At 72.5% G+C, this 87,977-nt stretch carries 77 protein-coding genes, 1 tRNA gene, 1 pseudogene and 1 riboswitch; of the genes and pseudogenes, 36 read left to right on the top strand and 43 right to left on the bottom strand.

The features are described from left to right. Positions 1 to 50: 50 nt before the first annotated feature. The 3 genes from AMK22_RS25145 to AMK22_RS25135 all read right to left on the bottom strand — a co-directional run bounded on the left by AMK22_RS25145 (position 51) and on the right by AMK22_RS25135 (position 2,874). A complete protein-coding gene (locus tag AMK22_RS25145; RefSeq protein WP_073788559.1) occupies positions 51 to 1,064 on the bottom strand; it encodes a COX15/CtaA family protein in 1,014 nt (337 codons plus the stop codon). Positions 1,065 to 1,183: 119 nt separating this feature from the next. Beyond that, on the bottom strand, positions 1,184 to 1,951 hold the full coding sequence (locus AMK22_RS25140) for an ABC transporter permease (RefSeq protein WP_073788557.1): 768 nt from the start codon (positions 1,949 to 1,951) through the stop codon (positions 1,184 to 1,186). Next, complete coding sequence (locus tag AMK22_RS25135) at positions 1,948 to 2,874, bottom strand: ABC transporter ATP-binding protein (RefSeq protein ID WP_073788555.1); 927 nt, start codon at positions 2,872 to 2,874, stop codon at positions 1,948 to 1,950. The genes AMK22_RS25140 and AMK22_RS25135 overlap by 4 nt, the downstream gene beginning before the upstream one ends. A 188-nt stretch (positions 2,875 to 3,062) precedes the next feature. Between AMK22_RS25135 and AMK22_RS25130 the strand changes: the two genes are divergently transcribed. Genes AMK22_RS25130 through AMK22_RS25095 form a run of 8 tightly spaced genes read left to right on the top strand, consistent with a single transcriptional unit; the run spans position 3,063 to position 9,666 of the window. Next, positions 3,063 to 3,815: a helix-turn-helix transcriptional regulator gene (locus tag AMK22_RS25130; protein WP_073788553.1), complete on the top strand. Its 753-nt coding sequence runs from the start codon at positions 3,063 to 3,065 to the stop codon at positions 3,813 to 3,815. Next, positions 3,812 to 5,233: a Fe-S cluster assembly protein SufB gene (gene sufB / locus AMK22_RS25125; RefSeq protein ID WP_073788551.1), complete on the top strand. Its 1,422-nt coding sequence runs from the start codon at positions 3,812 to 3,814 to the stop codon at positions 5,231 to 5,233. Before AMK22_RS25130 ends, sufB begins: the two co-directional genes overlap by 4 nt. A gap of 58 nt (positions 5,234 to 5,291) precedes the next feature. After that, positions 5,292 to 6,473 (top strand): Fe-S cluster assembly protein SufD, encoded by a 1,182-nt coding sequence (gene sufD / locus AMK22_RS25120; protein ID WP_073788549.1) that lies wholly within the window; start codon positions 5,292 to 5,294, stop codon positions 6,471 to 6,473. Next, entirely contained in the window at positions 6,473 to 6,790 is a 318-nt protein-coding gene (locus AMK22_RS25115; RefSeq protein ID WP_073788547.1) for a bifunctional 3-phenylpropionate/cinnamic acid dioxygenase ferredoxin subunit, read from the top strand. Before sufD ends, AMK22_RS25115 begins: the two co-directional genes overlap by 1 nt. Positions 6,791 to 6,797: 7 nt before the next feature. Next, positions 6,798 to 7,562: a Fe-S cluster assembly ATPase SufC gene (gene sufC, locus AMK22_RS25110; protein WP_073788545.1), complete on the top strand. Its 765-nt coding sequence runs from the start codon at positions 6,798 to 6,800 to the stop codon at positions 7,560 to 7,562. Beyond that, a complete protein-coding gene (locus AMK22_RS25105) occupies positions 7,559 to 8,815 on the top strand; it encodes a cysteine desulfurase (RefSeq protein ID WP_073788543.1) in 1,257 nt (418 codons plus the stop codon). The genes sufC and AMK22_RS25105 overlap by 4 nt, the downstream gene beginning before the upstream one ends. A 24-nt stretch (positions 8,816 to 8,839) precedes the next feature. After that, complete coding sequence (gene sufU, locus AMK22_RS25100; protein WP_073788541.1) at positions 8,840 to 9,295, top strand: Fe-S cluster assembly sulfur transfer protein SufU; 456 nt, start codon at positions 8,840 to 8,842, stop codon at positions 9,293 to 9,295. Then, on the top strand, positions 9,292 to 9,666 hold the full coding sequence (locus AMK22_RS25095) for a metal-sulfur cluster assembly factor (RefSeq protein ID WP_384419208.1): 375 nt from the start codon (positions 9,292 to 9,294) through the stop codon (positions 9,664 to 9,666). Before sufU ends, AMK22_RS25095 begins: the two co-directional genes overlap by 4 nt. A gap of 135 nt (positions 9,667 to 9,801) precedes the next feature. Here the strand turns inward: AMK22_RS25095 and AMK22_RS25090 are convergent, their stop codons facing one another. After that, complete coding sequence (locus AMK22_RS25090) at positions 9,802 to 10,944, bottom strand: cation diffusion facilitator family transporter (RefSeq protein ID WP_073788539.1); 1,143 nt, start codon at positions 10,942 to 10,944, stop codon at positions 9,802 to 9,804. A 242-nt stretch (positions 10,945 to 11,186) separates the two neighbouring features. Between AMK22_RS25090 and AMK22_RS25085 the strand changes: the two genes are divergently transcribed. Further along, positions 11,187 to 12,581, top strand: coding sequence for a hypothetical protein (locus AMK22_RS25085; RefSeq protein ID WP_073788537.1), 1,395 nt, complete (start codon positions 11,187 to 11,189; stop codon positions 12,579 to 12,581). Positions 12,582 to 12,680: 99 nt separating this feature from the next. On the opposite strand, the gene AMK22_RS25080 is transcribed toward AMK22_RS25085, so the two are convergent. Beyond that, on the bottom strand, positions 12,681 to 13,718 hold the full coding sequence (locus AMK22_RS25080) for a DUF7847 domain-containing protein (protein ID WP_073788535.1): 1,038 nt from the start codon (positions 13,716 to 13,718) through the stop codon (positions 12,681 to 12,683). A 204-nt stretch (positions 13,719 to 13,922) separates the two neighbouring features. Here AMK22_RS25080 and AMK22_RS25075 point away from each other — a divergent pair, with 204 nt between their 5' ends. Then, entirely contained in the window at positions 13,923 to 14,243 is a 321-nt protein-coding gene (locus AMK22_RS25075; protein WP_073788533.1) for a DMT family transporter, read from the top strand. Beyond that, positions 14,243 to 14,779, top strand: coding sequence for a TetR/AcrR family transcriptional regulator (locus AMK22_RS25070; RefSeq protein ID WP_073788531.1), 537 nt, complete (start codon positions 14,243 to 14,245; stop codon positions 14,777 to 14,779). The genes AMK22_RS25075 and AMK22_RS25070 overlap by 1 nt, the downstream gene beginning before the upstream one ends. Positions 14,780 to 14,922: 143 nt before the next feature. Here the strand turns inward: AMK22_RS25070 and AMK22_RS25065 are convergent, their stop codons facing one another. Next, positions 14,923 to 15,810, bottom strand: coding sequence for a winged helix-turn-helix transcriptional regulator (locus AMK22_RS25065; RefSeq protein ID WP_073788529.1), 888 nt, complete (start codon positions 15,808 to 15,810; stop codon positions 14,923 to 14,925). A 293-nt stretch (positions 15,811 to 16,103) separates the two neighbouring features. On the opposite strand from AMK22_RS25065, the gene dapD reads away from it, so the two are divergent. Continuing rightward, a complete protein-coding gene (dapD, locus tag AMK22_RS25060) occupies positions 16,104 to 17,093 on the top strand; it encodes a 2,3,4,5-tetrahydropyridine-2,6-dicarboxylate N-succinyltransferase (protein ID WP_073788527.1) in 990 nt (329 codons plus the stop codon). A gap of 39 nt (positions 17,094 to 17,132) precedes the next feature. Here dapD and dapA read toward each other — a convergent pair whose 3' ends face one another. Beyond that, a complete protein-coding gene (gene dapA, locus AMK22_RS25055; protein WP_073788525.1) occupies positions 17,133 to 18,053 on the bottom strand; it encodes a 4-hydroxy-tetrahydrodipicolinate synthase in 921 nt (306 codons plus the stop codon). A gap of 294 nt (positions 18,054 to 18,347) precedes the next feature. Here dapA and AMK22_RS25050 point away from each other — a divergent pair, with 294 nt between their 5' ends. Further along, on the top strand, positions 18,348 to 19,016 hold the full coding sequence (locus AMK22_RS25050) for a DUF4232 domain-containing protein (RefSeq protein ID WP_073788523.1): 669 nt from the start codon (positions 18,348 to 18,350) through the stop codon (positions 19,014 to 19,016). Positions 19,017 to 19,094: 78 nt separating this feature from the next. On the opposite strand, the gene AMK22_RS25045 is transcribed toward AMK22_RS25050, so the two are convergent. Next, positions 19,095 to 20,228, bottom strand: a complete 1,134-nt coding sequence (locus tag AMK22_RS25045; RefSeq protein WP_073788521.1) for a lipid II:glycine glycyltransferase FemX — start codon at positions 20,226 to 20,228, stop codon at positions 19,095 to 19,097. Between the two features lie 255 nt (positions 20,229 to 20,483). On the opposite strand from AMK22_RS25045, the gene AMK22_RS25040 reads away from it, so the two are divergent. Further along, on the top strand, positions 20,484 to 21,197 hold the full coding sequence (locus AMK22_RS25040; protein WP_073788519.1) for an antibiotic biosynthesis monooxygenase: 714 nt from the start codon (positions 20,484 to 20,486) through the stop codon (positions 21,195 to 21,197). A 233-nt stretch (positions 21,198 to 21,430) separates the two neighbouring features. Here AMK22_RS25040 and AMK22_RS25030 read toward each other — a convergent pair whose 3' ends face one another. After that, positions 21,431 to 23,305: an endonuclease/exonuclease/phosphatase family protein gene (locus tag AMK22_RS25030; RefSeq protein ID WP_073788516.1), complete on the bottom strand. Its 1,875-nt coding sequence runs from the start codon at positions 23,303 to 23,305 to the stop codon at positions 21,431 to 21,433. Positions 23,306 to 23,706: 401 nt separating this feature from the next. Between AMK22_RS25030 and AMK22_RS25025 the strand changes: the two genes are divergently transcribed. The 4 genes from AMK22_RS25025 to AMK22_RS25015 all read left to right on the top strand — a co-directional run bounded on the left by AMK22_RS25025 (position 23,707) and on the right by AMK22_RS25015 (position 29,247). Further along, positions 23,707 to 25,173, top strand: a complete 1,467-nt coding sequence (locus AMK22_RS25025; protein ID WP_073788514.1) for a hypothetical protein — start codon at positions 23,707 to 23,709, stop codon at positions 25,171 to 25,173. A gap of 343 nt (positions 25,174 to 25,516) precedes the next feature. Next, the gene (locus tag AMK22_RS25020; protein WP_073788512.1) at positions 25,517 to 26,980 is read left to right on the top strand and encodes an alkaline phosphatase PhoX; all 1,464 of its coding nucleotides are present in this window, start codon (positions 25,517 to 25,519) and stop codon (positions 26,978 to 26,980) included. A 215-nt stretch (positions 26,981 to 27,195) separates the two neighbouring features. Further along, a tRNA-Lys gene (locus AMK22_RS39615) sits at positions 27,196 to 27,265 on the top strand. Between the two features lie 353 nt (positions 27,266 to 27,618). Then, a complete protein-coding gene (locus tag AMK22_RS25015; protein WP_073788510.1) occupies positions 27,619 to 29,247 on the top strand; it encodes a TROVE domain-containing protein in 1,629 nt (542 codons plus the stop codon). Between the two features lie 97 nt (positions 29,248 to 29,344). On the opposite strand, the gene AMK22_RS25010 is transcribed toward AMK22_RS25015, so the two are convergent. The 4 genes from AMK22_RS25010 to AMK22_RS24995 all read right to left on the bottom strand — a co-directional run bounded on the left by AMK22_RS25010 (position 29,345) and on the right by AMK22_RS24995 (position 34,639). After that, the gene (locus tag AMK22_RS25010; RefSeq protein WP_199883312.1) at positions 29,345 to 30,598 is read right to left on the bottom strand and encodes a TerD family protein; all 1,254 of its coding nucleotides are present in this window, start codon (positions 30,596 to 30,598) and stop codon (positions 29,345 to 29,347) included. Positions 30,599 to 30,640: 42 nt separating this feature from the next. Further along, complete coding sequence (locus AMK22_RS25005) at positions 30,641 to 31,906, bottom strand: MFS transporter (protein WP_073788506.1); 1,266 nt, start codon at positions 31,904 to 31,906, stop codon at positions 30,641 to 30,643. A gap of 262 nt (positions 31,907 to 32,168) precedes the next feature. Further along, positions 32,169 to 33,620, bottom strand: coding sequence for a peptidoglycan D,D-transpeptidase FtsI family protein (locus AMK22_RS25000; protein WP_073788575.1), 1,452 nt, complete (start codon positions 33,618 to 33,620; stop codon positions 32,169 to 32,171). Positions 33,621 to 33,868: 248 nt separating this feature from the next. Continuing rightward, a complete protein-coding gene (locus AMK22_RS24995; RefSeq protein ID WP_073788505.1) occupies positions 33,869 to 34,639 on the bottom strand; it encodes an IclR family transcriptional regulator in 771 nt (256 codons plus the stop codon). Positions 34,640 to 34,871: 232 nt separating this feature from the next. Here AMK22_RS24995 and AMK22_RS24990 point away from each other — a divergent pair, with 232 nt between their 5' ends. Next, complete coding sequence (locus AMK22_RS24990) at positions 34,872 to 36,392, top strand: aldehyde dehydrogenase (NADP(+)) (RefSeq protein ID WP_274535437.1); 1,521 nt, start codon at positions 34,872 to 34,874, stop codon at positions 36,390 to 36,392. Between the two features lie 66 nt (positions 36,393 to 36,458). On the opposite strand, the gene AMK22_RS24985 is transcribed toward AMK22_RS24990, so the two are convergent. From AMK22_RS24985 to AMK22_RS24970, 4 genes are all read right to left on the bottom strand, one after another. Beyond that, complete coding sequence (locus AMK22_RS24985) at positions 36,459 to 36,875, bottom strand: DUF7144 family membrane protein (RefSeq protein ID WP_242434126.1); 417 nt, start codon at positions 36,873 to 36,875, stop codon at positions 36,459 to 36,461. A gap of 265 nt (positions 36,876 to 37,140) precedes the next feature. Then, positions 37,141 to 37,341, bottom strand: a complete 201-nt coding sequence (locus tag AMK22_RS24980; RefSeq protein WP_073788501.1) for a DUF397 domain-containing protein — start codon at positions 37,339 to 37,341, stop codon at positions 37,141 to 37,143. A 105-nt stretch (positions 37,342 to 37,446) separates the two neighbouring features. Beyond that, positions 37,447 to 37,680 carry a DUF397 domain-containing protein gene (locus AMK22_RS24975; RefSeq protein WP_073788499.1) on the bottom strand — a complete coding sequence of 78 codons (234 nt, stop codon included), beginning with the start codon at positions 37,678 to 37,680 and terminating at the stop codon, positions 37,447 to 37,449. Next, a complete protein-coding gene (locus AMK22_RS24970; protein WP_073788497.1) occupies positions 37,677 to 38,534 on the bottom strand; it encodes a helix-turn-helix domain-containing protein in 858 nt (285 codons plus the stop codon). The genes AMK22_RS24975 and AMK22_RS24970 overlap by 4 nt, the downstream gene beginning before the upstream one ends. A gap of 164 nt (positions 38,535 to 38,698) precedes the next feature. On the opposite strand from AMK22_RS24970, the gene AMK22_RS24965 reads away from it, so the two are divergent. Further along, entirely contained in the window at positions 38,699 to 39,175 is a 477-nt protein-coding gene (locus tag AMK22_RS24965; protein WP_073788495.1) for an ATP-binding protein, read from the top strand. Here AMK22_RS24965 and AMK22_RS24960 read toward each other — a convergent pair. Both AMK22_RS24960 and AMK22_RS24955 read right to left on the bottom strand, forming a co-directional pair. Then, positions 39,165 to 39,908 carry a hypothetical protein gene (locus AMK22_RS24960; protein WP_073788493.1) on the bottom strand — a complete coding sequence of 248 codons (744 nt, stop codon included), beginning with the start codon at positions 39,906 to 39,908 and terminating at the stop codon, positions 39,165 to 39,167. The two genes, AMK22_RS24965 and AMK22_RS24960, sit on opposite strands and share 11 nt — an antisense overlap. A gap of 324 nt (positions 39,909 to 40,232) precedes the next feature. Beyond that, complete coding sequence (locus AMK22_RS24955) at positions 40,233 to 40,676, bottom strand: large conductance mechanosensitive channel protein MscL (protein WP_073788492.1); 444 nt, start codon at positions 40,674 to 40,676, stop codon at positions 40,233 to 40,235. A 458-nt stretch (positions 40,677 to 41,134) separates the two neighbouring features. Between AMK22_RS24955 and AMK22_RS24950 the strand changes: the two genes are divergently transcribed. Together AMK22_RS24950 and AMK22_RS24945 are read left to right on the top strand one after the other, a co-directional pair. Then, positions 41,135 to 41,857 (top strand): DsbA family oxidoreductase, encoded by a 723-nt coding sequence (locus tag AMK22_RS24950; protein ID WP_073788490.1) that lies wholly within the window; start codon positions 41,135 to 41,137, stop codon positions 41,855 to 41,857. A gap of 207 nt (positions 41,858 to 42,064) precedes the next feature. Continuing rightward, positions 42,065 to 43,126: an aminotransferase class V-fold PLP-dependent enzyme gene (locus tag AMK22_RS24945; RefSeq protein WP_073788489.1), complete on the top strand. Its 1,062-nt coding sequence runs from the start codon at positions 42,065 to 42,067 to the stop codon at positions 43,124 to 43,126. Positions 43,127 to 43,175: 49 nt separating this feature from the next. Here the strand turns inward: AMK22_RS24945 and AMK22_RS24940 are convergent, their stop codons facing one another. Next, entirely contained in the window at positions 43,176 to 43,670 is a 495-nt protein-coding gene (locus AMK22_RS24940; protein WP_073788487.1) for a MarR family winged helix-turn-helix transcriptional regulator, read from the bottom strand. Positions 43,671 to 43,859: 189 nt separating this feature from the next. Here AMK22_RS24940 and AMK22_RS24935 point away from each other — a divergent pair, with 189 nt between their 5' ends. After that, on the top strand, positions 43,860 to 44,936 hold the full coding sequence (locus AMK22_RS24935) for an alkene reductase (protein WP_073788485.1): 1,077 nt from the start codon (positions 43,860 to 43,862) through the stop codon (positions 44,934 to 44,936). Between the two features lie 248 nt (positions 44,937 to 45,184). Next, the gene (locus tag AMK22_RS24930) at positions 45,185 to 47,866 is read left to right on the top strand and encodes a SpoIIE family protein phosphatase/ATP-binding protein (protein ID WP_073788483.1); all 2,682 of its coding nucleotides are present in this window, start codon (positions 45,185 to 45,187) and stop codon (positions 47,864 to 47,866) included. A gap of 78 nt (positions 47,867 to 47,944) precedes the next feature. Here AMK22_RS24930 and AMK22_RS24925 read toward each other — a convergent pair whose 3' ends face one another. From AMK22_RS24925 to AMK22_RS24900, 6 genes are all read right to left on the bottom strand, one after another. Beyond that, a complete protein-coding gene (locus AMK22_RS24925; RefSeq protein WP_073788481.1) occupies positions 47,945 to 48,970 on the bottom strand; it encodes a VOC family protein in 1,026 nt (341 codons plus the stop codon). A 104-nt stretch (positions 48,971 to 49,074) separates the two neighbouring features. Further along, a complete protein-coding gene (thpD, locus tag AMK22_RS24920; protein WP_073788479.1) occupies positions 49,075 to 49,992 on the bottom strand; it encodes an ectoine hydroxylase in 918 nt (305 codons plus the stop codon). A 5-nt stretch (positions 49,993 to 49,997) separates the two neighbouring features. Beyond that, positions 49,998 to 50,396 carry an ectoine synthase gene (locus AMK22_RS24915; protein ID WP_073788477.1) on the bottom strand — a complete coding sequence of 133 codons (399 nt, stop codon included), beginning with the start codon at positions 50,394 to 50,396 and terminating at the stop codon, positions 49,998 to 50,000. A gap of 164 nt (positions 50,397 to 50,560) precedes the next feature. Then, positions 50,561 to 51,829, bottom strand: a complete 1,269-nt coding sequence (ectB, locus tag AMK22_RS24910) for a diaminobutyrate--2-oxoglutarate transaminase (protein WP_073788475.1) — start codon at positions 51,827 to 51,829, stop codon at positions 50,561 to 50,563. A gap of 55 nt (positions 51,830 to 51,884) precedes the next feature. Next, a complete protein-coding gene (gene ectA, locus AMK22_RS24905) occupies positions 51,885 to 52,349 on the bottom strand; it encodes a diaminobutyrate acetyltransferase (protein WP_073788473.1) in 465 nt (154 codons plus the stop codon). Positions 52,350 to 52,754: 405 nt separating this feature from the next. After that, on the bottom strand, positions 52,755 to 53,861 hold the full coding sequence (locus tag AMK22_RS24900; protein ID WP_073788471.1) for a pyridoxal-phosphate-dependent aminotransferase family protein: 1,107 nt from the start codon (positions 53,859 to 53,861) through the stop codon (positions 52,755 to 52,757). 110 nt (positions 53,862 to 53,971) lie between these two features. On the opposite strand from AMK22_RS24900, the gene AMK22_RS24895 reads away from it, so the two are divergent. Together AMK22_RS24895 and AMK22_RS24890 are read left to right on the top strand one after the other, a co-directional pair. Next, on the top strand, positions 53,972 to 55,072 hold the full coding sequence (locus tag AMK22_RS24895) for an amidohydrolase family protein (RefSeq protein ID WP_073788571.1): 1,101 nt from the start codon (positions 53,972 to 53,974) through the stop codon (positions 55,070 to 55,072). A 281-nt stretch (positions 55,073 to 55,353) separates the two neighbouring features. Continuing rightward, a complete protein-coding gene (locus AMK22_RS24890; protein ID WP_073788469.1) occupies positions 55,354 to 56,463 on the top strand; it encodes an SCO1860 family LAETG-anchored protein in 1,110 nt (369 codons plus the stop codon). A gap of 221 nt (positions 56,464 to 56,684) precedes the next feature. On the opposite strand, the pseudogene cobC reads toward AMK22_RS24890, so the two are convergent. From cobC to AMK22_RS24815, 15 genes and pseudogenes are all read right to left on the bottom strand, one after another. Then, a pseudogene (cobC, locus tag AMK22_RS24885) lies at positions 56,685 to 57,827 on the bottom strand (Rv2231c family pyridoxal phosphate-dependent protein CobC); the annotation flags it as partial. Then, positions 57,760 to 58,677, bottom strand: a complete 918-nt coding sequence (locus AMK22_RS24880) for a sirohydrochlorin chelatase (RefSeq protein WP_073788467.1) — start codon at positions 58,675 to 58,677, stop codon at positions 57,760 to 57,762. The gene AMK22_RS24880 and the pseudogene cobC, both read right to left, overlap by 68 nt. A gap of 29 nt (positions 58,678 to 58,706) precedes the next feature. Beyond that, positions 58,707 to 59,297 (bottom strand): precorrin-8X methylmutase, encoded by a 591-nt coding sequence (locus AMK22_RS24875; RefSeq protein WP_073788465.1) that lies wholly within the window; start codon positions 59,295 to 59,297, stop codon positions 58,707 to 58,709. Then, positions 59,294 to 61,039: a precorrin-3B C(17)-methyltransferase gene (gene cobJ / locus AMK22_RS24870; RefSeq protein ID WP_073788463.1), complete on the bottom strand. Its 1,746-nt coding sequence runs from the start codon at positions 61,037 to 61,039 to the stop codon at positions 59,294 to 59,296. The genes AMK22_RS24875 and cobJ overlap by 4 nt, the downstream gene beginning before the upstream one ends. Then, the gene (gene cbiE / locus AMK22_RS24865) at positions 61,036 to 62,394 is read right to left on the bottom strand and encodes a precorrin-6y C5,15-methyltransferase (decarboxylating) subunit CbiE (RefSeq protein ID WP_079186385.1); all 1,359 of its coding nucleotides are present in this window, start codon (positions 62,392 to 62,394) and stop codon (positions 61,036 to 61,038) included. Before cbiE ends, cobJ begins: the two co-directional genes overlap by 4 nt. Continuing rightward, entirely contained in the window at positions 62,391 to 63,266 is an 876-nt protein-coding gene (gene cobM, locus AMK22_RS24860; RefSeq protein ID WP_073788461.1) for a precorrin-4 C(11)-methyltransferase, read from the bottom strand. The genes cbiE and cobM overlap by 4 nt, the downstream gene beginning before the upstream one ends. 237 nt (positions 63,267 to 63,503) lie before the next feature. Then, positions 63,504 to 64,250 (bottom strand): precorrin-2 C(20)-methyltransferase, encoded by a 747-nt coding sequence (cobI, locus tag AMK22_RS24855; RefSeq protein ID WP_073788459.1) that lies wholly within the window; start codon positions 64,248 to 64,250, stop codon positions 63,504 to 63,506. Further along, positions 64,247 to 65,617 carry a cobyrinate a,c-diamide synthase gene (locus tag AMK22_RS24850; RefSeq protein ID WP_073788457.1) on the bottom strand — a complete coding sequence of 457 codons (1,371 nt, stop codon included), beginning with the start codon at positions 65,615 to 65,617 and terminating at the stop codon, positions 64,247 to 64,249. Before AMK22_RS24850 ends, cobI begins: the two co-directional genes overlap by 4 nt. 87 nt (positions 65,618 to 65,704) lie before the next feature. Further along, on the bottom strand, positions 65,705 to 66,304 hold the full coding sequence (cobO, locus tag AMK22_RS24845; RefSeq protein ID WP_073788455.1) for a cob(I)yrinic acid a,c-diamide adenosyltransferase: 600 nt from the start codon (positions 66,302 to 66,304) through the stop codon (positions 65,705 to 65,707). Then, positions 66,304 to 68,322 carry a putative cobaltochelatase gene (locus AMK22_RS24840; protein WP_073788453.1) on the bottom strand — a complete coding sequence of 673 codons (2,019 nt, stop codon included), beginning with the start codon at positions 68,320 to 68,322 and terminating at the stop codon, positions 66,304 to 66,306. Before AMK22_RS24840 ends, cobO begins: the two co-directional genes overlap by 1 nt. 121 nt (positions 68,323 to 68,443) lie before the next feature. Further along, positions 68,444 to 72,160: a cobaltochelatase subunit CobN gene (gene cobN / locus AMK22_RS24835; RefSeq protein WP_073788451.1), complete on the bottom strand. Its 3,717-nt coding sequence runs from the start codon at positions 72,158 to 72,160 to the stop codon at positions 68,444 to 68,446. Next, positions 72,157 to 73,698, bottom strand: a complete 1,542-nt coding sequence (locus AMK22_RS24830; RefSeq protein ID WP_073788449.1) for a cobyric acid synthase — start codon at positions 73,696 to 73,698, stop codon at positions 72,157 to 72,159. The genes cobN and AMK22_RS24830 overlap by 4 nt, the downstream gene beginning before the upstream one ends. Next, on the bottom strand, positions 73,695 to 74,777 hold the full coding sequence (locus tag AMK22_RS24825; RefSeq protein WP_079186384.1) for a cobalamin biosynthesis protein: 1,083 nt from the start codon (positions 74,775 to 74,777) through the stop codon (positions 73,695 to 73,697). The genes AMK22_RS24830 and AMK22_RS24825 overlap by 4 nt, the downstream gene beginning before the upstream one ends. A 144-nt stretch (positions 74,778 to 74,921) precedes the next feature. After that, positions 74,922 to 75,051: riboswitch (cobalamin riboswitch) on the bottom strand. A gap of 185 nt (positions 75,052 to 75,236) precedes the next feature. Beyond that, positions 75,237 to 75,467, bottom strand: coding sequence for a hypothetical protein (locus tag AMK22_RS24820; protein WP_073788447.1), 231 nt, complete (start codon positions 75,465 to 75,467; stop codon positions 75,237 to 75,239). Between the two features lie 246 nt (positions 75,468 to 75,713). Beyond that, the gene (locus AMK22_RS24815; protein ID WP_073788445.1) at positions 75,714 to 76,988 is read right to left on the bottom strand and encodes an inorganic phosphate transporter; all 1,275 of its coding nucleotides are present in this window, start codon (positions 76,986 to 76,988) and stop codon (positions 75,714 to 75,716) included. Between the two features lie 418 nt (positions 76,989 to 77,406). Between AMK22_RS24815 and AMK22_RS24810 the strand changes: the two genes are divergently transcribed. Both AMK22_RS24810 and AMK22_RS24805 read left to right on the top strand, forming a co-directional pair. Then, positions 77,407 to 78,534 carry an alpha/beta hydrolase gene (locus AMK22_RS24810; protein WP_073788443.1) on the top strand — a complete coding sequence of 376 codons (1,128 nt, stop codon included), beginning with the start codon at positions 77,407 to 77,409 and terminating at the stop codon, positions 78,532 to 78,534. Positions 78,535 to 78,718: 184 nt separating this feature from the next. Then, positions 78,719 to 80,023, top strand: a complete 1,305-nt coding sequence (locus AMK22_RS24805) for a hypothetical protein (RefSeq protein ID WP_073788441.1) — start codon at positions 78,719 to 78,721, stop codon at positions 80,021 to 80,023. A 100-nt stretch (positions 80,024 to 80,123) separates the two neighbouring features. Here the strand turns inward: AMK22_RS24805 and ypfJ are convergent, their stop codons facing one another. Beyond that, positions 80,124 to 81,014 (bottom strand): KPN_02809 family neutral zinc metallopeptidase, encoded by an 891-nt coding sequence (ypfJ, locus tag AMK22_RS24800; protein WP_073788439.1) that lies wholly within the window; start codon positions 81,012 to 81,014, stop codon positions 80,124 to 80,126. A gap of 270 nt (positions 81,015 to 81,284) precedes the next feature. Here ypfJ and AMK22_RS24795 point away from each other — a divergent pair, with 270 nt between their 5' ends. From AMK22_RS24795 to AMK22_RS24785, 3 genes are all read left to right on the top strand, one after another. After that, positions 81,285 to 82,883, top strand: coding sequence for an ABC-F family ATP-binding cassette domain-containing protein (locus tag AMK22_RS24795; protein ID WP_073788437.1), 1,599 nt, complete (start codon positions 81,285 to 81,287; stop codon positions 82,881 to 82,883). Between the two features lie 356 nt (positions 82,884 to 83,239). Further along, entirely contained in the window at positions 83,240 to 83,461 is a 222-nt protein-coding gene (locus tag AMK22_RS24790) for a helix-turn-helix domain-containing protein (protein WP_199883310.1), read from the top strand. A gap of 327 nt (positions 83,462 to 83,788) precedes the next feature. Next, positions 83,789 to 84,580 carry an enoyl-CoA hydratase/isomerase family protein gene (locus AMK22_RS24785; protein ID WP_073788432.1) on the top strand — a complete coding sequence of 264 codons (792 nt, stop codon included), beginning with the start codon at positions 83,789 to 83,791 and terminating at the stop codon, positions 84,578 to 84,580. A gap of 129 nt (positions 84,581 to 84,709) precedes the next feature. Here the strand turns inward: AMK22_RS24785 and AMK22_RS24780 are convergent, their stop codons facing one another. After that, entirely contained in the window at positions 84,710 to 85,444 is a 735-nt protein-coding gene (locus AMK22_RS24780) for a hypothetical protein (RefSeq protein ID WP_073788430.1), read from the bottom strand. 93 nt (positions 85,445 to 85,537) lie between these two features. Here AMK22_RS24780 and AMK22_RS24775 point away from each other — a divergent pair, with 93 nt between their 5' ends. The 5 genes from AMK22_RS24775 (at position 85,538) to amaP (ending at position 87,895) form a co-directional block, all read left to right on the top strand. Then, entirely contained in the window at positions 85,538 to 86,008 is a 471-nt protein-coding gene (locus AMK22_RS24775) for an Asp23/Gls24 family envelope stress response protein (RefSeq protein WP_073788428.1), read from the top strand. A gap of 63 nt (positions 86,009 to 86,071) precedes the next feature. Beyond that, entirely contained in the window at positions 86,072 to 86,263 is a 192-nt protein-coding gene (locus AMK22_RS24770) for a hypothetical protein (RefSeq protein WP_073788426.1), read from the top strand. Positions 86,264 to 86,268: 5 nt separating this feature from the next. Next, the gene (locus tag AMK22_RS24765; RefSeq protein WP_073788562.1) at positions 86,269 to 86,619 is read left to right on the top strand and encodes an Asp23/Gls24 family envelope stress response protein; all 351 of its coding nucleotides are present in this window, start codon (positions 86,269 to 86,271) and stop codon (positions 86,617 to 86,619) included. Continuing rightward, positions 86,616 to 87,311, top strand: a complete 696-nt coding sequence (locus tag AMK22_RS24760; RefSeq protein WP_073788424.1) for a DUF6286 domain-containing protein — start codon at positions 86,616 to 86,618, stop codon at positions 87,309 to 87,311. The genes AMK22_RS24765 and AMK22_RS24760 overlap by 4 nt, the downstream gene beginning before the upstream one ends. A gap of 5 nt (positions 87,312 to 87,316) precedes the next feature. After that, a complete protein-coding gene (amaP, locus tag AMK22_RS24755) occupies positions 87,317 to 87,895 on the top strand; it encodes an alkaline shock response membrane anchor protein AmaP (protein ID WP_073788564.1) in 579 nt (192 codons plus the stop codon). Positions 87,896 to 87,977: the final 82 nt, after the last annotated feature.

Genomic DNA, 87,977 nt, shown 5'->3' with positions numbered 1-87,977 from the left:
CGGCATCGGCGTACAGACGTACGGCAGGGCCCACGAGGGCCCGCCCCGGCTCAGCCCGCGGCGGCCGGCTCCGGCTTCTCGACGGCGGGGCCGGGGACCGCGGGTACGGCCACCGGGCGCTCGCGCAGCGACAGCAGCACCCGCACCACCGCGATCCACACCAGACACGAACCGAACATGTGCAGGCCGACCAGGATCTCCGGGGTGTCCGTGAAGTACTGGACGTAGCCGATCACGCCCTGCCCCAGCAGCACCAGGAACAGGTCGCGGGCCCGGCTCCGCGGGCCGACCGGTGCGTCCACGGCCTTCAGCGCGAACCAGAGGGCGACGGTCAGTGCCACCACGACCCAGGCCAGGTCGGCGTGCAGCTGCGCGACCATCTGCCAGTCCACCGGAATGCGGGGGACGTCGCTGGAGTCGCCCGCGTGCCGTCCGGCGCCCGTGACGACCGTGCCGACCGCGATCAGCAGCCCCGCCGCGACCACGAGCAGCCAGGTCAGCTGGGACACCGCCTTGCCCACCAGCGGCCGGGGCGCTTCGTCGCCCTCGCCGATCCGCTGCCACATCACCATCGCGACGGTGAGCAGCGCCGTGGTGAGCAGGAAGTGCGCCGCGACCGTGTACGGGTTGAGGCCGACCAGCACCACGATGCCGCCGAGCACAGCGTTGCCCATGACCACCCAGAACTGCGCCCAGCCGAGCCGGGTGAGGCTGCGCCGCCAGGGCTTCGCCGAGCGAGCGGCGATGATCGCCCAGCCGACGGCCGCGCACAGGACGTACGTCAGCATGCGGTTGCCGAACTCGATGACGCCGTGCAAGCCCATCTCGCTCGTCGCGGTGAGGCTGTCCTCGGTGCACTTGGGCCAGGTGGGGCAGCCGAGGCCGGAACCGGTCAGCCGTACCGCACCGCCGGTGACGACGATGACGACGGACATGACGACGGCCGACAGGACGGCACGACGGACGATGCGTTCCGTCGGCGTCCACCGTTCGGCGATGTAGAGAAGCGGGTTCCGCGCGGCTTGAGCGACTTCGGCTCGGGTCAGCTTGGGCACGCGCACCATCGTAGGCGGCGGCTTGTGCAAGCTTTCACGAGGGGGACGAGTAGCGCGAAACGGCGACGGAGCGCTGCCGAGGACTCACGTCGAGCACCCGGACGCGGGCGCCCCCGCACCCGTCCGGCTCACTCCCAGCGGAAGAACTTCGCCGCCGCGCCCAGCCCGAGCACCGCCCACACCGCCAGCACACCGAGATCGCCCCACGGCATCCCGGCGCCGTGCTGGAGGACGTCGCGCAGCCCGTCCGACAGGGCCGCGATGGGCAGCAGCCCGAGCGCCGACTGCACCGCTTCCGGGAACTTGTCCAGCGGCACGATCACCCCGCCGCCGACCAGCAGCAGCAGGAAGACCAGGTTGGCCGCGGCCAGCGTGGCCTCCGCCTTCAGCGTCCCGGCCATCAGCAGCCCGAGCCCGGAGAACGCGGCGGTGCCGAGCACCAGCAGCAGCGCCACGGCGAACGGGTCGCCGTGCGGCGACCAGCCCAGCGCGAACGCGATCACCGTCAGGAGCCCCACCTGCAGCACCTCGGTGACCAGCACCGAGAGGGTCTTGGCCGTCATCAGCGCCCAGCGCGGCAGCGGCGAGGCGCCGAGCCGCTTGAGCACCCCGTAGCGCCGCTCGAAACCGGTGGCGATGGCCTGGCCGGTGAAGGCCGTGGACATCACGGCGAGCGCCAGGACGCCGGGCGTCAGGAAGTCCACGGACCGCCCCGCGCCGGTGTCCACGACGTCGACCGCGCTGAACAGCACCAGCAGCAGCGCCGGGATGATCACGGTCAGCAGCAGCTGCTCGCCGTTGCGCAGCAGCATCCGCGTCTCCAGCGCCGCCTGCGCGGCGATCATCCGGGAGAGCGGCGCGGCGCCCGGCCGCGGGGCGTACGTACCGGCGCTCATGCGCGCAGCTCCTTGCCGGTCAGTTCGAGGAAGACGTCCTCCAGGGTGTGCCGCTGGACGGAGATGCCGGACGGCATCACCTCGTGCTGCGCGCACCAGGAGGTGACGGTGGCCAGCAGCTGCGGGTCGACGTCGGCCGTGATGCGGTAGGTGCCCGGGGTGGGCTCGGCCGCCTCCGCGCCGTCGGGCAGTGCCTTGAGCAGGGAGCCCAGGTCGAGGCCGGGGCGGCCGGTGAAGCGCAGGGTGTTCTCGGCGCCGCCGCGGCAGAGTGCCTCGGGGCTGCCCTGGGCGATGACCCTGCCCGCGTCGATGACGGCGACGTCGTCGGCGAGCTCCTCGGCCTCGTCCATGAAGTGCGTGGTCAGGACGACGGACACGCCGTCGGCGCGCAGCTCGCGCACGAGATCCCAGGTGGAGCGGCGGGCCTGCGGGTCGAGCCCGGCGGTCGGCTCGTCGAGGAAGACCAGCTCGGGGCGGCCCACCACGGCCATCGCCAGGGAGAGGCGCTGCTGCTGGCCGCCGGAGAGCCTGCGGTAGGTGGTGCGGCCGCAGGTGCCGAGGCCGAGGCGGTCGATCAGCGTGTCGACGTCCAGGGGGTGGGCGTGGAGCTTCGCCATGTGGCGGAGCATCTCGTCCGCGCGTGCCCCGGAGTAGATGCCACCGGATTGGAGCATCACGCCGATCCGGGGGCGCAGCCGGGCGGCGTCCGCGGCCGGGTCGAGGCCGAGGACCCGCACCGTCCCGGCGTCGGGGCGGCGGTAGCCCTCGCAGGTCTCGACGGTGGTGGTCTTGCCGGCGCCGTTGGGGCCGAGGACGGCGGTGACCGTACCGGCGCGGACGCTCAGGTCGAGGCCGTCCACCGCGGTCCTGCGGCCGTACCGCTTCACCAGCCCGCGGATCTGGACGACCGGCTCGCTCTTCATGGCCGGTAAGTCTAAGGGCTGCCCGTTCGCCCCCGGCGGGCGCGGGGGCGAACGGCCGGACCCCCGTCGGGAGGGGCTCGCGGCCCGGTCTCCGGGGGTGGATTAGGTGACCCTAAGTGATGAAGCGCACCGTAGATCGTTCCGGACCGTGGTTGTCAGGGCCGGATTAATTACGCAACAATGGCGTTGTGAAAAACGGCGAGACCAAGCGGGAGACACCCCAGGAGGAACTCGCGACCGGCGAGCGTTCGACGCGCAACAGGGTCGCGCGCTCCATCCTGGACCACGGCCCGTCCACCGTCGCCGAGCTGGCCAAGCGCCTCGGTCTCACCCAGGCCGCGGTCCGCCGCCATCTCGACGCCCTCGCGTCGGACGGCGTCGTCGAGGCCCGTGAGCAGCGGGTCTACGGCGCACGGACGCGTGGCCGCCCGGCCAAGGCGTTCGCCCTGACCGACTACGGACGGGACGCCTTCGACCAGTCCTACGACAAGCTCGCGGCGGACGCCCTGGGGTGGATCGCCGAGACCTCGGGCGAGGCCGCGGTCGCCGCCTTCGCCCGGGCCAGGATCGCGGCCCAGGCCGAGGCGTACCGGGCGGCGATCGAGGCCGCGGATCCCGATGCGCGCACCGAGGCGTTGGCCAAGGCCTTGTCCGCCGACGGGTACGCTGCTACGGCGCGTAGCGCGCCCGGCCCGCAACAGGGCGAGCAGTTGTGCCAGCACCACTGCCCGGTCGCTCATGTCGCCGAGCAGTATCCGCAGCTGTGCGAGGCGGAGACGGAATTCTTCTCCAGCCTTCTCGGCACGCATGTGCAGCGTCTGGCCACCATCGCCCACGGCGACGAGGTGTGCACGACGTACATCCCGCGCAGCGGTCGCCGCGCAGCACCGAAGACCACTCATTCAGCATCTGCAAGCAAGGCCGGGAGGAACCCCGCATGACGCTCCCCACGGAGACTGCCCACCCCGAACTCGAGGGGCTGGGCACGTACGAATTCGGCTGGGCCGACTCCGACGCGGCAGGCGCCGCGGCCAAGCGCGGGCTCTCCGAGGATGTCGTCCGCGACATCTCGGCGAAGAAGAACGAGCCCGAGTGGATGCTGAAGCTGCGCCTCAAGGGCCTCAGGCTCTTCGACAAGAAGCCCATGCCCACCTGGGGCTCCGATCTGTCGGGCATCGACTTCGACAACATCAAGTACTTCGTGCGGTCCACGGAGAAGCAGGCGGAGTCCTGGGAGGACCTGCCCGAGGACATCAAGAACACCTACGACAAGCTCGGCATCCCGGAGGCGGAGAAGCAGCGCCTGGTCGCCGGTGTCGCCGCGCAGTACGAGTCGGAGGTCGTCTACCACCAGATCCGTGAGGACCTGGAGTCGCAGGGCGTCATCTTCCTCGACACCGACACGGCGCTGAAGGAGCACCCGGAGCTCTTCAAGGAGTACTTCGGCACCGTCATCCCGGTCGGCGACAACAAGTTCGCCTCGCTGAACACGGCCGTGTGGTCCGGCGGCTCGTTCATCTACGTGCCCAAGGGCGTCCACGTCGACATCCCGCTCCAGGCGTACTTCCGTATCAACACGGAGAACATGGGTCAGTTCGAGCGGACGCTGATCATCGTCGACGAGGACGCGTACGTCCACTACGTCGAGGGCTGCACCGCCCCGATCTACTCCTCCGACTCGCTGCACTCCGCGGTCGTCGAGATCATCGTGAAGAAGGGCGGCCGCTGCCGCTACACGACGATCCAGAACTGGTCGAACAACGTCTACAACCTGGTCACCAAGCGGGCCGTGGCCTACGAGGGCGCGACCATGGAGTGGGTCGACGGCAACATCGGCTCCAAGGTCACCATGAAGTACCCGGCCGTCTACCTGATGGGCGAGCACGCCAAGGGCGAGACCCTGTCCATCGCCTTCGCGGGCGAGGGCCAGCACCAGGACGCCGGCGCCAAGATGGTCCACATGGCGCCGAACACCTCCTCCAACATCGTCTCCAAGTCGGTGGCGCGGGGCGGCGGCCGCACCTCCTACCGCGGTCTGATCGAGATCGGCGAGGGCGCTCCGGGCGCGAAGTCGAACGTGCTCTGCGACGCGCTGCTGGTCGACACGATCTCGCGCTCCGACACCTACCCGTACGTCGACGTCCGTGAGGACGACGTGTCCATGGGGCACGAGGCGACCGTCTCCAAGGTCTCCGAGGACCAGCTGTTCTACCTGATGAGCCGCGGTATGACGGAGTTCGAGGCGATGGCGATGATCGTGCGCGGCTTCGTCGAGCCGATCGCCAAGGAACTGCCGATGGAGTACGCGCTCGAACTCAACCGGCTGATCGAGCTGCAGATGGAGGGTTCGGTCGGCTGACCCGGCCGACGACCGAATCCCCGGACACTTCACTGAGAAAGCGAGCACTACGACAGCCATGGCTGAGGCTCAGAACATCCCGGCGGGATCCACCACCACCGGTTCCATCGCGGTGGCCGCCGAATCGACCGTCGCCACGCGCATGAGCGCGCCGCCGTCCTTCGACGTCGCGGACTTCCCGGTCCCGCACGGCCGCGAGGAGGAGTGGCGGTTCACGCCGCTGGACCGGCTGCGCGGGCTGCACGACGGCACTGCGGTGGCCACCGGCGACGGCGTCAAGGTCGCCATCGAGGCTCCCGAGGGCGTCACGGTCGAGACCGTCGGCCGCGACGACTCCCGGCTCGGCCTGGCCGGCACCCCGGTGGACCGCGTCGCCGCCCAGGCGTACTCGTCCTTCGAGCAGGCGTCCGTGGTCACGGTCCCCAAGGAGGCCGTGCTCACCGAGCCGATCCGCATCGCGGTGCACGGCGAGGGCGGGGTGGCCTTCGGCCACCAGGTCGTGGAGCTGGGTGCCTTCGCAGAGGCCGTCGTCGTCATCGACCACACCGGTGACGCGGTGCTCGCCGCCAACGTGGACTACGTCCTCGGCGACGGCGCGAAGCTCACCGTCGTCTCCGTGCAGGACTGGGACGAGAGCGCGGTCCACGTCGGCCAGCACAACGCCCTGGTGGGCCGGGACGCCTCGTTCAAGTCGATCGTCGTCACCTTCGGCGGCGACCTCGTCCGCCTCCACCCGCGCGTCAGCTACGCGGGCACCGGCGGCGAGGCCGAGCTGTTCGGCCTCTACTTCACCGACAAGGGCCAGCACCAGGAGCACCGCCTCCTGGTCGACCACAACAGCCCGCACTGCAAGTCCAACGCCGCCTACAAGGGCGCGCTCCAGGGCGACGACGCGCACGCGGTGTGGATCGGCGACGTGCTGATCCGGGCCGTCGCCGAGGGCACCGACACCTACGAGATGAACCGCAACCTCGTCCTCACGGACGGCGCGCGCGTCGACTCCGTGCCGAACCTGGAGATCGAGACCGGCGAGATCGTCGGCGCCGGCCACGCCTCCGCGACCGGCCGCTTCGACGACGAGCAGCTGTTCTACCTGATGGCGCGCGGCATCCCGGCCGAGGAGGCCCGTCGGCTCGTCGTACGCGGCTTCTTCGCCGAGCTCGTCCAGCAGATCGGTCTGCCGGACGTCGAGGCGCGGCTGCTCGACAAGATCGAGACCGAGCTGAAGGCGTCCGTCTGATGGCCTTCGTCAAAGTCTGCACGCTCAGTGAGCTGGAAGAGGACACCCCGAAGCGTGTGGAGCTCGACGGCGTCCCGGTGTCCGTCGTCCGTACCGAGGGCGAGGTGTTCGCGATCAACGACATCTGCTCGCACGCGAACGTCTCGCTGTCCGAGGGAGAGGTGGAGGACTGCATGATCGAGTGCTGGCTGCACGGCTCCAGTTTCGACCTCCGCACCGGCAAGCCGTCCGGCCTTCCCGCGACGCGCCCCGTCCCCGTATACCCCGTCAAGATCGAAGGGGACGATGTGCTCGTCTCCGTCACCCAGGAGTCCTGAGTCACCCATGGCAACGCTTGAAATCCGCGACCTGCACGTCACCGTCGAGGCCGACAACGCCACGAAGGAGATCCTCAAGGGCGTCGACCTGACCGTGAAGCAGGGCGAGACCCACGCCATCATGGGCCCCAACGGGTCCGGCAAGTCCACCCTCGCGTACTCGCTCGCGGGTCACCCCAAGTACACGGTCACCGGCGGTTCGGTGACCCTGGACGGCGAGGACGTCCTGGAGATGACCGTCGACGAGCGCGCCCGCGCGGGCGTGTTCCTCGCGATGCAGTACCCCGTCGAGGTCCCCGGCGTCTCGGTCTCCAACTTCCTGCGCACCTCTGCCACCGCCGTCCGCGGCGAGGCGCCCAAGCTGCGCACCTGGGTGAAGGAGGTCAAGGAGGCCATGGAGCGGCTCCAGATCGACCCGGCCTTCGCCGAGCGCAATGTCAACGAGGGCTTCTCCGGCGGTGAGAAGAAGCGCCACGAGATCCTCCAGCTGGAGCTCCTCAAGCCGAAGGTCGCGATCCTCGACGAGACCGACTCCGGTCTCGACGTCGACGCCCTGCGGATCGTCTCCGAGGGCGTCAACCGGGTCCGTGGGACCGGCGAGGTCGGCACGCTGCTGATCACGCACTACACGCGGATCCTCCGCTACATCAAGCCCGACTTCGTGCACGTCTTCGCCAACGGCCGCATCGCCGAGTCCGGCGGTGCCGAGCTCGCCGACAAGCTGGAGAACGAGGGCTACGAGGCATACGTGAAGGGTGGCGCTTCCGCGTGACACAGCTGCCGGGCCTCCTCGACACCGAGGCGATCCGCAAGGACTTCCCTCTGCTGGATCGCACGGTCCACGACGGGAAGAAGGTCGTCTACCTGGACAGCGCGGCGACCTCGCAGAAGCCGCGCCAGGTCCTCGACGCACTCAACGAGTACTACGAGCGCCACAACGCCAACGTGCACCGCGGTGTGTACACGATCGCGGAAGAGGCCACGGCGCTGTACGAGGGCGCCCGTGACAAGGTCGCCGCGTTCATCAACGCGCCCAGCCGCGACGAGGTGATCTTCACCAAGAACGCCTCCGAGTCGCTGAACCTCGTGGCCAACATGCTCGGCTGGGCCGACGAGCCCTACCGGGTGGACCACGACACCGAGATCGTCACCACGGAGATGGAGCACCACTCCAACATCGTGCCCTGGCAGCTGCTCTCGCAGCGCACCGGCGCGAAGCTGAAGTGGTTCGGCATCACCGACGACGGCCGCCTCGACCTGTCCGACATCGACGAGATCATCACCGAGAAGACGAAGATCGTCACCTTCACGCTGGTCTCGAACATCCTGGGCACGATCAACCCGGTCGAGAAGATCGTCCGCCGCGCCCAGCAGGTCGGCGCGCTGGTCTGCATCGACGCCTCGCAGGCGGCCCCGCACATGGTGCTCGACGTGCAGGCGCTCCAGGCCGACTTCGTGGCCTTCACCGGCCACAAGATGGTCGGCCCGACCGGCATCGGCGTGCTCTGGGGACGGCAGGAGCTCCTGGAGGACCTGCCGCCGTTCCTCGGCGGCGGCGAGATGATCGAAACCGTCTCGATGCACTCGTCGACGTACGCCCCCGCGCCGCACAAGTTCGAGGCCGGTACGCCCCCGATCGCGCAGGCCGTCGGCCTCGGCGCGGCCGTGGACTACCTCTCGTCGATCGGCATGGAGAAGATCCACCGCCACGAGCAGGCGATCACCGAGTACGCGGTGAAGCGGCTGCTGGAGGTCCCCGACCTGCGGATCATCGGTCCGGCGACGGCCGAGGACCGCGGCGCCACGATCTCCTTCACGCTCGGCGACATCCACCCGCACGACGTGGGCCAGGTGCTCGACGAGCAGGGCATCGCGGTCCGGGTCGGACACCACTGCGCACGGCCGGTCTGTCTGCGGTACGGAATTCCCGCCACGACGCGAGCGTCTTTCTATCTGTACTCCACGCCCGCCGAGGTCGATGCCCTGGTGGCCGGCCTGGAGCACGTACGGAACTTTTTCGGATGAGGGACGAGCGGCTGAGGGTGACTGGTGAAGCTTGATTCCATGTACCAGGAAGTGATCCTGGACCACTACAAGCACCCCCACGGGCGCGGCCTGCGGGACGGCGACGCCGAGGTGCACCACGTCAACCCGACGTGCGGCGACGAGATCACTCTCCGGGTGAAGTACGACGGCGAGACCATCGCCGACATTTCGTACGAGGGTCAGGGCTGCTCCATCAGCCAGGCCAGTGCGTCCGTGCTGAACGACCTCCTGGTCGGCAAGGGACTGGGCGAGGCGCAGAAGATCCAGGAGGCCTTCCTGGAGCTGATGCAGTCGAAGGGCCAGCTGGAGCCGGACGACGCCATGGAGGAGGTGCTGGAGGACGCCGTCGCGTTCGCCGGTGTCTCCAAGTACCCCGCCCGGGTGAAGTGCGCGCTGCTGAGCTGGATGGCGTGGAAGGACGCGACGGCGAAGGCGCTGTCCGAAGGGAAGACGGCATGAGCGAGAACACGGTGACTTCCGAGGAGACCCCGGTGACCTCCGAAGAGACTCCGGTGACCAAGCCGGCCTCCGAGGAGGAGGTCCGCGAGGCCCTGTACGACGTCGTCGACCCCGAGCTGGGCATCGATGTCGTCAACCTGGGGCTGATCTACGGCATCCACATCGACGACGCCAACATCGCCACCCTCGACATGACCCTGACGTCCGCGGCCTGTCCGCTGACCGACGTCATCGAGGACCAGGCGAAGTCGGCGACCGACGGCATCGTCAACGAGCTGCGGATCAACTGGGTCTGGATGCCGCCGTGGGGTCCGGACAAGATCACGGACGACGGGCGGGAACAGCTGCGCGCGCTGGGCTTCAACGTCTGATCCCACCGCGTCGCACGCACCCCCCTTGCGTGTCACCCCGTACGCGTCACGGCGTTCGGTACCGTGCCGCGTCGCACGATGCGGCACCGCGGGATGGCGCGTGACATCCGTACCGACCGACGAACGGCCTCCGGTTCACACCGGGGGCCGTTCGCCGTGGTGGGCGAGGACGGCGTGCGGGTCTCCCGCGACGGGGGCGTGGTCCATGTGCACGGTCGCGGCGGTCAGCCGGGGCACGGCGTGGATGAGGGCGTGCTCGGCGGCGACGGCGATGCGGTGGGCCTCGACGACGGTCAGCCGTGGATCGACCACGACCTCGGTCTCGGCGCGCAGCTCATGGCCGATCCACCGCATCCGCACCCGCCCCGTGTCCAGTACGCCGTCGACGTTCCGCAGGGCGGAGTGGGCGGCGGTGACGAGGCCGGGGTCGACGGAGTCCATCAGACGCCGGCAGACCTCGCGGGCGGCGTCCTTGAGGACCATCAGGATGGCCACGGCGATGAGCAGGCCGACCACGGGATCGGCGGCGGGCAGGCCGAGCGCCGCGCCGCCCGTGCCCAGCAGGACGGCCAGCGAGGTGAATCCGTCGGTCCGGGCGTGCAGGCCGTCGGCGACCAACGCGGCGGAACCGATGCGGCGCCCGGTGCGGATGCGGTAGCGGGCCACCCATTCGTTGCCGATGAAACCGATGAGCGCGGCGGCGGAGACGGCCCACAGGTGGGTGATGTCGCGGGGGTGGAGCAGCCGGTCCACCGCCACCCAGGCGGCCAGGACGGCGGAGGCGGCGATGGTCGCGACGATCAGGACGCCGGCCAGGTCCTCCGCCCGGCCGTAACCGTAGGTGTAGCGGTGGTTCGCCGCCCGTCGGCCGAGGAGGAAGGCGATCCCCAGCGGGACGGCGGTCAGCGCGTCGGCGGCGTTGTGGACGGTGTCGCCCAGCAGGGCCACCGACCCCGACAGGGCGACGACGACGGCCTGGACGACGGTCGTGGCGCCGAGGACGACCAGCGAGATCCACAGCGTGCGCATACCCTCGCGGGAGGCTTCCATCGCTGTGTCGACCTTGCCGGCCGCTTCGTGGCCGTGCGGCGTGACGAGGTGCGCGAGCCGGTGCCGCGGACGCGCGGTGCGGGAGACGCCGTGTCCGGCCTCGCCGGGCGTGCGGCCGTGGCTGTGGGTGCGGTTCGCTGCGTGGCCGTGCCGGCCGTCGTGGCCGTGGCCGGGGAGCCGGCCGTGCTCGTGGCGGTCGTGTGCGTGAGTGTGCCCATTCCCCTCCATACGGTTCACGGTGGCACACGAATCCGATTGCGGCTACAGCCGTCGTACACCCTGTGACCAGGTGCGATGTGCTTGCAACCGCGTTGCCGTGGCGCCCGGTGCCGACGGCCGGGTACCGGCCCGGCGCGCCGAATCGGACACGGAACGTACGCCCGAAGTCTGCTCGGTGTGTGCCCGGTGTTGTCGCGGGTATCGGAGCCTTTCCGCACCTTCCGCGTCACCACGCCGACGAGAGGCATGCCGTGCTGCACACGTCTTCGTTACGGAACCGTCGGACGGCCGCCGCCGTGGGCGCCGTTCTCGCGCTGACCGCCTTCGGGCCGAACGCCCCCGCGCACGCCGCGGGTTACGGGACGCCGACCATCGGGCTCCCGGTCTCCTACCTCTCCGGCGCCGTCGGTGCGACCGGCGACCCCGTGGTCACCGTCACCGTCGCGCAGAGCGGGGCCGACGCCGGGGCGCTCACGGTGGCGGCGTCCGCCAGCTCCAAGCCGTCCGTCGCCGGGACCGGAGATGTGACCGTGACCGGGACGGGCGCCACCCGGAGGCTGTCCGTCGCCGCCCGCGGGCGCGGCTTCACCGACCTCACGATCAAGGTCACCGGACTCGGCGGCAAGACCGCCACCAAGAAGCTGCACTACGCGGCGTCGGCCGCCGTGCGGGACGCCGCCGACACGCGCTACCTCACCGGCTCGTCGGACGCCTCGGCCGCCGTGGACGTCGGCGACGGCTACGCGGTCGTCGCCGACGACGAGTCCAACACGCTGCGCCTGTACGACCGTTCCGCCTCCGGCGCGCCGGTCAGGAGCTGGGACGTCGGCCCGGAGCTCGGGGTGTCGAAGGAGATCGACATCGAGGCCGCGGCCCGGGTCGGGAACACCATCTACTGGACCGGTTCGCTCGGCAACAACAAGAGCGGCCAGTACAAGGCCGACCGCAACACCGTGTTCACCACGACGGTGACCGGGACGGGGGCCGGCACCCGGCTGACGGTGGGCGGCTCGTACAAGAGGCTCCGGGACGACCTCGTCGCCTGGGACGAGGCGCACGGCGACCGGTTCGGATTCTCGGCGGGGACGGCGGACGGCGAGGTGCCCAAGCAGATCGACGGGTTCAACATCGAGGGCCTGGAGTTCGCGCCCGGCTCCACGACCACCGCGTACCTGGGCTTCCGGGCCCCGCTCGTGCCGCCGAAGGCGGGCGGCAAGGCGCTGATCGTGCCCGTCACCAACTTCGACCACGTGGTCGGCGGCGGGGCGAAGGCGGTCATCGGCACGCCGATCGAGCTGGACCTCGGCGGGCTCAGCATCCGCGACATCCGGAAGAACGCCGCCGACCAGTACCTGATCGTGGCCGGTTCCTGGGCGGCCGACGACAACTCCGACCCGTACGCCCTCTACAGCTGGGACGGGGTCGCCGCTCATGCCCCGGTCAAGCGGCTGGACCTGCCCACCGGCGACCCGGGCGGCTGGGAGGCCGTCGTCGACGTCCCGGATCTGACGGCGCCGGGCGCCCGTGTCCAGCTGATCACGGACTCGGGGTCGGCCGATCTGTACGGGGACGGCACGGAGGCGAAGGACCTCGACCACGCCGAATGGAAGAAGTCGCGCGCCGTCCGGTTCACCGTCGGCGGCTGACGGCACGACGGGCACCGGCCCGGTCCCTGGTCGCCAGGGCCGGGCCGGAGGCCGGTCGGAAGTGACGGGCGCCGGACACTCCGGGCCCCGCGAGCACCGCTACGGGCCGTGCGGGCCGTACGGGGTCGGCGCGGCGGCAGCCGCCTCGGCCAGGACCGGGCCCAGGTTCTCCGTACGTATGCGCCGGTCGACGTAGAGGAGCCCGATCACCAGCTGGGGGAACGTCGCCGAGATGAACTGGCCGACCAGCTGCCCCAGCAGCATGATCACCATGTAGCCGCTCATGGCGAGGACGATCGAGGCGGGGTTCGGGTCCTCGGCGAGGGCCGCGCCGCCGATGGCGCCGGAGAACATGCCGAGGAACGAGAACGGCATCTGGATCATGTAGCTCGCCACCGCGGCCATGGCGAGGGCCAGCAGAGCGATTCCGAAGATCCGCCACCAGTCGCCACGCACCAACTGCGCCGAGCGGCGCATCGCCGCCACCGGGCGCAGGCCCTCGAAGACCACGGCGGAGGGGGCCAGGCTGAACTTCACCCAGAGCCAGGCGGCCAGCGGGGCGGTGGCGAGGGCGCCCAGGAGCCCGAAGGCGGACCACAGCACGGCGGCGCCGGCGCTGTCCAGGGTGATCACACTGATCATGAGGGCGATGAAGCCGACCATCGCGAGCACGACGGGGATCATCACGACCAGGGACACGAGGATCACCGTCCCGGCCACCGACGGTACGCGGGACCAGGCCCGGCGCCAGACGGCGGAGAAGGTCGTCGGCCTGCCCAGCACCGCTTCCTGGAGGACGGCCGGCACCGCCGCGTAGACCAGGGCCGTCGCCAGCACGAAGGTGACCGCGCCGACCAGCCAGACGGCGCCCAGTCCGGTCAGCACCGGTACGATGTCGCCCGTCGCCGGGTCCTCGTCCGCGCTGAGCTCCAGGAGCCGGCGCAGGTGCTCACCGGCCGCCCCGTACGCGATCAGGGCCGTCACCGCCACGACGGCCAGCGTCCCGCCGTACGCGGCCCCGCCGATCCCGAGCAGCTGCTTCCAGTAACGGCCCGTCGTGCCGAAGGCGCCCCCGAGTATGTCCGCGAGCTTCAGGGGCGCCAGCGGTATCACTCCGGGCTTCGGGGGCGGTGGCATCCAGCCACCCCAACCCGGCGGTCCTCCGTAGGGCGCTCCTCCGTACGGCGCCCCGCCACCCCACCCTGCGTCCTGCGTCACTGCTGCTCCGTCGTGTCTCGTGTCCGTTGCCGTCGTCCGTGCCCCGGTCCGGGACACCGTAGCTCCCCATCGGCGAGAAGTCGTCGTACCGTACGAAGAGCGGCGATGCGTACACTTGTACACATGGGTTACGGACTGCTTGCCGCGGCGATCGTGGCGGAGGTCGCCGGTACGACGGCGATGAAGTACAGCGAGGGCTTCACCCGGCTGTGGCCCTCGCTGATCACCGTCGTGGGCTACCTCACCGCCTTCACACTGCTCGCCCGGGCGCTGAAGACGCTCTCGGTGGGGACCGCCTACGCGATCTGGGCCGGTATCGGCACCGCCGCGGTCGCCGCCATCGGCATCCTCTTCATGGGGGAGTCCGGCGGCCCGGTCAAGCTCGCGGGCATAGCGCTCGTCATCGCCGGAGTGGTGGTGCTGAACCTGGGCGGGGCCCACTGATGGCCCGCCGGTACGACCCCGAGCGGCGTGATCGCATCATCGACGCCGCGATCCGCGTGGTCGGCGCCAAGGGCATCGCGGGCCTCAGCCACCGTTCCGTCGCCGCCGAGGCCGATGTGCCGCTGGGCTCGACGACGTATCACTTCGCCTCGCTGGACGAGCTGTTGATCGCCGCGCTCCGCCGGTCGAACGAGAACTTCGCGAAGGTCATGCGGGAGAGCCGGGCCCTCGCCGACCCCGCGGCCGACCTCGCCGGGGAACTGGCCCGGCTGCTGGGGGAGTACTTCCGCGGCGGGCGGGGACGCGCGGAGCTGGAGTACGAGCTGTACCTCGCCGCGCTCCGCAGACCCGCGCTGCGGCCCGTAGCCGCCGAGTGGACCGACGGCGCGGCCGAGCTGCTGTCCCGGCGCACCGATCCGGCCACGGCGCGTGCGCTGATCGCGCTCATGGACGGGATCTGCCTGCAGGCGCTGCTCACCGGTGGGGAGTACGACGAGGCGTACACGCGGGAGATGATGGGGCGCGTCGTCGGCTGACCGGTCCTCGGCGCGTGGCGTGTTGCCGATGTGTGGTGTTCGGTGTGCGCCGGCCGTGGCGGCTGCCCGCCGGCCGACCGGTTCGCGGCCCGGCATGTGGTGCACGACGGCGGCCCGGCCCGCCGGACCCGTGCGCCGCGTGTTCACTCGTCCGGCCGGGCCGCTCCTCGTACGGCCCGCAGCGCCGCCCGTACGCTCGCCTCGATGTCCGTGACCGGGTACAGCGCCTCGCGGATCGTCCGGTCCCGGTCGACCACCAGCGTCAGCCGCTTCAGCCGGCCGACACCGGCCGCCCGGAAGGTCGGCAGTCGCAGGGCCGCGGTCAGATCCAGCTCGGCGTCCGAGAGCAGCGGGAAGCGCAGCCGCTCCGCCGCCGCGAACGCCCGCTGCTCGTCGGGGCGTTGGGTGGACACGCCGTGCACGGTCGCACCGGCCGCCGTGAACTCGGCCAACTGGTCGCGGTATGTGCAGGATTCGAGCGTGCAGCCGCTCGCGCCCGGGATGCCCGCCCAGCCCGGCGGATAGGCGTCGCGGCGGGCGTAGGCGCCGGGGAAGCAGTACAGGACGGTGTGCGGCGTGTCGGCGACCGGGTCGCGCCACTCGCCGTCGTGGTCCAGCAGGCGCAGTCCGGGCAGGCGGGTGCCCACCAGGGCGTGCACCCGGGCCGCCTCCTTCGAGTTCTCCGCCGCCGTCGCCATCACGTCCCCTTCTCCCATGACCCAGGTGTCGCCCCAGTCCTGGAGCGCGATCAGCACGGGCAGCAGCGCGTGTCCGCGCGGAGTGAGCCGGTACTCGTACCGGGGCGGCCGGTCCTGGTACGGCTCGCGCGACAGCACGCCCGCGTCGACCAGCAGCCGCAGCCGCTCGGTCAGCACCTTGCGGGACACGCCCAGTTCCGACTGGAGCGCGTCGAAACGGTGCACCCCGCGTGCCGAGTCCCGCACGATCAGCAGGGTCCACCAGTCGCCGACGACGTCGAGCGCCTGGGCGATCGCGCAGTCGGCGTCGGCCAGGCTGGTGCGCTGGGGCATGGGATTCTCCGTGGATCTCCGGGCCTCCGGGTCTCCGGGTCTCCGGGGCTGCGGGTCTCCGGGGCTGCGGGGCTGCGGGGCTCCGGGCCTCCATTCCCGGCCCGTCGCCAGGATCGGCGCTCGGGAACCATGATGCCATGGTCGGTTCCCAAAGGAGACCGAGTGCGGGCCGGGAAAGGCCCGGGAGTCCTGGGAGCCTCGCGGGGAGCGGGCGCGGCCTTCCGGGGGGCTTGCCGCGACCACCCGGCGAGACCGGTTGGCTCCGATCACACCTGCCCGGTTAGGTTTCGTGCATGAGCGATACGACTTCTCCCCGCACCACCGGCGCCGTCGCCGCCGGCCTCGCCACCGTCGCAGGTGACGGTTCCGTTCTCGACACCTGGTTCCCCGCCCCCGAACTCGCCGACGCCCCCGGCCCGGCCGGGACCGAACGGCTCACCCCCGACCAGGCCGTCGACCTCCTCGGCGCGGGTGCCGCCAAGGCCATCGGGGTGGATGCCCGGCGCGGTGTCGAGGTCGTCGCCGTACGCACGGTCATCGCCTCGCTCGACGACAAGCCGCTCGACGCCCACGACGCGTACCTGCGTCTGCACCTCCTCTCGCACCGTCTCGTCCGGCCGCACGGCCAGAACCTGGACGGCCTCTTCGGGCTCCTCACCAACGTCGCCTGGACCTCGCTCGGCCCGGTCGCCGTGGACGACGTCGAGAAGGTGCGGCTGAACGCCCGCGCCGAGGGTCTGCACCTCCAGGTCACCTCGGTCGACAAGTTCCCCCGGATGACGGACTACGTCGCCCCGAAGGGCGTCCGGATCGCCGACGCCGACCGGGTCAGGCTCGGTGCGCACCTGGCCTCCGGCACCACCGTCATGCACGAGGGCTTCGTCAACTTCAACGCGGGCACCCTGGGCACGTCGATGGTCGAGGGCCGGATCTCCGCGGGCGTCGTGGTCGGCGACGGCTCCGACATCGGCGGCGGCGCCTCCACGATGGGCACCCTCTCCGGGGGCGGCAAGGAGCGCATCGTCATCGGTGAGCGCTGCCTGATCGGCGCCGAGGCCGGGGTCGGGATCGCGCTCGGCGACGAGTGCGTCGTCGAGGCAGGGCTCTACATCACGGCGGGCACCCGCATCACGATGCCGGACGGCCAGATCGTCAAGGCCCGTGAGCTCTCCGGCGCCTCGAACATCCTCTTCCGCCGCAACTCGGTCACCGGCACGGTCGAGGCCCGTCCGAACAACGCGGTGTGGGACGGTCTCAACGACATCCTGCACAGCCACAACTAGTGCCGCTCCCGGCAACATTTGCCACGGCGTCGGCGTCCCTCACGGGACTGGCGTCGGTGAAGGGCAGCGCCCTGTGGTGGTGAGCAGTTCCTCGTATGCCCTGCGCAGCCCGTCGGTCGCCCCGCGCCCGGCGGGCTGCAGCGGTTCCCGGACCGGTCCGGCGCCGAGCAGCGCCTTCGCCGTCACCGTGCCGGGCAGGCCGGAGGCCGTCATCAGCTCAGTGAGAGGGGTGAGCAGCCGATTGAGTCGGGCAGCCTCCGCGGTGTTCCCGGCGTCGAACGCGTCCAGGAGCGCCCGCAGTTGCCGCGGCGCGACGTTCGCCACCGTGCTGACGCAACCTGCCGCGCCCACCGCGTACAACGGCAGGTTCAGTTCGTCGCAGCCCGAGTAGTACGCCAGCGAGGTCGCGCCGATCACCTTCGTGGAGCCCAGCAGGTCGTACGCGCAGTCCTTCACGGCCACGACGCGCGGGTGCCCGGCGAGCCGCAGCAGGGTCTCCGGTTCGACGCGGATGCCGGTCCGGTCCGGGATGTCGTACAGCATCAGCGGCAGGCCGGTCGCGTCGGCCACACGCCGGAAGTACGTCTCCACGGCGGCCTGCGGCGGCCTGCTGTAGTACGGAGCCACCACCAACAGGCCGTCCGCACCCGCCCGTTCGGCCTGCCGGGCGAGGTCGATCGTGTGCCGGGTGTCCGGGCTGCCGACCCCGGCGACGATCGGCACGCGATCGCCGACCGCCGCCCTGACGGCTCGCAGCAGCGCGGCCTTCTCGGCATCGGTGGTGGTCGGGGACTCGCCGGTGGTGCCATTGAGCACCAGCCCGTCGCAACCGTCGGCGACCAGGGCGGCGGCGTGTCTCCCGGCGGCGTCCGGGTCCAGCGCGCCGGAGGCGGTGAACGGCGTGATCATGGCGCAGAGCATCCGGCCGAAGGGGGCCGTGCGGGTTTCGGGGGCTGTCATTCCCGAAGTGTCGGTCGGCCGAACCGTGAAGGTCCACTTAGTTCTTCTTGGAGTAAAGGGAAAGGAACGCTCAACAGTCGAGAGGCGGCACCCGGTGGGACCGCTCGACGGGACCGCAGGTGGGTCTCCTGCGCTCTGGCATGATCGAACGCCTATGCGGCAGGCCGACGTGGGGGCGGGTGCATGAGCGTGTGGGCGCGGCGACGGACACGGACGCGGGCAGGTGCGATCGCAGGGGCAGGGGCACGACAACGGGCGGGAACCGGGGCCGGGGGACGGGGACCGGGGGCGGCCGTGCGCGCGGCGCTCACGGCGGGGGCCCTGGGGCTGTCGCTCTCGGGATGCGCGGGGTTCCTCGTACCGGCGGGCGAGGGCGAACCGGAGTCGGCGCCGGCGGTGACGCCGAGCGCGTCGTATCCGCCCGGCTCCGTGCACGCCGACAAGCTGCCCTCGCCGTTCCCGAGCGTTCCCGCGGAGCTCCTCGACCGGCCGTCGCCCCCGTCGGCGCGAGGGCCCGCCCCCACGCCCACCGCGAGCGGCCGGACGCACTGTCCGTCCTCCGGGGTCGTCGTCGGCATGGGCGAGATCGAGGCCGCGCTGGGACATCGGGCCGTCGGGCTCACCCTCACCAACTGCGGCGGCAAGCCGTACCGCGTCCACGGCTACCCGTCCGTCCGGGTCCTGGACGAGGCGGGCGACCCGCTGCCGGTGCCGGTGAACCCGGCCTCCTCGTACATGGGGACCGACCGGGGCCCGCAGGAGGTCGTGCTGAAACCGGGGCAGACGGTGTGGTCGCTGCTCGCCTGGGTCTCCACCCCGACCGGCGGCGACCTCGTCGAGGGCGACGCGCTGGAGATCGCACCGGCCCCCGGCATGGAGGCGCGCGTCTTCCCGCTGGAGGGCAGCGACGTGCGGCTGCTCGACGAACTGAACATGACCGCCTGGCGGGCCGGCCCCGCGTAGTGCGGCGCGGGCGCCGCGCCTCACGGATGGCCGGTGCCGGTGTCGGCGCCGTGCCGGTGCCGCGTCGCGCGGGCGGGGTCAGCGTCGTGCCATGTAGAGCGTGAAGGCCCGGTGGAGCAGCTTGTTGATGGGGTAGTCCCATTCACCGACGTACTCGGCGGCCCGGCCGCCGGTGCCGACCTTGAAACGCAACAGGCCCAGCAGATGGTTGTCCTCGGCCAGGGTGTCGGTGATCCCGCGCAGGTCGTACACCGCCGCGCCCCGCTCGTGCGCGTCGCTCATCATGCGCCACTGGATCGCGTTGCCGGGCTGGACCTCGCGCTTGCGGGCGGTCGAGGCACCGTAGGAGTACCAGACGTGGTTGCCGACGGTCAGCATCGTCGCGGCGGCCAGCGTCTCGCCCTCGTGCTGGGCGAGGTAGAGCCGCATGCGGTCGGGGTCCTCGGCGCGCAGCGCGGCCCACATGCGCTGGAAGTAGCCGAGCGGGCGGGGGGCGAAGCGGTCGCGCTCGGCGGTCTCGCGGTACAGCTCGTAGAAGACCGGCAGGTCCTCGTAGCCGCCCTCGTCGACCTTGACGCCCGCCTTCTCCGCCTTCTTGATGTTGCGCCGCCACTGCTGGTTGAGACCGGTCCGGACCTCCTCCAGCGACCGCCCGGCGAGCGGCACCTGGAAGACGTACCGGGGCTGTCCGGCGGCGAAGCCGTCCTCGCCGTCCTCCGCGCCCCGTTGCCAGCCCATCCCGCGCAGCCGGTCGACGAGCGCGGCGGCCCGCGGATCGTCCGCGTCCGCCCGCACGTGGCGCAGGCGCCGGGCCGCCGGGTCCGCGACGGCCTCCTTGACGGTCCCGGCATCCCAGTACCGGGCGATCACCGGGGGGCCCATGCGCACCGCGAACGCGCCGCCCGACTTCAGATGCGCCAGCATCGGCCCGAGCCACCGCCCCGGGTCGGGGTCGTTCCAGTCGATGACGGGGCCCTCCGGCAGATAGGCCAGCGTGCGCCTCGTGCGGGGGATCGGGCGGTGGAGCACGAGCGCCGCTCCGGTGAGCTGTTCCCGGCCGGTGCTGTCCGGTTCGAACCAGCCGATGCTCTCCGCGCGCCAGTCGGGTTTCACATCGCCCCACGACGGAACCTGCATATGGCTCACGGCGGGCCTGCTCGCGACGAATGCCAGGTGTTCCTCGCGGGTGATCGCCCTGAGGTGCGGGTTCATGCGGTGCTCCGATCGTCTTCCGGTTCCGGCCGTCTTCCGGCTCAGTCGGTCATCCGGCCCGGTTCGCCATCCGGTTCTGCTCGCCATTCGGCTCGGTTCGTCTTCTGGTCCGCTCGGTCCTCCGGTCCGCCCTGTTCGCCCGTTCGTCCCATCGGTTCCGGCGGCGGGAGCGCCGTTGACCTCAAGTGTGCTTGACGTAGCAGTGTGGCCGTCGGCGGCGTACCGCACGGGTGCGCCGGGTCAGGAGGACCCGTCATGAGTGTGCGTTTCGAATCCCGTCCCGATCCTGCCCGCAATGACGTCGGACTGGTCAAGGCGAGCACCTGGGATGTCGGCACTCCGGAGCGCCAACGGCGGACGGTCGAGGCGATCCGCGAGGCGTGGGACAGCAGGGAGTGGCCGCATGCGGGACTGCTTTCGTACACCGTCCATACCGGTGAGGACGGAAAGACCTTGTTCCATTACACCCAGTGGAGTGGGGAGCAGGCGTACCAGGACTTCTTCCGGCACGGCCGGGACGAGCGCAACGCGGACATCGACGCCGCCGTGCCGGGCATCCGGCGGCTCGGGCTGCACAGTCTCGAAATGTACCGCTCGACGGGGCCGGGGGAGGGGGACGGGCGGGAGCCGGGATGCGTGGTGATCGTCGACGTGGAGTTCGATGGGGCGGACAAGGCCCGTCAACGGGACTGGGTGGACACGGTGTTCGAGGCACTGGGGACCGACCCGGCGCTCGCCCCCGGAGGGATCTCGGCGCACTTCCACGTGAGTGTCGACGGGACCCGTGTGCTCAACTACGCCGAATGGGAGAGCGCCCGGGCCCACGCCGACGCGCTGGCCGCGCCCGGTGACGGGATCGGGTCCAGGACGCCGCAGTGGGAGCGCGTGCGGTCCTACCCGGGAGTGGCCACGAGCACCGTGAACCGCTACGCGCCCGCGCTCAGCATCGGGCCGAGGGCGGGCGTGTAGCAGGTGGTGCGTGGGGTACGCGGGGCGCGGAACGGGCGGGAGGGCGTGAGCCGCCGGGGTGAACGCGGTCGGCCGCGCCCGTCCGGCTCAGGACCGTCCCGGCCCGCCACGTCCGGCTCAGGACCGTCCCGGCCCGCCACGTCCGGCTCGGGACCGTCCCGGCCCGCCACGTCCGGCTCGGGACCGTCCCGTTCCGCTCCGGTCGGCTCGGGGCCGTCCCGCCCCGCCACGGCTCACGGACGGAAGCGGAGCACCTGCGGGTCGTGGTCGCTGTTCTGCGCGGCGAACTCGGCGTTGATGTGCACGCTGTCGTACTCGAAGTCGTCGATCGACGGGCTGGTCAGGATCTGGTCGAGGACCTGGCTGTTGCCCTGGTAGACGTACGAGTAGCGCTCCGCGCGCGGCAGCGACCTCACGGCCGGGTACAGCACGCCACCGGCCGTGAGCGCCTTGGTCGTGCCGGAGAACTCGAAGTCGTTGATGTCGCCGACGACCAGCACGTCGGCGTTCTTCTGGACGCTCAGCAGCTTCTTGACGAAGGTGTTGACGACCCCGGCCTGTGCGTGCCGCTGCACCTCGGACGAACGGGTCGGCGGCTGGTGCTGGGAGACGAGGGACTCGTCGCCGCCCTTGGACGCGAAGTGGTTGGCGACGACGAAGACCGTGCGGCCGCGGAAGACGAACTCCCCGACGAGCGGCTTGCGGCTGTTCTCCCACGCCGCGTTCGCCGGGTCGATCCGGCCGGGGGAGTGGGTCAGCGCCGCCCGGCCCCGCTCCCGCACGACGCCGGTCGCCGTCGTGGCGTCGCCGCCCGCGCGGTGGGTGAACGACACCCGCTCCGGGTTGAAGAGGAACACCTGGCGGATGTTGCCGCCGGGCTCGCCGCCGTCCTTCTTGTCCTGAGGGTCGACGGAACGCCACTGGTACGCCGGGCCGCCCGCGGCCACGATCGCGTCGACGAACTTCGCGACGGTGCGGTCGGCGGAGACCGTGCCGTCGTCCTTGGCGCCGTTGTCGTCCTGGATCTCCTCCAGCGCGACGATGTCGGGCGAGGCGAGGTTGTTCACCACCGCGGTGGCGAGCGCGTCGAACTTCTCCTGCGGATCGGTCGGGTCGAGGTTCTCGACGTTGTACGTCGCCACCGCCAGTTCGCCGCGGCGCTGCTCGCGGGTCGTCTCCTGGCGCAGACCCTTGCCGGTGACCTCGCCCAGTGTGCGGGCGGCCAGCGTGTAGCCGCCGTACTGGTTGAAGTCGAGCGGCCCCTCGGTCGTGCCGGACAGCACGTCACCGACGTCGGCGGTCGGGAAGGGGCGTTCGGCGAGCGGCACCAGCGACTGGATCTGGAGCCGGCCCGTGTTCTGCGCGTCGTACGAGCCGTAGACCGTGCCGCCCCTCCGGTTGGCGTGCTCGTGCGGCTTCACCGTCACCCACAGCTCGGAGTACGGGTCGGTGGCGCCGACCACCCGCGCGGAACCGATCCGGACGTTCATGCCCTCCAGTGACTCGTAGTGGTCCAGGGCGTAGCGCGAGGGGGCGAGGGGGAGGGCGTTGACGGAACCGCCCGCCGCCGGGTCTCCCGCCGGCGCGTACCGGGAGGGGACCGAGCGTGCGGAGATCGTCACCGGCGCGGGCAGCGGGTTGCCGGAGGACACCACCTCGACGGTGGGCTTGCTGATCTGGGTGAGCGACTGGTTGCCCGAGGCGACACCGCCCGGGACGTACTCGGTGACGGTGCCGGAGACCGTGACCGCGTCGCCGACCGCGACCGTCGGCGCGGACGAGGTGAAGACGAAGATCCCCTCGCTGGTGGCGGGGTCGGCGTCCGGACGCGGGTCCTGGAACCAGAAGCCCTTCGAACCGTAGGTCCGCACCCCCGTGACGATGCCGGTGACACCGCTCACCTGCCGGCCGACGAGCGGGGATATGCGGGTGGAGCCCTGGATGTCGTGGATCCTGACCGGGCCGTCGGCGGAGGAGCCGGAGGGGGACGGAGAAGCGGAGGAGGCGGCGGACGCGGAGGTGGTGGCAGCGCCGGTCAGCAAGCCCGCCGCGAGTGCGGCGGTGACTACGGCGGAGACGGCGGTCGTTCTGGACGATGCGGCGGGCATCACGGGCTCCGGGAGGTCGAGGGTCGTCGAGGGAGATCGGGGGTGTCGAGGGAGGTCGGGGGCTCGGGAGGAACGGCGCGGACGGGCGGGACTCCGCGTGGATCGGGAGCACGCCCGGACAGGGGTGTCCCCGGGCCCGGCCGCCTCCGGTGCGGGAGCACGTACGGGCCGGCAGCCCGTACGGTCGGTGGTCCGCGCGAGGGGCCGACGGCCTGCGAGAGGAGCCGATGGCCTCCACGTGGATCTACGCGCGTCAATCTCGTGTGTGCGCCGGGCAGTTGTCAAGGGCCCCCGGGAGTCCCGCCGTCGTCCTTCGCCCGAGCCGGGCGGCATGGGACGAAATGCGTCTACGCTGGGCCGCCTGACCCGGTACGCCCCGTACGCCCGAGGAGAATCACCAGATGTCCGCAGAGCGCCCCACCCTGCCGCCCGTACGGCTGCACACCGAAGCCGAGCTGGCGCGGGACGCGCTCGCCGCACCGCTGCTGGCCCGTGCCGTCCGGCTCGCGCGCTGGGCCGGCCCGGAGACCAGGGTCGGTGCCGGTGGCGAGCTGGTCGAGGCACAGCTGCCCGCGGCGGCCGAGCACCTCGGCCTCGCGGCGGACGAGGAGGGCGCGGCGGAGGCGAGCGAGGCGTGGCGGCTCGCGGTCGACACGGGGCTCGTCGACGTCGAGGACCCGGACGAGGACGCCGGACCGGACGCGGAGGGGACCGCCACCGCGGGCGAGAACCTGGCGCTGATCACCGGAGGCTCGCCGCGGGACGTCCTCTCGATCTGGCTCGACGGTCTGGAGGCCGCCTACGCCGACGCCACCGCGCCGGTCTTCGACGACCTGGCCGACCTCGTCTCCGAGGACGGTTCGGTCGACTTCGACGCCCTGGACTGGGACCCGGAGGCCGAGGCGGAGTTCCTCGACGGGGTCCTCGGCAATCTGTACCTGCTCACCGTCGGCGACGGCGCCGGTGACGGCGGCGTACGGACGCCCCCGGTGCCGCTGCCCGCGCTCGCCGCCTCGGTGATCGTGCCGGACGACATGGGCGAACCCACCGACGACATCCTTGAAGAGGTGTCCGAGGCGATGATGCGGCTCGACGACCAGTTCCGGGTCCTCGAACCCATCGGGATCGTCGAGTACCAGCCGGTGGACGAGGCGTTGCTGGTCGAGGAGAGCGAGGACGCCGACCCGCAGGCCGACGACGAGGACGTCACCCGGTACGGCATGGTGAAGCTGACCCCTCTCGGTCTGTACGGCATCCGGGCCCGGATGCTGGAGGCGGGCGTGGACGCCCCGGCGGTCGGTGACCTCGTGGACAAGGGGGCCGACGTGCTCCTCGGCGGTATCGCCCACTACCCCGAGGCGGCGGCCCGCGCCGAGTCCGAACTGTGGCTCGCCCGCCGCGGCGCGGACGGTGCCGCGGCCGAACTCCTCGCGGCGGCGCGGGGTATGGACCAGGAGGCGCCCCTGCGCCGGCTCCACTGCCAGCAGGCGCTCTCCCTGGTCGGCGCGGAGGCGGAGCCCGCGGTGCGCGCGGTGCTGGACGATCCCGAGCTGGGCGGCCTCGCCCGGGTCTGGCTCGTGGAGCTGGGCGCGGCGGACGTGCCCGCGCCGCCGGAGCCGATGATCTTCTGGCTCGCCGTCGACACCATCGCGGCCCAACTGGAGGCCGAGGGCGACCTGGAAGAGCTCCAGGGGCTCGTCGAGAGCCTGGCAGACCGGCACAGCGGCTTCTTCGGCGAGGTGTGGCGGGTGGAGCACCCCGCGACGGCGGACGTCCTCGACGCGATGGGGCAGCTGCACAGCGACAAGAAGAAGGCCAAGGAGGCCCGCAAGGCGGCGTTCAAGGCGCGCTCGCGCGCGGGCGCCTGAGGCAGGCCGCACGATCGAGCGAGGCGCGAACGCCTCAAGTCCCCCTGAAGGACAGGTGCCTGAGAGCGCGTAGACGATCGGCGCCCGGGGTGAACGTGGCATGACGGGCGGGTCCGGCAGACAGGCGGCCGGACCCGCCAGGCCGTCGCGGCGGCCGTCCGGTCGCCCGAACGCGGCAGCCGGTCAAGGACTTTCGGCTGGTCGCATACTTTCGGCCGATCGCATTCGGTCAACTGCACAGGAAGGATGCCCCGGGGCGTCGCCCGCAGTTCAACTGGAGTTGGGGCAGGAGCGTCAGTGTGGGCGCGCCAACAACCCGCCCAGTCGTTCCAGGAGTGACGTGATGTCCTTCACGCGCAGGGAATTCACCAGACAGTCCGCCCTCACCGGTGCCGGCATCGCGCTGACCGGTACGGTCGCCGCGCTGGCCACCGCTCCCGGCGCCCTGGCCGCCGGGGACCCGAAGCACGGTCACGGCAACGGCCATGGACACGGGCACGGTCACCAGGACGAGCCCGGCTACGGACCGCTGGTCTCCGACCCGAAGGGCATCCTGGCGCTGCCCGCCGGGTTCTCCTACGAGGTCATCACCCACTGCGGTGTCACCAGGCTGGAGACCGGCGAGTACACCCCGTCCAACCACGACGGCACGGCCACCTTCGAGGGCCCCCGCGGTGTCACCCTGCTCGTCAACAACCACGAGCTGAGCGGCACCCGCGCCGGCTGGGAGCACCCCGTGCCGCTCACCGAGGGTCTGGTCTACGACCCGGTCGCGGCCGGTGGCTGCACGGTCGTGGAGACCCGCCGCGACGGCCGCACCGCCGAGTGGGTCGGCATCGCCGGCACCTCCACCAACTGCGCGGGCGGCGCCACCCCGTGGGGCACCTGGCTCACCTGCGAGGAGACCGAGGACAAGGCGGGCAAGAACGGACTGCTCAAGGACCACGGCTACGTCTTCGAGGTCGACCCGTACGACCGGCGCGCCAATCGCGACCCGCGCCCGATCAAGGCGTTCGGCCGGTACGCCCACGAGGCCGTCGTCATCGACCCCAAGCGCGGCCACGCCTACCTGACCGAGGACGCCTCCGGCCCCAACGGGCTGCTCTACCGCTGGGTGCCGCCGCACGGCTTCCGGCACGGCCGCGGCAGGCTGCGCACGCTCGCCGACGACGCCGGTGTGCTCCAGGCGTTCAAGTGCTTCGACCGCAACGGGGCGTTCGTCGACGACCTGTCCCGGGCCACGCGGATCGGCACGGTGTACGGGGTGGACTGGGTCGACGTCCCCGACCGCGACGCGAAGACCGTCTCGGTGCGCAAGCAGTTCGCGGACGGCGAGGTCACCCGCGCGCGCAAGCTGGAGGGCATGTGGTGGGGTGACGGCGGCGCGTACATCGTCTCCTCGTTCGCCCGCGCGGAGAGCCCCGGCCGGCACGACGGCCAGGTTTGGTTCTACGAGCCGAAGCGCCGCACGCTGACGCTGAAGGTGCTGCTGGGCGTGAACCCGGATCCGTCGAAGGAAGGCGCCTTCGACGGCCCGGACAACATCACCGTCTCGCCGTACGGCGGTCTGGTCATCGCCGAGGACGGCGACGGCCTCCAGCACCTGTTCGGGGCGACGGAGAGCGGCCGCACGTACCCGATCGCCCGCAACGAGCTGAACATCGGCAGCGAACAGGAGCCGGAGTACAGCGAGTTCACCGGGGTGACGTTCTCGCCCGACGGCCGGACGCTGTACGCCAACATCCAGGACCCGGGCATCATGCTCGCCATCACCGGCCCCTGGAAGCGGCAGCCGAACCGCCACTGACGCACCGTCCGCGCGGCCGGGCCCGTACGGACGGACCCGGCCCGCACGGACGGACCCGGCCCGCACGGACGGACCCGGCCCGTTCGGTTCCCCGTCCGCGTACGGGCCACCCCTTCGCCGCGTACACGTATGAGCTCGTACGCGTGTGCGCTCGTACGTGCGTGCGTAAATCCCTCGCGTCCGACGCGGCTTCCCCTTTAGAGTCCTGTTCGTGCCCAGGTGCGCAGGCAGGACCTACTTCCACTCTTAATGGGGAGGCCGCGGGTTCGATTCCCGCCACCGGATCTCGATCCGGTGTAGCTCAGTGGCAAGAGCACCATCGTCGGTTCCGCCGACCTGGATCTCTGGGCATCACAATTGCATCAGCAATGACTGCACCTCCCGGTGCGCGGGCTGCGGCTCCTTCCTGAAACGAAATCGCCGCCGCCGACTCTGATCTCGGGAGGCACAGAGCCGGGAGGGTGCCCGGTGCGAAGACGACGGATACTTCCCGGATCCGACGGTTGCGGGTTCGAATCCCGCCCGGCCCCGGTCGGTAGCTCAACTCGGAAGAGCGTTCGGACAATTCCGTCGTCGATCCTGATCTCGGGCGCCCTCCCCTCGCTGTGCCTTCTCCCAACGAATTCGCGGGAATTCACATGGCACGCTTCAACCTCCGCACCACCAGGTCCCGTACCAGCACGTCCCGTTCGGACAGCCGCCGGGCCGCCTCGCCCGTGAGGTCGACCGGGCGCACCGCGCCGAACCATCAGGGCGGCCGGGGCCTCCTGCGCGACAACCGCTCCGAGCTCTTTCTGCTCGCGGTCGCCAACTTCGTCTCGCAGCAGACCTTTTACGAGGACGGCGAGCAGCGCGACGACCGCTTCGCCGAGCTGGTACGGATACTCGCCGTCGGCGATCCGGAATGGACCGCCGGTCTCCTCCACTGGCTGCGCCGCGACGGGCAGATGCGTACCGCTTCGCTCGTCGGCGCCGCCGAGTACGTGAAGGCGCGCCTCGACGCCGGTGCCGAGGACGGCCCTTCCAACAGGCGGGTCGTCGACTCCGTCCTGCTGCGCGCCGACGAGCCCGGCGAATTCCTCGGGTACTGGACCTCGCGCCACGGCCGCGCCGTGCCCAAGCCGGTCAAGCGCGGCATCGCCGATGCCGTGCGCCGTCTCTACGACGGCAGGTCGCTGCTGAAGTACGACACCGCGTCCAAGGGCTACCGCTTCGGTGACGTCCTGAACCTGGTGCACGCCTCGCCCGATCCGGCCAAGCCGTGGCAGGGCGAGCTGTTCCGGTACGCCCTCGACCGCCGCCACCACCCGGAGACGGCCGTGCTGCCCGCTGCCGACCGCACCCTCACGGCCCACAAGGCGCTGAGGGAGATCCCGGTCGGGGAGCGGCGGGCCGTGGTCACCGGAGCGGACGGCGCGGACCGGCTGGCCGCCGCGGGCATGACCTGGGAGGCGCTGGCGGGCTGGCTGCAGGGGCCAATGGACGCCGCGGCCTGGGAAGCGATGATTCCGTCCATGGGCGCGATGGCGCTCGTCCGCAATCTGCGGAACTTCGACGAGGCGGGCGTCTCGGACGAGGTCGCCGCGCGGGTGGCGGCGAGGATCAGCGACCCGGAGGTGGTCGCCGCGTCCCGTCAGTTCCCGTTCCGCTACCTCGCGGCGTACCAGCACGCGCCCTCGCTGCGCTGGGCGCACGCGCTGGAGAAGGCGCTCGGGCACTCCCTGGCCAATGTGCCCGGACTGCCGGGGCGGACGCTGATCCTGGTGGACCGCTCGGGATCGATGTGGTCGCCGCTCTCGGACCGTTCGCAGCTCAACCGTGCCGACGCCGCCGCGATCTTCGGCACGGCGCTGGCGCTGCGGGCCGAGGAGGCGGACCTGGTGCAGTTCGGCACGAGCAGCGCGCGGGTGAAGTTCCGGCGCGCCGAGTCCGTGCTGAAGGTGCTGGAGCGCTTCGGGGACCTCGGCGGCACCAACACCGCGGAGGCGGTGCGCCGCCATTACCGCAAGCACGACCGGGTGCTGATCGTGACCGACGAGCAGGCGTCGTTCTCGTACGCGGCGGACGCCACGGCGGCCGTGCCGTCCACCGTGCCCGTCTACACCTGGAACCTGGCCGGGTACCGGACCGGGCACGCCCCGTCGGGCGGCGCGAACCGGCACGTCTTCGGCGGGCTGTCCGACGCGGCGTTCCGCATGGTGCCGCTGCTGGAGGCGGGCCGTGACGCGGACTGGCCCTGGAGCCGTCCGGAGCCGGACCGGGCCTGAGCGACAACCCCGCGGGCGGCCGGGGCGGGCGTCACGGCCCCGCCCCGGCCGTCTCGACCACGGCGGGGTGGTGGGCCGGGCGCCGCCGCCCGGGGCGCTACAGCGACTGGGCGGCGGGCTTCACCATGCCGCGGACGGTGCGTGCCTTGATGAATTCGCCCATGGCCGTCATCTCCCATTCGCCGGAGAACTGCCTGATCAGCTTCGCCATCATCACGCCGGTCTGCGGCTGAGCACCGGTCAGGTCGAAGCGGACCAGCTCCTCGCCGGTGACCGCGTCGATCAGCCGGCAGTACGCCTTGGCGACCTCGGTGAACTTCTGGCCCGTGAACGAGTTGACCGTGAAGACCAGGCCGGTCGCCTCGGCCGGGATCCGGCCCAGGTCGACGGTGATCACCTCGTCGTCCCCGGCGCCCTCGCCCGTGAGGTTGTCGCCGGAGTGCTTGATCGCCCCGTTCAGGATGGAGAGCTTGCCGAAGTAGCAGCTGTCCAGGTGGTTGCGCTGGGGACCGTAGGCGATCACCGAGGCGTCCAGGTCGATGTCCTTGCCGCGGAACGCGGGTTCCCAGCCGAGGCCCATCTTGACCTGGGAGAGCAGCGGACGGCCTCCCTTGACCAGGGACACCGTCTGGTTCTTCTGGAGGCTGACCCGGCCCTTGTCGAGGTTGATCCGGCCGGAGGGTGCGGGTGTGGGTGCGGCCGACGGGGCGGCGGGGGCCGGGGGAGCGGCGATGCGCGGGTCCACGGGGGGCGCGGAGGGCATCGGGGGCGCGGCGGCCGGAGCGGGCGGCGCGCTGGGCATGGCAGTCGGTGCCGGTGCCGGTGCCGGTGTGGCGGTCGGCGCGGGCTCATCCTCGACCGAGACGCCGAAGTCCGTCGCGATGCCGGCCAGGCCGTTCGCATAGCCCTGACCGACCGCGCGGACCTTCCAGGCGCCGTTGCGGAGGTAGACCTCCATGACCACCAGTGCCGTCTCGGTCGTCAGCCGGGGCGGGGTGAACGTGGCCAGCACGCTGTTGTCGTCGGCGTTGCGCACGGTCGCCGTGGGCTCGATGCCCTGGAAGGTCTGCCCCGCCGCGTCCGGGCTCGCCGTGACGACGATCTTCTCGATCCCGGGCGGCACCGCCGCGGTGTCCACCAGGATCGCGTCCGGCGACGTACCGCCGCCGGAGCGGTACGTCACGCCGGGGCCGGCGGGCTGGTTGTAGAAGATGAAGTCGTCGTCGGAGCGCACCTTGCCGGAGGCGGCGAGCAGCAGGCCCGAAACGTCGAGCCGCACCGGTGCGGAGACGTCCACTGCCACGCGGGCGGCGGACAGAGGGATGTTCGAGCCAGGGGTCATAGCGGTCATGCACCGGGTAACGAACGGCCCGGCTTTGCCGTTCCCTTACCTTCACCCGCCTTGACGTACCCGTGACACTGCTTCCCCGTCCCGTCGCGGCGCGAGCCGGTCCGCGCGCCGTGCCGTCCGCCGCCCCGCGAGCAGCAGGGCCGGAGCCAGCAGCGCCGCCGCGCCGGTCAGCGGCAGCAGCACCCGGACGTCCACCAGCGCGATCAGTCCGGCGCCCAGCGCCAGTGCCACCGCGTTCGGCACCATCAACAGCGTGTTGGCGGCGGCCGAGGTACGGCCCAGCACCGCGTCCGGGGTCTCCCGCTGCACCGCCGTCATCGCGGCGATCAGCACACACGGCAGACCGAACCCGATGATCACGCTGCCCGCCAGCGCCACCGCGTCGTACGGCAGCGCCCGCAGCGCGATCGCCACCGCGAACACCGCGCTTCCGGCCGCCGCGAACACCCGCTCGTCCATCCGCCGCAGCAGCGGCCCCGCCAGCAGCCCCACGGCGACGGACCCGGCGCCCTGCACCGCGTACAGCGCACCCGCGTACGAGGGGGAGTGCCCGAGAACGTCGATGAAGGCGTAGATCGCCGCCCCGTTGATCCCCGCGCACAGCATCGTCGCCGAACCCGTCAGCACCAGCGGTCGCAGCACCGGGGACCGCCACAGCTCGCGCATCCCGGAACGGCTTTCTGCGTCGCGCCGGTGGGCCGCGGTGTCGTCCCCGGCCGGTTCACGCACCGGCAACAGCGCGCAGACACCGGCCGCCAGCGCGAACGACGCCGCGTCCAGCAGCGCCACCGCGCCACCCCCGAACTGCGTGTACAGCCCCGCACCGGCCAGCGGGGCCAGCAGCTTCATGCCCTCGTTCGCCGTCATCCGCAGCCCGTTGAAATCGCCCAGCAGGTGGGCGTCGACGGCCCCGGCGACCAGCGCGGACTCGGCCGCGTCCATCACGACGGAGGCCGCCCCGTACAGGACGAGCACGACGAAGAGGATCCAGACCCGTCCCTCCGAGTCGACCAGGAGCAGTGTGGTCATCAGCCCCGCCATCAGCAGGTTCGACCAGACCAGCAGCGGTTTCCGGGGAAGCCGGTCGGCGACCGCCCCGAGCGCGGGTCCGAACAGCACCGGCAGCCACATCGCGAAGACGGCGAGCGCCGCCAGACTGGCGGAGCCGGTGAGCGACTTCACCCAGACCCCGGCCGCCAGCCACATCGCCGATGTCCCGAACCCCGAGACGACGACCGCTGTCAGGAACAGCCCCGCCGTACGGTCCCGTAGTACCCGTACCGTCGCCGAACCCGGCCTCGCACCCACCACGACAATCCTCCAGAACCGTGCCTGTGTGACGCGTCCAGGCTGGTCACTGAGGTGGCCCGAGGGCATCGGGAGGATGCCCTATTCCGTACCGGTCGCGCCCGCGGCCCCGGCGGCACTCGTACGGCAGATGCCCGATACGGCCCCGGCGCGGGCGTGCGACCGGGGCTCGGGAACCGGAAGAAGCAGAGGCAGAGGGGGCACGGGGGTGACACCGTGCCGGGACCGGCGTACGCCCCGCCGACCCCGCCCCGCCCGGCTGTCAGCGCGCCAGGGCGGCCTTCATTATCTTCTGGGCGATCGGCGCGGCCAGGCCGTTGCCGCTGACCTCCGAGCGGGCCGCGCCCGAGTCCTCGACGAGCACCGCGACCGCGACCTCCTTGTCGCTGGTCCGGTCCTTCGCGTACGAGGTGAACCACGCGTACGGGGTACTGCTGTTGCCCACACCGTTCTGCGCGGTCCCCGTCTTGCCGCCGACCTCGGCCCCGGCGATCCGGGCGTTGCTGCCCGTGCCCTCCTCGACGACCGTCACCATCGCGCTGCGCAACTGCTCGGCGGTGGACTTCGAGACCACCCGCTTCGTGTCCCCGTCGGCGTACTCCTGCAAGGTGTCGCCGTCGGCGTCCGTCACCTTCGACACCATGTGCGGCGCGGCCAGTTCACCGCCGTTGGCGAGGGTGGCCGACACCATGGCGATCTGCAACGGCGTCGCGGTCACCTCGAACTGCCCGATGCCCGACAGCGCCGTCTGCGCCTTGTCCATGCCGGACGGGTAGACGCTCTCGAAGGCGCGCACCGGCACGTCGAGCTTCTCGTCGTTGAAGCCGAACTTCTCCGCCATCGCCCTGACCTTGTCCTGGCCGAGATCGACGGCCATCTTCCCGAAGACGTTGTTGCAGGAGTACTGGAGCGCGGTGCGCAGCGTGGCGTTCTCGCAGGGGGCGGAGGCGTTCTCGTTCTCCAGGTCCTTGCTGCTGCCGGGCAGGCGGTACGGATTCGGGCTGTCCGTGCGCTCGTCGACGGAGTCGTACAGTCCGTCCTCCAGCGCCGCGGCGGCCACAACCAGCTTGAACGTCGAACCGGGCGCCAGCGGCTGCCGCAGCGCCCGGTTGACCAGTGGCTTGTCCTTGTCGGCGCGTAGCTTCTCCCACGCGTCGCCATCCGTCGCCGCACTGATCGTCGACGGGTCGAAGGACGGGGTGGAGACCATGCCCAGGATCTGCCCGGTGCCCGGGTCGATCGCGACCGCCGCGCCCTTGTCGTCGCCGAGCGCCTCGTACGCGGCCTTCTGTACATCGGGGTCGATCGTGGTCAGGACGTCGCCCGGGGCCGCCTGCTTGCGGGTCAACGCGTCCACCGGGTTCTTCAGCCGGTCGTCGGTGCCGTTGAGCACGGGGCCGTAGATCCCCTCCAACTGCGTGATCCCGAACGCCTGGGAGCTGTAGCCGGTGACGGCCGAGTAGAGCGCGCCATCGGTGTAGGTGCGCTGGTACGCGAGGTCGCCGCCCTCCGTCCTCTTCGAGCCGGTGACCGGTTTCCCGGCCACGATGATGTCACCGAGCGGCTGTGCGTACTGCGCCATGATCTTCCGCCGGTTGTGGTCGTCGTCTGCGAGCGCCCGTGCCTGATACGCCTGCACCCAGGTCGCCCGCACCAGCAGGGCGAGGACCAGGAGCAGACAGAAGACCGAGGTCCGCCTGATCGTCTTGTTCATCCCGGAGGAGGACGAGCGGGGCATCGCGCGTCGTTCCGGGCCGCGCCGATTCTCACCGATTACTCATGAACGGTGCGACCAGGTCGGAACGGACACGAAGGGGCCGGGACAGGACGGGGCGCATACGCCCCGACCGGACCTGGACGGGGCGCACGCGACGGGACCGTACACACGCGACGGGACCGTACAGGGGACGGGACCGCACACGACCGGAGCGGGCACGATCCGGCCTGCGGGGAAAGCCCGGCTCACAGCCTCCGGGTGGCGAGGGCGAGCCGGTCCCGCGCGTCGAACAGCGCGTCCTTCACCATCTGCTCGTGCGCGGGCGTGAGCCGGGCGACCGGAACCGAGCAACTGATGGCGTCGCGCGCCGGGGTGCGGTACGGGACGGCGACACCGAAGCAGCGCAGGCCGAGGGTGTTCTCCTCACGGTCCACCGCGTACCCCCGCTCGCGCACGGCGTGCAGCTCCTCGATGAGCCTCTCGCGGTCGGTGATGGTGTGCCCGGTCGGCGCGGGCAGCGTCTCCGGCAGCATCTTGCGGACCTGCTCGTCGCTGTGGGTGGCCAGGAGCGCCTTGCCGAGCGAGGTGGAGTGGGCGGGCTGCCGTCGGCCGACCCGGGTGAACGGACGCAGATGGTGCTGGGACTGCCGGGTCGCCAGGTACACCACGTTCGTGCCGTCGAGGCGGGCCAGGTGGATGGTCTCCGTGGTGTCGCCGGCCAGCCGGTCCAGGGTCGGCCGGGCCGCTGCGACGACCTCGTCGCCGTCGATGTACGAGGTGCCGACCAGCAGGGCCCGTACGCCGATCCCGTACCGGGTGCCCGTCGCGTCGGTCTCCACCCAGCCCAGCTCCACGAGCGTGCGCAACAGCATGTAGAGGCTGGACTTGGGGTAGCCGACGGCCTCCTGCACCGTGGCGAGCGAGTGCATGCCGGGCCGTCCGGCGAAGTACTCCAGCAGTTCCACCGTGCGCACGGCGGACTTGACCTGTGCACCACCCGATTCGGCGGCAGACATCGTCCCGCACCCCTTCCCGTTCCACGCCGTCCGTCCGCTGACGAGCCCCGTGGCTTCCCGCACCCGGCGCCTTCGGCCCCAGCCGCTCCGGGGTCCGGGGACTCCTTGGCCGTACGGCTCCTTGCCAACTCCCGAGGCCCGGAAATAGAGTCGGGCCATATTCAAGATCGCGAACAGTGTTCAGAATACCGAACGAATTCCGATGTGTGGCAGCGGAGCGGAAGGAATCATGGTGGCAGCAGCACCCGTCTTGAGCGTCGACCCCCGAACCGGCAACCCGCGCGAGCAGGTTGCGGTGGAGTCCTCGTCGGAGGAGGTCGACCGCGCCGTCCGGGCCGCCCATGCCGTACGCGGCGCCCTCGCCGACCGCGCCGCACGCGCCGCCTTCCTGCGCACCGCGGCCGACCTGCTGACCGAGGCGGGGGAGCACGTGATCGAAGCCGCCGACGCGGAGACCGCGCTCGGCCCGGCCCGGCTCACCGGCGAAGTCGCCCGGACCGCCGCCCAGTTGAGGGCGTTCGCGGAGGTCGTCGACGAGGGCGCCTTCCTCGACATCCGCATCGACCACGAGGACGCCACCCGGACCCCGCCGTGGCCCGACCTGCGCCGCTACAAAGTTCCGCTCGGGGTGGTCGCCGTGTATGCGGCGAGCAACTTCCCGCTCGCCTTCTCCGTCCCCGGCGGTGACACCGCGAGCGCGCTGGCCGCCGGCTGCCCCGTCGTCGTCAAGGCGCACCCGGACCACCCCGCCACCGCCGAACTCTGCGCCTCCGTACTGCGCCGGGCGGCGGCACGGGCCGGACTGCCCGAGGACGTGCTGGTCCTGGTGCACGGCTTCGAAGCGGGACTCGAACTGATCAGGCACCCGCTGGTGGCCGCCGCCGGATTCACCGGCTCGGTACGCGGTGGACGCGCCCTGCACGACGCGGCGGCCGCCCGCCCCGTCCCCATCCCCTTCCACGGCGAACTGGGCTCCCTCAACCCCGTGGTCGTCACCGAGGCCGCCGCCGCCGAGCGCGGCGAGCGGATCGGCGCCGGGCTCGCGGGCTCGATGACCCTGGGCCTGGGCCAGTTCTGCACCAAACCCGGACTCGTCCTGGCCCCGGCCGGGGAGAGCGGCGACCGGCTCCTGAAGGCGCTCACCGACGCGGTCAGCGACGCCGAGGCCGGGGTCCTGCTCGACCACCGGATGCGCGACGCCTTCCTCTCAGGGGTGGGCGAACGGGCCGGGCTCCCCGGTGTCGAGGCCCCGGTCACCCCCGGCGCGGGCGGCGACCACACCGTCGCACCCGGCTTCCTCACCGTTCCGGCGCACCTCCTCGCCGCCGACGGCCCGCACGACGCGCTCCTGGAGGAGTGCTTCGGGCCGGTCACGGTCGTCGCCCGCTACACCTCCGACGACGAGATCGACGCCGTCCTCTCCCGCCTCCCCGGGAACCTCACCGCCACCCTTCACACCGCCACCGACGGGCCCGACACCGACGCCCCCGCCCTCCTCGCGGCCCTCACCCCGCTGGCCGGGCGCGTCCTCGTCAACGGCTGGCCGACCGGCGTCGCCGTCGCCCCCGCTCAGCACCACGGCGGCCCCTATCCGGCCACCACATCCACATCCACCTCGGTCGGCGCCACCGCGATCGAACGATGGCTGCGCCCGCTCACGTACCAGTCGACCCCCGACGCGCTCCTCCCGCCGGAACTCCGCGAGAACAACCCGCTGAACCTGCCCCGCAGCGTGGACGGCCGCCGCGCGTGACCCTCGCCGTCCCGCCCGGTGGACAAGGACGCGGAACCGACGACCGGGCGGTGCGGGAGGGCGGGCTCAGGTGACAAGCCTGATCAGTGCCCAGAGAACGATGAGGTCCAGCGTCATCACGCTGATGGCCCACAGCGGGTAGTACGGGATGAACATGAACTGGGTGACCAGGCTGATGGCGGCGAGCCCGATACCGGCCGAACGACCCCAGCTCATGGCCCGCAGCACTCCGAAACCACCGACCAGCAGGGCGATCCCCACGATCAGATGGATCCAGCCCCAGGTGGTGAGGTCGAAGCGGTATTCGTAGTGCAGCGGGACGCCGTACAGCCTGTCGCGGGCGATGCCGGTGATGCCCTGGAGAACGCTCAGCACGCCGCTGAGGACCAGCGCCACGCCGACGAACATCGCCGGTGCGGCCACCTGTCCGCCGCCCCGGGAGCCCGTCGTGTCCTGTCGCACACCACTGGGCATGCTCGCCATGGCTGTCACCTTTCGTCGCCGGCGCGGTCGTCGCCGCACACCGTGGCGCGGAAGCGGAATCTGGCCGCGCTTCCGCCACGTTCACAGCGTGAACCCGCGACCACCGCGCGGCGACCGCACCAGGCCAGCCGAGTGACCCGGCCGCCCGGCCCCGTCGGCCGACGAGCCTGCCGCGTCCTGCCCGGGCGTCCTCGAACGCCGGACTCACCTCAGTGGGGGCGCGAGGGTGGCAGTTTTCTGTTGGGACGGGGACGCCAGGGCGTGCTCACTTCGCCGCGTATCGCACGAAGTGCGTCCAGGCGGTCGGGGTGAGGGTGAGGTGGGAGCGGGCGGTGTCCTTCGAGTCGCGGACGAGGACGGCGTGATCGACGGTGGCGAACTCCACGCATGCGCCGCCTTCCCCGCTGCTGTAACTACTCTTGGACCAGGAAAGGTTGACCTCGTCGACCGGCTGACGATCGCTCATTGTTCTCCCGAGATCTTCTCGATCAGTACCAGGGACTCGCGGGGACTGAGTGCCTGACCTCGGATGCTGCCGTATCGCGCCGACAGCATACGTACCTCCTCCAGGTCAGTGATCAGCTTGCTGATGTTCTGGACCTCCAGTCGCCGCGTATCGCACGAAGTGCGTCCATGCGGTCGGGGTGAGGGCGATGTGGGAGCGGGCGGTGTCCTTCGAGTCGCGGACGAGGACGGCCTGTTCGGCAACGGACACCTCGACGCACTCGCCGCCCTCGTTGGAGCTGTGGCTGCTCTTGAACCACGAGTTGTCTGCCGGGCTCTGAACCCGGATGTCGGGCTTCATCGGTCTTTCAGCAACCTTTCGATCAGAGCCAAGGACTCACGCGGTGTGAGTGCCTGCGATCGGATGCACCCGTATCGTGCGGCCAGAATACGAACTTCCTCCGGGTCGGTGATCAACCGGCTGATGTTCTGTACCTCAAGGTAGCCGACCTGTGGTTTACGTGTCGGAGTGAGGAGGATGAACGGGCCACCGAGGCCCGCGTGTTCAGGTCGGTCCAGCGGCATGACCTGAAGCTCCACGTTTCGCAACCCGCCGAGCCTGGCCAGCTCCTGGAGCTGCTCCTCGTGAACGTCCCATTCACCGATGGGGCGTCGGAGGATCGCCTCCTCGATGACGCAACTCACCATCGGGGCGGGGCGCTTCGTCAGGACGGTCTGTCGAGCCAGGCGGGACGTCACCCGCTGTTCGATGAGCTCGTCGTCCAGCAAGGGCTTGCGCATGGCGTACAGGGCGCGTGTGTGCGCCTCGGTCTGAAACAGACCAGGCACCGTGTGGTTGCTGTAGTAGCAAAGCTCGACAGCGTCCGCCTCCAGCCTCGCGTAATCCTTGAACCACGCCGGATGCTTCACGCGCGCCCGTGCCTTCGCGCGCTTCACGTCCTCCATCGTGGACCGGAGCAGTCCGCCCGCGCTCAGCAAGTCGTCGGCCGAGTCCAGGAATTCGGGCTGCGGCGTTCTGCGTCCGCGTTCCAGCGAGCGGATCAGCTCCTCGCTGTACCCGAGGCGTTCGCCCAGTTCCCGCTGAGTGAGGCCGGCCCGTTCGCGCAGCAGCCGGACTTGACGGCCGACCACACGGAACAGGTCCGCCGCTTCCTCCGAGTCGTCGCTGCCGTCGATCGCGCCGTCCAACTCCATGGTGCTGCCCGCCTTCGCTGCTCATCGGCCCACCGCGCCCGCCGCCGCCCGTTCCTGCGTCACGGGGGACGGGCGGTACCGGTCGCCGTGCGTACCGGTACATGCACGCTGCGTACCGTCGTCGTTGCTGGTCAGCGTACGGCCGCTCGACCACGCTGAGTGGCGTGACGAGTGAATCCGTACAGATCGATACCCCGCAACCAGCAGCATCCGCACAGCAGTTCACGCAGCTGTTCAGTGCCACCCGCCGAGGTGCCCGACTGGCCCGCTTGCTCGCGGTGGAGCAGTTGGCGGCGTGGGGATGGCCGCGTGACGGGGAGCGCACCGACGCCGCCGCGCTCGTCGTCGCCGAGCTGGCGACGAACGCGGTCGTGCACGGGAGGCTGGAGGGGCGGGGGTTCCGTCTAGGGCTGGCCCTGCTGCCGACCGGACGGCTGCGGATCGAGGTCACCGACCCGCGCGGTGAACGCGATCTCCCCGCCGTGCTCCGGGAGGCGGACGAGGGCGGGCGAGGGCTGATCATCGTCGAGGCGCTCGCCGTGGACTGGGGCGTGGACCCGTGCCCACCGTCCGGGAAGACGGTATGGGCCGAGGTCCGTGCCGTGACCACCGGGGCGCGGGGGCAGGCCCTCAGTGGTTGAGCGTCGCCATGAGGTCGCGCATGTCACTGATCATGGCCGAGTGGTAGGCGGATGCCTTGGGCACCTCCGGTTCGCCGTCGGGCTGCTCGTCCGGGCCGTCGCCCATGTACTGGGTGAAGACGTAGAGATTCAGGGAGAAGACCGCGCCGCCCTCCCGCACCCGGAGCTCCGAGGATCCGTCGTCACCGGTCAGCAGGTAGGCCCGTTCGCCGAGATTCGGCACTGTCTCCAGCTTCGCCTCCGGGTCGATGCCCGTGTCGGTCACCTGTCGCAGGGCCTCGAACTCGGCTCCGGGGTCCGACTCCTTGTGCAGAGACACCGTGACTCCGACGCCGTAGTTGATCGACCAGCCCTTGCCGGGCTGGTCGACCGCGCCCGTCGGCCGAAGCGAGATGAAACACCGCGCCTGGTCGAGGGCGGCATGGTTCAGGAACCGTGGTCCGGTATCGGCTTTCTCCCTCGGTCCGATCGCCGCGCCCAGCGACTTCAGCCGCAGGGACGGGCAGGGATTCTTGTCCAGTCGGTACCCGTGCAAGTCCGGTCTCCGGTCGCCGAGTCCGTACAGGAAGAACGCCCCGGCCCAGAGGGCGGTGGCCATGACGGCCCCGCCCAGCGCCCACAGCCACGGTCTGTGCTTCCCGGATCCCCCGGCGGGCTCGCTTCCGAAACCGTCCATCACCTCGCGGGAGTCGGTGGGGGCGAAGTCCCCCGTCATCTCCGGCTCGGAAATCATCAGTCTCCCCCTCGATCGTGACCTTCGTCCCCGTTGGATCACATCACGCACCCTTGCGTTCGCGCAGGTGTTTGGGGCCCTGTGTCCGTGCCGTGATGGTTCAGGGGCCGATGAGGCCGTTGAGCTGTGGGGGGCGAGCGCACGAAAGCCATGCCTGTGCGGCCCGGGAGAGATCGCTTGGACCGGGGCCGTCGGAGGGTCCTGCCGCGCGTCGCGTCGTCTCTCCGCCATGCGGTCCAGCGGCGGACCCGGTAGTGCTTCCAGGCCGCCCTGGTCCTTCGCTGCCTGGAAACACTCCGGAACGGTCGTGGTCTCCCCGTCCGATCAGGGGTGTGGTGTTTTGGGCGTCGGTGGCTGCTCGGTGCCGCAGTACCGACATTTGGCGGCAGCGGCCGGCAGATCCTCGGACAGGCAGGCCGGGCACGTCTTGACAGGCCCCGGCTCTTCGAAGACCACCGCACCGTGCCGCGCCGAATATCGCTTGTACGGTACGACGATGAGGAAGTAGACGACGGCCATGAAGATGACGAAGTAGATGACTGCCGAGATGAAGGAACCGATATCAAGATACGTAGCCTTGTTGCCCGCTTGGCCGAGCTGCCACCCCAATCCGACTGAACGGCCGCCCTGAGCACGCGCAATGATGGGGTTGATCACGGAATCGGTGAACGCCTTGATCAAGGTACTGAAGGCCAATGCGACGATGAGCCCTACAGCTACGACGACGACATCGCCGCGCATCATGAAGTTCTTGAACCCCTTGAGCATTTCCGGCTCCTCGCGACTGGGCCTCCGGTCGGGACCGGGCAGCACGCTACATTCCTCGGCGTGCATCGAGTATTACGGCGCAGGCGCGGGCGGTTTTCTTCCCTCGACTGCCGAACTCCGTCGGCGGCCATTACGTCGATCGGGCGAATATCCACATCCGAGAAAAGGACAGTTCGTGTAATCGGGATGCGGGCCAGGCTTGCAATTCCGGCGGATCCTCCTTCTCGGTGGCCCGATGGCGCGTCGGCCGACAGGGGCCCGCGTCGCGACGGCTCCGGCGTGGCGCGCGGGGTGCCCGTGGTGCGCACCGGCCGGTTCGTGTTCCGGGAATGCGCGGGGCCGCCGTGGTGTTCGTTCCGGTGCGCGGAGGAGTGCTTCGCGCTGCCCGGCCACGGGCACCGGCCCCCGGATTCCGGGGGCCGGACCCCGGCCCCCGACTTCCGGAGAGAAGAAGAGACATGCGCGTCGAGATCTGGAGCGACATCGCCTGCCCCTGGTGCTACATCGGCAAGGCCCGCTTCGAGAAGGGCCTGGCGGGGTTCGCCCACCGCGACCAGGTCGAGGTCGTGCACCGGTCCTTCGAGCTCGACCCCGGGCACGCCAAGGGCGACACCGTGCAGGTGGTCGACATGCTGGCGCGGAAGTACGGTCGAACCCCCGACGAGGCGCGGGCCATGGAGGAGAACGTCGCGGCCAACGCCCGGGCCGAGGGGCTCGGTTACCTCACCGAGGGCCGCGATCACGGCAACACCTTCGACATCCACCGGCTGCTCCACCTGGCCAAGGCCCGCGGTCGCCAGGACGAGCTGCTGACCCTCGCCTACCGGGCGAACTTCGCCGAGGAGCGCTCCGTCTACGACGCCGATGTGCTGGTCGAGCTGGCCGTCGAGGCCGGCCTCGACGCGGACGAGGCGCGGGCCGTGCTCGCCGATCCGGAGGCCTACGCCGACGAGGTGCGGGCGGACGAGCGGGCGGCGTCCGAGCTGGGGGCCAACGCGGTGCCGTTCTTCGTGCTCGACCGGCGGTACGGGATCTCCGGCGGTCAGCCCGCCGAGGTCTTCGCGCAGGCGCTCGAACAGGCGTGGAAGGACCGGCCGCTGACCGCGATCGGCGGGGACGCCGCGGCGTGCGACGCCGACGGTGCCTGCGAGGTCCCGCAGAACGGCGGCGGCGCCTCCTGAGCCCCGGTGGTCCCGGCGGTTCGGGCGCGTGGGCGGCGGTCCCGGCCGTCCCGGCGTGGGCGGGGGACCCGGGCCGCGTCCGTGCGGTGGGCCGAGGTAGGGCCCGGGTGGACGGGGGAGCGTCCCTTTGGATTCCCTTCGATCGCCGGCGATCTTCGCTGATCGCCAGTGATTGACGGGTGTTCAAGGCGGCTTCAGGCTGGACGCATGGAGACCGATTCGCTCAGCCGTGTGGTGGAAGACCAGTTCGCACCGGAGACCACTTACCTCAACACCGCCAGCTGCGGCCTGCTGCCCCGTCGTGCGGTGGAGGCCGTGAAGAAGCTCGTCGACGAGCTCGCCACGGGACGCAGGGTCGGTTCCGGCGACTTCGAGGCGGTGGAGGCGGCCCGGGCCGGTTTCGCCCGCCTCGTCGGGGTCGACGCCGACCGGGTGGCCACCGGCGGTTCCGTCTCCGTGCACGTCGGGCTGATCGCGGCCTCGCTCCCGGCGGGGGCCGAAGTCCTGGCGCCCGAGGGGGAGTTCAGTTCCATCGTCAGCCCGTTCGCGGGCCGTGGCGACCTGAGGGTGCGGTATGTGCCGCTGGAGGCGCTGGCCGACGCGGTGCGGCCCGGGACCGCGCTCGTCGCCTTCTCCTCCGTGCAGTCCGCCGACGGCCGGATCGCCGACCTCGACGCGGTGCGGAAAGCGGCGGCGGCCCATGGCGCCCGGACCCTGCTCGACGCCACCCAGTCGGCCGGCTGGCTCCCGCTGGACGCCGGGGCGTACGACTACACCGTCGTCGGTGGCTTCAAGTTCCTGCTCGGTCCGCGGGGCACGTCGTTCCTCACCGTCACCGAGGAGGCGCAGCGCACCCTCCCGGCCCTCTTCGCCGCGTGGGCCGCCTCCGACGACCCCTGGAACAGCACGTACGGCCCGGTCCGACGGCTCTCGCAGAGCGCCCGCCGCTACGACGAACCGCTGTCCTTCCTCTCGTACCACGGGGCCGAGCACTCCCTCGCGCTGCTGGATGAGGTCGGTGTCGACGCCATCCACGCCCACGTCACGGGGCTCGCGGCCCGCTTCCGGGAAGGGCTCGCCGGGCTGGGGCGCGAGGCGGTGCCCGGGGAGTCGGCCGTCGTGGCCGTGCCCGGACTCGGCGGACGGGCGGCCGAGCTGGCGCGGGCCGGGGTGGTGGTCTCGGACCGGGCGGGAAGTCTGCGCGCGGCCTTCCACCTGTACAACACGGAGGCCGACGCGGACCGGGCCCTGGACGTGCTCGCCCGCTGAGTCCGCGAGGGCGACCGGGCCGTGCCCCGCGTCCCCGGTTCGGCAGGGGTCAGCGGCGCCCGGGACAGTCCGCGGCCCCCGCGGCCTCCCGGCAGAGGTTCTCCTCGACCTTGCCGAGCAGCCGGGCCAGCTCCGCGCGTTCGGCCGGGTCCAGCCCGGCGAGGGTGAGGCCCTCCAGATCCGTCCACGCCCGCCCCACGGCCGCGTGCAGCGCGCAGCTCTCCTCGGTGGCCTCGACCAGGACGGCCCGGCGGTCGTCCGGGTCGGGGGAGCGGCGGACGTGCCCGGCCTGCTCCAGGCGCTGGAGCATCTTGGTGACGGTGGAGGGGTCCAGGTCCATGACCTTGATCAGCTCGGACTGCCGTACCGGGCCCCCGTCCCACAGAAACATCATCAAGAACTCCTGGCCGGGGTAGAGCCCGAGCCCCCTGAGCAGCTTGCCCGCGGCGATCCGGTGCAGCCGGGCGACCCGCGAGACGGCATGGCTGACCGGGCCGCCGAGGGTGGCGCTCGGCGGTTGGGCACAGACGGGTTCGGCCTTCATCGGGACTCCTCGGAGTGGTGTCGCCGCCGCCGTGCCCCGGTGGTGCGGGGGCGGGCGGGGAGCGGGAACCGGGCGCTTCCTTCGACGAACACTACCTTCACCGGATCATTGCTTGGTCGGCCAAGCAGTGGGTTACAGTGGCGCGGTCGGAAAATAGTTGGCCGACCATATATTCTTCTGGGAGCTCCCATGACCACTGCGTTCGACCCGATCGACCTGCCCGCCGTCCGGCTCGCCAACCGGATCGCCATGGCCCCGATGACCCGCAGCCGGGCCGGTGAGGGCGGCACCGCCACGGATCTCGTCGCCGAGTACTACGCCCAGCGCGCCTCGGCGGGCCTCATCGTCTCGGAGGGCATCCAGCCGTCGGTGGTGGGTCAGGGCTACCCCGGCACCCCGGGGCTGCACAGCGCCGAGCAGGTCGCCTCCTGGCGCAAGGTCACCGACGCGGTGCACGCCGCGGGCGGCAGGATCTTTGCCCAGCTCATGCACGCGGGCCGGATCGGCCACCCGGTCGTGCTGCCGGACGGACTCACGCCGGTCAGCGCCTCCGCGGTCAGGCCCGCGGGACAGCTCTTCACCGGCGCAGGGATGAAGGACTTCACCACGCCGCACGAACTGACCGGCGACGAGGTCCGGCAGACCGTCGCCGACTTCGCCTCGGCCGCCCGCAACGCGATCGACGCCGGCTTCGACGGGGTCGAGCTGCACGGCGCCAACGGCTACCTCATCCACCAGTTCCTCGCGCCGAACAGCAATCTGCGCACGGACGAGTGGGGAGGCTCCGAGGAGGCCCGCATCCGGTTCGCCGTCGAGGTGGTCAAGACCGTCGCCGCCGAGATCGGCGCGGAGCGGACCGCGCTGCGCATCTCGCCCGGAAACCCGTACAACGACATCGACGAGCCCGCGCCGGAAGCCGTCTACACCGCGCTCGTACGCGAGATCGACCCGCTCGGCCTCGCCTACCTGCATGTCCTGGAGGCGGTGGAGATGCGTGAGCTGACGCTCGCGCTGCGCAAGCAGTTCTCCGGCGTCCTCGTCCTGAACGCGCACACGGACGGACCGACGGGGCCGGACGACCACACGCTGGTCGACGACGGGACCACCGACATCATCGCGTACGGCGCGCTGTTCATCGCCAACCCGGACCTGCCCGCCCGGCTGAAGGCCGACGGCCCGTTCAACACCCCCGACCCGTCCACCTTCTTCGGCGGGGACGCCAAGGGATACGTCGACTACCCGGCGCTGGACACCGTCCGGTTCTGACGGCCGCGAGGGGCCGCACCCGGTTGCGTGAACGGGGCGGTCACGACGGGGGACGGCCGCGTCACCCGTGGCGTCCCGGAGCCGGTCCGGCCCCATGGCCGCCGGACCGGCGCGGGCGTCGTCGCGCGCTCCCGCACCGGGCGGGCGCCGACCGGCTCCGCCGCACGCGCCTTCGGCCCCGCGGTGTTAAAAAGGGCAATGTGGTCAGTCGTCGCGGCCGATTCCGGAGCGCACAGCTTCGGTCACTCATGGGCAAGTACCCCCGGAGCCTCGCGGGCCAGGTCTTCGCCCTTCAGGTGGCCGTGGTCGTGCTCCTGGTGGCCGCCGCGATGCTGGCGCTCGTCGTGGAGTCCCGGTACGACAGCGAGACCGAGGCGAGACGCCGCTGCATCGCCGTCGCGCAGACGTTCGCGCACGCGCCGGGCGTCGTGGCCGCGCTGGGTGTCCCCAATCCCTCCCGGGTGCTCCAGCCGCTCACCGAGGCGGGGCGGAAGGCGGCCGACGTCGACTTCATCGTCGTGGCGGACACGCAGGGGATCCGCTACACGCATCCCCGGCCGGAACTGATCGGGAAGAGGCTCGTCGGCGACATCGGACCGCCGCTGGCCGGCCAGGTGCACACCGAGAGCGTCAACGGTCCGCTCGGCCGCGAGGTGCAGGCGATCGTCCCTGTCCGCGATCCCGCGCACAAGGTCGTGGGCCTGGTGGCCGCCGGGGTGAAGGCCGAGAACGTGACCGGGGCGGTCGCACGCCAGATCCCGATCATCCTGGGCGCGGGCGCGACCGCGCTCACCATGGCCACGGCCGGGACGGCGCTGGTGGCCAGGCGGCTGCGGCGGCAGACCCACCGGCTCGGCCCGGCCGAGATGACCCGAATGTACGAGCACCACGACGCGGTGCTGCACTCCGTGCGCGAGGGCGTGCTCATCGTCGGGAACGACGGCCGGCTGCTGCTGGCCAACGACGAGGCCAGACGGCTGCTCGACCTGCCGCTCGACGCCGAGGGGCGGCACATCTCGGAGGTGCCCGGTCTCGACCCCGGCATGGCAGCACTGCTGACCTCGGGGCGCACGGCCACGGACGAGGTGCACCTCGTGGGGGACAGGCTGCTCGCGGTCAACCAACGGACCACGGACCGTCACGGCGGACCCAAGGGGACGGTCGTGACCCTGCGTGACTCCACGGAACTGCGGGCGCTGTCCGGCAGGGCGGAGAGCGCCCGCGAGCGGCTGCGGCTGCTGTACGACGCCGGCCTCGGCATCGGAACCAGCCTCGACGTGGTGAGCACGGCCGAGGAGCTGGCCGAGGTCGCAGTCCCCCGACTGGCCGACTTCGCCACCGTCGACCTGGCCGACCCGGTCCTGCGGGGGGACGAGCCGACCGGTACGAACGCTGACATGCGCCGCACCGCCGTCCACGGTGTCCGGGACGACCACCCCCTCTACAGCCCCGGCCGCCTGACCAGCTTCCTCCCCTCCACCCCGCAGGCACGGGCCTTCGCCACCGGCAGGCCGGAGCTGGTGCCCGACCTGTCCGCCGCGCCCGGCTGGCTCGCCCAGGACCCGGAGCTGACCCGGAGGATCGTCGACTACGGCATCCACTCCCTGATCACGGTGCCCCTCCAGGCACGGGGCGTCATCCTGGGCATGGCCAACTTCTGGCGCTCCGGGAAGCCCGAGCCGTTCGACGAGGACGATCTGTCCCTGGCCGAGGAACTGGTGGCCCGGGCGGCCGTCAGCATCGACAACGCCCGCCGCTACACCCGTGAGCACGGCATGGCCGTGACACTGCAGCGAAGCCTGCTCCCGAGGGCCCTGCCCGAACAGAGCGCGCTCGAGGTCGCCCATCGCTACCTGCCCGCGATCTCCGGGGTGAGCGGCGACTGGTTCGACGTGATCCCGCTCCCGGGCAGCCGCGTGGCGCTGGTCGTCGGGGACGTCGTCGGCCACGGCCTGCACGCGGCCGCCACGATGGGACGGCTGCGCACGGCCGTGCACAACTTCTCCACCCTCGACCTGCCGCCCGACGAGATCCTCGGCCACCTCGACGACCTGGTCGCGCGCATCGACCAGGAGGAGGCGCAGACCGCCGTCGCCGCGGGCGTCATGGGAGCCACCTGCCTCTACGTGATCTACGACCCCGTCTCCCGCCACTGCGCCGTGGCGCGGGCCGGACATCCCCCGCCCGCGCTGGTCCGGCCCGACGGCGACGTGTCCTTCCCCGACCTGCCGGTCGGCCCGCCCCTGGGCCTGGGCGGCATGCCGTTCGAGACCGCGGAACTGACGGTTGCGGAGGGCACGCAGTTCGTCCTCTACACCGACGGGCTCATCGAGGACCGGACCCGGGACATCGACGTGGGGATCGAGCTGCTGCGCCAGGCCCTGGCGGGCCACCCCGACCGATCGCCGGAGGCCAGCTGCCAGGCGGTGCTCGACGCGCTCCTGCCCAGTCGGCCGAAGGACGACGTGGCGCTGCTCATCGCCCGGACGCGGGCGATCCCGCCCGACCGCGTCGCCGACTGGGACGTACCCTTCGACCCCGCCGCGGTGGCGGGGATGCGCGCCGCCACGGCCCGGAAGCTCGACGACTGGGGCCTGCCCGCGCTCGCGTTCCCGATGGAGCTGGTCCTCAGTGAGTTGATCACCAATGCCATCCGCTACGGCTCCGCGCCGGTCACCGTACGACTGCTGTACGACCGCACCCTGACCTGCGAGGTGGCCGACGCCAGCAGCACCTCGCCCCATCTGCGCGACGCCGCTCTGATGGACGAAGGAGGCCGTGGTCTGTTCCTCGTCGCCAGAGTGGCCGAACGCTGGGGCACCCGTTACACGCCGCAGGGAAAGGTCATCTGGGCGGAGCTGTCGCTGACCCGGGCCGGCGGGGGCGCGGACGGCACGGTGTGGCCGGACGTCTTCGGCGTGGAGCTCTGAGCGCCGCGCCGACGAGCCCCGAGGGGCGCGCCTTTCCGCCACGGCCCGCTACCCCCGGCCGGTACTCCCGCCACCCCGTCACTCCCGCCCGGATTCCGCGGGCGGCGCGCCGTACCACCGCCAGGAGCCGAGCCGGGGGCGGCCCGGCAGCCCGGCGCGCCCGGTGGCCCAGAGCAGCACCGCCCATCGGTCGGCGTCCTTCGGCGCGTCCGGGAACAGCCGGGCCAGCACCCGGTCGCAGAGACCGGCGGGCGGCGCCCAGGGCACTCCCAGGCCCGCGGCGAGGTCGTGCGCGTGCACCAGTGTCTCCACGACGCCCATGGCCGCGAAGCCCTCCGGGTCGGACAGCCCGGAGGGGTGGTACGCCCTGACCTCGGGCGAGGCCGTCCGTACCATCGCCGCGAGCAGCGCGCCGCTCGCCTCCAGCGTGTCCAGCAGTCCCGCCGGTCCGGCCGACCGGTCGGCGAGGACCGCGTTCGCCGGGCCGCCCTCGCGGTCCGCGCTCCAGCGGTACGGAACGTATGCGTCCAGGGGCGGCCTGCGCGGGCCCAACTGGACGGCGTAGGCGAAGAGATCGTCGCTCAGGTGCTCCGCCGTCTCCCAGCAGTCCCACTCCAACGACCCCGCGGGGGAACGCCAGTCGTCGAGCGGGGTGTCGCGGAACGCGTCGACCGCGAGACGGACCGCGGTGGTCACGTCGTCCGCGGTGACCGGCGGCCGGATCCCGGCCGACGCCGCACGCTGCGCCGCGCTGCGCTCGACGCACAGTTCGTTGCCCTCCGGGTCGGCGAGTGTCACCCAGCCCCGCCCGTCCGGTTCGCGGTGGTCGGCGACGAGGCGGGCGCCCAGGGCGAGCAGTCGCTCCACCTCCTGGTCGCGGGTGCGGTCCTGCGGCTGGAGGTCCAGATGCAGACGGTTCTTGGTGCGCTTCGGCTCGGGCACCCGGATGAACAGCAGCGCGGCGCCCGGGGTCTCGACGACGGCCTCGGGAACACCGGGGGCGGCGTCGTCGGCCGGCGGGGCGCCGAGCACCTCGGACCAGAAACGGGCCAGTCCGTAGGCGTCGGCGCAGTCGATCGTGATGTGCCGCACGAGTGAGGTCATGGTCCCCACTGTCGACGCCGACGACCGTCCCGGTCCATCGAATTGCGCGCGGGGCGGGGGCGTTCGCGCCCCCGCCCCGCGCCCGGTCCGGCCCGCCGGGGGCGTCACCCCACCGGCGTGAAGTCCCGTGCCCCGATGAACTCCGGACGCCGCTCCGGTGCCGCGAACGGCTCCTCGGCGGCGTTCTCCAAGCTGTTGAAGACGATGAACACGTTGCTGCGCGGATACGGGGTGATGTTGTCGCCCGAGCCGTGCATGCAGTTGCAGTCGAACCAGGTCGCCGAGCCCGCCGCTCCCGTGAAGAGCTTGATGCCGTGCCGGTCGGCCAGCCCGGTCAGCGCCTCGTCGGACGGGGTGCCGGCGTCCTGCATGCGCAGGGACTGCTTGTAGTTGTCCTGCGGGGTCGCGCCGGCGCAGCCGAGGAACGACCTGTGCGAACCGGGCATGATCATCAGCCCGCCGTTGGTGTCGTGGTTCTCGGTCAGCGCGATCGACACGGACACCGTCCGCATGCGCGGCAGACCGTCCTCGGCGTGCCAGGTCTCGAAGTCCGAGTGCCAGTAGAACCCCGAGGCGCCGAACCCCGGCTTCACGTTGATCCGGGACTGGTGGACGTACACGTCCGAGCCGAGGATCTGACGGGCCCGGCCCACCACCCGCTCGTCGGCGACCAGCCGGGCGAAGACCTCGCTGATCCGGTGGACCTCGAAGACCGACCGGACCTTCTGCGACTTCGGCTCGATCACCGAGCGCTCGTCGGCACGCACCGCGGGGTCGGCGATCAGCCGGTCCAGCTCGGCGCGGCAGGTGGCGACCTCGTCCGGGGCGATCAGCCGGTCCACGGTGAGGAAGCCGTCGCGGTCGAAGTCCTGGAGGTCCTTCACGGCGATCGGCCCCGGGGCGCCGGGTGCGGACCAGACGACCGGGTCCTGCCGGGGGGTGACCATCTCGGCCGTGCCGCGCGTGGGGTAGAGGTCGGGGCGCGCGCCGGTGCGTACGTCCGTGTGTGCGTCGGTGGTCATGGGGTTCAGCCCTCCTCGGTCAGCAGCGGGTAGACGCCGTTCTCGTCGTGTTCCTCCCGTCCGGTGACCGGCGGGTTGAAGACGCAGACGCAGCGGAAGTCGGTCTTCGGCCGCATGGTGTGGCGCTCGTGGCCGTCCAGCAGGTACATCGTGCCGGGGGCGATCCAGTGCTTCTCGCCGGTCTCCTCGTCGGTGAGTTCGGCCTCGCCCTCGACGCACAGGACGGCCTCGATGTGGTTCGCGTACCACATGGTCGTCTCGGTGCCCGCGTACATGATGGTCTCGTGGAGGGAGAAGCCGACCTTCTCCTGCGCGAGCACGATGCGCTTGCTCTCCCAGGTGCCGGAAGCGGCCTTCACGTGCCGGTCGGTGTTCTCGATGTCGCTGAAGGATCGGACGATCACGGTGGGTGGGTCGCCTTTCTCTGTTCTCTGTGCTCGGTTCTCTGTACGGTGCCGGCCGGTACGGGACTCGCCCTCGCGGCCGGACCGGGGAACTGCGGGACGGTGCGGGCCGGTCCGGTACGGGGCGGGATCCGACGCGTCCCGTACCGGTGCGGCCCGGGGGCTCAGGCCGTCTCGCGGATCGCGCGGGCCAGTGTGCGCAGCCCCTCGTCCAGTTCCTCGGGAGTGACGGTCAGTGGCGGCAGCAGCTTCACGACCTCGCTCTGCGGACCGGAGGTCTCGACCAGGAGGCCCAGTTCGAACGCGCGGGCGCAGACCGCGGCGGCGCGCGAGGTGTCTGCGAACTCCACCCCCCAGACCAGACCGCGGCCCCGGTACCGCGCGCCGAGCCCGGCGTGTTCGTCGCAGATGGCGAGGAGCGCCTGTTCGACCTGCTCGCCCCGGGCCAGGGTCTGCTTCTCCATCTGGCCGTCCGCCCAGTAGGCGTCCAGCGCGGCGGCGGCCGTGACGAACGCCGGGTTGTTGCCGCGGAACGTTCCGTTGTGCTCGCCCGGCCCCCAGATGTCCAGCTCCGGCCTGAACAGGCAGAGCGACATGGGCAGTCCGTAGCCGCTGATGGACTTCGACAGGGTGACGATGTCGGGGACGATGCCGGCCTCCTCGAACGAGAAGAAGGCCCCCGTGCGCCCGCACCCCATCTGGATGTCGTCGACGATCAGCAGCATGTCGCGGCGCCGGCACAGGTCGGCGAGCGCCCGCAGCCACTCGGCGCGCGCCACGTTGATGCCGCCCTCGCCCTGCACCGTCTCGACGATCACGGCGGCGGGCTGGTTGAGACCCGACCCCTGGTCCTCCAGGAGCCGTTCGAACCAGAGGAAGTCGGGCACCCGGCCGTCGAGGTAGTTGTCGAACGGCATCGGGGTCCCGTGCACCAGCGGGATGCCGGCCCCGGCCCGCTTGAACGCGTTGCCGGTGACGGCCAGGGAGCCCAGCGACATGCCGTGGAACGCGTTGGTGAACGAGACGATCGACTCGCGCCCCTTCACCTTGCGGGCCAGCTTCAGCGCCGCCTCGACCGCGTTGGTGCCGGTGGGACCGGGGAACATCACCTTGTACGGGAGGTCGCGCGGGCGCAGCACATGGTGCTGGAAGGACTCCAGGAAGGCGCGTTTCGCGGTGGTGGCCATGTCGAGGCCGTGGGTGATCCCGTCGCGCTCGACGTAGTCGATCAACGCGCGTTTCAGCACGGGGTTGTTGTGGCCGTAGTTGAGGGATCCCGCGCCGGCGAAGAAGTCGAGGTAGTCGTGGCCGTCCTCGTCGGTCAGACGGGAGCCCTGCGCACGGTCGAACACCGCGGGCCAGCCGCGGCAGTAGCTCCGTACCTCCGACTCCAGGGTCTCGAAGACGCTCAGCGCGGGCGGGGTGATGGTCACAGGGGGTTCTCCTGCTTGAGGGGGGTGACGGGTGGCGTCATGCGTTCCGGATCGCTCAGGAGGGGAACGGGCCGATGCGGTACAGGACTTCGGGCAGATGCGTTCCCTCGGGGAACAGTTCGCCGTCGAAGAGCACCTCGCGCTCCAGGGCGACCGCGTGGCGTCGCGCGTACGAGGTGAACAGCCGGTCCGACGCGGTGTTGTCCGGGGTGATGGTCGTCTCGACGTGGGACAGGCTCCGCGCGTCGGCGACCCGCGAGGTCAGCGCGTCCAGCAGCCTTCCCGCCAGTCCGGATCCGCGGTGGGCGCGGTCGACGGCCACCTGCCAGACGACGAGCGTCCCGGGGCGGTCCGGCCGGAGGTAGCCCGTCACGAAGGCGACGGGCTCGCCGGAACCGTCGCGGGCCACCACGGAGGTGGCGGCGAAGTCACGGCACCACAGCAGGTAGCTGTACGAGGAGTTGAGGTCCAGGACCTCGGAGTCGCGGGCGATGCGCCAGATCGCGGCTCCGTCCTCCACTCGTGGGGTGTCGATGTCGAGGAATTCACTTCGGGCACGTGCAAAATCTGCTGGTGCGGCGGTCATGCAAATTGAATTTACCCAGCAAATTCTCAAATTGCATCGACGTGAGGGGTTGGGCAGGAAGATCGCCTGTGTTATCACGCGGGCGCGTGCACTGGCGCGACCGGGCTGCGCTTTCCACCGTTTTGAGGCCATTTTATCCGGCATTACGGTCGCGTTGTGGAGTCGGTCACAAGGTCGTAACTCTCGGATCACGCAACGGAATTGTGTGGATCGGTGCAGGGAGAAGTCCCTCGGAAGTCGGGTGTTTAGGGTCGGGGAAAGCGGGCAGAAGAATGCGGGGAGCTGCCCTGGATAAAGCAGCTCCCCGCATTTATGGAATATCGCGCGAACGGCGCGTATTTATGCGCTCGGCCAGGTTTCCGAAACGGCCTTGCGGGCAGTTTCGAAATCGACCTGCCGGCCCGTGTCGGCCAGCGCCGCCCCCAGGGCCGCGAGCGAGGACTGCACCGCGCCCCGCGTCGCGTCCACACCGTAGTGATTGACCCGGATCATCTCCTTGGACAACGCACCCCCGCCCGCGATCAGCGGCAGCGAAGGATCGGCCGCCAGCGCCCGGGCGACCAGCTCCGCCGCGTCCGCCCCCTCGGGCGCGCGCAGGGTCGTCGCGACCGGCGCCGCGTCCCTCGCCTCGTGGACGTACGGCGTCAGCCCGCCGCCGAGCGCCCGCGCGCCCGCGCGCGTCGCCGCGGCGGCCGAGGCGTGCCGGGCCATCAGCGCGTCCAGACCCTCGTTCTCGATCCGGTCCACGCACGCCTCCAGGGCCAGCATCTCCAGCTGGGCGGGGGCGTGTAGCAGCGCCTTGCGGCCACCGTCGATCCAGCGCTCCTTCCAGTCCAGCAGCGAGAGGTACGAGCGGCGCGGGGCCCTCGGGTTGGCCGCGATCCGCTCCCAGGCGCGCCCGCTCACCGACACCGCCGACACCCCGGCCGGGCCGCCCATCGCCTTCTGGGCGCCGATCACGCAGAGGTCGACGCCCCACGCGTCGGGCAGCAGCGGCTCGGCGCCCACCGAGGCGACGGCGTCCAGCATGAACAGCGCCCCGTGCGCGCGGACGACCTCGCCGATCTCCGCGACCGGATTGGTGTTGCCCGTCGCCGCCTCGGCGTGGACCAGGGAGACGAAGTCGATCTCCGGGTGTTCGTCCAGCGCCCGCGCGACCTGGTCGGCGGTGACCGCGGTGTGGAACGGGACCGCCAGGTCGACGACCTCGGCGCCGCAGTCCCGCAGCCAGTTCCCGAAGGTCTGCCCGTACGGACCGGTGACGACGTTCAGCGCGGTCGAACCGGGCCGGGCACCGCCCCGGATGCAGCCTTCGAGCGGGAGCAGCGCCTCGCCCTGCATGATGACGACGTCCTGCTCGGTGGTCAGGAGGCCGGCCACCCGCTGCTCGATGGCCGCGAAGCGCGCGGCGGTGAGCGGGGCGAGGTCGAGGAACGGGTGCGTCACGGTGGTGCTCTCTTCGGATCGGGGGCCGTGCGCGGCGGTGCCGTGAACGGACGGGGCTACCGTCGAAGCGTACCGAGGGGCCCGGAAGGGGGGCTCGTACAGTGCTGTTCATGAGTGATCGCAGAGCAGCGAGGGTGCTGCACGTGAAGGGGCGGGTGCTCGTCGGACCCGACGACGTCCGGGACGAACTCTGGGCCGTCGACGGGCGGATCGCCTACGAGCGGCCGGCCGGGGCCGACGAGGCGGTGACCGTCACCGGCTGGGCGCTGCCGGGGCTGGTCGACGCCCACTGCCATGTCGGGCTCGACCTGCACGGCGCCGTCGACGCCGTGACCAGCGAGAAGCAGGCGGTCGACGACCGGGAGGCGGGGGCGCTGCTCCTGCGGGACGCGGGTTCGCCCGCCGACACCCGGTGGATCGACGACCGCGAGGACCTGCCGAAGATCATCAGGGCCGGGCGGCACATCGCCAGGCCGCGCAGGTACACCCGGAACTACGCCCACGAGATCGAGCCGGAGGACCTCGTCGCGTACGTCGCGCAGGAGGCCCGCCGGGGCGACGGCTGGGTCAAGCTGGTCGGCGACTGGATCGACCGCGAGGTGGGCGACCTGGCCGCCCTCTGGCCCCGCGGGGCGGTCGAGGCGGCCATCGCCGAGGCGCACCGGCTGGGCGCCCGGGTCACCGCGCACTGCTTCGCGGAGGACTCGCTGCGTGATCTCGTCGAGGCCGGGATCGACTGCGTCGAGCACGCCACGGGGCTGACCGAGGAGACGATCCCGCTGTTCGCCGAGCGCGGTGTCGCGATCGTCCCGACCCTGGTCAACATCGCCACGTTCCCCTCGCTCGCGGCGGGCGGCGACGCCAAGTTCCCGCGCTGGTCGGCCCATATGCGGCGGCTGCACGAGCGGCGCTACGACACGGTGCGCGCCGCCTACGACGCGGGGGTCCCGGTCTTCGTCGGCACGGACGCGGGCGGGGTGCTCGCCCACGGTCTGGTGGCGGACGAGGTCGCCGAACTGGTGAAGGCGGGCATTCCGCCCCTGGAAGCGCTGTCCGCGACCACCTGGGGCGCCCGCGCGTGGCTCGGGCGGCCGGCGCTGGAGGAGGGGGCCCCGGCGGACCTGGTCGTCTACGACGAGGACCCGCGGGCGGACGTGCGGGTGCTGGCGGCGCCGCGGCGCGTCGTGCTGAACGGCCGCGTGATCGGCTGACGGCGGCCGGGCATGCGCGGCGTCGACGGACGGTCGCCGAACGCGTGCCGTCTCGTCGAAGCACTTGTCCGCGCTCGGCGGAACGGGTGAGCCGGAGGAACGCGCGTACCGAGATATTCGAATAGAGGCACGGAAACGCCCCTTTAGGGTGAACTCACGTCAGGTGTCTGCCGGTTCACCCTCTGTGCGTAAAGCTGTCGGGGTCGAGGCCACCGGTGCCCGCGATGTCCCCCATTGGGCGGTACCGGTGGCTCCATGTCTCTTGTGGGGGTTCCACCATCTTGAACAGCAACACCTTCCGCCTGGCCGCCCTGGCGGTCGCCGCCGCTCCGGTCGCCCTGCTGGCCGCCTACCCGGCGCAGGCCGCCGCCGCGACCACCGCGACCGACGGCGACGGGAAGGCGAGCGCGGTCGTGCTCCGCACCGCGCTCGACGTCTCTCTTCTGAACAAGGCGGTCGAAGTGCCGCTCAGGGCCTCGCTCAACGAGGTGCACGCACCGGCCGACGCCAAGCAGACCGCGCTCAGCGTGCGGCTCGACGGGGTGGACGGCGGCCGGCCGGTCAACGTGCTCAGCGCCGACGTGGCCACCTCGGACGCGACCGTCGACAAGCGCCGGGCCGAGGGCTACAGCAACGTGGTGAAGGCCCGGATCCATGTGCCCGGGCTGCCGGCGCTGCCGCTGGTCGAGGTCGAGAAGGTCACGTCCAAGGCGGTCTGCGAGGTGGGCCGCAAGCCGGTCGCCGAGTCGAACGTGCTGGGCCACGTGACGATCCTGGGGCAGCGGATCGACCTCTCCGCGGGCGGCACGACGCACATCGAGGTGCCGGCCGTGGGCGAGGTGACCCTCGACCTGTCGAAGAAGAGCACCACCTCGCGCACCGCGGCGGCGACCGCGCTGCAACTGAAGGTCTCCGTCAACCCGCTCAAGCTGAACGTCGCCGATGTGCAGGGCGAGGTCACCCTCGTCCAGGCGACCTGCGAGACCCCGAAGGACACCGGGACGGGCGGCAGCGACGGCGGCTCCGGCAACGGGGGGAGCGGAAGCTCCGGCGGTTCCGGCACCGGCGGATCGGGCAACGGCGGTACGGACGGCGGTGGTTCGAACACCGGTGGCGCGAACAGCGGCGGCTCCGGGAACGGCGGGTCGGGCAACGGCGGCGCCGACGGCGGCGGTTCGAGCGACGGCGGCGCATCCGGGAACGGCGGCGGCAGCGCGGGTTCCACCGGCGGCGACGTGAAGCCCCAGACCGGCACCGGCCACGCCCCGGACGGCAACCTCGCCGAGACCGGAGGCAGTTCCGCCACGCCGTACATCGCGGGCGGCGCCGCCGCGCTGCTGGCGGTGGGCGCCGGGGCGACGGTCCTGGCCAGGCGCCGCGCGCGGAGCTGAACGCGTCCGTGACCGAACGCGCCCGTGACTGAGCGGGCTCGCGAGCGATCCCGGGGCCGGTCGGTCCCTCCGGCCCCGGGATCCGCGACGGACGTCCCCGTCCACGTGTGACGTCCATGCGCCCCGTCCACGTGTGCGGTGGTCCGGCCGCGCCCGGCGGTGCCCGGAGCCGTCCGTCGCGGCGGTCGGGTCCGTGCGTGACGGCGGTCGGCGCACGGACGTCAGCGCACGGACGTCAGCGACTGCAACGCCTGGTCGAGCGACTGGAGGAAGCGGTTGGTCGTCGTGCGCCCGCGCACCGCCAGCCGCAGCCACTGCGGCCCGAGCCCCGGGAACGTGTCCCCGCGACGCACCGCGAACCCCAGCACCCGCAGGCGTTCGCGCACCTCGGCGGCCCGTTCCAGCCGCATCAGTACGAACGGGCCCTCGGCCCCTTCCGCGACCTCCACCTCGGTGAACTCCCGCAGTCCCGCGACCAGATGGGCCCGGTCCACCGCGATCCGCTCCGCCGCGGCGGCGGCCTCGGCCAGGGCCCGCGGCTCCATGCACGCCCCGGCCGCGGCCAGCGCCGGGGACGACACCGGCCACAGCGGCTGCGCCGCCTCCAGCGCGGCCACCGTCTCCGGGGCGGCCAGCACGTATCCGATCCTGAGCCCCGCGAGTCCCCACGTCTTGGTGAGGCTGCGCAGCACCACCAGGCCCGGCACGTCCGTCCGCCCGCACAGCGCCTCGCGTTCGCCCGGCACCGCGTCCATGAACGCCTCGTCGACCACCAGCGTCCGCCCGGGGCGCGCCAGTTCCTCCAGCACGGCCGCCGGATGCAGGACCGAGGTGGGATTGGTCGGATTGCCGACCACCACCAGGTCCGCGTCCTTCGGCACGGCCGCCGGGTCCAGCCGGAAACCGTCCTCGGCCCGCAGCAGCACCCGCCGCACCTCGTGCCCGGCCGCGCGGAGCGCCGCCTCCGGCTCCGTGAACTGCGGATGGACCACGACCGGGCGGCGGGCCGGCAGCGCCCGCGCGATCAGCACGAACGCCTCCGCCGCGCCCGCCGTCAGCAGGACCCGCTTGACGGGCAGCCCGTGCCGGGCCGCGACCGCCGCCCGCGCCGGACGCCCGTCCGGGTAGGCGGCGAGCGAGCCCAGCGCGTCGGCGATCCGCTCCCTCAGCCAGGCCGGGGGAGTGTCCGCCCGTACGTTGACGGCGAGATCGGTCAGATCCCGGCCCCGTCCCCGTACCTCCGCGTCACCGTGGTGCCGCAGGTCGTACGTGCCCGCGCCTGTCGCGTCGGGACTTTCAGTGGGAGTGTGCATGACCGCCGTGGTGGTGGTGATGGTGGCCGTCGTCATCGGGGTGGAAGTGCGGCTGCTGTGGCAGCCCCACCTTGTCCTCGAAGCCCGGCAGCGCGATTCGGTACACGCATGAGTCGCAGTTCATCCGCAGATCGCCCTCGACCGCCTCCCCGTAGCGCTCCATGACCAGGTCGTACAACTCCTCGGCCGCACCGATGACCTCGGCGCAGCGGACGTCGAGCTCCGGGTGGGCGGCGGCCCACTCCTCGGCCTGATGACGGACCCGGTCCGGCAGGACACCCGTGAAGAGGAAGTACGGCAGAACGACTATGCGCCGGGCACCCAGCCTGACGCAACGGTCGAGACCCGACGGCACGTCCGGCGCCGCGAGCGAGACGAACGCCGTCTCCACCCCCGCGTAGCCGCGGCCCTCCCAGAACAGCCGCGCCGCCTTGAACACCTCGGCGTTGGCATCCGGGTCGGTGGAACCGCGCCCGACCAGCAGCACGGTCGTCTCCGAGCGGTCGGTGTCGCCCAGCACCTCGTCCACCCGGCGCTCCAGCACCTTCAGCAGCTCCGGGTGCGGGCCGAGCGGACGGCCGTAGGTGTACGTGATGCCGGGGTGGCGGTCCTTCTCGCGGGCCAGCGCCGCCGGGATGTCCCCCTTGGCGTGCCCGGCCGACACCAGCATCAGCGGCACGGCGGCGAAGCGCCGGACACCGCGCTCCACCAGCTCGGTCACGGCGTCGCCGAGCGGCGGCGGGGACAGCTCGATGAAGCCGCCCGCGACGGGCAGTTCGGGCCTGCGGCGGCCCAGTTCGGCGACGAACTCGCGGAACGCGGAGGCGCCGCCGTCGTCCCGGGTGCCGTGACCGGCGACGAGCAGGGCGGGCCGGTCGGACGGGGTGGCGGGGGTGGTCACAGGTTCTCCTCGGTGTGGTTCACGGTGGTTCACAGGGATTCGGGGGAGTGGTACAGCAGGGCGTTGAGCGCGGCCGACGCGACGGCCGAACCGCCCTTCTCGGACACGTTGCTCACGGCGGGCAGACCGCTCTCGCGCAGCGCCGCCTTCGACTCGGTCGCGCCGACGAAACCGACCGGCAGCCCGATGACGAGCGCGGGCGCGGCATCGAGGACGAGCAGTTCCTCCAGCGCGGTGGGCGCGTTGCCGATCACCCAGATCGCGCCCGGCCCGACCTCCTCGTACGCGAGCCGGATCGCATGGGCCGAACGCGTCAGGCCGGGGCCGGACCCGGCCTGACGCAGACGGCACACGGTCTCGCGCCGGGTGATGCCCGCCGCGACCATCTCCACGTCGGTGACGACCGGCGCCCCGGCGTGCAGCGCCGCGTGCCCGGTGACCAGCGTCGCCTCGTCGCAGACCAGGTCCGTGGCGTAGTCGAGGTCCGCCGCGGAGTGGATGACCCGCTCCACGACCGCCCGGGTCAGCGGTGGGAAGTGCGAGGTGTCCAGGCGGGCGCGCAGCCGCCGGTAGGACTCCTGCTCGATGGGGTGGACGGTCCGCTCCCAGGGACGGTTCATCGCCCGCCCTCCCCGGTCCCGGCGGCCGACTGCCAGCGGTAGCCGCGCGGCGTCACCATGCGGCCCGCGATCTGCCGGGTGGCCGTGTTGCCGACCGTCACCACCGTCATCATGTCCACGGCCGCCGGGTCCAGGGCGGCCAGGGAGGTCACCCGGGCGCTCTCGTCAGGGCGCGACGCGTTGCGCACCACACCGACCGGAGTGGCCGGATCCCGGTGCTCCGCCAGGATCGACAGCGCCTCGGGAAGCTGCCAGGCGCGGCCCCGGCTGCGCGGGTTGTAGAACGTCACGACGATGTCGGCCTCGGCCGCGGCCCGCACCCGGCGCTCGATCACCTCCCACGGCGTGTGCAGGTCGGAGAGGCTGATCGACACGTGGTCGTGGCCCAGCGGGGCGCCCAGGACCGCGGCGGCGGCCAGCGCGGCCGTCACCCCCGGCACGCCGACCACGTCGATGTCGGCACCGGCCTCGGCGAGCGCGGGCGACGCCATCGCGTACACCCCCGCGTCACCGCTGCCGATCAACGCCACCGCACGGCCCTCGCGCGCCTCGGCGACCGCGGTGCGGGCCCGCTCCTCCTCGGCGCCGAGCCCCGACTCCAGGACCGTGGTGCCGGGCCGCAGCAGATCCCTGATCTGGTCCACGTACTGGTCGAGCCCGACCAGCACCGAGGCCCGCCGCAGCTCCTCCCGGGCCCGGGGCGTCAGCAGGTCGCGCGCGCCCGGTCCGAGGCCGACCACGGCCAGCCGCCCGCGCGGGGCCCGGCGCACCACCGCGCACGTCGCCATCGCCGCCCGCCCCTCGGACCCGGGAGGCGGCGTCGACTTCCGCTTCGGCACGAGGAGTTCGCCCCCTTCCACGAGCGCGGCGGCCTCCGCGACCGACGGTGTCCCGACGGCGGCGAGCGGCGCGCCCGACGGGTTGGGCACCTCGACCCGGGCCAGCGCCTCGGCCGCGTACGTCCGCAGCGGAACGCCCAGCCGAGCGGCGGCGGCGACGATCCCGGGTTCGTCCGCCTTCGCGTCGACCGTCACCAGTTCGGCGATGCTCAGCGGCGAGAGCCCGGCCTCGCGCAGGGCGTCGTGGACCAGACCCACGACCTCGTCCACCGGCGCCCCCCGGGACGCGCCGACGCCGACCGCGAGCGACGCGGGCCGCACCACGGCCCGCCGTGCCCCGGACTCCACGACCCGGTCGGTGATGTGCAGCACCGCGGCGTCCGCCGGGTCCGGGAGCGTGGAACCGGGGGCCACGTTCGGCGGCAGCGCGGGCAGCGGCCACAGCGCGTCCGCCCGCAGTTCCACCGGGGCCCCGTCGAGCATCGCCCGCGACACCCCGGCCACATCGCCCTCCACCGGGAGGCCCAGCATGTCCAGGCCCAAAAGTCCGGCCGCGTCCGTCGCGGTCGTCACGACCGGGGTTGCGTCCAGGACCTCGGCGACCGCTTCGGCCAGTGCGTTCGCCCCGCCGGCGTGCCCGCCCAGCAGTGCGACCGCGTGGCGGCCCGCCTCGTCGACACAGACGACGCCCGGATCCGCGGACTTGTCGGACAGCAGCGGCGCGAGCAGCCGCACCACGGCCCCCGTGGCCAGGAAACAGACCAGCTGCTCGCACTCGGCGAACGCCCGGTGCACGGCCGCGCGCACCGGCCCCTCGTAGACCACGGCACGGCCGGGCCAGGCCGCGGCCAGCCGGTCGCGGGCGGCGGCGCCCGCCGCCGTCGCGGAAATCAGGCCGATCACTGGGTCGCTCCTTCACTTGCGCCGACACGCGCGGCAGCCATGCCCGCACGCTCGCCTGCCTGGGCCGAGGGGCGACTGCCCCACAGCAGAAATACCGGATTGGTCGCGGCGAGACGGGTCACCTCACCGGGCAGCGGCGCCAGCCGGGAGGACTGCAGCAGCACGCCCTCGGGCTCCAGCCCGGCACCGGCCAGCGCCGCACGCACCTGCGGCACCCGGTCCAGGGCGGCCAGCGCCACCACCACCGTGCGCCGCGCACGCCGGGCGCACGCCGTCACGACGGCGGGCAGTTCGCGCCCGCCACCGCCGACGAACACGGCGTCCGGGTCGGCCAGATCGTCGAGCGCGGCCGGGGCCGAACCGTGCACCACGTCGACGTACACCCCGTGCGCGGACGCGTTCGCCCGGATACGCCCGACTCCGTCCGCGGCCTTCTCCACGGCGACGGCCGCGGCGCCGAGCCGCGCGCACTCCACGGCCACCGAACCCGATCCGGCACCGATGTCCCACACCAGATCACCGGTGCGCGGGCCCAGCCGGGCCAGGGCCAGTGCCCGCACCTCGAACTTGGTGATCATCGAGTCGCGGTGCTCGAACTCGCTCTCCTCCAGCGCCCATCGGCCCGGCCCCGCGGCCGGCCCCGCGAGGGTCCGCGCCGGGGACGGCGCCCGGGACTCGTCCAGGCACAGCACCACGCTCACCGGATCCGGCCAGTCGCGGGCCACCGCCTCGGCGGGGGTGAGCCGCTCGACGCGCTCGCGTCGCGGATCGCCGAGCGCCGTCGCCACGACGAGCGTGCGCCCCCCGGCCCCGTGGACCAGCCCGGCCGCGAGCTCCGCCGGCCCGGCGCCGGGGCCGGTCAGCACGGCCACCTTCGGGTGGGCCAGACACGCGTGGACGGCGGTGCGCGGGTCCCGTCCGTGCGCGCTGACCACGACCGCGTCGTCCCACGTCAGCCCGAGCCGGGCGAACGCTACCGCGACGGACGGCGCGCCCGGCCGCACATCGAGCGCGTCCGCCCCGAACCGCTCGGCGAGCGCCCGTACGATCCCGAAGAATCCCGGGTCGCCGGAGGCCAGCACGACCACCCGCGCCTCGTCCCGGGCCAGGTGCTCGGCGACCCGGTCGAGCGCGGGCGCCAGCGGACCGAGCACGATCCGCCCCGCATGCCCGGCCTCCCGGGCTCCCGTGCCCGGGTACGCGGCCTCCAGGTGGCGCCGGGCGCCGATCACCAGCGTGGCCGCCTCCAGCGCCTTCCGGGCCTCGGGGCCGAGCGGCTCGCCCGTCCCCGTGCCGAAGACCCGGATCGGCGCGGCCGTCCGCGCGCCGGTCCCCGTACCGTGAACGCCGCTCACGAGCCGGACCGCTGGGCGCGCAACTCGGCCCGCGCCGCCCTGTCGGCCTTGCGGAAGCCATGGAAGTGGCCCGGGTGGTAGAGGTGCGAGCGCGTCCCCGACGACGACAGCGCCGGGCCGACGAGGAAGAGGGTGTGCTTCCAGAGCCTGTGCTCCTTGACCGTCTCCTCCAGGGTTCCGATCGTGCAGCGCAGGATCAGCTCCTCCGGCCAGGTCGCCTGGTACGCGATCACTACCGGCGTCGACGTGGGGTATCCGCCCTCCAGCAGCTCCTGGGTGAGCTGGCCGGAGCGGGCCGCCGACAGGAACAGCGCCATCGTGGTGCCGTGGCGCGCGAACTCCCGCACCTCCTCGCCCGGCGGCATCGGCGTCTTGCCGCCGCCGAGCCGGGTCAGGATCACCGACTGCGCGACCTCCGGGATCGTCAGCTCCCGCTGCGCGATCGCCGCGACCGCCGAGAACGACGACACCCCCGGCACGACCTCGACCGCCACGCCCAGCTCGGCGCACCGGTCGATCTGCTCCTGGGTACCGCCCCACAGCGCCGGGTCGCCGGAGTGGATGCGGGCCACCTTCAGCCCCTCGGCGGCGGCGCGTTCGTACACGGCGACGACCTGTTCCAGCGACATCCGCGCCGAGTCGAGGATCTCCGCGCCCTCCCGGGCGTGCTCCAGGACCTCCGCCTGCACCAGGCTCGCCGCCCAGATGACGACATCGGCGTCCGCGATGGCCCGCGCCGCCCGGAAGGTCAGCAGATCGGAGGCACCGGGTCCGGCACCGACGAACGTCACCCGGCCTCGGGCGGGTGCGTCGGCCGCTGCGGACGTGTCGGCCGTGTCGACGGCTGCGGCCGCGTCGGCTGCTTCGGACATGGGACGGGGTCCTTTCAGAAAGGGGAACATGCGGGGTACGGGGCCATGGGGCCTGCGGGGCATGGGGGACGGCGGGGGATCAGGGGCGTGGAGGAGAAGCCGGGGCAGGAGCGGCGGCAGACGGGGCGGGACCGCCGGGACGCGCCCCGCGGCGTCGACCGGCCGACGGGGACCGCAGGCGGTGCGCGTGGCGCCCGACGGCGCCGACCGGACACCGCGACACCGCCCCCGGGCGCCTCACAGCTTCCCGCCGCGCCCGCCGTCGCGCGGCGCGGGCGCGATCAGCGTCGACAGATACGGCAACGGCCCCTCGTCCAGGTCCGCCGCCGGCCGGATCGACTCCTCGGGCAGCCCGAGCGCCGAACCCCACACCGCGTCCTCGGTGCGGCCGGTCTCCCGCAGCGCCGCGGCCACCTCCGCGGCCAGCCGGCCGAACTTGTACGCGACGACCGTCCCCGGGCCCTCGAGCGCCCGCCTCAGCACCGCCGCGCCCGCCGTCACCGGCACCAGCGTCAACGGCTCCGTGCCCTCCGTCAGCACCGCGCCGCTGCGGGCGGCCAGGTCCTGCATGGCCGTGATCCCGGGCACCGTCTCCACGGCCGTCCCCGGCAGCAGCGCGCCGATCGTCTGGGCCAGATACGTGAACGTCGAGTACACGTTGGGGTCGCCGATCGTCGCGAACGCCACCGAGCCGTGCGTCCGCAGCAGCTCCGCGACCCGCTCACCGGCCGCGTCCCACGCAGCCTCCCGGCGTGCCCGGTCGCTGCGCTCGTTGAGCGCGAACACCACGCGCACGACCTTCTCGGAGGACACGTAGTGCAGCACGGTCGCCTCGGCCCGCCCCTGCTCACCGGTGTCCATCACCGGTACGACGACGACCGCGGCGTCCCGCAGCGCGTTCACGCCCTTGACGGTCACCAGCTCCGGGTCACCGGGCCCGACACCGACGCCGATCAGCCTGCTTTCACCCTGACCGTGGTTCATCCCTCGCACCTCTCGACGAATCGACGGGCCGCAGCGGGCGTGGCGGCCCAGTGCGTATGCAGATAGCTCGCGTGCACGCCCCGCCGTACGAATCCCTCCACGCGCCGCTCCGGCTGATGCAGGCCCCACGCGGGACGCTCTCCCGCGCCCGGCTCCAGGACCGTGCGGTGGAACTCGTGCCCGCGCGTCCGTGTCCCGGACGCCGCCAGCACGCTGTCGCAGACCGCCACGGCGTCCCGGTAGCCCAGCGTCAGCCGCTCCGACATCCGTGCCTCGGCGTCCAGCACCCCGCACATCGGCAGCCCGTCGAGCGAACGCGCCAGATACAACAGCCCCGCGCACTCGGCGGCCACCGGAGCCCCGGACTCCGCCAGCGCGGCGACGGCCCCGCGCAGCGCCGCGTTGGCGGACAGCTCCGAGGCGTACACCTCCGGGAAGCCCCCGCCGATCACCAGCCCGCGTGCGCCCTCGGGCAGCGCCTCGTCCCGCAGCGGGTCGAACGGGACGACCTCGGCACCGGCGGCGGTGAGCAGTTCGGTGTGCTCGGCGTACGAGAACGTGAACGCGGCCCCGGACGCGACGGCGACCCTGCGCGAACCCGGGGCGGGCCGGGCGACGGGTCCGCCGCACGCGTCCACCGCCGCCGCCGGGTCCCACGCCTCGCCGGGCACGCCGGGCGCGGAGCGGGCCAGCGCCCACAGCGCGTCCAGGTCGCAGCCCGCCCGCACCCGGTCCGCCATCGCCGCGACCGCGTCCAGTGCGTCGCGCCGCCGCTCGGCCACCGGCACCAGCCCCAGATGCCGTGACGGCACCGCCACCTTCTCCGTCCGCCGCAGCACCCCCAGCACCGGCACGCCGGACTCGTCCAACGCCTCCCGCAACAGCGCCTCGTGGCGCGGCGAACCGACCTTGTTGAGGACCACCCCGCCGATCCGTACCTCCGGATCCCACGAGGCGAAGCCGTGCACCAGCGCGGCCACCGAGCGGGACTGCGACGAGGCGTCGACGACCAGCACCACCGGCGCCCGCAGCAGCTTCGCCACCTGCGCGGTCGACGCCAGCTCGCCGTTGCCCGCGGCGCCGTCGTACAGGCCCATCACACCCTCGACGACCGCCAGGTCGCAGCCGCGCGCCCCGTGCGCGAACAACGGAGCCACCAGCTCCGGGCCGCACAGGTACGCGTCGAGATTGCGACCCGGCCGGCCCGTGGCCAGGGCGTGGTAGCCGGGGTCGATGTAGTCGGGCCCCACCTTGTGCGGGGACACGGTAAGACCGCGCCCCGCGAAGGCCGCCATCAGCCCCGTGGCCACGGTCGTCTTGCCGCTCCCCGACGCGGGGGCGGCGATCACCAGACGTGGAACGTTCACCGGACACCACTCACCGTTCGACCGGCGCGCGCCCGGCACCCGTCCGCCGCCCGCTCTTTCTCCCACTGTCGAGCGTGGGCGAGGCCGCTACCATTCGATGCCCCGCTGGCCCTTCTGACCCGCGTCCATCGGGTGCTTGACCTTCGACATGTCGGTCACCAGATCGGCGGCGTCCACCAGCTCCGGCGGCGCGTTGCGACCGGTGACGACGACGTGCTGGGTACCGGGACGGCTCCGCAGCACCTCGACCACCTCGGCGGTGTCGACCCAGCCCCAGTGCATCGGGTACGCGAACTCGTCGAGGACGTACAGCCGGTACGTCTCGGCGGCCAGATCGCGCTTGACCTGTTCCCAGCCCTCGCGGGCCGCCTCCTCGTTGTTCAGCTGCCGGTCGCGCTGCACCCACGACCAGCCCTCGCCCATCTTGTGCCAGGCGACGGAGCCGCCCTCGCCGCTGGCGCCGAGGACCTTCAGCGCGTTCTCCTCGCCGACCTTCCACTTCGCCGACTTGACGAACTGGAAGACCCCGATCGGCCAGCCCTGATTCCAGGCGCGCAGCGCGAGCCCGAAGGCCGCCGTCGACTTCCCCTTCCCGATGCCGGTGTGCACCACCAGCAGCGGACGGTTGCGGCGCTGACGGGTGGTGAGCCCGTCGTCCGGCACGCTGACCGGCTGTCCCTTCGGCATTACGCCGCCCTCCTGTCGGTTCCCCGGACGTCCTTGACCAGACCCGCGATGGAGTCGGCCCGCAGCTCGTCGAGCGTGACGGCGACCGAGCCCAGATCGCGGGCGAGATTCGCCGCGAGCCCGAGCCGCACCGGGCCCGACTCGCAGTCCACGACGACGGAGGCGGTGCCCTCCGCCGCATGCAGCCGCGCCGCCCGCGACGCCAGCGCCACCGGCTCCGGCCCGCCCGTCGCCCGGCCGTCGGTCACCACGACCAGCAGCGGACGCCGCGACGGATCGCGCATCCGCTCCACGCGCAGCACCTCATGGGCCTTCAGCAGCCCGGCCGCGACGGGGGTGCGCCCGCCGGTGGGCAGCGCCTCCAGCCGTGCCGCCGCCGCGTCCACCGACGACGTCGGCGGCAGCGCCACCTCGGCGTCCCGGCCCCGGAAGGTGACCAGCCCGACCTTGTCCCGCCGTTGGTACGCGTCCAGCAGCAGCGACAGCACCGCGCCCTTCACGGCGCCCATCCGCTGCCGGGCGGCCATCGACCCGGAGGCGTCCACCACGAACAGCACCAGGTTGCCCTCGCGCCCCTCCCGGGTCGCCTGCCGCAGATCGTCCCGCCGCACCACCAGCCCCGGCCCCGACCGCCCGCGCGCCCGCTGGTGCGGAGCCGCGGCCCGTACGGTCGCCGCCAGGTGCAGCTTGGTCAGCGCCCCGTGCGGACGCCGCGCGCCGGTGGTGCGCCCGTGCTCGGTGCGCGCCCGGGAGCGCCGCCCCGCCGCGCCCTCGCCCAGGCCGGGCACGCTCAGCGTCTTCGCGCGGAACGGCTCGGCGGCCCGTGCCGGCTGCTGCTCACCGCCGCCGGACGACCGCCCCTGCTGCTGCTCGCCGCCCTGCTCGGGAACGGCGGGGGAGGGCGTGTCACCGGCCTCCGCGTCGGGCCGCGGCGGAGTGTCCGGGCCGTCGCCCCGCGGGGGCCGGCCGCCGCCGTCGGGGCCGTCCGGGTCCGGGTCGTCGTCCTCGCCGCCGTGCTGCTCCAGCGCCTCGTCGAGCTTGTCCTCGTCCAGGCCCGGAGCGTCGAACGGGTTGCGCCTGCGGCGGTGCGGGAGCGCGAGCAGGGCGGCCTGCCGCACGTCCTCGGCCAGTACGTCCGTACGCCCCGCCCAGGCGGCCAGCGCGGTGGCGGTCCGCGCCATCACGATGTCCGCGCGCATCCCGTCCACCTCGAACGCCGCGCAGGTCGCCGCGATCTGCCGCAACGCCCCGTCGCCGAGCCGCACCCCGGGAAGCAGCGCCCGCGCGGCGGCGATCCGTGCCCGCAGCGCGGTCTCCTCGGAGGCCCACCCGGCGGCGAAGGCGGCCGGATCCGCGTCGTACGCGAGACGCCGGCGCACCACCTCGACCCGCTGGTCGGTGTCCCGGGACGCGGCGACCTCCACGGTCAGCCCGAACCGGTCCAGCAACTGCGGCCGCAGCTCGCCCTCTTCGGGGTTCATCGTGCCGACGAGCAGGAACCGGGCGGCATGCCGGACCGAGACCCCCTCGCGCTCCACGTACGAGGCGCCCATGGCCGCCGCGTCCAGCAGCAGGTCCACGAGATGGTCGTGGAGCAGGTTGACCTCGTCGACGTACAGGATCCCGCGATGGGCGTCGGCGAGCAGCCCCGGCTCGAACGCCTTCACGCCCTCGGACAGCGCCCGCTCGATGTCGAGCGCCCCGACCAGCCGGTCCTCCGACGCGCCGACCGGCAGTTCCACCGTCCGGGCGGCCCGTGCCGCCCCGGACCCGGCCTCGTGCGGGCCGTCCGGGCACGCCGGATCGGGCGCCGCGGGATCGCAGGAGAACCGGCAGCCGGGAACCACGTCGACCTCGGGCATCAGCGCGGCGAGCGCCCGCACGGCGGTGGACTTGGCGGTGCCCTTCTCGCCGCGCACCAGCACGCCGCCGACCGCGGGCGAGACGGCGTTCAGCAGCAGCCCGAGCCGCAGATCGTCCTGCCCGACGAGGGCGGTGAAGGGATACGGCGTGTTCACGATGCCTCCTTGGGCGAACGGCGTGATGTCACTGCCCCCGGCGCGGGGGAGGGGAGCTCTTGGGCGCCGGCCCGTCGCCCGCCGGCGTCCGCCCGTCGCTCTCCGGGAAACCTCCGGGCGCTCATTCGTCGCCCTCCAGATCGCCTTCGAGCTCCAGGTACGTGGCCCGCAGCCGCTCCAGGGTCGTTGCGTCCGGCTCCGCCCACAGCCCGCGCTCGGCCGCCTCCAGCAGCCGTTCCGAGATCCCGCGCAGCGCCCAGGGGTTGGACTTCTTCATGAAGTCGCGGTTGGTCTCGTCGAAGACGTACTCGGCCGACAGCTTCTCGTACATCCAGTCGTCGACGACCCCGGCCGTGGCGTCGTACCCGAAGAGGTAGTCCACGGTCGCGGCCATCTCGAAGGCGCCCTTGTACCCGTGGCGCCGCATCGCCGCCATCCACCGCGGGTTCACCACCCGCGCCCGGAACACCCGGTGCGTCTCCTCGCCCAGCGTCCGCGTGCGCACCTGGTCCGGCGTGGCGCTGTCCCCGACGTACGCCTCGGGCGAGGTGCCGGTCAGATGCCGCACCATGGCGACCATGCCGCCGTGGTACTGGAAGTAGTCGTCCGCGTCGACCAGGTCGTGCTCGCGGGTGTCGACGTTCTTCGCCGCCACCGCGATCCGCCGGAACGCCGTCTCCATGTCCCCGCGCGCCGCCCGCCCGTCGAGCCCGCGCCCGTACGCGTAACCGCCCCAGACCGCGTACACCTCGGCCAGATCCGCGTCCGAGCGCCAGTTCCGGGCGTCGATCAGCGGCAGCAGCCCCGCCCCGTACGCCCCCGGCTTCGAACCGAAGACGCGGGCCGTGGCCCGGCGCCGGTCGCCGTGGACCGCCGTGTCCTCGTCGGCGTGCGCCCGCACGTAGTTGGACCCGGCCGGCTCGTCCAGCTCCGCCACCGCCCGCACCGCGTCGTCGATCAGCCCCACCACGTGCGGGAACGCGTCCCGGAAGAACCCGGAGATGCGCACCGTCACGTCGATGCGCGGACGCCCCAGCTCGTTCAGGGGCACCACCTCGAAGCCGGTCACCCGGCGCGAGGCGTCGTCCCACACCGGACGGCAGCCCAGCAGCGCCAGGATCTCCGCGATGTCGTCGCCCTGCGTGCGCATCGCGGACGTGCCCCACACGGTCAGGCCCACCGACTTCGGGTACTCGCCGGTGTCCGCGAGGTAGCGGGCGATCAGCGAGTCCGCGAGCGACTGCCCGACCTCCCAGCTCAGCCGGGACGGAATCGCCTTCGGGTCCACCGAGTAGAAGTTCCGGCCCGTCGGCAGCACATTGACCAGACCGCGCGTCGGCGAGCCGGACGGGCCCGCCGGGACGAAGCCGCCGCGCAGCGCCCGCAGGATGTGGCCGATCTCGTCCGTCGTCCGGGCCAGCCGGGGCACGACCTCCTCGCACGCGAAGCCCAGCACGGCCATGGCGTCCGGGAGTTCGTGGCCCAGCGCCTCCCGCACCAGCCCCGCCGCGCCCGCCACGTCCCAGCCGCGCTCCTCCATGCCCTCCGCGAGGCGGCGGCACAGCTTCTCCAGCAGATCGATCGCGTCCGCGCCGGTGCGCGCCGGACCGTCGACCAGCTCCGTCAGCTCCGCCGGCACCTTCACCGGGGCGCCCGGCTCGGCCAGCAACTCCCGTTCGCTCAGCCCGAAGTGGGCCGCGATCGAGGCCCGCAGACCCGGCAGCGCGTTCGCCGTGCCGCCCCACACCTGGGACGCGCGCAGCACCGCCAGCACCAGGTTGACCCGCGCCTCGCCGACCGGGCCGCCGCCCAGGATGTGCAGGCCGTCGCGGATCTGCACGTCCTTGATCTCGCACAGGTAGCCGTCGATGTGCATGACGAACTCGTCGAACTCGTCCTCGTCCGGCTGCTCGTCGACATGCAGGTCGTGATGGAGCTCGGCGGCCTTCACCAGGGTCCAGATCTGCGCCCGCACCGCCGGGGCCTTCGCCGGGTCCAGATCGCTGACCAGCGCGTACTCGTCGAGCAGCTGTTCCAGCTTGGCCAGGTCGCCGTAGGTGTCGGCACGTGCCATCGGTGGCACCAGGTGGTCCACCACCGTGGCGTGCCCGCGCCGCTTGGCCTGGGTGCCCTCGCCGGGGTCGTTGACGATGAACGGGTAGACCAGCGGGAGTTCGCCCAGCACCGCGTCCGGTCCGCAGCCCGCGGACAGTCCCAGGCCCTTGCCCGGCAGCCACTCCATCGTGCCGTGCTTGCCCATGTGCACGACGGCGTCCGCGCCGAACGAATTCTCCAGCCAGCGGTACGTCGCCATGTAGTGGTGCGACGGCGGCATATCCGGGTCGTGGTAGATCGCGATCGGGTTCTCCCCGAAGCCGCGCGGCGGCTGGATCAGCACCACCACGTTCCCGAACCGGAGCGAGGCCAGGACGATCTCGTCGCCGTCCACGTACAGCGAGCCCGGCGGTTCCCCCCAGTGCTCCAGCATCGAGTCCCGCAACTCCGGGTCCAGCGTGCCGAACCAGGCCCGGTAGTCGGCCAGCGGCACCCGCGCGGGTGCGGCCGCCAGCTGCTCCTCGGTCAGCCACTCCACGTCGTGGCCACCGGCCGCGATGAGCCGGTGGATCAGCTCGTCGCCGTTGTCCGGATACCCGTCGACGCCGTAACCGGCGCCGCGCAGTGCGTCCAGCACCCGCACCGCCGACGCGGGCGTGTCCAGGCCCACCGCGTTGCCGACCCGGGAGTGCTTGGTGGGGTAGGCGGTGAAGACGAGGGCGATCCGCTTCTCGGCGTTCGGCTTGTGCCGCAGCGCGGCGTGCCGCACCGCGATCCCGGCGACGCGCGCGGCCCGTTCCGGGTCGGCCCGGTACACCGGCACGTCGTCCGGGCCCTGCTCCTTGAAGGAGAACGGCACGGTGATCAGCCGGCCGTCGAACTCGGGGATCGCCACCTGCATCGCCGCGTCCATCGGGGACAGCGCGGCGTCCGAAGCCTCCCACGCGGCCCGCGTCGAGGTCAGACACAGGCCCTGGAGCACCGGGATGTCCAGCTCCGCCAGCGCGCCGATGTCCCACGCCTCCTCGCCCTCCCGTCTCCCACCACCACCCTCAACGGGGGTGCTTCGCACCACTGGGTCCTTTCCTCCCGCGGAGGCGTCCGAGGCGCGCGTGCCGCCCGCCGCCAGGACCGTCGCGACCAGGGCGTCCGCCCGGCCCAGCAGCTCGTACAGACCGGCGTCCGCGCCGCGCAGCGAACCGCAGTACACCGGCAGGGCGTTGGCACCGCGCGCCTCGACGGCCTCGCACAGCACGTCCACGAACGAGGTGTTCCCGGACAGTTCGTGCGCCCGGTAGAACAGCACCCCGACGGTCGGGCGGCCCTCGGTGAACTCCCGGTCGCCGCGCACGCCCCACTCCGGCATCCGCTGCGGCTCGGCGAAGCCGTGACCGGTCAGCAGCACCGTGTCGGAGAGGAAACGGGTCAGCTCCACCAGGTTCCCCGGACCGCCCTCCACCAGATAGCGCAGCGCCTCCGCGACGACCCCGGCGGGTACGGACGACTCGGCCATCAGCTCCGCGTCCGGCACGGTCTCGCCGCCCAGCAGCACGGTCGGGATGCCGGACGCCCGCAGCACGGCCAGACCGTCCTCCCAGGCGCGCTTGCCGCCGAGCAGCCGGACGACGGCGACGGAGGCGCCCTCGATCAGCGCGGGCAGTTCCTCGTGGACGTCGACACGGGTGGGGTTGCCGATCCGGTAGGGCGCGCCGGAGGCGCGGGCGGCGAGCAGGTCCGTGTCGGCGGTCGACAGCAACAGCACGGTGCTCGTGGGGGCGTTCATACGCGTGCTCCAGGTGCTCCGGGGGCGATGAAGGGAAGTCCGGACGGCGCGCCCGACTCGATGAGCCGGAGCAGCGCGCCGGTGTCGGCGTGTTCTTCGATCAGGTCGCCGAGGCGGTCGAGCTGTTCCTCGCGCAGCTCGGCGAAACGGGTGTCGGGGGCGGGGACGAAACGCCGGCCCGCGGCGCGCGCCACCTCGGTCAGGAAACGGCGGCGGAACGCGTCGCTCTCCAGCGAGCCGTGCCAGTGGGTGCCCCACACGGCTCCGGCCCGGCAGCCGTCCAGGGCGCGGCCCCGGCCGTCGGTGAAGAACGGCTCGCCGCCGCGCACATCGGCGACGCCGTGGTGGATCTCGTAGCCCTCGACCGGTGCGCCGAGCGCCTCCCCGACGGGCCGGGCCAGGGTCTTCTCGCGGTCGAACCGGACGCGCAGCGGCAGCAGCCCGAGCCCGTCGACGTGCCCGGCCCGCGATTCGACCTCGTCCTCGATGTGCTCGCCGAGGACCTGGTAGCCGCCGCAGACGCCGAGGACCGGCCGGCCCTCGGCGGCACGCCGGGCCAGGGCGTCGGCGAGACCGCGCTCGCGCAGCCAGGCCAGTGCCCCGACCGTGCCCCGGGTGCCGGGCACGACGACGAGGTCGGCGTCGGCCAGCTCCTCGGCGCGGTCCACGAAGCGGACGACGACGCCCGGTTCGGCGGCCAGCGCGTCCACGTCGGTGAAGTTCGACATCAGGGGCACGGCGCACACCGCGACCCGCAGCACGTCCTCGCCGTGCGGCGGCGCGATCACCGACTCGCGCACGGCGCCGCGCAGCGAGACCCGGAGCCCGTCCTCCTCGTCGATGCCGAGGCCGTGCGCGAAGGGCAGCACCCCGTACGTCGGGCGGCCGGTGATCTCGCGCAGCATCTCCAGCCCCGGCTCCAGCAGCGACACGTCGCCGCGGAACTTGTTCACGAGATAGCCCGCGACCAGCGCCTGGTCCTCGGCGGAGAGCAGCGCCGTCGTACCGAAGAACGACGCGAAGACGCCGCCCCGGTCGATGTCCCCGACCACCACCACCGGGAAGCGCGCCGCCCGGGCGATGCCCATGTTCACGATGTCCGTGCGCCGCAGATTGATCTCGGCCGGGCTGCCGGCCCCCTCGCAGATCACCGCGTCGTACGTGCTCCGCAGCCGCTCCAGGCAGTCCACGACCGTGCCGAGCAGGGCCTCCTGCCGTCCGCCGTGGTAGCCGCGCGCGCTCATCTCGCCCACCGGCCTGCCCATCAGGACGACCTGGCTGGAACGGTCCCCGCCGGGCTTGAGCAGCACCGGGTTCATCAGCGCGGACGGCTCCACCCGGGCGGCCGCGGCCTGCATGGCCTGGGCACGGCCGATCTCGGCGCCCTCCCGGGTGACGTAGGAGTTCAGCGACATGTTCTGCGCCTTGAAGGGCGCCACCTTCACGCCCCGGCGCGCGAGCCAGCGGCAGATGCCCGCCGTGACGACGCTCTTGCCCGCGTCCGAGGTGGTTCCGGCGACCAGGAGTCCGCCGCTCATGTCCGTCTCCGTCCTGCGCCCGCGCGTTTTGCGCTCAGGAGCCGCGCGGCCCCCGCGGCGGCGCCGCCCACGCCCACGCCTGCGGGCCGCGCGCCCGTGATCCGTCCCCGTCCTGTGCCCCGTGCGTCCGCGAGCCGTCGAGCGGCGAGACCCGCGCCCAGCCGCGCGGCCACGCACACGCCGAGGGCCAGCACGCCCACCCGGCGCGAGAGCCGCACCGCGCGTTCGATGTCCGCGGTCTCCACCTCCCGGCCCGTCTCCCCGTTCAGTACCGGGCGGTGCTCCACCCGGCCCCCGTACGCCAGCGTTCCGCCCAGGCGCACGCCCAGCGCGCCCGCGAACGACGCCTCCACCGGGCCCGCGTTGGGGCTCGGGTGCTTCGCCGCGTCGGCCCGCCAGGCCCGTACCGCCTCGCGCGGCCGTCCACCGGCGACCACGGCGACCACGGCGGTCAGCCGGGCGCCGGGCCATCCCGCGAGGTCGTCGAGGCGGGCCGAGGCCCAGCCGTAGCGCCGGTGGCGGGGCGACTTGTGGCCGACCATCGCGTCCAGGGTGTTGACCGCGCGGAAGCCGACGAGGCCGGGCACACCGGCCAGCGCCCCCCACACCAGGGCGCCCACCACGGCGTCCGAGGTGTTCTCGGCCACGGACTCCACCACGGCGCGGGCGATCTGCGGCCCGTCCAGGGAGTGCGGGTCGCGCCCGCACAGATGCGGCAGGCGCTCCCGGGCCACCGCGACGTCCCCGGCGGCCAGGGCGCCGCCGACGGCCCGTGCCTCCCGCCCCAGCGAGGTGCCGCCGACCACGGACCAGGTGGCCGCCGCGGTCAGCGCGACGGAGGCGGCGGGGTGACGGCGTACGGCACGGGCGAGCAGCGCCGCACCGCCCACGGCGCCTCCGGCGCAGACGAGGGTGTGCAGCGCGCCCCACCCGCGGTGGTCGCGCCACAGACGGCGTTCGACGCCCGCCGCGGCCCGCCCGAAGGCGGCGACCGGGTGCCCCCTGCGGGGGTCACCGAGCAGCAGATCGCCGATCAGGCCGACTGTGGCGCCGTACGCGAATACGCGATCGGCACGCATGGCTCAGCCGGCCGTCGTGCCTCGGAGGACCTTCGTACGGGCGGCTCTCGGAGAGAGCGCCGGGGCAAGGGACGCACGGCTGCCAGGCATGGCGACATGTCCTCACTCAGGGTCCGCGCCCTGGTTCGACGTGACGGCGACGAGAGTCTCCTGGCTCCCGGATCCGCGATTCCCCCGGCCTTCCAGCCCGCTCGCGCGTGCCGTGACTTCCCGGTGTGGGGGACCGCTCCCCGGTGACAGTGGCGGGACCGCGCCGGATTCGCACCGGCTTCCTCTGCTGTCGCCGTAAATGGCTCCGGCAGTCCACCACGCTCTGCGAACGCCCGTCAACCTGCCGTTGACCTGCGGCGGGGCAGTGTGCTGAGGCCCACATCGGGACGGGGACACGACGACGGGCCGGACGCGCGAGGTGCGTCCGGCCCGTCGGGGGCTGCGAAGAGGAGGTGCGAGGGGAAGGACTCAGGCGACGATCAGATAGATCCCGTACGCGACCGCCGCCGCGCACAGCGCGAAGCAGATGTACGCGCCCGCGCGCGCCAGCACCCGTGATCCGCCGGAGCCGCCCTGGGCCGCCGCCTCGGGCTGCTTGGCGAGACCGACGATGCCGAGGGTGAAGACGCCCACTAGCGCGACGGTGACGACGAGGGAGACACCGAAGACGGAGCCGAGGGCTGCCCAGTCGATTTTCATGCTGCTTCCTTAGACGGTCTGCGGACGGTCCGCGTGATCGGTCCGGTGCCGGTCACGGCACTGGTGCCGCTCCCGGCACCAGCACTAGTGCCGTGACCGGCAACGTTTGCCCCGTCGCACCGTCCGGCACGCACGCTCGCGGCGTTGGCCGAGAGCCCATGTAGCCCGCTACGAGGGCTTTCGGCCGCCTTGCGATCGCACGCACCGGACGACGCTCCTTCCGGGCAAACCTTGCCGGTCACGGCACTAGACGGCGGCGGGACGCGCCGGGTCCTGGGCCGCGGCGGCTGCGGGCGTGGCCGGGATGATGGTCATGAGGTCCTGCGCCGCGGCGGTGGCCGCGACGGTGGGCGGCGGGCTGACGGCGGCGATGGCCGTGGTGACGACGCCCGCGGGTTCGACGGCGCTCTCCGAGGGCGCGACGTCCCCGTGGCCGACCGGCTTGCGGCGCGAGATCAGCCAGATCGAGCCGGAGCCCACGACCAGCAGCGCCGCGACGACGACGACGCCCCAGGTGCCCTGCTTGGTCAGGAACTCGGCGCCCGCGCCGACCAGGCCCGCGGCCGGCAGGGTCAGGCCCCACGCGACGAACATCCGGGTGGCGGTGGACCAGCGGACCACGCCGCCCTGGCGGCCGAGGCCCGCGCCCATCACGGCGCCGGAGCAGGACTGGGTGGTGGACAGGGAGAAACCGAGGTGCGAGGAGGCGAGGATGACCGTGGCCGCGCTGGTCTGGGCGGCGAAGCCCTGCGGCGGCCTGAGGTCGGTGAGGCCGCTGCCCATGGTGCGGATGATGCGCCAGCCGCCCAGGTAGGTGCCGAGGGCGATGGCCGTACCGGCGGAGACGATGACCCAGACCGGCGGATTGGCGCCGGGGTGCAGCACACCACCGGTGACCAGGGCCAGGGTGATGATGCCCATGGTCTTCTGCGCGTCGTTGGTGCCGTGGGCGAGGGAGACCAGTCCGGCCGAGGCGATCTGACCGGCGCGGTAGCCCTTGGCGGTGGCCTTCTCCTGGGCCTCGTCACGGATCTTCCCGCCGATGCGGTACGTCAGCCGGGTGGCCAGCAGCGCGGCGAACCCGGCGACGATCGGGGCGGCGACCGCGGGGATCAGCACTTTGGTGACGACCGTGCCGCCGTTGACCGAGGACCAGCCGGCCGACATGACCGCGGCGCCGATCAGGCCGCCGAACAGGGCGTGCGAGGAACTGGACGGCAGCCCGACCAGCCAGGTCAGCAGATTCCACAGGATGGCGCCGACGAGTGCCGCGAAGATGACCTCCGTGCGCAGCCCGTCCTCATTGATGATCCCACCGGAGATCGTCTTGGCGACCTCCACGGACAGGAACGCGCCGACGAGGTTGAGAACGGCGGACATGGCCACCGCGGTCTTCGGTCTGAGTGCGCCGGTCGAGATGGTGGTGGCCATCGCGTTGGCGGTGTCATGGAAACCGTTCGTGAAATCGAACACTAGAGCTGTCACGATCACAATCGCGAGAAGCAGCGTGATGTGTTCCATTTACCCAGGCAATCGTTCGACGTCATTGGCAGGTTGACGGTAGGCAACCTTGGTGAACGGGAGATGAACTGAACGGGGCTTCATGGTGTCTCCGGGGGACGCTTCGGGGCAGCTCGCGGCCACTGTGTACGCCGCCCGCGTTCCGTCGTCACTCTTCGTGGTCCCTTCGGTCGGTCGTGTGTACGTACGCCCGGCGGGCTGACAGGCACGCTGACCCCGCCGGGCCCGGCGAACGGCCCGTTCCACCCCGGCCGGGCACCGGCGAGCGGCCATTTCCGTCTTCCGTTTCCGTCTTCCGCTTTCGTCTTGCGCCTTCGTCTTTTGCCGCGTGTCCGACGGCGGCCGGTACCGTCCCCGGCGGGCGCCGGGCGGACCCGTCCGGGTGGCAGGGCGCGACCCGCCCCACCAGACTGGAACGGTGCGCCCGGCAACAGTCACGGCAGCAGCCGTCACCACGATCCTCGGCCTCGGTGCGGCGGCGGTCGCGGCCGGCCGCTGCGCGGGCGCCGCCGCCCTCAAGGCACCGTCCGGGCGGCCACTGCCCGCCGACCGGGGACTGACCGTGCACGCCACGGCGGCCGGCCGGGTCACCCTGACCCGTTCCTTCACCTCCCTGCGGCCCGGTACGTACGGACTGGAGGGCGACGGCCTGCACGCCGTCGTCGGCCCGGTGGTCGAGCACGCCCACCACGCCCCCGACACCGTCGTGCGCAGACTGGAACGCGTCGACCGGGGAAGCCTGGAGCCCGGCACCAAGGTCCGGATCACGCCCCAGCTGCACAGCGGGGACCCCTCCTCGGCGCTCGGCCTCGACCACGAGGAGGTCGAGATCCCCGGCGAACTCGGGGCGCTGCCCGCCTGGTTCGTGCCGGGCGCCCGCGACACCTGGGTCATCACCGTGCACGGCCTCGGCACCACCAGGGAACACCCCATGAACCTCATGGCGTTCCTGCACGACCTGCGCCTGCCCGTCCTCGACCTGGCCTACCGCGGCGACCCCGGGGCCCCGCGCTCCCCGGACGGACTCGCCCACCTCGGCGAGTCCGAGTGGCGCGACCTGGACGCGGCGATCCGCTTCGCCGTCCGCTACGGCGCGCAGAACATCGTCCTGCACGGCTGGTCCACCGGCGCCTCGATGGCGCTGCACGCGGCCGTCGACTCCGCGCTGCGCGACCGGATCAGCGGCCTCGTGCTCGACTCCCCGGTGCTGGACTGGGCCACCACGCTGCGCGCCCTGGCCACCGCCCGCGGCGTCCCGGCCGCCCTGCTCCCGCTCGCCGTCCGGGCCGCCCAGGGACAGACCGGACTGCACGGCGCCCGCCTCCTGGACGGCTCCCTCGCGTCGGCCCTGCGCGCCCCGACACTGATCTTCCACGGTCCGGACGACACCCTGGCGCCCTGGCAGCCGTCCCGCGACCTCGCCGCCCGCCGGCCGGAACTGATCGCGCTGCGCACCGTGCCGCAGGCTCCGCACGGGGCGATGTGGAACGCCGACCCGGACCACTACGAGGAGACCCTCCGGCGCTTCCTGACGCCCCTCATGTGACCCGATGCGCGGGATCGGGTGATTGGTTCCGGGCCCCGTCACCACCCCGTCCACCGCGAATCCGGGTTCCGTTTGGGCTTTCGGGCCGTCAGGGGCAAGACTGCTCTCCGTGACGTCCCGTACCCCGCGCGACTCCAGGCTCCGACTTGTCCGCCCGCGACCCCTCGCCACCGCTCGCAAGGCCGTGACCACCCGGCGCACCAGGCCGGCGCCCCGCCCCCCGGAGGGCACCCCGCCCCGGGCGGAACTGGCCCGCCAGGCGAGGGTCGTCCTCGCCGACGCCGTACGGATCGCCCGCTGGGCGGCCGACGGTACGCTCCCGGGCGCCCCGCCCCCGGCCGCCCAGGCCCTCGAAGGGGCCGCGGCGGCCCTGGAACTCTCCCCGGCCCAGGTGCGCTCCGGCTGGGACCGGGCCCGCCTCGCCGGTCTCGTGGAACTGCACGGCGGCACCGCGCGCCCCGGCTGGCGCCTGCGCGCCTGGGACCGCGACGACTCCGCCGTGCTGCGCGGCTGGGTGGCGCTGTTCGACGCCTGGTCCCTCGTCCACCCGGCGCCGGACGACGTCGAGGTCACCGCGGTCGCCGAGACCGTCGAGGCGGTGCCCCAGGTGCTCTCGCTCCTCCAGCTGTCGGCCGGCCCGGTCGCCGTGCCCGCCCTCCTGGACCTCCTCGAACAGCGCGTCGCGGAACTCCACGAGGAGCGCTGCCTGGTGCCGTACGAGCCGTCGCCCGAACCGGCCGTCCCGACTCCCGCCGCACACCCGGCCGCCCTGGTCGCGCGGCTCCTCGACTGGGCCCTGGAGGGACTGGCCGCCGTCGGCGCGCTCACCCTCGGCGCCGGGCACGCCACCCTCACCCCGCTCGGCAACTGGGCGGTCTGGGTCAAGCTGGAACAGATCTGCGTCGCCGCCCAGAGCCCGGCGGGCAACATCGAGCAGTCCGCCGCCGACATGCTGCACGGCTGCGCCCGGCTCACCCCCGGCCCGGCCCGCGACGAGTACCGCGCCTGGCTCGCCGCCCGCCCCGTCGGCAGCGCCGTCGCCGAACTCCTCGCCGTCGCCCGCGGCGAGGACGCCCTGCTGCGCGGGCTCGCCTTCGAGGCGCTCCGGGTGGTCGGCGCGCCCGCCGAGCCCGAGGTCCGCTCCGTCCTCGACGATTCCTCGCTGCGCCCCTACGCGCTGCTGTGGCTGGCCGAGTACGAGGGCGCCGATCCCGAGGACGCCCAGGACGTCCTCAGCCGGGAGGAGGCCACCTGGCTCTGGGTGGACACCGCGGCGGCGGTCGCCGACCACGGCGAGACCGGGCTGCTGGTGCGCCACCTCGACTCGGCCGTCCAGGGAACCGTGCCCGCCCTCCTCGACGAGGTACGGGCCGTCGGCCATCCGCGCACCGTGCAGGTCCTGGTCGCCCTGGCCGCCGCCCACCCGGACCCGGCCCTGGCCAAGGCCGTGCGCCGGGCCGCGTTCCAGGTGCACACCGGCGGCGTCTGACGCGGACGGCCTCCCCGGTCCGCGGGGGAGGCCGTCCGGCCGCCGTCCCGCGAGGACGGCACGCCTTCGAGGAGGCGCCGCCCCACGGGGCGGACCCCGCTCACCGGAAGGTGTTGCACTTGCCCATGTCGCCGGTGCGGTAGCCCGTCGTGAACCACTGCTGCCGCTGCGCGGCCGACCCGTGCGTCCAGGACTCCGGCGTGACCCGCCCCTGGAACTTCTCCTGGATCCGGTCGTCGCCGACCGCCTCCGCCGCGTCGAGCCCGTCCCGGATGTCCGCCTGCGTCAACGACGTGATCAGCGGCCGTCCCGTCTTCTCGTCGGGCGTGGTCGTCGCGTGGCGCGCCCAGACCCCGGCGTAGCAGTCCGCCTGCAGCTCCACCCGGACCGCGTTGCTGTTCGCGCCCACGCGCCCGTCCTGCGCCCGGCCCAACGTCCCCATCAGGTCCTGCACATGGTGTCCGTACTCGTGGGCGACGACGTACGCCTGGGCGAACGGCCCGCCGCTGGAACCGAACTTCGTCCGCAGCTCGTCGAAGAACCCCAGGTCCAGGTAGACCTTCTGGTCGCCGGGGCAGTAGAAGGGCCCGACCGCCGATGTCGCGGAGCCGCACGCGGTGCCGACCCGGTCGGTGAACAGGACCGTCCTCGCGTCCGTGTACGTCCCGCCGCGCCGCCGGAACTCGCTCGTCCAGAAGTCCTGCACACTGTTGACCACCGCGACCGTCCGGCAGTCGTCCCTGGTGTTCGCGTCCCGCCCGGTCCGGCAGGACTCCTGCACCTGTGCCGCCGACGACGCGGTGGCCGTGCTGTCCGAATCGCCGGAGGACAGCCCGAGCTGATCGGGGCCGACCCCGAGGAACAGCCCCAGCAGCAGTGCGATCAGACCGACGATGCCGCCCCCCACGGTGGCCCTGCCCCCGGGGATACGGCTGCCGCGCACGTCCTGGACATCGGACGTGTCCAGATCGGCGTCGTCGTCGAACTGCATGGGTGTCGCCCTCCGCTCCGGCCGTGGCGGTCCTTCCGCCTCCGCCGAGTATGGGAGAGATCATCCCAGCACACCCGGTCGAACCGTGCGGGGAGCGGGCCGGGGCGGCTGCCGGACGGGCGGCGGGCGCCCGCCCCGGCGCATGAGGAAAAGCGGTTGCACACCGCCAGTAGAATGAGCCGCATGGCAATTCTCCTCGTGCATGAGTAACGGCGTCGAGACGACTCCGCCCTCGCCCCGTCCGCCGTCCGTCCGCCCTGGAGTTTTACCGTGATCACCGCTTCCGGCATCGAGTTGCGCGCCGGCGCCCGCATCCTCATCGAGTCCGCCTCCTTCCGCATCGCCAAGGGCGACCGCATCGGCCTCGTCGGCCGCAACGGAGCGGGCAAGACCACCCTCACCAAGTGCCTCGCGGGCGAGGGCGCCCCGGCCGGTGGCACCATCACCCGCTCCGGCGAGGTCGGCTACCTCCCGCAGGACCCGCGCACGGGCGACCTCGACGTGCTCGCCCGTGACCGCATCCTCTCCGCCCGCGGCCTCGACGAGATCCTGCGCAAGATGCGGGAGAACGAGGACCGGATGGCGAACGGCAAGGGCGCCACCCGCGAGAAGGCGATGAAGAAGTACGAGCGCCTGGAGACGGAGTTCCTCACCAAGGGCGGATACGCCGCCGAGGCCGAGGCCGCCACCATCGCCGCCGCGCTCAGCCTGCCCGACCGGGTGCTCGGACAGCCGCTCCACACGCTCTCCGGCGGTCAGCGCCGCCGCGTGGAGCTGGCCCGCATCCTGTTCTCGGACGCCGACATCCTGCTGCTCGACGAGCCGACGAACCACCTCGACGCCGACTCGATCGTCTGGCTGCGCGACTACCTCAAGAACTACCGCGGCGGCTTCATCGTGATCTCCCACGACGCCGAGCTCGTCGAGACGGTCGTCAACAAGGTCTTCTACCTCGACGCCAACCGCTCGCAGATCGACGTCTACAACATGGGCTGGAAGCTCTACCAGCAGCAGCGCGAGGCCGACGAGAAGCGCCGCAAGCGGGAGCGGCAGAACGCCGAGAAGAAGGCCGCGGCCCTCAACTCGCAGGCCGACAAGATGCGCGCCAAGGCCACCAAGACCGTCGCCGCGCAGAACATGGCCAAGCGTGCCGAGCGGCTGCTGTCCGGCCTGGAGGCCGTGCGGGTCGCCGACAAGGTCGCCAAGCTGCGCTTCCCCGAGCCCGCGCCGTGCGGCAAGACCCCGCTGATGGCGGAGGGCCTGTCGAAGTCGTACGGCTCCCTGGAGATCTTCACCGATGTGGACCTCGCCATCGACAAGGGCTCCCGGGTCGTCATCCTCGGCCTCAACGGCGCGGGCAAGACCACGCTGCTGCGGCTCCTCGGCGGCGCCGAGAAGCCCGACACCGGCCAGATCGTCGAGGGCCACGGGCTCAAGCTCGGCTACTACGCCCAGGAGCACGAGACCCTCGACCCGGAGCGCACGGTCCTGGAGAACATGCGCTCGGCGGCCCCCGACCTCGACCTCGTCGACGTCCGCAAGACACTGGGCTCGTTCCTCTTCTCCGGCGACGACGTCGACAAGCCCGCGGGCGTGCTCTCCGGCGGTGAGAAGACCCGTCTCGCGCTGGCCACGCTGGTGGTGTCCTCCGCCAACGTGCTGCTCCTGGACGAGCCGACGAACAACCTCGACCCGGCCAGCCGCGAGGAGATCCTCGGCGCGCTGCGCACGTACAAGGGCGCCGTCGTCCTCGTCACGCACGACGAGGGCGCGGTCGAGGCCCTCCAGCCGGAACGCATCATCCTGCTGCCGGACGGGGTCGAGGACCTCTGGGGAGCGGACTACCAGGACCTGGTCGCCCTGGCCTGACCCCGGGCGGGCCGCCCGCGCGGCCCGCTCCTGATCCACTCCGCCTGGATCATTCGGCTCATGTGTGATCCGTCATCTGCGTGAGTCCGTCTCGTACCACGTCGGCGGAGCCCGGCGGACAGTTGTCCGATGCACCCATTTGGGGGATACGACCCCCGTGTGGCCCTGACCTGGTCGTTCGTTTCCAGACCCGTCCTCACCCGGCTCCGCGGCCCTGAGGAATACGGGATTCCGAACGTACCGGGTCGTTTCCCTGCCCGGAATCCCGTTGCGCAGACCTTGTCGAATGGGTGGCCAGGAAGCCCCCGAGGGGTGATCATGAGAGTCCAGAGCGCACTTCCCATGAGGAGGCACGGGTGGCCGAGACTCTGAAGAAGGGCAGCCGGGTGACCGGCGCCGCGCGCGACAAGCTCGCGGCAGACCTGAAGAAGAAGTACGACTCCGGTGCGAGCATCCGGGCGTTGGCCGAAGAGACCGGCCGCTCCTACGGATTCGTCCACCGGATGCTCAGCGAGTCCGGAGTCACGCTGCGCGGACGCGGCGGGGCGACACGAGGCAAGAAGGCCACCGCGGCCTGAGCGCCTGTCGTGTGACCTCCGACCGGAAAGCGGGCGCGGCATGGTGCGTGCGATTCCAAGGCGTCGGGATGCTCTTGCGGTGGAGCTGACAGGGCATTTCGGCAACGCCGGAAGCGTGCGTGCCACGGCGTGGCCGCCCGGTCAGGGGTCACCCGACAGGCTCTGAGGGGCTTCACGGATCGGGGCAGGCCGTTAGGACCTGCCCCGGGGTTCACCGGCTTCGGCGGTGGCCACCCGGTCGATCGTGATGTCGATCGGGTGGTTACTGTTCAGTCACTTAGCTCGGCATGCTGCTCGGCAAGCTGACTGACCGATCCGGAGGCCCCCATGACCTCGCTCGACTCCGTGCTCGACAAGGACGGCGTACGACTCACCGTCGACGACGCGGTCGCCACGGTGACCCTCACCAATCCGGCCAAGCGCAACGCCCAGTCTCCCGCTCTGTGGCGGGCGTTGACGGAGGCCGGACGGGCGCTGCCCGGCACGGTGCGGGTCGTCGTGCTCCGCGGCGAGGGCAAGTCCTTCTCCGCGGGCCTCGACCGTCAGGCGTTCACCCCCGAGGGGTTCGAGGGCGAGCCGTCCTTCTTCGACATGGCGCGCGGCACGGACGCCGAGCTCGACGCGACCATCGCCGAGTACCAGGAGGCGTTCACCTGGTGGCGCCGCAACGACATCGTGTCCGTCGCGGCGGTCCAGGGGCACGCGATCGGTGCCGGATTCCAGCTCGCCCTCGCCTGCGATCTGCGGATCGTCGCGCAGGACGTGCAGTTCGCCATGCGCGAGACCAGTCTGGGCCTGGTCCCCGATCTCACGGGCACCCACCCCCTGGTGCATCTGGTGGGGTATGCCCGCGCGCTGGAGATCTGCGCCACGGGCCGCTTCGTGCACGCCGAGGAGGCCGAGCGCACCGGCCTGGCCAATCTGGTGGTGCCCGTCGGCGAGCTGGACGCCGCGGCCCGTGACCTGGCCGCCGCGCTGCTGGCCGCCCCGCGCGACGCGGTGGTGGAGACCAAGACGCTGCTGGGTGGTGCCGTCTCCCGCGGCTACGAGGAGCAGCGCGCCGCCGAACGTGCCGCGCAGGGCCGCCGCCTGCGCGACCTGGCGGGCATCACCGACTGACCGTCGGCGTACGCGTTCCGGGCGGGCCGGGTCCTGCGGCTCGTCCGGATGCGTTGACGGCCGCGGCGCGTGAGCCGTCCGCGAGCGGTTCACGGACCATCGCGAGTCGGAGCGTCACGTGCCGGGCCGTCACGGGTCGGTGGGCGTGGCCGTCACCACCGCCGTGACCAGTACGGTCACCGAGGGCCGGTTGGGCACGGCGTCCGCCACCGCGCCCCGCACCGCACGCGCCACGTCGAGCGCCCTGTGCCCCCGCTCCGTCGCGAACTCGATCCGTACCCGCCCGGGTGTCGTGTGGACGGCCTCGCCCAGTACCCCGGTCAGCGTCGCCACACCGGGCACGCCCGCGGCGACGGCCGCCACCTCCCCCTCCGCCTGCGCCGGACACACCTCGTCCGCCCCGACCGCCGCGGTCACGCGTGGCGCGGGCGGCGCGTCCAGCAGTTCCGTCACCCGCAGGTCCACCCCGGACACGACCAGGCCCAGGTGCCGGTCGGCCGCCGAGAGCAGCGCCGTGCGCAGTGCCTCCGCCGCGGCGGGCAGCGGCGGGCCGGAGAACGCCGCCATGGTCGCCTCCATCCGCAGCGGGCCCGGCGGTAACGCACTCGGCGGCGGCTGCACCCGCCCCTTCGACACCGGGCGCGGATCGGCCGAACGGACCCTCAGCTTCCGGAGCACCGGCATGGGCATGGACCCGGTCCCCGGCCCGCTCGCCGCCTCCCGCAGCACCGCGACCGCCGCCCGCTCCGCGATCCAGGCGCCGTCCTCCGGGTCACCCAGCGGAAGCAGCCGCCCCAGGCGGGTCCGCCGCCGGATCGTCGCCGCCCATGTGTCGTCCCCGTGCGGCCCATCGGTCGTCGTCATCGGCCCAGACTGCCGTATCCGCGGCGCGAGACGGAGCAAGCGCACCTAATGTGGGCAAAGAGGTCCAATCTGCCCCCGAAAGGAAGAGTGGCGATGACCGACACCACACAACGGGTCCGTCACGGGAACCCCGACGAGGAACCGGGCACGCTCATCAAGCGCGGCGGGGGAGACCCCGCCACCCGTGGGCGCACGACCATCGCGGACGGCGTCGTCGAGAAGATCGCGGGCATGGCGGCGCGGGACGTGGCCGGTGTCCATGCGACGGGCAGCGGGCTCTCGCGCACGATCGGGGCGGTGCGCGACCGGGTACCGGGCGGCGGCAGGTCCGTCACCCGTGGAGTGAAGGCGGAGGTGGGCGAGTCGCAGACCGCGCTCGACCTGGAGATCGTCGTCGACTACGGGGTGGCGATCGCCGATGTCGCCCGCGACGTGCGGGAGAACGTCATCGCCGCGGTCGAGCGGATGACCGGCCTGGAGGTCGTCGAGGTCAACATCGCCGTGAGCGACGTGAAGCTGCCCGACGAACCCGACGACGAGCAGCCCGAGCCACGCCTCCAATAGACCTCCGGGCGGAGAGTCCGCGCAGAGGCCCGGGCGGTCACCGAGACAGTTGAGGAGCGCACGATGAGCATGGCGATGGTCGGCATGGTGGCCGGCATGGTACTCGCATTCGCCGGATACTTCGGCGGATTCGGGGCGTTCTTGCTGGTGGCGGCCCTGGGAGCGGTCGGGTTCGTCATCGGCCGGCTCCTGGAGGGCGACCTGGCGCCCGGTGACTTCCTCCGGGGTCGCGAGCGCGGAGACCGACGGCGGTGACGGCGTTGACGGTGCCGTCGGGGGCGGGCGGCCGGGTCGCCGCAGGTGAGCGCGGAGAGACCAGGATCGCCGACCGGGTGGTCGCGAAGATCGCCGCGCAGGCGGCGAGAGAAGCGATCGACGAGCCACCGGAGCAGGGCGCCCCGCCGCGTGCCACGGTCACGGTGCGCCGGGGCGTCGCCCGGGTCCGGATCGGCCTGGAACTCGCGTACCCCACGGACATCGGCCGCCAGTGCGGCGGCGTGCGCAGACACGTCACCGAGCGGGTGAGCGCGTTGGCCGGGATGGAGGTGCCGGAGGTGGCCGTGCGGGTCGAGCGCCTGCACCCGACGGCGGTGGGCGGGAGGGTCCGATGAGCGGGCCCCCCGACCCTCGGTACGGCACCGGGCACCCGCCCGAGGACCGTACCGGCGACCAGGGCGATGTTCCCGCCCCTGACCCGTCAGGCGCGTCCGCCTCGTCGGCCACGCACGACCCGGTGCGCGCGCGGCACCGGCGCGGTGCCCGGGCCGGCCGCTTCTGGTCGGTGCGCCGCGTCCCCGCGGCGCTGCTCGCCCTGGTGGTCCTCGGCGGTACGGGTCTGCTGCTCTACGACGTGGCGGCGGTACGGGCAGGCCGGCCCGCGATGCGATGGCGCCGGGTGCTGGCCCGCGAACTAGCGGACCGGCCGCTGCACGACCTGTGGGTGCTGACCGGTGCGGCGTTCGCGGTGGCGATCGGTCTGTGGCTGCTCGTGCTCGCGCTGTCCCCGGGGCTGCGAGGCTTGTTGCCGATGCGCCGGGACCGCCACGGTGTACGGGCCGGCATCGACCGTTCGGCGGCGGCCCTGGTCCTGCGCGACCGGGCCCTCGAGGTGTCCGGGGTGCGGTCGGCCCGGGTCCGGGTGGGCCGCGGGCGGGTCCGGCTGCGCGCGGTGTCGCACTTCCGGGGCCTCGACGACGTACGGGCCGACCTGGACACCGTCATCGGCACCGGCATCGGGGAACTGGGACTGGCCGGGGCGCCGCGCGTGAGCCTGTCCGTCCGCCGTCCCACGAGGAAGGGGTGAGCCCGTTGCTCAGGACCGTCAACCGGGTACTGCTCGGCCTGGCCGGACTCCTGCTGATCTGCGGCGGGGGCGCGGTGCTCGCCGCCGGGCTCGGCCTGTCCGTGCCGTCCTGGTGGCCCTGGCACGGCGGGGACGACGTGCTGCTCGGCGCCGCCGACCGGGTCCGTCGGCGCGACGAGGGCTGGTGGTGGCCCGCGGTGATCGCGGCCCTCGCCGCCGCGGTCGTCCTCGCCCTGTGGTGGCTGCTGGCCCAGGCGCGCCGCGCCCGTCTCGCCGAGGTGCTGGTGGACAGCGGCGACGGCGAGGGGGCGCTGCTGCGGGGCCGGGCCCTGGAGACGGCGCTCGCCGACGAGGCGGCGGCCCTCGGCGGCGTGGCCCGCGCCCGGGTGGCGCTGACCGGCCGCCGCGACGCGCCGCGTGCGACGGTGCGGCTGCTGCTGGAGCCGCACGCGACACCGCACGAGGCACTCGGCCGGCTCACCGACGAGGCGCTGGCGCACGCACGGGACTCCGCGGGGCTGGCCGCGCTGCCCGCCGAGGTCCGGCTCGGGGCGGTCGGACACCGCCCGGAGCGGGTGAGCTGACGGTGGCGGCGGTGGTGGCTGCCGTCGGCTCCGGGCCCGGACGGACCGGTCCGGTAACCGTGCCGGGGGCCGCCGTCCGGGC

The organism is Streptomyces sp. CB01580, assembly GCF_001905795.1.
Lineage (GTDB): Bacteria > Actinomycetota > Actinomycetes > Streptomycetales > Streptomycetaceae > Streptomyces.
Note: the sequence above shows the minus strand (reverse complement) of the source record. Positions and strands in the feature narration are given on the sequence as shown.

Coding starts and splice junctions, on each gene's coding strand:
- AMK22_RS25145 (WP_073788559.1), bottom strand. CDS start 1,064: ATGGTGCGCGTGCCCAAGCTGACCCGAGCCGAAGTCGCTCAAGCCGCG.
- AMK22_RS25140 (WP_073788557.1), bottom strand. CDS start 1,951: ATGAGCGCCGGTACGTACGCCCCGCGGCCGGGCGCCGCGCCGCTCTCC.
- AMK22_RS25135 (WP_073788555.1), bottom strand. CDS start 2,874: ATGAAGAGCGAGCCGGTCGTCCAGATCCGCGGGCTGGTGAAGCGGTAC.
- sufB (WP_073788551.1), top strand. CDS start 3,812: ATGACGCTCCCCACGGAGACTGCCCACCCCGAACTCGAGGGGCTGGGC.
- sufD (WP_073788549.1), top strand. CDS start 5,292: ATGGCTGAGGCTCAGAACATCCCGGCGGGATCCACCACCACCGGTTCC.
- AMK22_RS25115 (WP_073788547.1), top strand. CDS start 6,473: ATGGCCTTCGTCAAAGTCTGCACGCTCAGTGAGCTGGAAGAGGACACC.
- sufC (WP_073788545.1), top strand. CDS start 6,798: ATGGCAACGCTTGAAATCCGCGACCTGCACGTCACCGTCGAGGCCGAC.
- AMK22_RS25095 (WP_384419208.1), top strand. CDS start 9,292: ATGAGCGAGAACACGGTGACTTCCGAGGAGACCCCGGTGACCTCCGAA.
- AMK22_RS25090 (WP_073788539.1), bottom strand. CDS start 10,944: ATGGAGGGGAATGGGCACACTCACGCACACGACCGCCACGAGCACGGC.
- AMK22_RS25080 (WP_073788535.1), bottom strand. CDS start 13,718: ATGCCACCGCCCCCGAAGCCCGGAGTGATACCGCTGGCGCCCCTGAAG.
- AMK22_RS25075 (WP_073788533.1), top strand. CDS start 13,923: ATGGGTTACGGACTGCTTGCCGCGGCGATCGTGGCGGAGGTCGCCGGT.
- AMK22_RS25070 (WP_073788531.1), top strand. CDS start 14,243: ATGGCCCGCCGGTACGACCCCGAGCGGCGTGATCGCATCATCGACGCC.
- AMK22_RS25065 (WP_073788529.1), bottom strand. CDS start 15,810: ATGCCCCAGCGCACCAGCCTGGCCGACGCCGACTGCGCGATCGCCCAG.
- dapD (WP_073788527.1), top strand. CDS start 16,104: ATGAGCGATACGACTTCTCCCCGCACCACCGGCGCCGTCGCCGCCGGC.
- dapA (WP_073788525.1), bottom strand. CDS start 18,053: ATGACAGCCCCCGAAACCCGCACGGCCCCCTTCGGCCGGATGCTCTGC.
- AMK22_RS25045 (WP_073788521.1), bottom strand. CDS start 20,228: ATGAACCCGCACCTCAGGGCGATCACCCGCGAGGAACACCTGGCATTC.
- AMK22_RS25040 (WP_073788519.1), top strand. CDS start 20,484: ATGAGTGTGCGTTTCGAATCCCGTCCCGATCCTGCCCGCAATGACGTC.
- AMK22_RS25030 (WP_073788516.1), bottom strand. CDS start 23,305: ATGCCCGCCGCATCGTCCAGAACGACCGCCGTCTCCGCCGTAGTCACC.
- AMK22_RS25025 (WP_073788514.1), top strand. CDS start 23,707: ATGTCCGCAGAGCGCCCCACCCTGCCGCCCGTACGGCTGCACACCGAA.
- AMK22_RS25020 (WP_073788512.1), top strand. CDS start 25,517: ATGTCCTTCACGCGCAGGGAATTCACCAGACAGTCCGCCCTCACCGGT.
- AMK22_RS25015 (WP_073788510.1), top strand. CDS start 27,619: ATGGCACGCTTCAACCTCCGCACCACCAGGTCCCGTACCAGCACGTCC.
- AMK22_RS25010 (WP_199883312.1), bottom strand. CDS start 30,598: ATGACCGCTATGACCCCTGGCTCGAACATCCCTCTGTCCGCCGCCCGC.
- AMK22_RS25000 (WP_073788575.1), bottom strand. CDS start 33,620: ATGAACAAGACGATCAGGCGGACCTCGGTCTTCTGTCTGCTCCTGGTC.
- AMK22_RS24995 (WP_073788505.1), bottom strand. CDS start 34,639: ATGTCTGCCGCCGAATCGGGTGGTGCACAGGTCAAGTCCGCCGTGCGC.
- AMK22_RS24985 (WP_242434126.1), bottom strand. CDS start 36,875: ATGGCGAGCATGCCCAGTGGTGTGCGACAGGACACGACGGGCTCCCGG.
- AMK22_RS24980 (WP_073788501.1), bottom strand. CDS start 37,341: ATGAGCGATCGTCAGCCGGTCGACGAGGTCAACCTTTCCTGGTCCAAG.
- AMK22_RS24975 (WP_073788499.1), bottom strand. CDS start 37,680: ATGAAGCCCGACATCCGGGTTCAGAGCCCGGCAGACAACTCGTGGTTC.
- AMK22_RS24970 (WP_073788497.1), bottom strand. CDS start 38,534: ATGGAGTTGGACGGCGCGATCGACGGCAGCGACGACTCGGAGGAAGCG.
- AMK22_RS24960 (WP_073788493.1), bottom strand. CDS start 39,908: ATGATTTCCGAGCCGGAGATGACGGGGGACTTCGCCCCCACCGACTCC.
- AMK22_RS24955 (WP_073788492.1), bottom strand. CDS start 40,676: ATGCTCAAGGGGTTCAAGAACTTCATGATGCGCGGCGATGTCGTCGTC.
- AMK22_RS24950 (WP_073788490.1), top strand. CDS start 41,135: ATGCGCGTCGAGATCTGGAGCGACATCGCCTGCCCCTGGTGCTACATC.
- AMK22_RS24945 (WP_073788489.1), top strand. CDS start 42,065: ATGGAGACCGATTCGCTCAGCCGTGTGGTGGAAGACCAGTTCGCACCG.
- AMK22_RS24940 (WP_073788487.1), bottom strand. CDS start 43,670: ATGAAGGCCGAACCCGTCTGTGCCCAACCGCCGAGCGCCACCCTCGGC.
- AMK22_RS24935 (WP_073788485.1), top strand. CDS start 43,860: ATGACCACTGCGTTCGACCCGATCGACCTGCCCGCCGTCCGGCTCGCC.
- AMK22_RS24930 (WP_073788483.1), top strand. CDS start 45,185: ATGGGCAAGTACCCCCGGAGCCTCGCGGGCCAGGTCTTCGCCCTTCAG.
- AMK22_RS24925 (WP_073788481.1), bottom strand. CDS start 48,970: ATGACCTCACTCGTGCGGCACATCACGATCGACTGCGCCGACGCCTAC.
- thpD (WP_073788479.1), bottom strand. CDS start 49,992: ATGACCACCGACGCACACACGGACGTACGCACCGGCGCGCGCCCCGAC.
- AMK22_RS24895 (WP_073788571.1), top strand. CDS start 53,972: ATGAGTGATCGCAGAGCAGCGAGGGTGCTGCACGTGAAGGGGCGGGTG.
- AMK22_RS24875 (WP_073788465.1), bottom strand. CDS start 59,297: ATGAACCGTCCCTGGGAGCGGACCGTCCACCCCATCGAGCAGGAGTCC.
- cobM (WP_073788461.1), bottom strand. CDS start 63,266: ATGTCCGAAGCAGCCGACGCGGCCGCAGCCGTCGACACGGCCGACACG.
- cobI (WP_073788459.1), bottom strand. CDS start 64,250: ATGAACCACGGTCAGGGTGAAAGCAGGCTGATCGGCGTCGGTGTCGGG.
- cobO (WP_073788455.1), bottom strand. CDS start 66,304: ATGCCGAAGGGACAGCCGGTCAGCGTGCCGGACGACGGGCTCACCACC.
- cobN (WP_073788451.1), bottom strand. CDS start 72,160: ATGAACGCCCCCACGAGCACCGTGCTGTTGCTGTCGACCGCCGACACG.
- AMK22_RS24830 (WP_073788449.1), bottom strand. CDS start 73,698: ATGAGCGGCGGACTCCTGGTCGCCGGAACCACCTCGGACGCGGGCAAG.
- AMK22_RS24825 (WP_079186384.1), bottom strand. CDS start 74,777: ATGCGTGCCGATCGCGTATTCGCGTACGGCGCCACAGTCGGCCTGATC.
- AMK22_RS24820 (WP_073788447.1), bottom strand. CDS start 75,467: ATGAAAATCGACTGGGCAGCCCTCGGCTCCGTCTTCGGTGTCTCCCTC.
- AMK22_RS24815 (WP_073788445.1), bottom strand. CDS start 76,988: ATGGAACACATCACGCTGCTTCTCGCGATTGTGATCGTGACAGCTCTA.
- ypfJ (WP_073788439.1), bottom strand. CDS start 81,014: ATGCAGTTCGACGACGACGCCGATCTGGACACGTCCGATGTCCAGGAC.
- AMK22_RS24785 (WP_073788432.1), top strand. CDS start 83,789: ATGACCTCGCTCGACTCCGTGCTCGACAAGGACGGCGTACGACTCACC.
- AMK22_RS24780 (WP_073788430.1), bottom strand. CDS start 85,444: ATGACGACGACCGATGGGCCGCACGGGGACGACACATGGGCGGCGACG.
- AMK22_RS24775 (WP_073788428.1), top strand. CDS start 85,538: ATGACCGACACCACACAACGGGTCCGTCACGGGAACCCCGACGAGGAA.
- AMK22_RS24770 (WP_073788426.1), top strand. CDS start 86,072: ATGAGCATGGCGATGGTCGGCATGGTGGCCGGCATGGTACTCGCATTC.
- AMK22_RS24760 (WP_073788424.1), top strand. CDS start 86,616: ATGAGCGGGCCCCCCGACCCTCGGTACGGCACCGGGCACCCGCCCGAG.